Source organism: Actinosynnema sp. NPDC050436, assembly GCF_040655415.1.
Taxonomy (GTDB): domain Bacteria; phylum Actinomycetota; class Actinomycetes; order Mycobacteriales; family Pseudonocardiaceae; genus Actinosynnema.
In genome coordinates this window covers 278,158-390,005 of record NZ_JBFAJV010000003.1, presented here as the reverse complement: position 1 = coordinate 390,005, position 111,848 = coordinate 278,158, and the positions used below count along the sequence as shown (strand labels likewise).

113 protein-coding genes and 1 tRNA gene (2 of these 114 only partly in view) are annotated in these 111,848 nt (G+C 72.5%); 59 read left to right on the top strand and 55 right to left on the bottom strand.

The genetic code is table 11. The annotated features are described in order from the left end of the window. Nucleotides 1-1,291, top strand: partial view of a PhoX family phosphatase gene (locus AB0I60_RS10280; protein ID WP_360727456.1) — the 3' portion only. Its footprint begins 695 nt before the window's first position; the window shows 1,291 of its 1,986 coding nt (coding positions 696-1,986); its start codon lies off the left edge, out of view; it ends in the stop codon at nt 1,289-1,291. Between the two features lie 144 nt (nt 1,292-1,435). Next, nucleotides 1,436-3,544, top strand: coding sequence for a PhoX family phosphatase (locus AB0I60_RS10275; RefSeq protein WP_360727454.1), 2,109 nt, complete (start codon nt 1,436-1,438; stop codon nt 3,542-3,544). Nucleotides 3,545-3,771: 227 nt separating this feature from the next. On the opposite strand, the gene AB0I60_RS10270 is transcribed toward AB0I60_RS10275, so the two are convergent. Beyond that, the gene (locus AB0I60_RS10270; RefSeq protein WP_360727452.1) at nt 3,772-3,915 is read right to left on the bottom strand and encodes a hypothetical protein; all 144 of its coding nucleotides are present in this window, start codon (nt 3,913-3,915) and stop codon (nt 3,772-3,774) included. Between the two features lie 221 nt (nt 3,916-4,136). Here AB0I60_RS10270 and AB0I60_RS10265 point away from each other — a divergent pair, with 221 nt between their 5' ends. Continuing rightward, on the top strand, nt 4,137-4,802 hold the full coding sequence (locus AB0I60_RS10265; protein WP_360727450.1) for an SDR family oxidoreductase: 666 nt from the start codon (nt 4,137-4,139) through the stop codon (nt 4,800-4,802). Between the two features lie 51 nt (nt 4,803-4,853). Here AB0I60_RS10265 and AB0I60_RS10260 read toward each other — a convergent pair whose 3' ends face one another. The 5 genes from AB0I60_RS10260 to AB0I60_RS10240 form a co-directional block, all read right to left on the bottom strand. Beyond that, complete coding sequence (locus AB0I60_RS10260) at nt 4,854-6,155, bottom strand: amidohydrolase (RefSeq protein WP_360727448.1); 1,302 nt, start codon at nt 6,153-6,155, stop codon at nt 4,854-4,856. A 170-nt stretch (nt 6,156-6,325) separates the two neighbouring features. Further along, nucleotides 6,326-7,495, bottom strand: a complete 1,170-nt coding sequence (locus AB0I60_RS10255; protein ID WP_360727447.1) for a histidine kinase — start codon at nt 7,493-7,495, stop codon at nt 6,326-6,328. Nucleotides 7,496-7,767: 272 nt separating this feature from the next. Further along, the gene (locus AB0I60_RS10250) at nt 7,768-8,889 is read right to left on the bottom strand and encodes a nitric oxide synthase oxygenase (RefSeq protein WP_360727445.1); all 1,122 of its coding nucleotides are present in this window, start codon (nt 8,887-8,889) and stop codon (nt 7,768-7,770) included. A gap of 145 nt (nt 8,890-9,034) precedes the next feature. Beyond that, nucleotides 9,035-9,745 carry a tRNA (guanosine(46)-N7)-methyltransferase TrmB gene (gene trmB / locus AB0I60_RS10245; protein WP_360727444.1) on the bottom strand — a complete coding sequence of 237 codons (711 nt, stop codon included), beginning with the start codon at nt 9,743-9,745 and terminating at the stop codon, nt 9,035-9,037. A 38-nt stretch (nt 9,746-9,783) separates the two neighbouring features. Next, entirely contained in the window at nt 9,784-10,362 is a 579-nt protein-coding gene (locus tag AB0I60_RS10240; RefSeq protein ID WP_360727443.1) for a hypothetical protein, read from the bottom strand. 234 nt (nt 10,363-10,596) lie between these two features. On the opposite strand from AB0I60_RS10240, the gene AB0I60_RS10235 reads away from it, so the two are divergent. Continuing rightward, complete coding sequence (locus AB0I60_RS10235) at nt 10,597-11,835, top strand: S8 family serine peptidase (RefSeq protein WP_360727442.1); 1,239 nt, start codon at nt 10,597-10,599, stop codon at nt 11,833-11,835. A gap of 75 nt (nt 11,836-11,910) precedes the next feature. On the opposite strand, the gene AB0I60_RS10230 is transcribed toward AB0I60_RS10235, so the two are convergent. The 3 genes from AB0I60_RS10230 to AB0I60_RS10220 all read right to left on the bottom strand — a co-directional run bounded on the left by AB0I60_RS10230 (nt 11,911) and on the right by AB0I60_RS10220 (nt 14,731). Beyond that, complete coding sequence (locus tag AB0I60_RS10230) at nt 11,911-12,816, bottom strand: ABC transporter ATP-binding protein (protein WP_360727441.1); 906 nt, start codon at nt 12,814-12,816, stop codon at nt 11,911-11,913. 237 nt (nt 12,817-13,053) lie between these two features. Continuing rightward, on the bottom strand, nt 13,054-13,815 hold the full coding sequence (locus AB0I60_RS10225) for a hypothetical protein (protein WP_360727439.1): 762 nt from the start codon (nt 13,813-13,815) through the stop codon (nt 13,054-13,056). Between the two features lies 1 nt (nt 13,816). Further along, the gene (locus tag AB0I60_RS10220; protein WP_360727437.1) at nt 13,817-14,731 is read right to left on the bottom strand and encodes an ABC transporter ATP-binding protein; all 915 of its coding nucleotides are present in this window, start codon (nt 14,729-14,731) and stop codon (nt 13,817-13,819) included. A 211-nt stretch (nt 14,732-14,942) separates the two neighbouring features. Between AB0I60_RS10220 and AB0I60_RS10215 the strand changes: the two genes are divergently transcribed. Next, nucleotides 14,943-15,377, top strand: a complete 435-nt coding sequence (locus AB0I60_RS10215) for a PPOX class F420-dependent oxidoreductase (RefSeq protein ID WP_360727435.1) — start codon at nt 14,943-14,945, stop codon at nt 15,375-15,377. A 37-nt stretch (nt 15,378-15,414) separates the two neighbouring features. On the opposite strand, the gene AB0I60_RS10210 is transcribed toward AB0I60_RS10215, so the two are convergent. Further along, entirely contained in the window at nt 15,415-16,206 is a 792-nt protein-coding gene (locus tag AB0I60_RS10210; protein ID WP_360727433.1) for an HAD family hydrolase, read from the bottom strand. Nucleotides 16,207-16,255: 49 nt separating this feature from the next. Between AB0I60_RS10210 and AB0I60_RS10205 the strand changes: the two genes are divergently transcribed. Continuing rightward, nucleotides 16,256-16,831, top strand: a complete 576-nt coding sequence (locus tag AB0I60_RS10205) for a TetR/AcrR family transcriptional regulator (protein WP_360727432.1) — start codon at nt 16,256-16,258, stop codon at nt 16,829-16,831. Next, a complete protein-coding gene (locus AB0I60_RS10200; protein WP_360727431.1) occupies nt 16,832-17,740 on the top strand; it encodes an SDR family oxidoreductase in 909 nt (302 codons plus the stop codon). An 84-nt stretch (nt 17,741-17,824) separates the two neighbouring features. Here the strand turns inward: AB0I60_RS10200 and AB0I60_RS10195 are convergent, their stop codons facing one another. The 3 genes from AB0I60_RS10195 to AB0I60_RS10185 form a co-directional block, all read right to left on the bottom strand. After that, a complete protein-coding gene (locus AB0I60_RS10195) occupies nt 17,825-18,481 on the bottom strand; it encodes a response regulator transcription factor (protein WP_360727429.1) in 657 nt (218 codons plus the stop codon). A gap of 10 nt (nt 18,482-18,491) precedes the next feature. After that, nucleotides 18,492-19,652 (bottom strand): sensor histidine kinase, encoded by a 1,161-nt coding sequence (locus AB0I60_RS10190; protein WP_360728524.1) that lies wholly within the window; start codon nt 19,650-19,652, stop codon nt 18,492-18,494. Nucleotides 19,653-19,754: 102 nt separating this feature from the next. Next, entirely contained in the window at nt 19,755-20,213 is a 459-nt protein-coding gene (locus AB0I60_RS10185; protein ID WP_360727428.1) for a hypothetical protein, read from the bottom strand. 85 nt (nt 20,214-20,298) lie between these two features. Here AB0I60_RS10185 and AB0I60_RS10180 point away from each other — a divergent pair, with 85 nt between their 5' ends. The 4 genes from AB0I60_RS10180 to AB0I60_RS10165 all read left to right on the top strand — a co-directional run bounded on the left by AB0I60_RS10180 (nt 20,299) and on the right by AB0I60_RS10165 (nt 24,832). Further along, the gene (locus tag AB0I60_RS10180; protein WP_360727426.1) at nt 20,299-21,816 is read left to right on the top strand and encodes a dynamin family protein; all 1,518 of its coding nucleotides are present in this window, start codon (nt 20,299-20,301) and stop codon (nt 21,814-21,816) included. Next, on the top strand, nt 21,789-22,181 hold the full coding sequence (gene grpE / locus AB0I60_RS10175) for a nucleotide exchange factor GrpE (protein ID WP_360728521.1): 393 nt from the start codon (nt 21,789-21,791) through the stop codon (nt 22,179-22,181). Before AB0I60_RS10180 ends, grpE (AB0I60_RS10175) begins: the two co-directional genes overlap by 28 nt. Further along, nucleotides 22,178-23,995, top strand: coding sequence for a dynamin family protein (locus AB0I60_RS10170; RefSeq protein WP_360727425.1), 1,818 nt, complete (start codon nt 22,178-22,180; stop codon nt 23,993-23,995). The genes grpE (AB0I60_RS10175) and AB0I60_RS10170 overlap by 4 nt, the downstream gene beginning before the upstream one ends. A gap of 126 nt (nt 23,996-24,121) precedes the next feature. Continuing rightward, entirely contained in the window at nt 24,122-24,832 is a 711-nt protein-coding gene (locus tag AB0I60_RS10165) for a hypothetical protein (RefSeq protein ID WP_360727424.1), read from the top strand. Nucleotides 24,833-24,847: 15 nt separating this feature from the next. On the opposite strand, the gene AB0I60_RS10160 is transcribed toward AB0I60_RS10165, so the two are convergent. From AB0I60_RS10160 to AB0I60_RS10145, 4 genes are all read right to left on the bottom strand, one after another. Continuing rightward, on the bottom strand, nt 24,848-25,387 hold the full coding sequence (locus AB0I60_RS10160; protein ID WP_360727422.1) for a hypothetical protein: 540 nt from the start codon (nt 25,385-25,387) through the stop codon (nt 24,848-24,850). A gap of 1 nt (nt 25,388) precedes the next feature. After that, nucleotides 25,389-25,910, bottom strand: coding sequence for a SigE family RNA polymerase sigma factor (locus tag AB0I60_RS10155; protein ID WP_360727420.1), 522 nt, complete (start codon nt 25,908-25,910; stop codon nt 25,389-25,391). Nucleotides 25,911-26,153: 243 nt separating this feature from the next. After that, the gene (locus AB0I60_RS10150; RefSeq protein WP_360727419.1) at nt 26,154-26,333 is read right to left on the bottom strand and encodes a DUF397 domain-containing protein; all 180 of its coding nucleotides are present in this window, start codon (nt 26,331-26,333) and stop codon (nt 26,154-26,156) included. Beyond that, the gene (locus tag AB0I60_RS10145; RefSeq protein WP_360727417.1) at nt 26,330-27,196 is read right to left on the bottom strand and encodes a helix-turn-helix transcriptional regulator; all 867 of its coding nucleotides are present in this window, start codon (nt 27,194-27,196) and stop codon (nt 26,330-26,332) included. Before AB0I60_RS10145 ends, AB0I60_RS10150 begins: the two co-directional genes overlap by 4 nt. A 61-nt stretch (nt 27,197-27,257) precedes the next feature. On the opposite strand from AB0I60_RS10145, the gene AB0I60_RS10140 reads away from it, so the two are divergent. From AB0I60_RS10140 to AB0I60_RS10115, 6 genes are all read left to right on the top strand, one after another. Further along, a complete protein-coding gene (locus AB0I60_RS10140; protein ID WP_360727415.1) occupies nt 27,258-27,524 on the top strand; it encodes a hypothetical protein in 267 nt (88 codons plus the stop codon). Nucleotides 27,525-27,575: 51 nt separating this feature from the next. Beyond that, the gene (locus AB0I60_RS10135) at nt 27,576-28,460 is read left to right on the top strand and encodes a hypothetical protein (protein WP_360727413.1); all 885 of its coding nucleotides are present in this window, start codon (nt 27,576-27,578) and stop codon (nt 28,458-28,460) included. Beyond that, nucleotides 28,460-29,272, top strand: coding sequence for a hypothetical protein (locus AB0I60_RS10130; RefSeq protein WP_360727411.1), 813 nt, complete (start codon nt 28,460-28,462; stop codon nt 29,270-29,272). The genes AB0I60_RS10135 and AB0I60_RS10130 overlap by 1 nt, the downstream gene beginning before the upstream one ends. Continuing rightward, a complete protein-coding gene (locus tag AB0I60_RS10125) occupies nt 29,269-29,805 on the top strand; it encodes a GntR family transcriptional regulator (protein WP_360727409.1) in 537 nt (178 codons plus the stop codon). The genes AB0I60_RS10130 and AB0I60_RS10125 overlap by 4 nt, the downstream gene beginning before the upstream one ends. A 390-nt stretch (nt 29,806-30,195) precedes the next feature. Then, nucleotides 30,196-32,007 (top strand): phosphoenolpyruvate carboxykinase (GTP), encoded by a 1,812-nt coding sequence (locus AB0I60_RS10120; RefSeq protein WP_360727407.1) that lies wholly within the window; start codon nt 30,196-30,198, stop codon nt 32,005-32,007. A 157-nt stretch (nt 32,008-32,164) separates the two neighbouring features. Then, complete coding sequence (locus AB0I60_RS10115) at nt 32,165-32,632, top strand: hypothetical protein (RefSeq protein ID WP_360727405.1); 468 nt, start codon at nt 32,165-32,167, stop codon at nt 32,630-32,632. 72 nt (nt 32,633-32,704) lie between these two features. On the opposite strand, the gene AB0I60_RS10110 is transcribed toward AB0I60_RS10115, so the two are convergent. The 3 genes from AB0I60_RS10110 to AB0I60_RS10100 all read right to left on the bottom strand — a co-directional run bounded on the left by AB0I60_RS10110 (nt 32,705) and on the right by AB0I60_RS10100 (nt 35,710). Next, on the bottom strand, nt 32,705-33,541 hold the full coding sequence (locus AB0I60_RS10110; RefSeq protein ID WP_360727404.1) for a septum formation family protein: 837 nt from the start codon (nt 33,539-33,541) through the stop codon (nt 32,705-32,707). A gap of 5 nt (nt 33,542-33,546) precedes the next feature. Then, a complete protein-coding gene (locus AB0I60_RS10105) occupies nt 33,547-34,854 on the bottom strand; it encodes a hypothetical protein (RefSeq protein ID WP_360727402.1) in 1,308 nt (435 codons plus the stop codon). An 85-nt stretch (nt 34,855-34,939) separates the two neighbouring features. Then, a complete protein-coding gene (locus AB0I60_RS10100) occupies nt 34,940-35,710 on the bottom strand; it encodes a 5-oxoprolinase subunit PxpA (protein ID WP_360728520.1) in 771 nt (256 codons plus the stop codon). A gap of 258 nt (nt 35,711-35,968) precedes the next feature. Between AB0I60_RS10100 and AB0I60_RS10095 the strand changes: the two genes are divergently transcribed. The 3 genes from AB0I60_RS10095 to mctP all read left to right on the top strand — a co-directional run bounded on the left by AB0I60_RS10095 (nt 35,969) and on the right by mctP (nt 38,682). Further along, nucleotides 35,969-36,667: a GntR family transcriptional regulator gene (locus tag AB0I60_RS10095; RefSeq protein ID WP_360727400.1), complete on the top strand. Its 699-nt coding sequence runs from the start codon at nt 35,969-35,971 to the stop codon at nt 36,665-36,667. A 119-nt stretch (nt 36,668-36,786) separates the two neighbouring features. Next, nucleotides 36,787-37,047, top strand: coding sequence for a DUF3311 domain-containing protein (locus tag AB0I60_RS10090; RefSeq protein ID WP_360727398.1), 261 nt, complete (start codon nt 36,787-36,789; stop codon nt 37,045-37,047). Continuing rightward, nucleotides 37,048-38,682 carry a monocarboxylate uptake permease MctP gene (mctP, locus tag AB0I60_RS10085; protein ID WP_360727396.1) on the top strand — a complete coding sequence of 545 codons (1,635 nt, stop codon included), beginning with the start codon at nt 37,048-37,050 and terminating at the stop codon, nt 38,680-38,682. It begins immediately after the preceding gene. Between the two features lie 48 nt (nt 38,683-38,730). Here mctP and AB0I60_RS10080 read toward each other — a convergent pair whose 3' ends face one another. From AB0I60_RS10080 to AB0I60_RS10055, 6 genes are all read right to left on the bottom strand, one after another. Beyond that, entirely contained in the window at nt 38,731-39,657 is a 927-nt protein-coding gene (locus tag AB0I60_RS10080; RefSeq protein WP_360727394.1) for an ROK family protein, read from the bottom strand. 34 nt (nt 39,658-39,691) lie between these two features. Further along, nucleotides 39,692-41,836 (bottom strand): hypothetical protein, encoded by a 2,145-nt coding sequence (locus AB0I60_RS10075; RefSeq protein WP_360727392.1) that lies wholly within the window; start codon nt 41,834-41,836, stop codon nt 39,692-39,694. A 154-nt stretch (nt 41,837-41,990) separates the two neighbouring features. After that, the gene (locus AB0I60_RS10070; protein WP_360727391.1) at nt 41,991-42,785 is read right to left on the bottom strand and encodes an amino acid ABC transporter ATP-binding protein; all 795 of its coding nucleotides are present in this window, start codon (nt 42,783-42,785) and stop codon (nt 41,991-41,993) included. 4 nt (nt 42,786-42,789) lie between these two features. Next, nucleotides 42,790-43,602, bottom strand: coding sequence for an amino acid ABC transporter permease (locus AB0I60_RS10065; protein WP_360727389.1), 813 nt, complete (start codon nt 43,600-43,602; stop codon nt 42,790-42,792). Between the two features lie 173 nt (nt 43,603-43,775). Next, nucleotides 43,776-44,591: an ABC transporter substrate-binding protein gene (locus AB0I60_RS10060; protein ID WP_360727387.1), complete on the bottom strand. Its 816-nt coding sequence runs from the start codon at nt 44,589-44,591 to the stop codon at nt 43,776-43,778. A 156-nt stretch (nt 44,592-44,747) separates the two neighbouring features. Next, nucleotides 44,748-47,414, bottom strand: coding sequence for a glucosidase (locus AB0I60_RS10055; protein ID WP_360727386.1), 2,667 nt, complete (start codon nt 47,412-47,414; stop codon nt 44,748-44,750). A gap of 89 nt (nt 47,415-47,503) precedes the next feature. Between AB0I60_RS10055 and AB0I60_RS10050 the strand changes: the two genes are divergently transcribed. Then, entirely contained in the window at nt 47,504-47,794 is a 291-nt protein-coding gene (locus AB0I60_RS10050; RefSeq protein WP_360727384.1) for a hypothetical protein, read from the top strand. A gap of 31 nt (nt 47,795-47,825) precedes the next feature. On the opposite strand, the gene AB0I60_RS10045 is transcribed toward AB0I60_RS10050, so the two are convergent. Continuing rightward, nucleotides 47,826-49,238, bottom strand: coding sequence for a M20/M25/M40 family metallo-hydrolase (locus AB0I60_RS10045; protein ID WP_360727382.1), 1,413 nt, complete (start codon nt 49,236-49,238; stop codon nt 47,826-47,828). A 452-nt stretch (nt 49,239-49,690) separates the two neighbouring features. Here AB0I60_RS10045 and pdhA point away from each other — a divergent pair, with 452 nt between their 5' ends. From pdhA to AB0I60_RS10030, 3 genes are read left to right on the top strand one after another with little or no spacing between them, the layout of a single operon-like run. Then, on the top strand, nt 49,691-50,887 hold the full coding sequence (pdhA, locus tag AB0I60_RS10040) for a pyruvate dehydrogenase (acetyl-transferring) E1 component subunit alpha (RefSeq protein WP_360727381.1): 1,197 nt from the start codon (nt 49,691-49,693) through the stop codon (nt 50,885-50,887). 1 nt (nt 50,888) lies between these two features. Then, a complete protein-coding gene (locus AB0I60_RS10035) occupies nt 50,889-51,911 on the top strand; it encodes an alpha-ketoacid dehydrogenase subunit beta (RefSeq protein ID WP_360727379.1) in 1,023 nt (340 codons plus the stop codon). Nucleotides 51,912-51,924: 13 nt separating this feature from the next. Further along, entirely contained in the window at nt 51,925-53,292 is a 1,368-nt protein-coding gene (locus AB0I60_RS10030; protein ID WP_360727378.1) for a dihydrolipoamide acetyltransferase family protein, read from the top strand. Here the strand turns inward: AB0I60_RS10030 and AB0I60_RS10025 are convergent. Next, nucleotides 53,286-54,668, bottom strand: a complete 1,383-nt coding sequence (locus tag AB0I60_RS10025; protein WP_360727376.1) for a pentapeptide repeat-containing protein — start codon at nt 54,666-54,668, stop codon at nt 53,286-53,288. The genes AB0I60_RS10030 and AB0I60_RS10025 overlap by 7 nt on opposite strands. A 74-nt stretch (nt 54,669-54,742) precedes the next feature. Between AB0I60_RS10025 and AB0I60_RS10020 the strand changes: the two genes are divergently transcribed. Beyond that, a complete protein-coding gene (locus tag AB0I60_RS10020; protein ID WP_360727375.1) occupies nt 54,743-55,645 on the top strand; it encodes a MerR family transcriptional regulator in 903 nt (300 codons plus the stop codon). Nucleotides 55,646-55,677: 32 nt separating this feature from the next. Here the strand turns inward: AB0I60_RS10020 and AB0I60_RS10015 are convergent, their stop codons facing one another. The 3 genes from AB0I60_RS10015 to AB0I60_RS10005 are packed head-to-tail and all read right to left on the bottom strand — an operon-like array spanning nt 55,678 to nt 57,943. Continuing rightward, nucleotides 55,678-56,046, bottom strand: coding sequence for a VOC family protein (locus AB0I60_RS10015; protein ID WP_360727373.1), 369 nt, complete (start codon nt 56,044-56,046; stop codon nt 55,678-55,680). Nucleotides 56,047-56,070: 24 nt separating this feature from the next. Further along, entirely contained in the window at nt 56,071-57,285 is a 1,215-nt protein-coding gene (locus tag AB0I60_RS10010) for an acyl-CoA dehydrogenase family protein (RefSeq protein WP_360727371.1), read from the bottom strand. Between the two features lie 7 nt (nt 57,286-57,292). Continuing rightward, nucleotides 57,293-57,943 (bottom strand): SCP2 sterol-binding domain-containing protein, encoded by a 651-nt coding sequence (locus AB0I60_RS10005; protein ID WP_360727368.1) that lies wholly within the window; start codon nt 57,941-57,943, stop codon nt 57,293-57,295. A 98-nt stretch (nt 57,944-58,041) separates the two neighbouring features. On the opposite strand from AB0I60_RS10005, the gene AB0I60_RS10000 reads away from it, so the two are divergent. Beyond that, nucleotides 58,042-58,812: a TetR/AcrR family transcriptional regulator gene (locus AB0I60_RS10000; RefSeq protein ID WP_360727366.1), complete on the top strand. Its 771-nt coding sequence runs from the start codon at nt 58,042-58,044 to the stop codon at nt 58,810-58,812. A 14-nt stretch (nt 58,813-58,826) separates the two neighbouring features. On the opposite strand, the gene AB0I60_RS09995 is transcribed toward AB0I60_RS10000, so the two are convergent. Both AB0I60_RS09995 and AB0I60_RS09990 read right to left on the bottom strand, forming a co-directional pair. Continuing rightward, nucleotides 58,827-59,639 carry a MaoC/PaaZ C-terminal domain-containing protein gene (locus tag AB0I60_RS09995; protein WP_360727364.1) on the bottom strand — a complete coding sequence of 271 codons (813 nt, stop codon included), beginning with the start codon at nt 59,637-59,639 and terminating at the stop codon, nt 58,827-58,829. Beyond that, nucleotides 59,639-60,988 (bottom strand): 3-oxoacyl-ACP reductase, encoded by a 1,350-nt coding sequence (locus AB0I60_RS09990; protein WP_360727363.1) that lies wholly within the window; start codon nt 60,986-60,988, stop codon nt 59,639-59,641. Before AB0I60_RS09990 ends, AB0I60_RS09995 begins: the two co-directional genes overlap by 1 nt. Nucleotides 60,989-61,073: 85 nt before the next feature. Here AB0I60_RS09990 and AB0I60_RS09985 point away from each other — a divergent pair, with 85 nt between their 5' ends. Then, the gene (locus AB0I60_RS09985; protein ID WP_360727361.1) at nt 61,074-62,351 is read left to right on the top strand and encodes an acetyl-CoA C-acetyltransferase; all 1,278 of its coding nucleotides are present in this window, start codon (nt 61,074-61,076) and stop codon (nt 62,349-62,351) included. Nucleotides 62,352-62,402: 51 nt separating this feature from the next. On the opposite strand, the gene AB0I60_RS09980 is transcribed toward AB0I60_RS09985, so the two are convergent. Then, nucleotides 62,403-63,029 (bottom strand): SIMPL domain-containing protein, encoded by a 627-nt coding sequence (locus tag AB0I60_RS09980; protein ID WP_360727359.1) that lies wholly within the window; start codon nt 63,027-63,029, stop codon nt 62,403-62,405. Between the two features lie 174 nt (nt 63,030-63,203). Here AB0I60_RS09980 and AB0I60_RS09975 point away from each other — a divergent pair, with 174 nt between their 5' ends. The 4 genes from AB0I60_RS09975 (at nt 63,204) to AB0I60_RS09960 (ending at nt 66,055) form a co-directional block, all read left to right on the top strand. After that, nucleotides 63,204-64,397, top strand: coding sequence for an ATP-binding protein (locus AB0I60_RS09975; RefSeq protein ID WP_360727357.1), 1,194 nt, complete (start codon nt 63,204-63,206; stop codon nt 64,395-64,397). A gap of 216 nt (nt 64,398-64,613) precedes the next feature. Beyond that, nucleotides 64,614-64,760, top strand: a complete 147-nt coding sequence (locus tag AB0I60_RS09970; protein ID WP_015105690.1) for a hypothetical protein — start codon at nt 64,614-64,616, stop codon at nt 64,758-64,760. A gap of 450 nt (nt 64,761-65,210) precedes the next feature. Continuing rightward, nucleotides 65,211-65,585 carry an NYN domain-containing protein gene (locus AB0I60_RS09965; RefSeq protein ID WP_360727355.1) on the top strand — a complete coding sequence of 125 codons (375 nt, stop codon included), beginning with the start codon at nt 65,211-65,213 and terminating at the stop codon, nt 65,583-65,585. Between the two features lie 44 nt (nt 65,586-65,629). Beyond that, a complete protein-coding gene (locus tag AB0I60_RS09960; RefSeq protein WP_360727353.1) occupies nt 65,630-66,055 on the top strand; it encodes an Imm1 family immunity protein in 426 nt (141 codons plus the stop codon). 221 nt (nt 66,056-66,276) lie between these two features. On the opposite strand, the gene AB0I60_RS09955 is transcribed toward AB0I60_RS09960, so the two are convergent. Then, complete coding sequence (locus AB0I60_RS09955; protein WP_360727351.1) at nt 66,277-66,543, bottom strand: type II toxin-antitoxin system RelE/ParE family toxin; 267 nt, start codon at nt 66,541-66,543, stop codon at nt 66,277-66,279. 3 nt (nt 66,544-66,546) lie between these two features. Continuing rightward, a complete protein-coding gene (locus tag AB0I60_RS09950) occupies nt 66,547-66,798 on the bottom strand; it encodes a type II toxin-antitoxin system Phd/YefM family antitoxin (protein WP_360727350.1) in 252 nt (83 codons plus the stop codon). Between the two features lie 113 nt (nt 66,799-66,911). On the opposite strand from AB0I60_RS09950, the gene AB0I60_RS09945 reads away from it, so the two are divergent. From AB0I60_RS09945 to AB0I60_RS09930, 4 genes are all read left to right on the top strand, one after another. After that, nucleotides 66,912-68,753: an NHL domain-containing thioredoxin family protein gene (locus tag AB0I60_RS09945; protein WP_360727349.1), complete on the top strand. Its 1,842-nt coding sequence runs from the start codon at nt 66,912-66,914 to the stop codon at nt 68,751-68,753. A 36-nt stretch (nt 68,754-68,789) separates the two neighbouring features. Continuing rightward, nucleotides 68,790-69,083 (top strand): co-chaperone GroES, encoded by a 294-nt coding sequence (locus AB0I60_RS09940; protein WP_360728518.1) that lies wholly within the window; start codon nt 68,790-68,792, stop codon nt 69,081-69,083. Nucleotides 69,084-69,878: 795 nt separating this feature from the next. After that, complete coding sequence (locus AB0I60_RS09935) at nt 69,879-71,615, top strand: VanW family protein (RefSeq protein ID WP_360728517.1); 1,737 nt, start codon at nt 69,879-69,881, stop codon at nt 71,613-71,615. Between the two features lie 60 nt (nt 71,616-71,675). Further along, nucleotides 71,676-72,464, top strand: a complete 789-nt coding sequence (locus AB0I60_RS09930) for a DUF1206 domain-containing protein (protein WP_360727347.1) — start codon at nt 71,676-71,678, stop codon at nt 72,462-72,464. 51 nt (nt 72,465-72,515) lie between these two features. Here AB0I60_RS09930 and AB0I60_RS09925 read toward each other — a convergent pair whose 3' ends face one another. Together AB0I60_RS09925 and AB0I60_RS09920 are read right to left on the bottom strand one after the other, a co-directional pair. Then, the gene (locus AB0I60_RS09925; protein ID WP_360727345.1) at nt 72,516-74,354 is read right to left on the bottom strand and encodes an acyl-CoA dehydrogenase; all 1,839 of its coding nucleotides are present in this window, start codon (nt 74,352-74,354) and stop codon (nt 72,516-72,518) included. 113 nt (nt 74,355-74,467) lie between these two features. Further along, the gene (locus AB0I60_RS09920) at nt 74,468-75,091 is read right to left on the bottom strand and encodes a response regulator transcription factor (RefSeq protein WP_360727344.1); all 624 of its coding nucleotides are present in this window, start codon (nt 75,089-75,091) and stop codon (nt 74,468-74,470) included. A gap of 212 nt (nt 75,092-75,303) precedes the next feature. Between AB0I60_RS09920 and AB0I60_RS09915 the strand changes: the two genes are divergently transcribed. After that, the gene (locus AB0I60_RS09915; protein ID WP_360727343.1) at nt 75,304-75,750 is read left to right on the top strand and encodes a MarR family transcriptional regulator; all 447 of its coding nucleotides are present in this window, start codon (nt 75,304-75,306) and stop codon (nt 75,748-75,750) included. Continuing rightward, on the top strand, nt 75,747-76,148 hold the full coding sequence (locus tag AB0I60_RS09910; protein ID WP_360727341.1) for a DUF5313 family protein: 402 nt from the start codon (nt 75,747-75,749) through the stop codon (nt 76,146-76,148). Before AB0I60_RS09915 ends, AB0I60_RS09910 begins: the two co-directional genes overlap by 4 nt. A gap of 559 nt (nt 76,149-76,707) precedes the next feature. On the opposite strand, the gene AB0I60_RS09905 is transcribed toward AB0I60_RS09910, so the two are convergent. From AB0I60_RS09905 to AB0I60_RS09895, 3 genes are all read right to left on the bottom strand, one after another. Further along, on the bottom strand, nt 76,708-77,295 hold the full coding sequence (locus tag AB0I60_RS09905) for a Uma2 family endonuclease (RefSeq protein WP_360727339.1): 588 nt from the start codon (nt 77,293-77,295) through the stop codon (nt 76,708-76,710). Nucleotides 77,296-77,616: 321 nt separating this feature from the next. Beyond that, complete coding sequence (locus tag AB0I60_RS09900; protein WP_360727337.1) at nt 77,617-78,192, bottom strand: Uma2 family endonuclease; 576 nt, start codon at nt 78,190-78,192, stop codon at nt 77,617-77,619. Between the two features lie 315 nt (nt 78,193-78,507). Then, nucleotides 78,508-78,578: transfer RNA gene (locus AB0I60_RS09895), tRNA-Gly, on the bottom strand. Between the two features lie 38 nt (nt 78,579-78,616). Here AB0I60_RS09895 and dcd point away from each other — a divergent pair. Then, nucleotides 78,617-79,198, top strand: coding sequence for a dCTP deaminase (gene dcd, locus AB0I60_RS09890; protein WP_360727336.1), 582 nt, complete (start codon nt 78,617-78,619; stop codon nt 79,196-79,198). A 35-nt stretch (nt 79,199-79,233) separates the two neighbouring features. Here dcd and AB0I60_RS09885 read toward each other — a convergent pair whose 3' ends face one another. After that, a complete protein-coding gene (locus AB0I60_RS09885) occupies nt 79,234-80,256 on the bottom strand; it encodes a cation diffusion facilitator family transporter (protein ID WP_360727334.1) in 1,023 nt (340 codons plus the stop codon). Nucleotides 80,257-80,377: 121 nt separating this feature from the next. Here AB0I60_RS09885 and AB0I60_RS09880 point away from each other — a divergent pair, with 121 nt between their 5' ends. Then, on the top strand, nt 80,378-80,758 hold the full coding sequence (locus AB0I60_RS09880) for a phage holin family protein (protein ID WP_360727332.1): 381 nt from the start codon (nt 80,378-80,380) through the stop codon (nt 80,756-80,758). A 118-nt stretch (nt 80,759-80,876) separates the two neighbouring features. Here AB0I60_RS09880 and AB0I60_RS09875 read toward each other — a convergent pair whose 3' ends face one another. After that, nucleotides 80,877-83,108 (bottom strand): (Fe-S)-binding protein, encoded by a 2,232-nt coding sequence (locus tag AB0I60_RS09875; RefSeq protein WP_360727330.1) that lies wholly within the window; start codon nt 83,106-83,108, stop codon nt 80,877-80,879. Between the two features lie 130 nt (nt 83,109-83,238). On the opposite strand from AB0I60_RS09875, the gene AB0I60_RS09870 reads away from it, so the two are divergent. The 8 genes from AB0I60_RS09870 (at nt 83,239) to AB0I60_RS09835 (ending at nt 90,110) form a co-directional block, all read left to right on the top strand. Further along, the gene (locus AB0I60_RS09870) at nt 83,239-83,571 is read left to right on the top strand and encodes an SMR family transporter (protein ID WP_360727329.1); all 333 of its coding nucleotides are present in this window, start codon (nt 83,239-83,241) and stop codon (nt 83,569-83,571) included. Beyond that, the gene (locus AB0I60_RS09865) at nt 83,552-84,091 is read left to right on the top strand and encodes a TetR family transcriptional regulator (RefSeq protein WP_360727327.1); all 540 of its coding nucleotides are present in this window, start codon (nt 83,552-83,554) and stop codon (nt 84,089-84,091) included. Before AB0I60_RS09870 ends, AB0I60_RS09865 begins: the two co-directional genes overlap by 20 nt. Before the next feature lie 23 nt (nt 84,092-84,114). Beyond that, nucleotides 84,115-84,687, top strand: coding sequence for a hypothetical protein (locus tag AB0I60_RS09860; protein ID WP_360727326.1), 573 nt, complete (start codon nt 84,115-84,117; stop codon nt 84,685-84,687). A gap of 233 nt (nt 84,688-84,920) precedes the next feature. Continuing rightward, on the top strand, nt 84,921-85,727 hold the full coding sequence (locus AB0I60_RS09855; RefSeq protein WP_360727324.1) for a DUF4097 family beta strand repeat-containing protein: 807 nt from the start codon (nt 84,921-84,923) through the stop codon (nt 85,725-85,727). Between the two features lie 252 nt (nt 85,728-85,979). Beyond that, entirely contained in the window at nt 85,980-87,836 is a 1,857-nt protein-coding gene (gene dnaK, locus AB0I60_RS09850; RefSeq protein ID WP_360727322.1) for a molecular chaperone DnaK, read from the top strand. After that, on the top strand, nt 87,833-88,498 hold the full coding sequence (gene grpE / locus AB0I60_RS09845) for a nucleotide exchange factor GrpE (protein ID WP_360727320.1): 666 nt from the start codon (nt 87,833-87,835) through the stop codon (nt 88,496-88,498). The genes dnaK and grpE (AB0I60_RS09845) overlap by 4 nt, the downstream gene beginning before the upstream one ends. 17 nt (nt 88,499-88,515) lie before the next feature. After that, nucleotides 88,516-89,685 carry a molecular chaperone DnaJ gene (gene dnaJ / locus AB0I60_RS09840; protein ID WP_360727318.1) on the top strand — a complete coding sequence of 390 codons (1,170 nt, stop codon included), beginning with the start codon at nt 88,516-88,518 and terminating at the stop codon, nt 89,683-89,685. Continuing rightward, nucleotides 89,682-90,110: a helix-turn-helix transcriptional regulator gene (locus AB0I60_RS09835; RefSeq protein ID WP_360727317.1), complete on the top strand. Its 429-nt coding sequence runs from the start codon at nt 89,682-89,684 to the stop codon at nt 90,108-90,110. The genes dnaJ and AB0I60_RS09835 overlap by 4 nt, the downstream gene beginning before the upstream one ends. Nucleotides 90,111-90,210: 100 nt before the next feature. Here the strand turns inward: AB0I60_RS09835 and AB0I60_RS09830 are convergent, their stop codons facing one another. From AB0I60_RS09830 to AB0I60_RS09820, 3 genes are all read right to left on the bottom strand, one after another. Then, the gene (locus AB0I60_RS09830) at nt 90,211-91,314 is read right to left on the bottom strand and encodes an FAD-binding oxidoreductase (protein WP_360727315.1); all 1,104 of its coding nucleotides are present in this window, start codon (nt 91,312-91,314) and stop codon (nt 90,211-90,213) included. Nucleotides 91,315-91,809: 495 nt separating this feature from the next. After that, the gene (locus AB0I60_RS09825; protein ID WP_360727312.1) at nt 91,810-92,190 is read right to left on the bottom strand and encodes a VOC family protein; all 381 of its coding nucleotides are present in this window, start codon (nt 92,188-92,190) and stop codon (nt 91,810-91,812) included. Between the two features lie 93 nt (nt 92,191-92,283). Further along, complete coding sequence (locus AB0I60_RS09820; RefSeq protein ID WP_360727311.1) at nt 92,284-92,661, bottom strand: VOC family protein; 378 nt, start codon at nt 92,659-92,661, stop codon at nt 92,284-92,286. 164 nt (nt 92,662-92,825) lie between these two features. On the opposite strand from AB0I60_RS09820, the gene clpB reads away from it, so the two are divergent. From clpB to AB0I60_RS09780, 8 genes are all read left to right on the top strand, one after another. Next, a complete protein-coding gene (gene clpB, locus AB0I60_RS09815) occupies nt 92,826-95,408 on the top strand; it encodes an ATP-dependent chaperone ClpB (RefSeq protein WP_360727309.1) in 2,583 nt (860 codons plus the stop codon). A 202-nt stretch (nt 95,409-95,610) separates the two neighbouring features. Next, the gene (locus AB0I60_RS09810) at nt 95,611-96,306 is read left to right on the top strand and encodes a hypothetical protein (RefSeq protein ID WP_360727307.1); all 696 of its coding nucleotides are present in this window, start codon (nt 95,611-95,613) and stop codon (nt 96,304-96,306) included. Then, nucleotides 96,303-97,082, top strand: a complete 780-nt coding sequence (locus AB0I60_RS09805) for an SDR family oxidoreductase (RefSeq protein ID WP_360727306.1) — start codon at nt 96,303-96,305, stop codon at nt 97,080-97,082. Before AB0I60_RS09810 ends, AB0I60_RS09805 begins: the two co-directional genes overlap by 4 nt. A 478-nt stretch (nt 97,083-97,560) precedes the next feature. Next, entirely contained in the window at nt 97,561-98,115 is a 555-nt protein-coding gene (gene pyrE, locus AB0I60_RS09800; RefSeq protein ID WP_360728514.1) for an orotate phosphoribosyltransferase, read from the top strand. Between the two features lies 1 nt (nt 98,116). Beyond that, nucleotides 98,117-98,806 carry a hypothetical protein gene (locus AB0I60_RS09795; protein ID WP_360727304.1) on the top strand — a complete coding sequence of 230 codons (690 nt, stop codon included), beginning with the start codon at nt 98,117-98,119 and terminating at the stop codon, nt 98,804-98,806. Between the two features lie 64 nt (nt 98,807-98,870). Beyond that, the gene (locus tag AB0I60_RS09790; protein WP_360727302.1) at nt 98,871-99,260 is read left to right on the top strand and encodes a DUF2784 domain-containing protein; all 390 of its coding nucleotides are present in this window, start codon (nt 98,871-98,873) and stop codon (nt 99,258-99,260) included. 66 nt (nt 99,261-99,326) lie between these two features. Beyond that, nucleotides 99,327-100,031 carry an RNA methyltransferase gene (locus AB0I60_RS09785; RefSeq protein ID WP_360727300.1) on the top strand — a complete coding sequence of 235 codons (705 nt, stop codon included), beginning with the start codon at nt 99,327-99,329 and terminating at the stop codon, nt 100,029-100,031. Between the two features lie 25 nt (nt 100,032-100,056). Beyond that, nucleotides 100,057-101,145, top strand: a complete 1,089-nt coding sequence (locus AB0I60_RS09780; RefSeq protein WP_360727298.1) for a glycoside hydrolase family 76 protein — start codon at nt 100,057-100,059, stop codon at nt 101,143-101,145. A 60-nt stretch (nt 101,146-101,205) separates the two neighbouring features. Here AB0I60_RS09780 and AB0I60_RS09775 read toward each other — a convergent pair whose 3' ends face one another. Further along, nucleotides 101,206-101,976 (bottom strand): TIM barrel protein, encoded by a 771-nt coding sequence (locus tag AB0I60_RS09775; protein WP_360727297.1) that lies wholly within the window; start codon nt 101,974-101,976, stop codon nt 101,206-101,208. 12 nt (nt 101,977-101,988) lie between these two features. Further along, nucleotides 101,989-102,945 (bottom strand): LacI family DNA-binding transcriptional regulator, encoded by a 957-nt coding sequence (locus AB0I60_RS09770; RefSeq protein ID WP_360727295.1) that lies wholly within the window; start codon nt 102,943-102,945, stop codon nt 101,989-101,991. A 68-nt stretch (nt 102,946-103,013) separates the two neighbouring features. Here AB0I60_RS09770 and AB0I60_RS09765 point away from each other — a divergent pair, with 68 nt between their 5' ends. Both AB0I60_RS09765 and AB0I60_RS09760 read left to right on the top strand, forming a co-directional pair. Next, complete coding sequence (locus AB0I60_RS09765; protein WP_360727294.1) at nt 103,014-103,844, top strand: PfkB family carbohydrate kinase; 831 nt, start codon at nt 103,014-103,016, stop codon at nt 103,842-103,844. After that, the gene (locus AB0I60_RS09760) at nt 103,832-104,461 is read left to right on the top strand and encodes a nucleoside/nucleotide kinase family protein (RefSeq protein WP_360727293.1); all 630 of its coding nucleotides are present in this window, start codon (nt 103,832-103,834) and stop codon (nt 104,459-104,461) included. Before AB0I60_RS09765 ends, AB0I60_RS09760 begins: the two co-directional genes overlap by 13 nt. Nucleotides 104,462-104,473: 12 nt before the next feature. On the opposite strand, the gene AB0I60_RS09755 is transcribed toward AB0I60_RS09760, so the two are convergent. Further along, the gene (locus AB0I60_RS09755; RefSeq protein ID WP_360727291.1) at nt 104,474-105,142 is read right to left on the bottom strand and encodes a DedA family protein; all 669 of its coding nucleotides are present in this window, start codon (nt 105,140-105,142) and stop codon (nt 104,474-104,476) included. Nucleotides 105,143-105,324: 182 nt separating this feature from the next. Between AB0I60_RS09755 and AB0I60_RS09750 the strand changes: the two genes are divergently transcribed. Next, nucleotides 105,325-106,695, top strand: coding sequence for an FAD-linked oxidase C-terminal domain-containing protein (locus tag AB0I60_RS09750; protein WP_360727290.1), 1,371 nt, complete (start codon nt 105,325-105,327; stop codon nt 106,693-106,695). Between the two features lie 66 nt (nt 106,696-106,761). Here AB0I60_RS09750 and AB0I60_RS09745 read toward each other — a convergent pair whose 3' ends face one another. The 5 genes from AB0I60_RS09745 to AB0I60_RS09725 form a co-directional block, all read right to left on the bottom strand. Beyond that, the gene (locus tag AB0I60_RS09745) at nt 106,762-107,475 is read right to left on the bottom strand and encodes a VTT domain-containing protein (RefSeq protein ID WP_360727289.1); all 714 of its coding nucleotides are present in this window, start codon (nt 107,473-107,475) and stop codon (nt 106,762-106,764) included. 9 nt (nt 107,476-107,484) lie between these two features. Next, on the bottom strand, nt 107,485-107,688 hold the full coding sequence (locus AB0I60_RS09740) for a hypothetical protein (RefSeq protein ID WP_360727287.1): 204 nt from the start codon (nt 107,686-107,688) through the stop codon (nt 107,485-107,487). Nucleotides 107,689-107,692: 4 nt separating this feature from the next. After that, nucleotides 107,693-108,844, bottom strand: a complete 1,152-nt coding sequence (nagA, locus tag AB0I60_RS09735) for an N-acetylglucosamine-6-phosphate deacetylase (RefSeq protein ID WP_360727286.1) — start codon at nt 108,842-108,844, stop codon at nt 107,693-107,695. Continuing rightward, nucleotides 108,841-109,737 carry an ROK family protein gene (locus AB0I60_RS09730; protein WP_360728511.1) on the bottom strand — a complete coding sequence of 299 codons (897 nt, stop codon included), beginning with the start codon at nt 109,735-109,737 and terminating at the stop codon, nt 108,841-108,843. The genes nagA and AB0I60_RS09730 overlap by 4 nt, the downstream gene beginning before the upstream one ends. A gap of 308 nt (nt 109,738-110,045) precedes the next feature. Next, nucleotides 110,046-110,624: a SigE family RNA polymerase sigma factor gene (locus AB0I60_RS09725; protein WP_360727285.1), complete on the bottom strand. Its 579-nt coding sequence runs from the start codon at nt 110,622-110,624 to the stop codon at nt 110,046-110,048. A gap of 67 nt (nt 110,625-110,691) precedes the next feature. On the opposite strand from AB0I60_RS09725, the gene AB0I60_RS09720 reads away from it, so the two are divergent. Then, nucleotides 110,692-110,976, top strand: coding sequence for a YciI family protein (locus tag AB0I60_RS09720; protein ID WP_360727283.1), 285 nt, complete (start codon nt 110,692-110,694; stop codon nt 110,974-110,976). On the opposite strand, the gene AB0I60_RS09715 is transcribed toward AB0I60_RS09720, so the two are convergent. Beyond that, nucleotides 110,973-111,848 carry the 3' portion of an SDR family oxidoreductase gene (locus AB0I60_RS09715; RefSeq protein ID WP_360727282.1) on the bottom strand. 42 nt of this gene lie beyond the right edge of the window, so only the last 876 of its 918 coding nucleotides appear in the window; the start codon falls outside the window, past its right edge; the stop codon is at nt 110,973-110,975. The genes AB0I60_RS09720 and AB0I60_RS09715 overlap by 4 nt on opposite strands.

Genomic DNA, 111,848 nt, shown 5'->3' with positions numbered 1-111,848 from the left:
CGCCGACCCGTCCGGTCGCAAGGTCCTGGGCACGCTGAACAACTGCGCCGGCGGCGTGACGCCGTGGGGCACGGTCCTGTCCGGCGAGGAGAACTTCAACCAGTACTTCGCCAACGCCGGCACCGACCCGCGCCACGCCCGCTACGGCATCCCGGCCGGCCCCACCACCCGCAAGTGGGAGCGGTTCGACCGGCGCTTCGACCTGGCGCGCGAACCCCACGAGGCCAACAGGTTCGGGTGGGTGGTCGAGGTCGACCCGCACGACCCGGGCTCCACACCCGTCAAGCACACCGCGCTGGGCCGCTTCAAGCACGAGTGCGCCAACGTCCGCGTCGCGCGAGACGGCCGCGTGGTCGCCTACTCCGGCGACGACGAGCGCTTCGAGTACATCTACAAGTTCGTCTCGAACGGCCGGATCCGGCGCGGCGGCAGCAGGTCCGCCCGCCGGCACAACATGACCCTGCTCGACGACGGCACGCTCTACGTCGCCCGGTTCACCGGCGACAGCCCGCCCGAGGAGATCGACGGCACCGGGAAGCTCCCGCGCGACAAGGCGTTCGACGGGCGCGGCGAGTGGGTGCCGCTGGCCGGTGGCGATCGCAGCTTCGTGCCCGGCATGACCGCCGAGGAGGTCTACGTGTTCACCCGGCTCGCCGGCGACCGGGTCGGCGCGACGAAGATGGACCGGCCCGAGGACATCCAGACCCACCCCCACACCGGCACGGTCTACTGCGCGCTGAGCAACAACGTCGACCGGGGCAAGCCCGGCAAGGAGGGCGCGACCGAGCCCAACCCGCGCGTGCTCAACAAGCACGGCCAGGTCCTGGAGCTGACCGAGCGCGGCGGCGACGCGCTCGCCCTGGAGTTCCGCTGGGACCTGCTGCTGGTGTGCGGCGACCCGGAGGACCCGAACACCTACTTCGCGGGCTACGACAAGTCGCGGGTGTCACCGATCTCCAGCCCCGACAACGTCGCGTTCGACCGGCACGGCAACCTGTGGATCTCCACCGACTCGGCCGGTGCGCTGGGCGGGGTCAACGACGGCCTCTACGCCGTGCCCGTGCACGGCCCGGAACGCGGGCACCTCAAGCTGTTCCTCACCGTGCCGCGCGGCGCGGAGACGTGCGGGCCGGTGATCGGCGAGCGGGTGGTCACGGTGTGCGTGCAGCACCCCGGCGAACTCGACGGGGCGAGCGCGGACCGGCCCGCGTCGCACTGGCCCGACGGCGGGGACGGCCAACCGCGACCGTCCGTCGTGGCGGTGTGGCGCGACGGGTTCATCGGCGGCTGAACGATCTCGGTACGTGCGGTGAGCAGGCGGTTCCGGCCGGCGAGGGGTCGAGGTGTTCGCCCGGCGTTCACCTCGACGTCCGCTGGACGAGGGGTTGCCGACCTACGGTCGCCGAGTTCCCACTGAGCGATCTCGGAGGCCCGCGTGTCCTCGTCCACCACCGGATCCACCCCCGGCTCCCCCTCCGGCGGGCGCACCCTGCTGCCCCTGCTGCCCAACCACCCCCTCGGCCGGTCGGCGATCACCTGCAAGTACCGCTGCGGCGACGCCTGCGCGCACGAGGCACCCAATACCTCCGGCAACAGCTACTTCGGCGACGTGGTCGGTGACGTCGTCCGCCGGCGCGGCCTGCTCAAGGCCGGCGCGGTGCTGGCCGTCGCGGGCGCGGGCGTCGGGCTGGTCGGCACGGGGACGGCCGCCGCCGCGCCCGCCGAGGTGGAGGCGGACCGCGACCTCGGTGGCGGTCGCCGCCGGGACGGGCTGAACTTCACGGCCGTCGCGCCGAACACCGAGGACCGGGTCGTCACGCCCGAGGGCTACGAGTCCTCGGTCGTCATCCGCTGGGGCGACCCGGTGCTGCCGGGTGCGCCGGCGTTCGACTTCGACCGGCAGACGCCCGCCGCGCAGGCCCGGCAGTTCGGCTTCAACAACGACTTCTGCGGCCTGGTCCCGCTCAACCACTGGAACCGGTGGCTCATGGTCAGCAACCACGAGTACACCACCGAGGAGTTCCTGTTCAGGGACTGGGACGCGGACAACCCGACCCGCGAGCAGACCGAGATCGCGTGGGCCGCGCACGGCCTGTCCGTGGTGCTGGTCGAGCGCGACCACCGCAGCGGCCGGCTGGTGCCGAAGGTGGACCGCCGCTACAACCGCCGCATCACCGTCACCACCGAGTTCGCGGTGACCGGCCCGGCGGCCGGCTCGAAGCACCTCAGGACGTCCGCCGACCCGACCGGCCGGAAGGTGCTCGGCACGCTCAACAACTGCGCCGGCGGCGTGACGCCGTGGGGCACGGTCCTGTCCGGCGAGGAGAACTTCAACCAGTACTTCGCCAACGCGGGCAGCGTCACCGACCCGGTCGTGAAGGCGCGGCTGTCCCGCTACGGCCTGTCCGGCGCGGCGACCACCCGCAAGTGGGAGCGGTTCGACAAGCGCTTCGACGTCGCGCAGGAACCCAACGAGGTCAACCGGTTCGGCTGGGTGGTCGAGGTCGACCCCCTCGACCCGGACTCGACGCCGGTCAAGCACACCGCGCTCGGCCGGTTCAAGCACGAGGGCGCGAACGTGATCATCGCGCGCGACGGCCGGGTCGTCGCGTACATGGGCGACGACGAGCGCTTCGACTACATGTACAAGTTCGTCTCCGACGAGCGCTACAAGCCGGGCAACAGCCGCTACGCCCGTGAGCACAACAAGAAGCTGCTCGACAAGGGCACGCTCTACGTCGCCAGGTTCACCGGCGACAGCCCGGCCGGCGAGGTCGACGGCTCCGGCAAGCTCCCGTCCGACGGCGAGTTCGACGGCACCGGCCAGTGGATCCCGCTGGCGGCGGGCAACCGCTCGTTCGTCGAGGGCTTCACCGCCGAGGAGGTCTACGTCTTCACCCGCCAGGCGGCGGACAAGGCCGGCGCGACCAAGATGGACCGCCCCGAGGACGTCGAGCCGAACCCGCGCAACCGCCGCGTCTACGCGGCCCTGACCAACAACACCGACCGGGGCAAGGCCGGCAAGGAAGGCGCGACGGAGATCAACCCGCGCGTCAACAACAAGCACGGCCACGTCCTGGAGCTGGAGGAGCGGCGCGGCGACAACACCGCGCTCACGTTCTCCTGGAAGCTGCTGCTCGTCTGCGGCGACCCGGCATCGGCCGACACGTACTTCGGCGGCTACGACAAGACCCAGGTCTCGCCGATCTCGTGCCCGGACAACGTGGCCTTCGACAGCCACGGCAACCTGTGGATCTCCACCGACGGCAACGCCCTCAAGTCCAACGACGGCCTGTTCGCCGTCCCGGTCGAGGGCCGCTACCGGGGCCGCGTCAAGCAGTTCCTCACCGTGCCGAAGGGCGCCGAGACCTGCGGCCCGGTCGTCCAGGACGACTTCGTCCTGGTCAGCGTCCAGCACCCGGGCGAGATCGACGGCGCGTCGGCGGACAACCCGCTCTCCCACTGGCCGGACGGCGGCACCAGCCAGCCGCGCCCGGCCGTCGTCGTGGCGTGGAAGAAGGACAAGGGCCGCATCTGCGGCTGACCACCGGACCCGCCGCGCGGCGGGCGTCGAACCGGGAGCCGGACGGGCCACACCCCGCCCGGCTCCCGCCGCGGACCTACCGGTCGCGCCACCCGAAAGGTGACACACCGACGGCCGCCCGGGACGGCTGGGGCAACCCCGCCCGTCTGGTCGGCGGTGATGCGCCGGGGATCGGGCTCGTCGACGTAGCCGGCGATGGTGTGGGGGAAGTCGCCGGTCCGGGTCTCCTAAGTGTCGGCGATCTTGAGCGCGTGCAGCAGCCCTGCGACCCGGTCGCGGCCCGACCGGGTCGGCACAACGTCGGACGCGAGGCGGTCCAACGCGTCGAGCAGTGCCCGGTGCGGGCCGACCGCGACGCAGGCCGAGAGCACCAGGTCCGCCTCCGCCGCGTCGCGCTGATCGGGTGGGTCTTCGGTTCAATGCCGGGGATCGGTTCCGACAGGCTCCAGTCGAGGGCGGACCGGGTGCCGACTCGTGTCGTCTTGAGCCGCCCCGCTCACTTCGACAACCCGCCGACCGCGCGCGGCACCGCTCGACCGGCGTCGACCGCGCCGTGCCGGGCGGAACGGGCGCGACGCTTTAGGGTCGGGGCATGACCGATCGTCCCGTCGCCCTGATCACCGGCGCTTCCCGAGGTATCGGGCTCGCCGTCGCGCACCGGCTCGCGCCCACCCACGACCTGCTGCTCGGTGGGCGGAAGGTGGAGACGGACCTCCCGAACGCCCGCCCGTGGGCCGTCGACCTGACCGACGCCGACGCCCTGGCCGCCGCCACCGCCGACCTCACGCGGCTCGACGTCCTCGTGCACAGCGCGGGGATCGCCGAACTGGGGCCGCTCGCCGAGGTCACCGCCGACACCTGGCGGCGGACGTTCGAGCTGAACGTGATCGCCGTGGCGGAGCTGACGCGGTTGACGCTGCCCCTGCTGCGCGCCGCCAAGGGTCACGTCGTGCTGATCAACTCGGGCGCGGGCAAGCGCGCGGACGCCAACTGGGGTGTCTACGCGGCGAGCAAGTTCGCGCTGCGCGCCTACGCCGACGTGCTGCGGGCCGAGGAGCCGGACCTCCGGGTCACCTCCGTGCACCCCGGCCGGGTCGACACCGACATGCAGCGCGAGGTCCGCGCGCAGGAGGCCGGCGACTACGAGCCGGGCAAGTACCTCACCGCCGACTCGGTCGCGCAGGCCGTCCTCACCGCCGTGCAGGCCGGCGAGGACGCGCACTTCCAGGAGATCGTCGTCCGCCCCCGCGTCCGCTGACCCGGCCGGTGAGGACGCGCACTCCGAGAGATCGCTGACCCGACCGGGCCGCTAGCGCAGGCGGCGGGACACGGCGGTGACGCCCGCCTGGGCCTCCCGGCGGTCCACGAGGGTGGTCTCGCCGTCCGCCACCACGTGCTCGCCCGCCACCCAGACGTCCTTGACCCGCCGCGTGCCCGACGCCCACACCAGGTTCGCCAGCACCTGGTCGTCCGGGGCGTCGAGGCCGGTGGCGAACGCCGGGTCGTCCACGTCCACGTGCACGACGTCACCCCACCGCCCGACCTCCAGCGCGCCCAGGTCGTCGCGGCCGAGCGCCTCGGCACCGCCCCGGGTCGCCAGCAGCAGCGCGTCGGCGGCGCGCATCGCGGTGGCGTCCATCGCGGTCACCCGGGCGAGCAGCGCCGCCAGCCGGGCCTCCTCGAACAGGTCCAGGTCGTCGTTGGACGCCGGGCCGTCCGTGCCCAGGCCGACCGGCACGCCCGCGTCGAGGTAGGAGCGCAGCGGCGCGATCCCGGACGCCAGCTTGGTGTTGGAACCGGGGCAGTGCGCGACGCCGACCCGGTGCCGGGCGTAGATCCCGACGTCCTCCGGCGACAGGTGCACGGAGTGCGCGGACAGCACCCGCCCGCCGAGCACGCCGTACCGCTCCAGGAGCTGCGGGACGGACCCGTGCGCGGCGCGCTGGTCGACGTCCTCCTCCGGCGACTCGGCGACGTGCAGTTGCAGCAGCGCGCCCCGGTCGCGGGCGAGGCCCGCGATCTCGCCCAGCGCCTCGGGCTGGATCAGGTACGCCGAGTGCGGCCCGTAGGACAGCTCGACCCGCTCGTGCGGCCCGAACCGCAGCCCGTCGGCGTCGATCCAGCGGGTGATCTCGTCGGTCATCGGCCGCCACGGCATCCCCGGCAGGTCCATGATCGCCGCGCCGAACACCACCCGCGAGCCCGCGCGGAGCACCGCGTCGGTCAGTTCGGGGCCGTGGAAGTACATCTCCGAGCTGGTGGTCACGCCGTTGCGCAGCATCTCCACCGCGCCGAGCAGCATCCCCGCGCCGATGTCGGACGCGGTCATCCTCGCCTCGGCGGGCCACATCGCCTCGCGCAGCCAGCGCAGCAGCGGCAGGTCGCCGCCCAGGCCGCGCAGCACCACCATCGGGCTGTGCGCGTGGGTGTTGACCAGGCCGGGGATCAGGATGCCGGTCAGCCGCCGCACCTCGCCGTCGAACGCGGGCGCGTCGGCGGCCGGTCCGACGTGGGCGACCCGGCCGTCCACCACGTCCACGACCGCGTCGCGCAGCACGGCGCAGGACGGGTCGCACGGCAGGACCACGGGGGCGTGCAGGCGCAGCGACATGCCGGAGATCCTGCCGCACGACCGGGTGGCCGGGCGACGGGTGGTCAGGTGCGGAGGGCCCGGCGACCTCAGGGGCTCGGTGACCTCAGGGGCCTGGCGACCTTAGGGGCCAGGCGGACCGCAGGGCTGCGGTGGGGTCGGGGATCTGCGGCTGTCTCGGCGGGCTGCGGTCAGCGGGCCTCGGCGAGGGGGAGTTCGGCGCGGACCTGCCAGCCGCCGCCCTCGCGCCGGCCGGCGGTGAACGTGCCGCCCAGCAGCTCCACCCGCTCCCTCATGCCGACCAGGCCGAACCCGCCGGAGCCGCCGACCGGCGCGGCCTTGGGCGCGCGGCCGTCGTCGGCGACCTCGACCAGCACGGCGTCCTGCACCACCGCGACCGAGACGTCCACGGCGGTCACGCCCTCCGCGTGCTTGCGGGCATTGGTCAGCGACTCCTGCACCAGGCGCAGCACCGAGCGGGCCAGCGACGGCGGCACGTCGGTCGGCAGGTCCAGGCTCAGCCGCACCGGCTGGCCGGACTGCGCCACGACCTGGCGCACGTCGTCGGCCAGGTCGCTGGTCGCGGCCGGCGCGTCGCCGTCGGTGCCGCGCAGCGTCCCGACCAGCCTGCGCATCGCGGTCAACGCCTCGTTGCCGCTGCGCGCGATGACCGGCAGCACCTCCTGCGCCGCCGCCGGGACCGCCTGCGCCGCCTGGGCGTGCACCACGATCGCGGTCACGTAGTGCGCGACGACGTCGTGCAGCTCCCGCGCCAGCGCGATCCGCTCGGCGTGCTGCGCGGCGGTGACCTCCGACCGCAGCAGCGTGGCCCGCTCCCGGTCGCGCGCGCGGAAGTACAGGCCGGTGCCCAGCGACAGCACCAGCAGCACCGAGGCCATGACGAGCTGCTGCCACAGCGGCGGCCCGTGGTAGTCCAGCTCCGCGTAGTGCTTCTCCCAGAACGACGGGCGCACCCACTGCGCGACCACGCCGGAGGCGATCAGCACGACCGTGCCGACCAGCGCCCGCACCGGCGGGGACTGCCGCACGACGATGGCGGTGATGGCCATCAGCGCCGAGGTCTCCGAGAGCGACAGCCCGTCCACGAACGCGCCCGACGGCGGTTCGTCCACCAGTCTGACCAGCACCGACGTGGCCACCACGGCGGTCGCGGCGGCGAGCGCCGCGTCGAACGGCCGGCGCGGGGACAGCACCGCCAGGGCTCCGACCACGACCGTGCCGGGCAGTTGCCACCAGGGGCCGGCACCGATGGCGTCGAGGGTGGTGAAGAAGAGCAGCGCCGCCGCCAGCGGCCATTGGCGGCGGGCCAGGGCACGCCAGCCGAGTCGTGAGCTCTCCACAGCACGTCACGGTATGTCCTCCGGGCTGACGGCGCGTCCGTCCGGAGGTGTGTGGCTGGTCATCCGCAGGACTGACCCGAACGCGACCGGAAATACCCCGGTGGCCGATGCCGGATGAGCTTTTCGCGGGTGACTCTGGAGGAGCAGTCGGGGAACGGAGGAACGTGATGTTCGGAGTGGTGGCTACCTGGGCGGGTGCGGTCCTGGGCCTGTTGGTGCTGGTCCTGATGGCGCTCGCGGGGGTGCTGGTCGATTCCCAGCGGTGAGTCGGATCATCCCCGGGGGTGCTTGCGGAGCAGTTCTGCGAGACGTCCCCGGGAATGCGGTCGGGTGGTTTCCACCGGGTCGGGGGAAAAGCGCGCGGGCCCGCCGGAGCGCGCCCGGCGGGCGGCGGCGGGGTCGAGCCGGAACGCCGGGCGGTCGCCCGAGGGCCGCTGCCGCGAGCGCAGCCAGGACAGCCGGTGCAGCGATTCGGCGTGGTGGTCGGTGATGGTGACCTGGGCCAGGTCGAACGAGTGCAGCACGGCGCGGTTGAGCTCCACGACGGCGCGGTCGCGCCACAGCGAGCGCTCGGTCGAGGTGTCCAGGCCCAGCGCCTCGGCGACCCGGCGGGCCGCTCCGCAGGCGTTCTCGTCGGCCAGGCCGCGCGCGCCGATCTCGGAGCCGACGAACCAGGTGTTGAACGGCGCGGCGGGGTAGTCCACACCGCCGACGGACAGCCGCAGGTTGGTGATCAGCGGCACGGCGTGCCAGCGCAGCCCCAGCGAGCCGAACCACGGCAGGTCGGGGTGCTCCAGGCGCACCTCGCGCACGACGTCGGGCGGGACGGCGAACAGCTCCGGCCCCTCGTGCGCGGTCTCCACGACCAGCGGCAGCACGTCGAACGGGCCCGGCGGTCCGGGCGGCTGCCAGCCCATCGCCCGGACCACGTCGGTGAAGTCGCGGTAGCGCAGGTCGCCGCTGCCGTCCGGGTGGCCGGCGTACCGGACGAGCTGCTCGTTCCAGATCACCGGTCCGGGCGCGGCGGGGGTGTCCGGGGCGAACACGGTGATCAGGGGCTGGATGCCGCCGCCGTTGGTGGCCAGCCGCAGGTGCTCGACGCACTCGGCGGCGACGGCCGGGGCGTTGCGGAAGCCGCGCAGGTCGCGGACCTTGAGCCGGCGCCACGGGACGCCGCTGGTGCACCAGCCGCTGTCGCGCAGCGCGATCCGCGCGCCGTAGGAGAGCTCCTGCGGGGTGTGCCGGTAGGTGCCCGTGGCCGCGATCTCCTCGCGGACCGAGGCCAGCCGGGGCCCGACCGGTCCGGCCTCGGGGTGGGCGATGTGGAACATGCGGAGGAAGCTGTCCGCCGCGTCCGGGGCGAGCGCTGCCGGTGCGGTGTCGATGGCGGTCACGGGCGGCAACCGTAGTTGCGCGGAGCTGTGACGCGTCACTGCCAGTCGGGGCACACGAAGTGATCGAATCGGCTCGCTCGATGGAGTGACGAAACGACGGTGAGTTGCCGCCTCGACCACTCGATGACGTGGCTTTATGACACGGTCAGGTGAGTTCGATCCGGTCGAACATCAGGTCGTGGCTGACCCGGTCCTCCTCCACCGCCCGCTGCTCGAACTTCGTCACCGGCCGCCAGTCGGGCCGGGGCGCCCAGTCGGCGTGCCGGTTGCGCAGCAGCGGTTCGGCGGAGCAGACCGCGAGCATCTGCTCGGCGTAGTTCTCCCAGTCGGTCGCCAGGTGCAGGGTGCCGCCGGGCCGCAGCCGCGTGGCCAGCAGCCGCACGAACGCCGGCTGCACGAGCCGGCGCTTGTGGTGCTTCTTCTTCGGCCACGGGTCCGGGAAGAAGATCCGGACGCCGGCCAGGGAACCCGGCGCGACGTGCTCGGTGAGCAGGTCGACGGCGTCGCCGCGCAGCACGCGCAGGTTCGTCACGTCGAGCGCCTCGGCGCGCATCAGCAGCTGCGCGAGGCCGGGTTTGTAGACCTCCACGGCCACGTAGTTCAGCTCCGGCGCGGCGGCGACGAGCTGCGAGGTGGTCTCGCCCATGCCGGAGCCGATCTCCAGCAGCACCGGGGCGTCCCGGTCGAACCACGCGGCGAAGTCGAGGGGACCGGCCGGGAGCGCCTTGACCTCGCGGCCCAAGCGCTCCCAGTGGCGGTCCCAGGCCCGCTCCTGCCCGACGGTCATCCGCTCGCCGCGTTGCACGTAGCTGACGATGGAGCGGTGGTGGGGCGGGCGCTGGCTGGACGTGGTCACGGGCGTACAGCCTAAGCGGTGGCGCGGGCGGTGCGGTGTCAGGCGAGGTTCTCCAGGTCGGCGATCCGCTCGCGCAGCTCGGCGGGGGTGACCTCGACCGGGCGGCGCGGGCCGGGGCCCCGGTGGGCGGGCAGCAGGTCGACCCAGCCGGCGTGCCGGTCGGTGAACTGCGCGGTGGTGGGCTCGGCGGGGCCGTGCGCGCCGCTCTCGGACGGCACGAACTCCCAGTAGCCGACCTCGCCCTCGGCCGCCCACGGCACGAAGACCCAGCCGGGCCGGGCGGACAGCAGCGCGGTGACCTCGTCCTCCACCGCGAAGCCGGCCGCGCGGGAGGGCAGCACGCCCCGGTCCAGCGCCCGCAGCCACCACGGCGCGGGTGCCGTGCCGCCGACGGCCCGGTAGAGCGCGAGCACCTGCTGCTCGTCGGCCCGGTGGATCCAGGCGCGGCGGCCCTGCGCGGGCCCGGCGGCGACGCCGGCACCGCCGGCGGGTTCGATCGCGTGCGACCATTCGAGGGCCAACATCGGTTCGACGCGAAGGGCGTGGTCGCGTTGCCGTGGCAACCTGGTCGAACCGGCCGAGGACTCGGCGTCCACATCGGGGTCGAGCACCGTCACGGGTTCACCTCCGGGGGTTTCCTGGACGGGGGACAGCCGAATTCGCGTGCGGCACACCGCCGCCTCGCGATTCGCTTCTTTCCATCTGACCTTGTTCAGATGGGCTTGTCACCGCGCTGTGCGGGAGTTCACCGGCCGTTGACGCACCTCTTACTCCGGTTGCCTGATCGGTGATCGGCAAAACGTGAATTCACTGGAATATTTGTGACCTCGACCACAGGGGGAATTCGGGGCATGTCAGGTCGGGTGATCGCCGCCGCGAGCGCGGTCCTGCTATTCCTGCCGGGTGCGGCTTCGGCGGCACCGGGCCCTTCCGGGTGGCGGGCGCAATCCATCGCGGACCAGCAGTGGCACGTGGCCGCGATGGGCCTGCCGCAGGCCCACGGGGTGACGCGCGGCGACGGCGTGGTGGTCGCGGTGGTCGACTCCGGGGTCGACGGCACCGCCCCTGACCTGGTCGGGGCGTTGCTGCCGGGCACCGGCTTCGGCAGCGCGGCGGGCAGCGCCGGCACCGACGACAAGGACGGCCACGGCACCGCGATGGCCACCCTGATCGCCGGTCGGGCGGTCGACGGCGGCGCGCTGGGAGTCGCGCCGGCGGCACGCGTCCTCCCGGTTTCGGTGGGTTCGGACGGCGGCCGTTTCACCACCGCCTCGGTCGCCTCCGGTATCAACTGGGCGGTGGACAACGGGGCCGACGTGATCAACCTGTCGCTCACCTCGGAAGCCACCCTCACGCCGGATTTGTTGCGTGCGGTCAACTACGCGTTCGACCACGACGTCGTGGTGGTCGCGGGCACCGGGAATACCGGCGAACGGCACGTCGGTGCGCCCGCGAACATCCGTGGGGTGATCGCGGTGTCCGGGACCGAGGAGGGCAACGCGCCCTGGGCGTCGTCCAACACCGGGCCGGAGACCGTCCTGGCGGCACCGGCCCGGGGCATCGTCACGGCGGTGCCGCTCGCGGTGTCCTCGACCGGCTACGCGGCGGTCGACGGGACGTCGGCGGCCACCGCCCTGGTGTCCGGCGCGGCGGCCCTGGTCCGGGCGAAGTTCCCCGACCTGGACGCCGGCAACGTGGTCAACCGGCTGATCACCACCGCCACCGACCTCGGCGCACCCGGCCGCGACGACCCGACCGGCTTCGGCCTGGTCGACGTGGTCGCGGCGCTGTCCGCCGACGTGCCGCCGGTGCCGCGCAACCCGCTGGCCCCGCCGCCCCGCACCACGCCGCCGCCCGGTTCGGCGACGGCCGCGCCCGCCGACCCCTCGGCGACCCCGCCGCAGGCCGACCGCGCCGGCCCGGAGGTAGCGCCGGGCATCCGGGCGCTGGTCGTGTTCGGCGGGCTGGCGCTGGTCGTGATCGCCGTCGTGGTGGTCTCGGTGCTGCTGTCCCGGCGCCCCCGGCCCACGGCACCTCGGACGCCGGACCTGCCACCCCCGTCCGACGACTTCTGGCGGCACGCGCCCTGAACCGTCACCCCAGAGCCGGTCACCCCAGAGCCGTCGCGCTTGAGCCATCAGTCGTGAGCCGTCGCGCCTGGGTCGTCAGTCGTGGCCGTGGTACTCGACCGACTCCCGGGTGAGCTGCATGAACGCCTCCTCCAGCGACCCGAGCCGGGGGCTCAGCTCGTGCAGGGTGATGCCGTTGGCGGCGGCCACCTCGCCGATCGCCGCCGCCTCCACGCCGTGCACGACCAGCGCGCCGTCCGCCGCGCCCTCCGTGACGCGGCCGTGCGCGGCCAGCAGCGGGCGCAGCTGCTCCAGCTGCGGGGAGCGGACCTGCACGGTGTCCTCGGTGGCGTCCTTGATGAACTGCGCGGTGCTGGTCTGCGCGATCAGCCGGCCCCGGCCGATCACGATCAGGTCCTGGGCGGTCTGCGCCATCTCGGAGAGCAGGTGGCTGGAGACGAAGACCGTCCGGCCCTCGTCGGCCAGGCGGTGCATGAACTGGCGGATCCAGAGGATGCCCTCCGGGTCCAGGCCGTTGACCGGCTCGTCGAACAGCAGCACCCTCGGGTCGCCGAGCAGGGTGCCCGCGATGCCCAGGCGCTGCGACATGCCCAGCGAGAAGCCGCCGGCCCGGCGCTTGGCGACCTGGGTCAGGCCGACCATCTCCAGCACCTCGTCGACCCGCTTGTCGGAGATGCCGTTGGACTTGGCCAGCCACTGGAGGTGGGCGCGCGCCGAGCGGTTGGGGTGCACCCACTTGGCGTCCAGCAGCGCGCCGACGGTCCGCAGCGGGCGGTGCAGCTCCAGGTAGCTCTTGCCGTCGATCAGGACCTTGCCGCCGGTCGGGCGGTCCAGGCCCAGGATCATCCGCATGGTGGTGGACTTGCCCGCGCCGTTCGGGCCGAGGAAGCCGGTGACCCGACCTGCCCCGACCGTGAACGAGAGGTCGTCCACGGCCACGGTGTCCCCGTAGCGCTTGGTCAGTCCGGTCGCCTCGATCATGGCTGCTCCTGTCCGATCCGCCACTTCCCGAACGTGCCACTGCCGTCCCGCCACAACGTGCCCTGCCGGACCGCTGCCCGCCAGACGTACCCGCCGGCCGCGCCCCCGTCCCCGCCGGCCGGCCCTTCCCCGGAAGACGAGAGCTCGGGCCACCCCCCGAAGGTGACCCGAGCTCCCCCTTCCCCTCGTCCCCGCCGCGCCGGCCCCGATTCCGGCTGCGGCGGGAGGTGGTCGGCTCTAGGCGTCCCGCCGCTTCACCACGACCAGCGAGATGACGTAGACCGCCAGCGAGATGGCCGCGAAGTACCCGAACGAGCCCCACGGCGACAGCTCGCCGACGACCGGCGGCCCCGCGCCGTTGGGCAGCGCGCTCGGGTCCGGGTCGCCGAAGATGAACTTGCTGACCACGGTGAACGGCATCCACTTCTGGATGTCGTCGCCGATGTTCGGGATGAACCCGACCACGCTCTCCAGCACCAGCGCGAACACCAGGATGATCGACACCGCGCCGGCGGTCTGCCGGACCAGCGCGCCCACGCCCAGCGCCAGGACCGCGCCCGCCGCGTACACCAGGCCGATGCCCGCCACGTGCCGCCAGTCGTTGGCGGTGGTCAGCGCGAGGTCCGAGGTGTCCTTCGCCAGCAGCCAGCTCGCGCCCCACGAGCCGAACGCCACGGCCTCGCCGACCAGGCCGGCCAGCAGCGAGACCACGACCGCCTTCGCCACCAGCGGCGAGACGCGGTCCGGCACGGCCTGGAACGTCGCCTTGATCGTCCCGAACCGGTACTCGGTGGTCACCGCCAGCGCGGCCATCACCATGACCACGTAGAGGCCGAAGGTGTGGGTGAACACCGCGGCGATGACCGGCATCGGCGAGTTGTCCCAGTTCGCCGCGATGATCGCGGTGAGACCGACGGTCAGGCCGAGCGCGAGCACCATGCACCACCACGGCGACCGCGTGGTGAAGAGCTTGATCCGTTCAACAGCGAGCAGAGTCATGTCACTTTCCCGTCTCGACCGCGTGGTACTCGACCGAATCACCCGTGAGCTGCATGAAAGCTTCCTCCAGCGAACCGCGCTGGGGGCTCAGCTCGTGCAGCACCACGCCGGCGGACGCCGCGATGTCACCGATCTGGTCACTGGAGGCACCCGACACGGTCAACGACGTGTCGGCGTCCTCGCGGACCGTGAAGCCCTTGTCCACCAGCAGCGCGCCGAGCTTGTCGGCGTGCGGGCTGCGCACCTTGACGGTGTTCTCCGTGGACCGCTCCACGAACTCCTCGGTGGTGGACTGCGAGATCAGCTTGCCGCGCCCGATGACCACCAGGTCCGAGGCGGTCAGCGCCATCTCCGAGAGCAGGTGGCTGGAGACCAGGACGGTGCGCCCCTCGGCCGCCAGGCCCTGCATGAACTGGCGGATCCAGAGGATGCCCTCCGGGTCCAGGCCGTTGACCGGCTCGTCGAACAGCAGGACCTTCGGGTCGCCGAGCAACGCCCCCGCGATGCCCAGGCGCTGCGACATGCCCAGCGAGAAGCCGCCCGCGCGGCGCTTGGCGACCTTGCCCAGGCCGACCAGGTCGAGCACCTCGTCCACCCGGCGGGCCGGCAGCCCGTTGGACTTGGCCAGCCACTGGAGGTGGGCGCGCGCCGAGCGGTTGGGGTGCACCCACTTGGCGTCCAGCAGCGCGCCGACGGTCCGCAGCGGGCGGTCCAGCTTCGCGTACGGCGTCCCGTCGATCAGCACCTGGCCGGACGTCGGGCGGTCGAGCCCGAGGATCATCCGCATGGTGGTGGACTTGCCCGCGCCGTTCGGGCCGAGGAAGCCGGTGACCCGTCCCGGCGCGACGGTGAACGACAGGTTGTCCACCGCCACCGTGTTCCCGTAGCGCTTGGTGAGGCCGACAGCCTCGATCATGGTTTCTCCCCTGGACGGCACATCCCCGATCTCGGCGAGAACTCTGCCCCGTCGAGGGGGTCGACCACATCGGTCTGTAGTTGACTCGTCGGTGCGACTTCAGTCTTATCGCGCGCACTACCTCGGTTGTAGCAACCGGTGCTCACCCTGAGTGCCACCCTGGGGTGTTGCCCGGTGGTTCTCAGGGATCGGATGGTCCTACGGTGGTGCCATGGGTTACACCGACGCCCCGAGCAACTGGTGGCGCGAGTTCGTCTCGGCCACCCCGGCACGGACCGGCAAGCTCGCCGTCGTCCGCGAGGACGGCTCGCCGCACGTCTCCCCCGTCTGGGTCGACCTGGACGGCAGCACCGTCGTCTTCACCACCCACCTCGACTCGGTGAAGGGCCGGGCCATCGCCCGCGACGGCCGGGTCTCCCTGTGCCTGGACGACGAGCGGCCCCCGTTCGCGTTCGTCACGATCACCGGGCGCGCGGAGGTCGAGGACGACCCCGAACAGGTCCGCTACTGGGCGGGCCGGATCGGCGGGCGCTACATGGGCGCGGACCGCGCGAACGAGTACGCCGAGCGCAACGGCGTGCCGGGCGAGGTCGTCGTGCGGGTGCGCGACGCGCGGATCGTGGCGAAGGTCGACGTGGCGGAGTAACCCGAACGGGTGGAGTCCTGCCCGGCCCGCCTGCGGGTCAGGCGAACCAGCGGTCCAGCTCGGCGGCGGCACCGTCCTCCACGACGGTGCCCGTCACGTCGTCCGCCACCGCCTGGACGGTCGCGGGTGCCTGGCCCATCGCCACGCCCCGGGCCGCCCACTTCAGCATCTCCTCGTCGTTGTGGCCGTCGCCGAGGGCCAGGGTGTCCACTTCGGACACCCCGAGCCGGACCCGCAGGTCCTCCAGCGCCGCGCCCTTGGTCACGCCGGCCGGCGACGCGGTGACCCACGGCTCGGTGTTGTCCACCCACCACGTGACGCCGGGCAGCTCGACGTCGAGCATCCGCAGCGCCACCTCCTCCGGGGTCCGGTCGACCCACCGCATGACCAGCCGGGACGTGGGGTCGGCGGTCAGCTCGGCGGCGGTGACCTCGCGGACCTCGCCCCACAGGTCGCCGTCCGGGAAGCGGCCCAGCGACAGGTTGCCGACGCCGGTCACCTCGGTGGCGAACACCGCGCCGGGGAACAGCCCGCGCAGCCGGGCGACGGTGGGGCCGGCGTCGAAGTCGACCTTGCGGACGACCTCGCGGGTGGCGGTGTCCCACCACACCGCGCCGTTGGAGCAGATGGCGGTGGTGTCGCGCAGCCCCAGGTCGTCGGCGATCGGGCGGGTGCCGATCAGGCTGCGGCCGGTGGCGAGGACCACGTGCGCGCCCCGGTCGACCGCGCGGTGGATGGCGGCCCGGACCGCCGGGGCGACGCGCTCCTCCCCGACCGGGGTGATGGTGCCGTCGATGTCGAGGGCGACGAGGCGCGGTCTCCAGCTCACTGGCCTCACCCTAATGGACGACATTAGTGAATCGTGGTTCACTAACGGGGTGGCACGACCGAAGACCATCACCGACGAGCGCCTGCTCGGCGCGACCGCCGTCGTGATCGGCCGCCGGGGCCCGGGGTTCACCATCGCCGACGTGGCCGCCGAGGCCGGGGTCTCGGTGGGCACGGTGGCGCAGCGGTTCGGGTCGAAGAGCGGGTTGTTGCAAGCGCTGACCAGGCAGACCACGGCGGACGTGGAACGCCGGATGCTCGCCGCCGCCGCGACGGGCGCGGACCCGGCGGCGGGGTTGCGCGCGGCGCTGCTCACCTGGTTCGAGGACGTGACGGACCCGGTCGAGGCGGGCAACCACCTGGCGCAGCTGGGCTGCGACCTGGTCGACCCCGACCTGCGGGCGCTGCTCGCGCGGCTGCACGAGGTGACCGAGCGGACCGTGCTCGCGCTCGTCCGGGAGGCGGACCTGCCGGGCGGGCCGCCGCCCGAGCGCGCCGCGCGGGTGCTCACCGGTCTGCTCTTCGGCGTGGCCGTGGACTGGTCGGTCCGACCGCGCGGTGCGCTGGCGGACCGGCTTGCCGAGGATGTCGACGCGGTGCTGGCCGCGTGGCGGAAGGGGAGCTGAATGTCGTTGCGGGGCAAGGTGGCCGCGGTCACGGGGGCGACGCGGGGCGCGGGTCGGGCCATCGCGGTGGAGCTGGGGGCGGCGGGCGCGACGGTCTTCGTCGGCGGCCGGTCGACGCGGGCCGCGAAGTCGCCGATCGGGCGCGACGAGACGATCGAGGAGACCGCCGAGCTGGTCGACGCGGCGGGCGGCCGGGGCATCCCGGTCCGGTGCGACTTCACCGTCGCCGAGGAGGTGGACGCGTTCCGGGCGCGCATCGAGTCCGAAGGGGACGGTCACCTGGACGTCCTGGTGGACGACGTGTGGGGCGGTGAGGCGGACGTCGAGTTCATCCCGTTCTGGGAGCAGGGACTGGACCGGCAGCTCGGCTTCTGGCGCAACAGCGTCCAGGCGCACCTGGTCGCGCTGCACCGGTTGATCCCGCTGCTGATCGCCCGGCCGGGCGGGCTGCTGGTCGAGGTGACCGACGGCGACAGCGACGAGTACTACTCCGGCATGTTGGCCTACGACTCGGTGAAGGTCGCCATCCGGCGGTTCGGCGTGGTGCTGGCGAAGGACCTCGGGAAGTACGGGACGACGTCGGTCGCGGTCACGCCGGGCTTCCTGCGGTCGGAGCAGATGCTGGAGCACTTCGGCGTCACCGAGGAGAACTGGCGGGACGCGATCCCGCAGTCGCCGCACTACGCGATGTCCGAGACGCCCCGGTACGTCGGGCGCGGGATCGCGGCGCTGGCGGCGGACCCGGACCGGCACCGCTTCACCGGCCGGGCGCTGGCGTCGTGGACGCTCATGCGGGAGTACGGCTTCACCGACGTGGACGGCTCGCGGCCGGACTGGGGCCGGTGGAACGACGAGGTCGTCAAGCCGGACCTCGACCCGACCTCGGTCGACGCCGAGAACTACCGCTGACCCACCCGCCGACCGCCGCGCCGACGTCGTCGCGGCGGTCGCGCCGGCGGTGCGCGGTCGCCCGGTCGGACGGCACGCCCCCGGTCAGACGTCGCCGGGGCGGACGAGGCCGGTCTCGTAGGCCAGCACCACGGCCTGCACCCGGTCGCGCAGCTCCAGCTTCGCCAGGATGCGCCCGACGTGCGTCTTCACCGTCGCCTCGGACAGGAACAGCTTGCGCGCGATCTCGGTGTTCGACAGGCCCTTGGCGATCAGCACCAGCACCTCGCGCTCCCGCTCGGTCAGCGCCTCCAGCACCGACGCGTCGCGCAGCTCGCCGCCGCTCTCGCCGAGGAACCGGCTCAGCAGCCGCTTGGTCACCGAGGGCGAGACCACCGCGTCCCCCGACGCCACCGCGCGCAGCGCCGACACCAGGTCGCCCGGCGGGGTGTCCTTCAGCAGGAACCCCGACGCCCCGTTGCGCAGCGCCGACAGCGCGTACTCGTCCATGTCGAACGTCGTCATGACGAGGACCTTCGCCGTGCCGGCGTCGGCGATCCGCTTGGTCGCCTCCACGCCGTCGAGCACCGGCATCCGGACGTCCATCAGCACCACGTCCGGCCGCAGCGACGCGGCCATGTGCACGGCGTCGAGACCGTCGCCGGCCTCGCCCACCACGTCGATGTCCTCCTGGGCGCCGAGCACCATCCGGAAGCCCATCCGCATGAGCTCCTGATCGTCCACCAGCAGTACTCGGATCACGTTCCCCACCCTATGACGGCACCAGCGGGAGCACCGCGCGCACCCGCCACCCGCCGCCGGGGTTGGGCCCCGCCTCCAGCGTGCCGCCGAGCACACCGGCCCGCTCGCGCATCCCGATCAACCCGTTCCCGCCCGACACCGCGACGATGTCGTGCGGCGTCCCGAAACCGTCGTCCGCCACCTCCAGCTCCACCTGGTCGCCCGCGTGCGCCACCCGCACCACGGCCGACGCGCCGGAGCCCGCGTGCTTGAGCGTGTTGGTCAGCGCCTCCTGCACGATCCGGTAGATGCCCAGCCCCAGCCCGGTGGGCAGGGCCGCGAGGTCGCCCGTGGTCTCCAGCCGCACCGGCAGCCCGGAGGCGCGCAGGCCCTCGGTCAGCTCCGCCAGGTCGCCCGCCCCCGGCTGCGGCACCCACTGCGTGCCCGACTGGTCCTCGGACCGCAGCACGCCCAGCAGCCGCCGCAGCTCGGTCAGCGCCTGCCGGCCGGTGTCCGCGATGGTCCGCATGGCGGCCTCGGCCATGTCCGGGTTCGACTTGATCGCGTACCCGGCTCCGTCCGCCTGCACCACCATCACCGACACCGCGTGCGCGACCACGTCGTGCAGCTCGCGCGCGATCCGCGACCGCTCCTCGCCGACCGCGATCCGGGCCTGCTGGTCGCGTTCGGTCTCCAGCATCTGGAGCCGCTTCTCCAGCTCCCAGTGGTAGGCGCGGCGCGCGCCGACGAACTCGCCCAGCGCCCAGCTGAACCCGAAGACGACGGCGATGATGAAGACCAGGAACGCGCCTTCGAGCCCGCCCCCGATGCGCCACACCGCCCACGCGAACGTGCCGGCGGCCAGCCAGATCGCGTAGACCAGCGCCGGTTTGCGCCCGACGAAGGCGACCATCGTGTAGAGCGCGAAGGCCAGCGCGAAGTCGGCCGGCCGCACCGCCAGCCCGGAGACGTGGTCGCCGTGGGTGAGCAGTTGGAGCACGCCGCCGGCGAGGATCACGTAGCTGCTGCCGCGCGGGTACTTGCGCCGGAAGGCCACCGGTACGAGCAGGAGCAGGCCGACGAGCACCAGCATCGGCACGGAGACGTCGCCGGCGGCGGCCATCGCGCCGAGGTCGAACAACGCGAGGAACCCGGCGATCAGGGAATCCCCGAACACCGGGTGAGCTCGCATCCAGAGGCTCAGCCGACGCACGTGACCAGGGTATTCAGCGGTCAGCCCGCAGCGCGTCGCGCCACGGGCTGACCGCGCCTAATCCTCCAGGCGGATGGGGTTTCAGCGGGTCGTCTTGATCTGGAGCGGATCGGTCTGGGCGGGCTTGACGGGCTGCACCCTCGGCGCCTGCGACGGCACCTTGTGGTCGCGCTCGTACTCCTGGTGCTCGCGGGCCATCTCGTCGGCCATCTGCTGCTGGATCTGCCGGTCGCGGATGCGGCCGAGGATCAGCATGGTGACCCCGTGCACCAGCGCCAGCAGCAGGAGCACGATGCCGAGCTTGACCACGACGTTCTTCGCCGAGTCGCCCGTGTCGACGTTGATGATGGAGACCAGCGCCAGCAGACCGAGCACCACGAGGTGGAACAGCACGGTAGCGAGCGCGGTCATCGACTTGGCGGCCTCCGGGTCGCCGTAGGCCCGGCGCATGTACGCCCGCCCGCTGCGGTAGATGAGCTGGCCGTCGATCAGCACCAGCACCACGCCGAGCAGCAGGAACACCGCGTAATCCTGTCCCATGACGTGACCTCCCTCTCGGCCCGGCGAATACCCCGACCCACCCGTTCACAAACCGGACCTCACCCGGTCGTGGCACGATCTGCGCGTGACCGCCCAGGCGCAGCAGCTCGCCGGCCCACTGTCGGCCGCCGTGGCGAACCTGTGCGCCGGGCTCCAGCCGCAGGTGTCGCCGGCCACCGCCGCCGGGTTCCGCGAGGTCCTGCGCCGGCTGTCCGCGCCGCTGCAGGTGGCCGTCGCCGGCCGCATCAAGTCGGGCAAGTCCACGCTGGTCAACGCCCTGATCGGGCGTCGGGTCGCGCCCACCGACGTGGGCGAGTGCACCCGGCTGGTGACCCGCTTCCAGTACGGCACGGTCGACCGCGTGGAGGTGGTGTTCACCGACGGCCGCAAGCAGGTCCTCCCGTTCGACGCCAACGGCAGCATCCCGGCCGACCTCGGCGTGGACGTCGGGGACGTCTCGCACGTCGAGGCGTACCTGACCAACGCGGTGCTGCGCGACCTGACCGTGATCGACACGCCCGGCCTCGGCTCGCTCGACGCCGCGTCGGTCGCGCGCACCGAGGCGCTGCTCGGCGGCGAGCTGGACCCGGTCTCGCGCAACGCCGTCGCCGGCGCGGAGGCCGTGCTCTACGTGGTCACCCAGGGCGTGCGGCACGACGACCAGCAGGCGCTGGCCGCGTTCACCGCCGCCACGGCCGGCCGCGAGGCGGGCCCGGTCAACGCTATCGCCGTGCTGAACAAGGCGGACACCATCGCCGCCGAGACGGTCGAGGGCGCGGGCGGCGACACGTGGAAGGCGGCCGTGCTGCTCGCCGAGCGCCAGGCGCACACGCTCAAGCCGAGGGTCGCGGACGTGATCCCGGTGATCGGCCTGGTCGCCGAGTCGGCCGAGACCGGCGGGTTCACCTCGGCGGACGCCGACGCGCTGCGCAAGCTCGCCGAGCTGGACGACGCGACCCGCGAGACGATGCTGATCTCGGCCGACCTGTTCGTGACGTGGGAGTGCGACGTGCCGGTCGGCGTGCGCACCCGGCTGCTGGAGAAGCTCGACCTCTACGGCGTCCGCTGCGCGCTGGCCGCGCTGGACGCGGAGCCGGCGATCACCGCCGGCGCGCTGCGCCGCACCCTGCTCGACTCCTCCGGCCTGGACGGGGTGCGCGGCAAGCTCAACGCGGTGTTCCGGTCGCGTGCCGACGGGATCAAGGCCGCCGCCGCGCTCGCGTCGGTGACCGCGCTGGCCGCCGCGTCCGGCGACCCGAACGAGCGGCAGCGCGTGCACGACGCCATCGAGGTGCTGCTCGCCAGGCCCGAGGCCCACCAGCTCCGGATGCTGGAGGCCCTGACGCTGGTGGCGTCCGGTGCCGTGGCGATGCCGGTGGACCTGGCCGAGGAGGTGCTGCGGTTCGGCACGTCGCCGGACCCGGCCGAGCAGCTCGGGATGCGCGGCCGGCCGCACGGGGAGCTGGTCGCCCACGCCCTGGAGCGCGCGGGCTGGTGGCGCTCCTTCGCCTCGTTCGGGGCCACGCCCGCGCAGAGCCGGGTGGCGCACGTGGTGCACCGGGCGTACTTCCTGATCTGGCAACAACTCCGGGGGCGGCGATGACAAGCGGAACGGAATACTCGTCGGACGCGTCGGAGCCCGACGTGGAGACGACCATCGCCGGCGAGCTGCTGGACCAGGCGCTGGCCGAGCGCCGCGCCCTGGTGCAGCTCTGCCTGTACGCCCTGGACCGCGCCCGCAGCTCGGGCGTGGTGGAGCGGCTGGAGGAGGGCCTGGCCGGGATCGGCGTGACCGCGCTGCGCCCGGACGGCGAGCGCTTCGACCCGTCCGTGCACGAGGCGGGCGGCACCGTGCCGACCGACGACACGACGTTGGACGGCGTCGTCGCGGAGACCGAGGTGGTCGGGTTCGTCGACCGGGGGCGGGCGCTGCGCGCGCCGATCGTCACCGTCTACACGGCGCGATGACCACGCTCCCCCAAGCGGTCCGGCAGACCCGCGAGCGGCTCACCGCCCTGGTCCGGGGCATCGACCCGCGCGCGGCGGCGTTCGTGGAGACCCGGCGCGGCGGCGCGGCCTCGGTGGTCGTGGTCGGCGAGACGAACCGGGGCAAGAGCTCGCTGGTCAACGCGCTGCTGGCGACACCGGGCCTGTCACCGGTCGACGCCGAGGTGGCCACGGCGACCTACCTGGTGTTCCGGCACGGCGCGGAGTGGTCGGCGCGGGCGTGCTACCCCGGCTCGATGTCGCCGGTGCCGTTCGACCGCGCCGAGCTGGTCAACTGGGTGTCGGCGGCGCACGAGCTGCCGGAGGGCATGGTGCCGCCCCGGTACGTCGAGGTGGACGCGCCGATCCCGCTGCTGGAGCGGCTGTCCGTCGTGGACACCCCCGGTGTCGGCGGCCTGGAGTCGGTGCACGGCGAGCTGGCGGCCGAGGCGGCGGCGTCCGCCACCGCGCTGCTGTTCGTGGTGGACGCGTCCGCCCCGTTCACCAAGGGGGAGCTGGAGTTCCTCCGCACGGTCGGCGAGCGCGTCGAGACCGTCGTGTTCGCGTTGACCAAGGTCGACCAGTACCGGGGCTGGCGGACCGTGCTGGAGGCCGACCAGGCGCTGCTGGCCGAGCACGCGCCGAGGTTCGCCGGCGCGACGTTCCACCCGGTGTCCTCGCGGATGTTCGAGATGGCCGCCAAGGCGCCGAACCCGGACGCGGCGGCGATGCTGCGCGAGCGGTCCGGCGTCGGCGACCTGCAGGGCGCGGTGCAGGAGCTGGTGGTCGGCCGCGCGGCGATGCTCGGCGAGGCCAACGGCCTGCGCGCTCTGGCGACCGTGCTGGACGAGCTGGTCGCGCGCGGCGAGGCGGACAAGCGGGCGCTGTCCTCCGGCGAGGAGGAGGCCGAGGCGCTGCGCGAGCGGCGCGACGAGCTGAACACGCAGCGCCGGTCGTCCACCCGGAGCTGGCAGGTGCGGTTGCGCGGCGAGGTGCAGCGGGCGCGGGTCGAGGGCAGTCACGAGGTCAGCCGCCAGATGCGGGACGTGCAGACGTGGTTCCGGTCGGCGATCGACACCGCGTCGCGCGAGCAGCTCGCCGGGCTGCCGCACCAGGTGGACGCCGCGCTCCAGGTGGTGTCCGGCCGGATCAGCGGCGGGCTGGGCGCGCGGCTGTCGCGGGTCGCGGACGCGGCGCTGGCCGACCTGTTCTCGTCCGAGGAGCTGGCGGTGATCCGGGGCCAGTTCGCCCGGGGCGTCACGCCGCCCGTGGTGCTGCGCCCGCCGGAGAAGCGCGCGCCGACCGCCGAGGACAAGCTGCTGGTGTTCATGGGCGTGTCCGGCGGGCTGGGCGCGGGCCGGCTGGCCGCGATGCCGTTGGCGGGCCTGGGCGTCGCCGCGCTGAACCCCGTCGTCCTGCCGGTGACCATCGTGCTGGGCCTGGGCGCGGGCTGGTGGATGGCCCGCACCCGGAAGCACTCGGCGGACAAGCAGCACCTCAAGCAGTGGCTGTCGGACGCCATCGCCGACGCCAGGTCCACCGTGGACCAGCTCGTGGCCGAGCAGCTCATCGAGGCCGAGCAGCAGTTGTCGCTGGCACTGGACGACGCGCTGGGCAGGCGGGTCGACGCGATCGAAGCGGAGCTGCGCGAGGTCGACAAGGCGCTGCGCATGGAGGCGGGCGAACGCGCGAAGGCGCTCGGGGCCGCCACCCGGCAGCTCACCGAGCTGCGCGCCGGGCGGGCGAAGGTGGACGAGCTGCTGGGCCGCATCCGCGCGCTGCGGGACCGCGCCTGAGCCCTGTACCGGTCAAGGCGCCGCGTGACCGGTCCCTGACAACGGGTGACCTGGGTTCCCCTGCGGAACCGGATCGGCATAACGTGAGTCCTACCGGTACTTGAGCGCAGGAGGGTGGGGTTCCGGGTGTACGTCGACGAGACAGGCGCGACCGACGGCGAGCTGAAGGTCACCGTCGAGGACGAGGAGTACACCGCCGAGGCGACCTACGACCTCGACGACGACGGCGTGGACGAGAGCGCCGTGGTCGAGACCGACGACGGTGGGCACTTGGCGTTCAGCGACACCGACGGCGACGGCGACGCGGACCTGATGAGCACGTTCGACAAGGACGGCGACCTGGTCGGCCAGGCCCGGTTCGACGAGCGGTCCGGCGAGTGGGTCGCCGTCGACCCCGGCGACGACCACACCGCCCAGCAGACCAACTCCAACACCGGCAGGACCATCACGGTGGACGTCGAGGGCGGTCCGGACCAGAACGTCGGCCCGGCCACCGAGGACACCGACAACGACGGCCGCGCGGACACCGCCGTGGTCAAGGACGCCGAGGGCGACACCTGGCTGTTCACCGACTCGGACGGCGACGGCAAGGCAGACATCGCCACCGAGATCACCGCCGCCGGCGAGGTCACCATGTCCAAGCACACCGGCGACGACGAGTGGACCCAGGTCGAGCACGGCCGGATCGACTCGACCGGCAAGTACGTGCCGGACTCGAAGAACGGCCTGGACAGCGACGAGGTCTGGTCCGGCGGCGCGGGCGGCGGGGAGAAGGTGACCGTGTCGGGGGTCGTGCGCATCGACTCCGTGACCGGCCAGTGGATCAGCCCGAACTAGCCGGGTCCGGCGGGGTCACCTCCGCGCGGGGTCGAGCACGCACGACGGGGCCGGGTCTTCGATCGGGACGGTGATGCCCAGGCCGGTGCCCCGGTCCGGCAGGTCGGTCACCGACAAGAGGACGGTGTGGCCCTCCGGGATCCGCGCGGGCAGGGTCACCGTGTTGCCGGAGAAGCTCGGGAAGTCCCAGTCGGCGCCCTGGTAGGTCCTGGTGCCGTCGATGTCGGCGCAGTCGGCCGTCATCGGGACGGCCCTGGCCCGCACGCCCAGCTCGCGCAGCTTCTCGTTCGCCGGGTCGACGGCCTTGATGTCGTTGATGGTCACGGTCACCGAGCCGTCCGGGTGCCGGGTGACCGCGTACGCCGGGGGGCTCATCAGCGCGGTCAGCCCGATCCCCGCCGCCCCGGCCACGGCGATCGCGGCGGCGGCGACGCCGAGCGGCTTGCGGTTGCGGCGCGGGAGCGGGTCGCGGAGGGCGGCCAGGATCTCCTCCCTGCCCCGCGCGAGTTCCGCGTGCTGGGCGAGGGCGTCGCGGAAAGCGGTCTCGTCGGACATGTCAGGTCGTCTCCTTCACCACGGAGAGGGATCGGGTGGGCGAGCCGGTGGCCCGCAGGCGCAGGGTCGCCAGACCCCGCGAGAGCAGGCTGCGCACGGTGCCCGGCCGGCAGCCGAGGACGGCCCCGATCTCGGCGTCGTCGCAGCCCTCGTAGTAGCGCAGCACCAGCGCGACGCGCTGCTTGCGCGGCAGCTTCGCGAGCCGGCCCAGCATCGCCTCGCGCTCGGCGATCCCGTGGGTCGGGTCGTCGGTCGGCGAGCCGATCGCGTCGAGCGTGTGCAGCGTCGCGCTCACCTCGCGCGCGGCCCTGCGCCGACGCCAGGACAGGAACTCGTTGGTGACCATGCGCTTGACGTACGCCGAGGGGTTGTCCACCTCGACCTGGATGCGGGGCCACTGCTGCTGCGCGCGCAGGAGGGCTTCCTGCACGACGTCCTTGGCCAGGTGCGGGTCGTAGCAGAGCACGGTGGCGTAGCGCAGCAGCGGGTCCAGCCGATCGGCCACGAAGTCGTCAAAGGTCATGCACGCCTCGCAGCGGGCTGCTCGGTAGTGGTTGCACACCCCTACGAGTCATTCCGGCTGCCGATGTGTTGCACCCGGTTCCAGCTCCGTCCACAGGGCTGTCCACACCTGTGGAGAACTCGAACACGTGTTCGATCAGATCCCCGGTTGTGCTCGGGGTTACCCGCGCGCGCGACCGGAAAACGCCACCTGTCCACAGCGCTGTCCACACCTGTGGACGGGTCGAACACGTGTTCGATCCACTCAGGCGCGGGCGGTGGTGAGGAACGCCTCCCAGGCGCGGGCGCTGAACGAGAACCGAGGGCCGTCCGAGTTCTTGGAATCCCGGACGTGGACGACGTCGGGAACCCGCCGCACCTCGACGCATCCGTTGCTGCCGCCGGAACTGCGGGTGCTCTTGAACCACCCGGTGTCGTGGGTCATCGGCTCTCCTTGATCCTCTCGACCAGAAGCGCGCGGGTGTCCTCCTGGCTCAGCGCCAGGTCTTCGACCCGCTTGAACAACCGCTGCATCGGTTCGATGTCTGCCGGTTGATCGTAGAAGGCGTACGGGCCGTGCAGAACCGCCGCGAAGCTCACCGGCATCGAGTGCGGAAAGTCCAGCAGGACAAGACCTCCGCCCAGCGCAGGGTTGTCCACGGCGGTGTTCGGGACGACCCGGATGCTCAACGCCGGGTGGCGCTCGGCCAGTTGCAGCAGGTGCAGCACCTGTCCGCGCATCACGGCCGGCCCGCCGACGACGTGGTCGAGGGTGTCCTCGGTGAACACCACCCGGATGCGCTTCGGGTCGCCCGCCTCGAGCACGCGTCGCTGGTGCTCCTGCCGGAACGCGATCCGCTCGCTGGTCTCCTCCTCCGAGTCGTCCCAGTGGATCGAGTTCGACAACGTCATGATCGCCCGCACGTACTCCGGCGACTGCACCAGTCCCGGCATGACGCCGCACTCGTACCAGGCGATCTCGCACGCGGCGGACTGGAGTTCGCCCAGCCGTTGGAAGGGCTCGGGCAGGTTGTCCACGTACGCCCGCCGGGGAGCGCGCCGACGGGCCGCCGCGCCGAGGGCCAGCACGGTCTCCCGTTCGGGTCCGCGCACGTCGTAGAAGTCCAGGAGCTTCACCAACTCCTCCGGTCCGAGTCCGCCCTTGCCGTTCTCGACCTGGCTCAGCCGACCGCCGCTGCGCCCGATCGCTGCCGCCGCCTCGCCCTGCGAGCGGTGGGCGCCGGTGCGGAGCCGGGTCAGGGCCAAGCCGAGTTGCAGGCGCTCGACGGTCGACCTGGCCGTGCCCATTGATCACTCCACCCCATCGGGTAATTCCTCGAAGTCTCATAGAACTCTAAACTTTGAGACGTTGCTGTCCGTGTTCGACCACATACAACCAGGCAGGGAGGCCGTGATGGCCGACGAGGTGTCCGAACGCCGTGAGTGGCAGGTGCGCTGCACTACGGACCGGGGTGGGCCGGCCCGGTGCTCGATCGAGGTGTCGCGGGGAGTCGTCGAGGTCTTCGGGCCGGATGACCGCTTCGCGTTCGGTCTCGATCACGACCTGCTGGTCGACTTCCGCACCTCCTTGGACGAGGCGATCACCCGCGCCCGAGCGGACCTTCACATGCAGTGACCCGTGTGCGATGCTTTGTAACAAGGGGTTGCTACAAAGGGGGCAGGCACGGTGGAGATCGCGCTCTTATACGGCCTGGTCGGGTTGGCACTCCTGCTCGCCCTCTGGCCCACCAGGTCCGTCGCCGAGCGGTTCCTCCGCAGGTGGGGCGTCGCCGAACCGACCGACCGGCAGGTGTCGGACGCCGTCCACTACCTCCGCGGCCGGCGGCTGCTCTACCCGCCCCTGATCTTCCTCGTCCCCGCTGCCGCGACGGCGCTGGCCGGCCCGCTCGGTATGCCGACGCCCACTCCAGGCGCGTTGCACTACTGCGCGGCCCTGATCATCGCGCTGCTGCTGGCGGAGGCGACGGCGGCGTTGCGGCCGGTGCGCGGCTTGCGGGTCGCGGTGCTGTCACCGCGCCGCTGGCACGACCTGGTGCCCCGCCCGGCCGTGGTGGTCCTGTTGGGGCTGTTGGGCCTCTCCGCACTCCTCGCGGGCGCAGACCTGTCGACCCGGTCCTGGTCGCACCGCGTCGCGGCCACGGCCGAGGGCCTCTCCCCGGAGTACCGGGATCTGTTCCTCCGGCCGACCGGCGTCCTGGTGCTGGTCGGCGTGGTGCTCGGTGCGGCGGCGGTGCTCGGCGTGGTCGGGTTGGCTGTCCGGCGCGCGCCGACCGGCGACCCCCGCGTGGACGCAGTCCTGCGCACCCGCACCGCGCGGGTCGCGGTGGGCATCGGAATCGGGTGGGCGGGGTCGCTGGTGGGCGTCGCCCACGGCCGGCTCTGGAGCCTGAGCGACCTGGCTGCCAGGTCTCCCGAGGACGCACCTGCCTGGCTCGCGGTCGTTCCGGCGACGGGGTGGCTCGGCCTGGTCGTGCTCGTCGGGTCGCTGGGCACCTGGATGGGGGTGGCCACCCCGCCGAAGGCCGCCGTCTCGCGCGAGGGTGTCCGCTGATGCCGCTGGTCGTATTCGGGCTCATCGCACTGGTCGTCCTGCTGGTCGCCGGGGCGACGCCGCAGGTCGGCCGCAGGTTCCTCGCCCGGTGGGGCGTCCCCGACGCCGACGAGGCGCAGTCCCGGCAAGCGGCCCGCTACCTGCGCGACCGCCGCCTCCTCTGCCTGCCCCTGGTCCTGTTCACGCCCGGCGTCTTCGCACTTCCCCCGCATCACGCGGAACTGCTGGTGTTGAGCCAACTCCGGCACTTCCTCCCGGTGCTCGTGGCGCTGCTGCTCGCCGAGGCGTTCAGCGCGGTCCGCCGCGTCCAGGGGCCTCGTGCCGCCGCGCTCTCCCGGCGCGGGTGGCGGGACCTCGTGCCCCCGTGGGCGGTGATCGTGCTCCTGGCGCTCGCCGCCGCCGCGCTGCTGATCTCGCTCCTGGGGCTGTTCTTCCCGCCGGCCACGCGCAAGCCGCCCGCCTTCCCGCACGGCGGCACCGTGACCCTGGCCGTCGTGCTGGGCCTCGCTGCGGTGTTCGGGGTGGTGCTGCTCGCGGTCCGGCGCGGTGTCGTCGCCGATCCCCTGGTCGACGCCGCCCTGCGGGCGCGCAGTGCGCGGGTCGCCGTGGGCGTCGGCATGGCGTTCACGGGGTACCTGGTGTTCGCCGCCCACCGGTGGGTGCTCATGCTGGACGACGTGTGGGTACCGGTGCACTCGATCGCGTTGCTGCTCGGCCTGGCCGCCATCCCGGTGTCGTTCGGGACCTGGTTCCGGGTCGCCCGCCCGACCCGCACCGACCCGTTCGTCCGAGCCGCGCGACCGACGTCGTGACGGACTCGCTGTGGGTCGTGGTCGACCCGGACAACGGGGTGCCTCCGTGGCGGCAGATCCGCGACCAGCTCGTCCACCTGATCCGCTCCCGCGCGCTGCCGCCCGGCTCGCCGTTCCCGCCGATCCGCCAGTTGGCCCGCGACCTCGGCCTGGCGGCGGGCACGGTGGCGCGCGTCTACCGCGACCTGGAGACCTCCGGCCTGCTGGTCACCGCAGGACGCCGGGGCACGGTCGTCGCCGACCACCCGCCGGCGGCACCACCGGCCGAGCCGCCCACCCCGCAGGCCACCGCTCCGGTCACCGGCGCAGCCCTCGCCGCGCGAGCCGCTGATCCGGCAACGGGCGCAGCGCCCACCGCCGCGCCGGCCGTCGTCGCACCCTCGGCCACTGGACCACTGCCCGACGTGCCGCCGCCCGGCACGCCGTCCGCCGCGCTCGCCGAAGCCGCCGCCCGATTTGTCGCAGAAGTCCGCGCCCTGAACGCCGACCGGACCGCCGCCGAAGCCGCCGTGCGCGCCGCGTGGGCGGACTGAGAACAACCTGGACAATTTCCGCGCAATTCTTGCACCGCAACATGAGAGCGCTCTCACGAGATCCGCTCGCGATCCGCCGGCGACGTGCTCACGGCACGGGATCGCAACCTCACCGTGTGGTGCCCGCCGCACGTCCAGGCCCTTGCATTTCGGCAACTAAAGCGCAGGTCACAGCGGGGTTTGTGATGATCGGGTGCTGAATCGATTCCAGAATCGGTTTTGTGAGGGAGCCGACAGGACAGATGTGCGTTACCGAGGATTAACCCGGCTAACCTCCGTCTATCCCTTCAACGGCACGCCCTCCACCGGGGCGGGCGTCGCCATTCCCGAGGACGTCCCACCGGACAACGGCGTCCACCGTGGGCCGGCGCACCTAGGAGACGAGACGAGATGACGGCAGTGACCATTCCCGGTCTCGACCAGGCACCGACCAACCACGCGCGGCTGCTCTCCTGGGTGCGCGAGGTCGCCGAGCTGACCTGCCCCGACGAGGTCGTCTGGGCCGACGGGTCCCAGGGCGAATGGGACCGCCTCACGGCCAAACTGGTGGACGCCGGCACGTTCGTCCCGCTGAAGAAGAAGCCCAACTCGTTCTGGGCGGCCTCGGACCCCACCGACGTGGCGCGGGTGGAGGAGCGCACGTTCATCTGTTCCGTGGACGAGGCCGACGCCGGCCCCACGAACAACTGGATGGACCCCTCCGAGATGAAGGGGATCATGACCGAGCTCTACCGGGGCTCGATGCGCGGTCGCACCATGTACGTGATCCCGTTCTGCATGGGTCCGCTGGACGCCGAGAAGCCCATGCTGGGCGTGGAGATCACCGACTCCGAGTACGTCGTGGTGTCGATGCACATCATGACCCGGATGGGCACGAAGGCCCTGGCGCGTTTCGGTGAGGACGGCGACTTCGTCAAGGCGCTGCACTCGATCGGCGCTCCGCTGGAGCCGGGCCAGGACGACGTCCCGTGGCCCTGCAACGACACCAAGTACATCACCCAGTTCCCCGAGGAGCGGACCATCTGGTCGTTCGGCTCGGGCTACGGCGGCAACGCCCTGCTGGGCAAGAAGTGCTACTCGCTGCGCATCGCCTCGGTGATGGCGCGTGACGAGGGCTGGCTCGCCGAGCACATGCTCATCCTCAAGCTCACCTCGCCCGAGGCGAAGGTCTACTACATCGCGGCGGCGTTCCCCAGCGCGTGCGGCAAGACCAACCTCGCCATGCTGGAGCCGACCATCCCGGGCTGGAAGGTCGAGACCCTCGGCGACGACATCGCCTGGATGCGCTTCGGCGCGGACGGCCGCCTCTACGCCGTCAACCCGGAGAACGGCTTCTTCGGCGTCGCGCCCGGCACCGACTACCACACCAACCCGAACGCCATGCGCACCATCGAGAAGGGCAACTCGCTCTTCACGAACGTCGCGCTGACCGACGACGGCGACGTGTGGTGGGAGGGCATGGGCGAGCCGCCCGCGCACCTCACCTCGTGGAAGAAGCAGGACTGGACGCCGGGCGGCGAGGAGCTTTCCTCGCACCCGAACTCGCGCTACTGCACGCCGATCGCCCAGTGCGACATCAAGGCCCCCGAGTGGGAGGACCCGAACGGCGTCCCGATCTCGGCGATCTTCTTCGGTGGCCGCCGGGCGACCACGATCCCGCTGATCACCCAGTCCCGCGACTGGCAGCACGGCGTGTTCATGGGCGCCACCCTGTCCAGCGAGACGACCGCCGCCGCCGTGGGCCAGGTCGGTGTCGTGCGCCGCGACCCGATGGCGATGCTGCCGTTCATCGGCTACCACGCCGGTGACTACTTCCAGCACTGGATCGACACCGGCAAGTCGGCCGACGCCGACAAGCTGCCCAAGATCTTCTACGTCAACTGGTTCCGCCGGGGCGAGGACAAGCGCTTCCTGTGGCCCGGGTTCGGCGAGAACTCGCGCGTGCTGAAGTGGGCCATCGAGCGCATCGAGGGCAAGGCCGCCGCGCGGGAGACCCCGATCGGCCACGTGCCGACCGCCGACGAGCTGGACCTGTCGGAGCTGGACGCCTCCTACGAGGACATCCAGGCGGCGCTGGAGTTCGACGCCGACGAGTGGCGTGCCGAGCTCCCGATGATCGAGGAGTGGTTCGCCAAGATCGGCGACAAGGTGCCGACCTCGCTGCGCGACGAGCTGGAGGCGCTGAGGCTCCGCCTCGGCTGATCGCGGCCCGGTGACGTGGGCACGTCCGGCCCGATGACGTGCCGGCCCGCCCGCGCAGCGGCTTGATCCCGGGAGACCCGGTGGACGACGTCGTCCACCGGGTCTCTTTTTGATCACCCGGTGTGACTTCGGCCAGGTGCCGAGGTACCAAGGAGGGGTGAGCCGGCAGGACGACTTCCTCGGCGGTCTGCACTTCGACGGGCACCGGGACGTGCAGGTCGGGCCGCAGACCGGGATCGTGCGGTACTACCCGGTCGAGCCGCCGACCGACCCGTCGCCCGTGCGCCGCCGGTCGCCGTGGTGGCACGTCCTGGGCGTGCTCGTCGGGGCGGTGGGGGTCGTCGTCGCGGCCTTCGCGTGGGGCTACGGGCTGGACCAGTTCGACGAGGTCCGGGTGCGCGGCCTGGTGGCGCTGGGACTCGCGGGACTCGTGGTGGGCCTGATGACGTGGGGACGGCTGTCCCCAGCCGCCCCGCTGACCGCCGGCGCGCTCGCGGTGGGTGCTTCGGTGGCCCGCGAACTGGCCGTGCTGCCCCTCTTGCCCGTGCTCAGGCCGGTGTTCGACAGCGGTGTGCCGCTCGGGTTCGGCGTCCTGCTGCTCGTGGTCGCCGTCCGCCGCCGCTAGTTGTCCACAGGGTGTGGATGAAGCTGTGCACAGGCTGTGGACCCAACCGGTTCGCGGTGGTCCGCACCCGCCTCACGCGGGCAGCGGGTTCGTGCCCAGGCCCCACAGCCGGCCGGTGAACGGGCGGGACGCCTCGGCGTAGCAGACCGCCGTGGTGAAGCCCTCCGACCACGCCTGCGAGCCGAACGCCCGCCACGACGCGACCACGTCCTGCCGCCGCGCGCCGACGTACCCCGCGACGGCGGTGGCGCAGTGCTCCTGCGCCCGCTCGTCCACCTGCTCGCGGGACGGCGTCGGGTCGCCCGGCTCGCCCAGGTCCAGCACGCCCGGCACGGCCTCCGCCAGGTGCGGGCCGTCGCACGCGGTGACGCGGGCGTCGGCGGCGGTGGCCGGCGAACCCAGCGCGCAGAGCTGGACCTGGCCGAACCCGGCACCCTTGAGCAGGTCGCGCAGCACCCCGCTGCGCTTGCGGCGCTGCCCGTCCGGGGCGAGCTCGACCACCGTGCACAGCCGCCAGCGGTCGCCCGCCGCCCACCCGTCGCGGCTGGGCCACAGCACCTGCGCCCGGAGCCGGGTCGCGTCGTGGTCCGGGCTGCCCAGGTAGTCCGCGACCGCCGCGCGGCAGGCCGGGATGCCCTGCCGGCGCAGGTCCCGTTCACCCGGGTAGTCCGCGCCCAGGCCGGTGAACTCGCCCGTGGCGACCGCCTCGGCCTCGTGCGGCCGGGCGCAGTCGACCACGGCGAGCGCGCCGTCCGTGCACTGACCGGACTTCGGCAGGTCCGCCACCGCCGGCGTCAGGGACGGCCGGACGACCTCGCCGTCGGGGGAGCCGGTGACGTGCGCGGTGCACGCGGTGGTCCAGGCGAGCGACAACGAGAGCACACCGATCACCGCCCGCCTGAGCCGCACGCGCGTCAGACTACTGCGACCAGCGCGACCACCTGGTCGACGATCCGGCGGCGCTCCGCCTCGAACCCCGGGTCGGTCAGCGCGACCGGGTCGACCGGCTGGCCGAGCACGGGTGTGTGCAGGTGGCCGCCGGGGACGGTCGTCGCGCCCAGGCCGAGCCGCAGCCGGTTCGCCCGGTACATCGACTCGTTGGACAGGTAGTCGCCGCCGCTGCCGACCGCCGCCGCCGCGCCGGGGGTCGGTTCGTCCGTGCGGCAGTTGGGCGTGCCGACGCCGGGCGTGCCCACGGGCCACTCGCAGAACGACCGGTTGTAGTTCACCGGGTAGGGCCCGGTGCCGGCGTCGACCATCCTGCCCACCGGCAGGGACGTCTCGATGAACTCCAGCGCGGGCTGCGGCCAGCCGGCGGCGTCGGGCACCGGCCCGTCCGCGCCGACGTCGTCGTTGTCCGGGGCCCCGCCCCGCCACCGGGCCGCCCACCGCTCGACGTCGAACCGCCCGGGCCGCCCCTGGCTGATCGTCACCAGGGCACCCACCCGGCCGCGCTCGCCGTCCGCGCCCTCGCGGGTGCCCCCGCCCAGCACCGCGCCGTAGAACCGCTCGACGATGCCCTCGTCGAACGCACCCCAGAGCACCGGCAGCACGGCCGCCTCGACCACGACCCGCCCGGCCGGGGTGTCGATCACCCGCCCGTCGAGCCGCAGCGCGGCGGCACCGGCCGGGTTCGAGCGGCGCACCGACGTGCCGTGGAGCTGGAACGGGTCGAACCCCGTCACCACCACCCGCCGCCCCGCGCCGCGCCACCGCACGTCCTCGATCCCGCGCGCGGCGCCGTCCAACCGCCGCACCAGCCGGGCCCGCTCACCGGCGGGCAGCGGGACCGCCCACTGCCGGACCGCCCTGGTGAGCTGGAGCCGCGCCCAGTACAGCGGCCGGTCGTCGTAGGCGTCCCAGGCCGGAGCGCCGCGCGCCCGCTCGACCGCCGCCCGCCACAACTCGCGCCCACCCGAGGCGACGACCTGCTCCGCGCGCCCCGGGGCCGTCGAGCACAGCCGCCCGACGAAGCGGGCCACCTCGTCGTCCAGCCCGCCGAGCCGGACCAGCTCCGGACCCGCGGCGGGCTGCCCGGGGGCCAGGACGTCATCGAGCCGCTGCTCCTCCACGGTCACCGGCAGCCGGCCGTCGGAGCAGCTCGCCGCCGCGCCCGAAGCCACCCCCGGCACCCCGGCCAGCGCCATGCCGGCCAGGGCCACGCCGGCCAGGGCCGACCCCACCACGACCACCACGACCACGCTGCGCAGCCCACTGCCCACCCACCGATCCTGGCGAACCGCACCCACGCCCGACCACCCGCCACCCGGCCCAGCGCTTTCACACCCGCTCGTCCGCGCCGGCCGCTCAGGCGATGCGCGGGGGCTCGCCGGCGACCGCTTCGACCGCAACCCCGGCCCCGGCCAACGCGTCGCGCACGGCTCGGGCGATGCCCACCGCCCCGGCCGTGTCGCCGTGCACGCACAGGGAGTCCACCCGCATCCGCACGACCCGCCCGTCCACGGCCCGGACCTGCCCGTCGACCGCCAGCGACAGGCACCGCTGCACGATCTCCGCCCCGGAGTGCAGCACCGCTCCCGGCGACCGCCGGTCCACCAGCGTCCCCCGCCCGGTGTACGCGCGGTCCGCGAAAGCCTCGTAGCGCACCGGCAGCCCGGCCACCTCCGCGCGCTTCAGCCACACCGCGCCGGGCAACCCCAGCACCGGCAACGACGGGTCGAACGCCCGGACGGCGTCGACCACGGCGTCGGCTTGGGCCTCGTGCGTCCCGAGCGCGTTGTACAGCGCGCCGTGCGGCTTCACGTACGACACCCGCGTCCCGGCCGCCCGCGCGCACGCGTCCAGCCCGCCGAGCTGGTAGAGGACGTCGGCGGTCAGCTCGGCGGGCGCGACGTCCACGAACCGCCGCCCGAACCCCGCGAGGTCCCGGTACCCGACGTGCGCCCCGACCGCGACACCCGCCGCAGCGGCGGCCTCGCACGTCCGGTACATGATCGACGGATCGCCCGCGTGGAAGCCGCACGCGATGTTCGCGCTGCTCACCACGCCGAGCAGGCCCACGTCGTCCCCCAACGCCCACCGCCCGAATCCCTCGCCGAGGTCCGCGTTGAGGTCGATGACCCCGGCCGCGCGAGACGCGCGCCGGTCCCCGCCGGACAGCGCAGACCCGAGGGCCACGCCTGCCGGGTCCACCCTCCCCGCGCCACCCTGCACCGCTCGCGCCCTCGCGTCCTGCGCCTCCGCGTCCTGCCCCTGCCTCACGTCCGCCTGCCGGGTCACGGGCATCTTCACCACCTCCCCACCCGTTCACGGTAGGTATTGTTCAACAATCCTTCAATACTCCGTTTGACTTGTAGGGCACTAGACTCGGGTGGCATGACGAGCGTTGACGCCGAGGACTGGTTGCGGGCACTGGCCGAGGAGCGGGGCGACATCGACCGCTCCAGCACCGCCGAACGGGTCGCCGACAAGTTGCGCGCCGGCGTCCTGGACGGCGACATCAAGCCGGGTCAGCAGCTCAACGAGAAGGCGCTCGGCGACGTCCTGAGGGTCTCCCGCAACACCTTGCGCGAGGCGTTCCGCCTGCTGACCCACGAGCGCCTGCTCGTGCACGAGTACAGCAAGGGCGTCTTCGTCCGGAAGCCCGACTGGCGCGACATCGTGGACCTCTACGCCGCCCGCCGGGTCATCGAGATCGGCGCGCTGCACCGCTGGCCGAACGCCGCCGACGAGGTCAAGCGGGCCGTGCAGGAGGCCGTCGACCTCGGGCTCGCCAGTGCCGGGGAGAAGGACTGGACCGGCGTCGGCACCGCGAACATCCGGTTCCACCAGGCCGTCACCGCCCTGGCCGGCAGCGCCCGCCTGGACGAGGAGATGAAGCGCCTGCTGGCCGAGCTCCGCCTCGCCTTCCACGTGATGGGCGACCCGCGCGGCTTCCACGAGGACTACCTCGCGCTCAACCAGCAGATCAGCGCCCACCTGCGGCGCGACGAGCTGCGCGCGGCAGAGGAGGCGATGTCCGACTACTTCGACCGCGCCGAGAAGCACTTGGTGACCGGCCTGCGCGGGGAGTGAAAAGAGGTCACGATTGCACCACCCGACCGGTCGACAACCCACCGGAAACGGTGACGGCCGCACCCTCCCGGTTCTAGCATCCTGCGACACCCCGTCATCAGGGCCGCACGGAGGGCCACATGCCTCGACCATCCAGCCTGCGCTGGAGCACCTGGAACCTGCTGCTGCTGGTTCCGCTGCTCATGCTCGTCACGCCGTGGTTCAACTTCGACGGCCCCCGCCTGTTCGGGATGCCGTTCTTCTACTGGTACCAGTTCGCCTGGGTGCCGGTGGGCGTCGTCTGCGTCGGTCTCGTCCACGTCATGACCAGGAACGGGCCGGTCGTGCGGGACAAACCCGACCGGCTCGGCGTGGACGACCTGGACGAGGGGGCGAAGTAGGTGCAGTGGACCGAGTTGGTGGTGTTCAGCGCGCTGTTCCTGCTGGTCACCGTGCTGGGTTTCGCCGCGGCGAAATGGCGGGCGGGCGCCACCCTGGACCACCTCGACGAGTGGGGGCTGGGCGGGCGCAAGTTCGGCTCGTGGATCACCTGGTTCCTGGTCGGCGGTGACCTCTACACGGCCTACACCTTCGTGGCGGTGCCCGCGCTGGTGTTCGGCGCGGGTGCGACGGGCTTCTTCGCGCTGCCGTACACGGTGATCCTCTACCCGATCGTCTTCCTGCCGCTGGTGCGCATGTGGTCGGTGTCCCGCGTGCACGGCTACGTCACGCCGGCCGACTTCGTGCGCGGCCGGTACGGGTCGCACTGGCTGGCGCTGATCATCGCGGTCACCGGCATCGTCGCCACCATGCCGTACATCGCGCTCCAGCTCGTCGGCCTGGAGGCGGTGTTGCGGACCATGGGGCTCAACGGCTCCGGCATCGCCGGCCACGCGCCGCTGCTCGTCGCGTTCCTGATCCTCGCCCTGTACACCTACCAGTCCGGGCTGCGCGCGCCCGCGCTGATCGCGTTCGTCAAGGACACGCTGATCTACGTCGTGATCCTGGTGGCGGTGATCTACCTGCCCGGCCAGTTCGGCGGCTGGGGCGCGATCTTCGACACCGCGCAGGCCAAGTACGACGCGACGCCCGCCAAGTCCGACGGCATCCTGCTCACCGGCGGCAACCAGCTCCAGTACGCGACGCTCGCGCTCGGTTCCGCCCTCGCGCTGTTCCTCTACCCGCACTCGCTGACCGGCATCCTCGCGTCGCGCGGTCGCAACGTCATCAAGCGCAACATGGTGGCGCTGCCCGCGTACTCGCTGCTGCTGGGCCTGCTCGCCATGCTCGGGTTCGTGGCGATCAGCGCGGGCGTCACGCCGATCACCAACCAGGCCACCGGCCGGCCCGACACCAACACCATCGTCCCGGTGCTGTTCGGCGAGCAGTTCCCGTCCTGGTTCGCCGGCATCGCGTTCGCCGCGATCGGCATCGGCGCGCTGGTGCCGGCCGCGATCATGTCCATCGCGGCGGCGAACCTGTGGACCCGCAACATCTACAAGGAGTACCTGCGGAAGAACGCCACGTCGGCGCAGGAGGCGAAGCAGGCCAAGCTCGCGTCCCTGGTGGTGAAGTTCGGCGCGGTCGCGTTCATCGTGTTCATCGACCCGCAGTTCTCCATCGACCTCCAGCTCATCGGCGGCGTGATGATCCTGCAAACGCTGCCCGCCGTGGCGATCGCCCTGTACACCAGGTGGTTCCACGTCTACGGGCTGGTCACCGGGTGGGTCGTCGGCATGGGGTGGGGCATGTACCTGCTCTACGGCATCCCCAGCGCGGACGGCAAGCGCCCGCACTTCGGCGGGTCCGCGCTGGCGCTGGACGAGCTGTCGCTGTTCGGCTGGCACCCGTTCGCGGGATCGCCGGTGCAGATCTACGTCGGCGTGGTCGCCGTCGTGGCCAACCTGGTCGTCGCGGTGGTCGTCACGCTGGTCGCCAAGCAGCTCAGGGTGTTCAACGGCACCGACGAGACCTCGGGCGAGGACTACCACGTGGACGAGGACAGCCCCCGGGTCAAGCCGGTCGCCGCGCACTGACGCCGGACCGGGACCGCCGGACCGGAACCGGCAGCGGAGTCCGCCCGGTCACGGTCCCGGCTGCGGGTCGCGGTCGCCCAGCACCAGGGCCGCCGCGCCGACGAGCCCCGCCTGGCCGCCGAGCCGGGCGGGCTCCACCCGCAGACCGTCCAGGAAGGACAGTCCACAGTGGTCGGCCACGGTCCGCCGGACCGGGTCGAGCAGCAGGTCCCCGGCCTGCGCCACGCCGCCGCCCACCACCGCCAGGTCCAGGTCGCACAACGCCGCCGCCGCCGCGATCGCCATCCCGACCGCGCGCCCGGCCCGGTCGAACGCCTCCCGGGGCAGCTCCTGGCCGGCCAGCGCCGCCGCCGCGAGGTGCGCCGCGTCCGCCTCGTCCGGCCCCTGCCACCCCCGCCGCCGCGCCCACGCGACCATCCGGGGCCCGCCGGCCACGGTCTCCGCGCACCCGCGCCCGCCGCACGAGCACGGCTCGCCGTCCGGCTCGACCACGACGTGCCCGAGGTGCCCGGCGTTGCCGGTCCGCCCGCCGAACGGCCGCCCGCCCAGCACCAGCCCGCCGCCGACCCCGGTCGACACCACCAGCCCGACCATGAACCGGCTGCCCCGGCCGGCGCCCTGCCAGTGCTCGCCCAGCGCCATGCACGGCCCGTCGCCGGCCAGCTCCACCGGCACGCCCGGCACCAGCGCGGCCACCCGGTCGCGCAGCGGGAACCCCTGCCACGCGGTCAGGTTGATCGGGCTCGCGGTGCCCAGCACGGCGTCCACCGGCCCGGCGCAGGCGATGCCGACACCGGCGACCACCTCGCCGTCGAGCACCTGCCCCACCACGTCCGCGACCGCCCGCCAGGTCTCCTCGGCGTCGTCGGCCGGCGTCGGCACGCGCACCGCCCGCCGCACCGCGCCACCCCGGTCCACCAGGCCGCCGGCGACCTTGGTGCCGCCGACGTCCAGTGCCAGCACCAGATCCGTCACACCGCCCACCCTAGGCGAGCCGCCCGGCGCGGGGTCAGCGCTTGAGCATCCGGGTCAGGCCCGCCGCGACCGTCGTGGCCAGCACCCACCCGGTGACGATCAGCCCGGCCGCGATCCACTGCGACGCGCCGCCCACCTGCCACCGGTTCTTGTTGCCCAGGTCGACGATCGGCACCACCAGGTCGATCGTGTACAGCCAGGCGTTGAAGTGCATCCGGTCGTCGGAGTTGATCACCTCCAGCGGCGTCCCGACGGAGAACCAGGCGCTGCCCAGCACCCACGACACCACCAGCCACGCCAGCGCCCGCGCCGGCCGGTACCCGTAGCCGACCATGGAGCGCTGGAGCCAGCTCCACACCAGCACCAGCGGGCCCAGCCACCGCCGCCCCTCGGCCACCGCGCGGTAGCGCAGCCGCTGCTTCTCCACCTGGACGGTCGCCGCGTGCTCGTCGTTGCCGCCGGCCCGCAGCATCTCGGTGAACTGGTCGTAGGGCCCGGGGCGGTACGAGCGCCGCATCGCCTGCCGCAGCCAGCGCAGCCGGCGCTCGACCTCCCGGTCGTCGCGCAGGTCGATCGGGTGCCGCAGCGAGTCGTAGCGGAACTCCTCCAGGTCGATCCAGCCGGTGGCCGACCAGAACACCTCGTTGTCCTCCAACGACGTGCAGCGCACCTGCCGCAGCGTGACGTCGCCGCGCGGCGGGCTGATCGGGGTCAGCACCAGCTCCTGCACCTGCATCCCGAGCAGGTTGAGCGCGTGGCTGTCGAGCTTGTCGCCGAGCACCGCGCCCGCGAAGGTCGCCATCCGCCCGACCTGGGCCCGCCGCGCCCGCACCCCGCCGTGCGCCACGAACTCCTTCGCGCCGCGCGCGCAGATCAGGTCGCGGCCGATGACCGCGCCGCCGACGTCCAGCGACGGCTTGCCCGCCGGCATGTGCCGGTAGCGGCCCGGCTGGGTGACGCGGCTGCCGCGCAGGTCGAGGTTCGCGCCGACGTGCACGCCGCGCAGCTCCAACCCGCCCGCGACCTCGACCTCGCGCAGGGTGAGGTTGCTGCCGACGTGCGACCGGTTGCCCAGCAGCGCGTCCGCGCGCGGGTTGTCCACGGTCGACCCGTCGAGGGTGAGGCTGCCCTTGACCTGGACGTCGACCATCCGGATCTGCCCGCGCACGTGCGCCTGGCGGCCGATCACGTCGCCGCCGATCCGCGCGCCGTCGAGGTGCAGCGCCCGGCCGTGGCCGGTGGGGTCGCTGCCGCCGGGCGGGCTCAGCGCGTCGAACCGGCCCCCGGACAGCGACAGCGTGCCGCCGAGCGCGGCGTTGACCACGCGGACCGTGCCCGCGCCGGTGAACCCCCGGTCGAGGTGCACGTCCCCGTCCACGGTCATCCGGTCCAGCACCACGGTCGCCGCCGGGTCGGCGTGCGGGTCCAGCGCGGCGTCGTCCTCGGCCCGCCCCTCGGCCACGGTCGTGCCGCGCAGGGTCAGCTCCGAGTCGACGCGGGCACCGGCCAGCAGCACGGTGCCGAGCACCGAGGCGTTGGTCAGCAGGAGACTGCCGCCGACGTGGGCGTTGGTGGCGCGCACCGCGTACCCGCCCGGGTTGTCCAGCACCGCGCCGGCGAAGTTGGCGTAGCCGCCGATCTGCGCGCCGGCCATGCGCAGCTCACCCTGCACGGACACCTGCTGCGCCAGCAGCGCGCCCGCCAGCTTCACCCGGTCCGCCAGCACCGCGACGTCGCCGGGCACCCGCAGCGCGCTGCCGCGCAGCGAGAGGGACGCGGCGATGTCGGCGTCGGTCAGGTCCACCACGCCCTGCACCGTGCTGCCCGCCAGCGACACCTCGTTCGCGCTGCTCAGGTTGCGCGCCCGCAGGCCGGGCAGCAGGCAGCCGGCGAAGTCGACCCCGGCCAGCCGGCCCTGCCGCAGGTCGGGCGGCTCCTCGAACCGGCACCGGACGAACTCCAGCAGGTAGCTCAGCTCCACCCCGCGCAGGTCGAGCGGCCCGGTGAGGAACCGGTCGACCACCCGGACGACCGGCGGCGCGCTGGGCTTGCGCCGGGGCAGCAACCGCCCGCCCTCGGCGTCGCCCAACCCGCGCAGCACGTCCGCCGCCGGCAGCCACCGGGAGCGCGGCGGGCTGGGGTCGAACACGTCCAGCCCGCCGGCCCCCGTCTCGGTCATGAGATCGACAATGCGGGTTCGGCGGCGAGGCCCGCAAGCAGATCAGCGCAAATGCTCCGTTCGCGGCAGAGCCGACCCCCTGCGGGGCCGGGTGCTCACCGGACCGGCCCCCGCACCGGCACCCGTCCGGGCCGGCGGGAGGACCCGCGCGGGGTCAGTCGTCGGTCCCCTGGTGGGTGGGGTTGAGCACGCGCGCCAGGAACGAGCGGGTGCGCTCGTGCTGCGGGTCGCCGATGACCTGGGCCGCCGGGCCCTCCTCGACCACGTACCCGCCGTCCATGAACAGCACCCGGTCGGCCACCTCGCGGGCGAACTGCATCTCGTGCGTCACGACCAGCATCGTCATGCCCTCGTCGGCGAGCTGCCGCATCACGCCCAGCACGTCGCCCACCAGCTCCGGGTCCAGTGCCGAGGTCGGCTCGTCGAACAGCATCACCGACGGGTCCATGGACAGCGCGCGGGCGATCGCCGCCCGCTGCTGCTGGCCGCCGGAGAGCTGCGCCGGCATGGCGTTGACCTTCTCCGACAGCCCGACCCGCTCCAGGTTGCGCAGCGCGGTCCGCTGCGCGTCCTCGGGCGAGCGGCGCAGCACCTGGCGCTGCGCCACGGTCAGGTTGTTGAGGACGTTGAGGTGCGAGAACAGGTTGAAGCCCTGGAACACCATGCCGATGCGGGTGCGCGCGGCGTCGATGTCGACGTCCGGGTCGGTCAGCTCGGTGCCGTTGACCACGATCCGGCCGGCGGTCGGCTCCTCCAGCAGGTTGACGCAGCGCAGCAGCGTCGACTTGCCCGAGCCGGACGGCCCGATGATGCACACGACGTCGCCGCGCCGGACCGACAGGTCGATGCCCTTGAGCACCTCCAACTGCCCGAACGCCTTCTTCAGCCCGGTGATCTCGACGGCCAGGTCCGGCTCCGCGTCGGTCACGGGTGGGAACTCCTCGGACATCGCCCTACACCCCCGTCGATTCCGGCGTGCTCAGCTTCTTGCCGCCGGTCTGCCGCTCCAGGTACCGCGAGAGGTGGCCCAGCGGCAGCGTGATGATCAAGTAGCACAGGCCCGCGATGAGCAGCGGGGTCAGCGACGGCGACCGGCTCAGGGTTTCCCGGCCGAGCTTGGTCAGCTCGTACTCGGCCGCCGTCAGGCCCACCACCGAGATCAGCGACGAGTCCTTGATGAGCATGATCAGCTCGTTGGTCAGCGGCGGCAGGATGATCCGGAACGCCTGCGGGATGACCACGGTCACCAGCGTGCGCCCGTGCGACATGCCCAGCGACCGCGCGGCCTCGATCTGGCCCTGGGGCACGGCCTGGATGCCCGCCCGGATCGTCTCGCCGATGTAGGCGCTGCCGACGATGCCGAGCGCGAGGCCGGCCGTCGAGTTGATCTCGAACTTCAGGCCGAACGCCAGCGGCACGGCCACGCTCAGCGCGACGAACACCAGCAGGGCCGGCACGCCGCGGAAGAACTCGATGTAGACGGTGGCGATCCACCGCCACGGCGCGACCGGCGAGAGCTTCATCAGCGCCAGCAGCAGGCCGAGCCCGAGCCCGATGGCGAACCCGAACGCGCTGTAGACGACCGTGTTGAGCAGCGCGGTCGTGACGACCGTCGGGAACATCTTCTTCGCGGTTTCCACGTCGAAGAAGGCCTGCTTGATCTCGCCCCAGTCCGCGAGGAACGCGATCAGCAGGACGAGCACGATCAGCAGGGCGTACTGCGCACGGCGGAAGGCGATCGCCCGTCGCCGTTTGGACATGGCCATGGTCAGGGCCTCTCACGGGAGGGTTCGGGCCGGAGGTGTGCCCACCGGCGGCCGGACCGGGGTGCCGGTCGGCGGGCCGAGGCGGTCGGGCAGGGGCGGCAGCGGTCGGACGGGCGGCGGTCGGACAGGCAGCGGGGCCGGTGTCCGTCGACACCGGCCCCGAGGTCAACCGGTCACTTCTTCTCCGGCTTCTTGCCGAACCACTTCTCGTAGATCCGGTCGTACTCGCCGGTGTCCTTGGCCTTCTTCAGCACGTCGTCGACCTTGGTCTTGAGGGCGGTGTTGCCCTTCTTCAGGCCGATGCCGTACGACTCGCCGGTGTCGAACTCCTTGGTCACCGCCGTGTCCGGGTACTCCTTGGCGTAGTCGAACAGCACGCCGTTGTCGTTGATCGCCGCGTCCACCGCGCCGGTGCGCACGGCGGTCTCCATCAGCGGCAGGTCCTCGAACTGGACCACGGTGTAGCCGTGGGTCGCGGAGTTCTTGTTGGCGTACTCCTCGCCCGTGGTGCCCTGCTGGACGCCCAGGCGCTTGCCCTTGAGGTCGGGCAGGTCCTTGACGGCGGAGTCCTTCTTGACCAGCAGCGCCTGCGAGGCGTCGAAGTACGGCTCGGAGAAGTCGATCGCCTTCTTCCGGTCCTCGTTGATGGTCATGCCGGCGGCGGCGAGGTCGCACTCGTTGGTCGTGAAGACCGTGCCCGAGGTGATGTTCTCGAACGGAGTGTCGAAGATCTCCTGGTCGACGTTCAGCTCCTTGGCCACCAGGTCGACCAGGTCGACGTCGAAGCCGACCGTCTTGTCGCCGTCGGTGTACTGGAACGGCTTGTAGGACAGGTGCGTGCAGGTCACCAGCTTGCCGCTCTTCACAAGGGAGATTCCCGACCCGCCGTCCTGAGGGGCGCCTTGGTCGACCTTGGTCGCGCACGCCGTCGCGGCGAGCGCTAGGACGGGCAGCATGGCGAGCACAGCGTGCCTGGTACGACGGGCCACGGCGTCACTCCTCGTAACTGTGTCGGTCGAGTGCCCGGCATACTGCCACTTGGGTGACGTGGTGCACAGCACGTCCGTGTTACAGCCCGAAGTGACGCACGATTCTTGCGTCACATCGGCTTCCCGGCCGCAATATGTTCAGGCATTTGGCTTAGATCACACAATAGATGCACCATTGGTGCCCGTTTGGCGACGATCTGTCAGGAGGCTGGCCACCAGTGCGGTCCACCCGGTCTGGTGCGTGGCGCCGAGCCCCTCGCCCGTGTCGCCGTCGAAGTACTCGCTGAAGGTGACGTGCTCGCGCCACAGCGCCGAGTCCGTCGACTCCACCCGCTTGCCGTCCGCCGGGCGGCGGCCGTCGTGGTCGGGCAGGAACAGCGACACCAGCCGGCGGACCAGCTCGTCCGCCGCCTCGCCGGCCGTCACGTACCGCTGCGAGCGGGTGGGAAGTTCCACGTGGAACCGACCGCCGTGGAACGACTCGACCGTCCGCAGGGCCTCGACCAGCAGGGCGTTGGTCGGGAACCAGACCGGGCCGCGCCAGTTGGAGTTGCCGCCGAACATCGGCGTGCGCGATTCGCCCGGCTCGTAGCCCATCCGGTGCTCCTGGTCCGCGACCTGCACCTCCAGGCCCTCCCGGTGCGCGGCGGACAGGCTGCGGATGCCGTGCGGCGACAGGAACTCGCCCTCGTCCAGCATCCGGCCGAGCACCCGGCGCAGCTTGGCCTCGTCCAGCACGGCCAGCAGCACCCGCCCGTCGCGCCTGGTCAGGAAGCTGCCCAGCTCGGGCCGGCGGGCCAGCAGGTGGTCCAGCCGGCGGGCGAACCCCGGCAGCTCCTCGAACACCCACGGCTCCAGCACCGCGCACGCCAGCACCGGGATGAGCCCCACCATCGACCGCACGCGCAGCGGCTGCGACTGGGTCGACCCGTCGGGCAGCCGGCGGGAGGCCACGTCGTAGCAGAAGCCGTCCGTCTCGTCCCAGATCCCGCGCCCGCCGGAACCGAACCGGGTGGACGCCTCGGCGATGCTCAGGAAGTGCTCCACGAACTTCGTGGCCACGTCCTCGTAGGAGTCGTCGTGCCGGGCCAGCTCCAGCGCGATCCGCATCAGGTGCAGGCTGTAGGCGGCCATCCACGAGGTCGCGTCGGACTGCTCCAGCCGCCACTGGCCGAGCATCGGCTCCGAGCGGTTGACCGGCCCGATGTTGTCCATGCCGAGGAAGCCGCCCTCGAACAGGTTGCTGCCGTCCGCGTCCTTGCGGTTGACCCACCAGGAGAAGTTCAGCAGCAGCTTGTGGAAGACCTTGGCGAGGAACTTGCGGTCCGGGTCGATGGCGAACACCTGCAACGCCGCCCACGCGTGCACCGGCGGGTTCACGTCGCCGAACTCCCACTCGTAGGCGGGTAGCTGGCCGTTGGGGTGCATCAGCCACTCGCGGCACAGCAGCAGCAACTGCTCCTTGGCGAACGCCGGGTCGACCCGGGCGAAGGGCACGGTGTGGAAGGCCAGGTCCCACGCCGCGAACCACGGGTACTCCCACTCGTCCGGCATGGAGATCACGTCCGCCACGTCGAAGTGCCGCCAGTGCGCGTTGCGGGCGTGCGGCGACTGCCGCGACTTCGGCGCGGCGGGCTGCGCAGGGTCGCCGTCCAGCCACTCCCGGGTGCGGAACCGGTAGTGCTGCTTGGTCCACATCAGGCCCGCCAGCGCGCGGCGGACCACCCGGCCCCGCACCGGGTCCAGGTCCGTGCGGTGGAACTCGTCGGCGTCCGCCAACCGGTCGTCCACGGTGGACTGGAACGACGGGCCGAACGCGTCGAGGTGGCCCTCGCCGGCGATCAGCCGAAGCCGGACGGTCACCGACTCGCCGGGCTCGACCGGGTCGAACGAGTACCAGGCGGCGGCCTTCGTGCCGATCGTGCCGTCGTCGTCCGGGCCCGTGACGTCGCACGCCCCGCTGTCGCCGCGCACCACGTACCGGTCGATGCCGTCCTTGGTGCGCGGTGCCGGGTTGGCGACCGCGTGGAACAGCTCGACCTCGTTGGTCTCGTTCTCGGTGACCAGCAGCGTCGGCGTGCCCTCGACGTGCAGCGTGTACCGGCCCAGCGCCCCGTGCTCGGCGGCGATCCGCCGCCACCCGTCCCGGGTGGACGCCCTGAGCAGCGGTTTGCGGTCGTCCCGGCCCCACGCCCAGGTGTTGCGGAACCACAGCTGCGGGATCAGGTGCAGCGGTGCCGGGTCCGGCCCGTGGTTGGTCGCGGTGATCTCGACGCAGATGTCGGTCGGCGAGGACTTGGCGTAGCTCACCCGCACGTCGAAGAACCGGTTCTCCTCCAGCACCCCCGTGTCGGCGAGTTCCGGCTCGCGCGCCTGGCGGCCCGCGCTCGACGCCAGCTCGCGCAGCTCGCGGTAGGGGAACTCGGCCTGCGGGTAGCGGTAGACCACCTGCATCCAGGAGTGCGTGGGCGTGCCGTCGGTCACCCACCAGTGCTCCTTCACGTCCTCGCCGTGGTTGCCCTCCTCGTTGGCGAGGCCGAAGTAGCGCTCCTTGAGGATCGGGTCCCGGCCGTTCCACAGGGCCAGGCCCAGGTTGAGGAAGCCGTGCACGTCGCAGATGGCCGCGATGCCGTCCTCGCCCCAGCGGTAGGCGCGGGACCGGGCGTGCTCGAACGGGAACGACGTCCACGCGTCACCGCCCGCCGAGTAGTCCTCCCGCACCGTGCCCCACTGCCGGCCGGCCACGTAGGGCCCCCACAGCCGCCATGGCGAGGTGGGCGCGTCGGCCTGGGCCAGCCTCGCCTGCTCGCGTTGTTCGTCCACCGGGCCAGTGTGCGGCATCGATCCAGTCAACCGGGTTGCCGACCGGTTCCCATCACACCTGAGGGTGTGGTTCAGCAGCATTCGGGGGCATGTCGGAGCGTGACGACGACCACGAGCAGGGCTGGTGGGCCTCGTCGAGCACGTCACCGGGGGCGCGGCGCGGCCCGGACCTGGACGTGGCCGGCCTCACCGCCGGGGACCCGCTGGACGCGGTGCGCGTCCGGGTGTTCGCGGCCGGGGTGCCGCGCCTGCCGGCAGCGGCTACGTCCCGTTTCTCCGCGAGCCCTGGACGCCTGTCGGGGCTCTTCCGCGCAGGTCGACGCAACCCGACCGCCTGCCTGGCCCTGCTGGACGACCGGGGCGCGGACCCGGCGCGGTGACCGGGCCCGCGCCGGGGGTCGGCGCACGGGGTCAGCGCCGGGCGTGCGCGTCCAGCACCACGGCCACGGCCTCGGTGATCCGGGCCGCGTGGCCCAGGTGCAGCCACTCGTCGGGCACGTGGCAGTTGCTGTCCGGGCCGACCGCGCCGGTCACCAGGAACTGCGCGTCCGGGTACGCGTCGTGCAGCAGGCCCATGAACGGGATCGAGCCGCCCAGCGACACCGTCCGCCACGGCGCGTCGAACACCTCCTCGCCCACCACGTCCAGCGTCTCGCGCAGCCACGGCGCCAGCTCCGGCGCGTTCCAGCCGTCCGCGTGCTCGACCCGCGTCAGCTCCACGACGGCCCCGTAGGGCACGTCCGCGGTCAGCAGCCGCTCGACCGCCTCGACGGACGCCCGGGAGTCGGCCGTCGGCGGCAGGCGGAAGCTGAGCACCAGCGTGGTGAACGGCCGCAGCACGTTGCCGGCGTCCTCCGGGGCGGGCAGGCCGTCCGCGCCGGTGATGGACAGCGTCGGCCGCCAGCCGGCGTTCAGGCCGAGCTCGACCTCGTCGGTGGTCACCGGCCGGACGCCCGGCGCCCACGGCACCGAGGACACCTGCACGCCCGGCGCGCTGGCGATCGCCTCGCGCACCTCGGCAACCCGGTTCGCCGGCACCTCGACGTGCATCTCGGGGATCAGCACCTCGCCGGTCGCCGAGTCCTCCAGGCGGTCCAGCAGTTGCCGCGCGACCCGGAACGAGCTGGGCACGATCCCGCTGGCCATGCCCGAGTGCAGGCCGCTCTCCAGCACCCGCACGGTCATCGTGGCCTGCGCGAGCCCGCGCAGCGACGTGGTCAGCCACATCCGGTCGTAGTCGCTGCCGCCCGAGTCCAGGCACACCACCAGCGACACGTCGCCCAGCGCCGGCCGCAGGTGCTCCAGGTAGGCGGGCAGGTCCGGGCTGCCGGACTCCTCGCCGGTCTCCAGCAGCACCACGCACCGCGCGTGCGCCCCGCCGGCCGCGCGCACCGCCTCGATCGCGGCCACCGCCGCGTACCCCGAGTAGCCGTCGTCCGCCGCGCCCCGGCCGTAGAGCCGGCCGTCCCGCACGACCGGCGTCCACGGGCCCAGGCCCTCGGACCAGTTGGCGACCGGCGGCTGCTTGTCCAGGTGCCCGTAGAGCAGGACGGTGCCGGTGGCGTCCCCGGTCGCGGGCACGTCGACCACCAGCAGCGGCGTGCGCTCGGGCAGCTCGACCACCTCGACGGTGGTGCCCGGCAGGTCGCGCCCGGCGAGCCAGCCGCGCACGTGCTCGATCGCGGCGGCGAGGTGCCCGTGCTCGGCCCACGCGGGGTCGAACGCGGGGGAGATCGCGGGCACCGCGACCAAGGCGGACAGGCTAGGGAGGATGTCGTCGTCCCAGAGGCCACGGACGGTACGGGTCAGCGCTGAACGGTCCACGCCCCGATACTCGCACGCGCCCCGGCGGTACCGGGTGCTGGACAAGCTGCGGGTGCTCGACGGTCGGACGTCCACGGGTGCCGGCGCCGCCCGTTCGGCCAACCGCCGAGGTCGCGGGGGCCGGGCTGCGCCGACCGGGTGTGCCCGGAGGCGTACGGACTGTCGTTAACGATCGGTAACCGGGACAGGTCCGTCCGTTGGGCGAACGGCCTAGTCGGACTGCCGAAGATTGGCCTTCCTACCGTTGTGCCTGCTCAGGCGCGTGCGGGCACGATCACAAACTGGGACGGGGCTCACCAAGACGGGTGAGTGCGTGTCAGGATGTGGATGAGAAACACCGTCAGCGCCGACGGTTGCCCGACCACCCTCACCCGGGGGCGGCGACTGGCGGTGCCGCCGCGCATGGTCGTCACGAGCGACTGGGCGGCCTCGTAGACGAGGAGTAAGGCGCAATGTCGTCCCCAGAGAAATGGACGCAACCGGGGCCGGACAGCCCGCCGGCCACGGCCGCCGCACCGACCGCGGAACAGGTGATCGCAGGCTTGCGAGCGACCGACGAGGGTGGCGCCGACCTGGTGCAGCTCCTGACGCCCGAGGGCGAGCGGGTGGCGCACCCGGACTTCGACATCGACATCACGGCCGAGGAGCTGCGCGGGCTCTACCGCGACATGGTGCTGGTGCGCCGGGCGGACCGCGAGGCGAACGCCCTGCAGCGCAAGGGCGAACTCGGCCTGTGGGTGCCGCTGCTCGGCCAGGAGGCCGCGCAGATCGGGGCCGGCCGCGCGCTCAAGCCGGCCGACATGGCCTTCCCCAGCTACCGCGAGCACGGCGTGGCCTGGTGCCGGGGCATCCAGCCGCACGAGGTCCTGGGCATGTTCCGGGGCACCGACAACGGCTCGTGGGACCCGGTGGAGCACCGCTTCCACCCGTACACGATCGTCATCGGCAACCAGGTCCTCAACGCCGCCGGCTACGCCATGGGCCAGAAGTTCGACGGCAAGGTCGGCGACGACGCCGACAGCGAGGCCACCATGTGCTTCTTCGGCGACGGCGCGACCAGCCAGGGCGACGTGCACGAGGGCTTCGTCTGGGCCGCCGTGTACGACGCGCCCCTCGTCTTCTTCTGCCAGAACAACCAGTGGGCCATCTCCGAGCCCACCGAGCGCCAGTCCCGGCTGCCCCTCTACCAGCGGGCGCGCGGCTACGGCTTCCCCGGCATCCGGGTCGACGGCAACGACGTGCTGGCCACGCTCGCCGTCTCCCGCTGGGCGCTGGAGGAGTGCCGGCAGGGCAACGGCCCGATCCTCATCGAGGCGTTCACCTACCGGATGGACGCGCACACCACGTCCGACGACCCGTCGCGCTACCGGCTCTCCGACGAGCTGGAGCTGTGGAAGCTCAAGGACCCGATCGAGCGGGTGAAGGTCCACCTGGTCAAGCAGCAGTGGGCGGACCAGGACTTCTTCGACTCGGTCGAGGCCGACGCCGAGGAGCTCGCCATCACCATGCGCGAGCACTGCGTGAACCTCGCGACCCCGCCCGCCGAGCGGATGTTCAGCGAGGTCTACGCCGAGGGCAACCCCGTGCTGGAGGCCCAGCGCGACGAGTTCCTGGCCTACCACGCCGGCTTCGCGGGAGGTGAGCGCTGAAATGGCTGCTCCGACGATGAACCGACCCACCTCCGACGCGCCGGCCGCCGTGCAGACGCTGACCATCGCCAAGGCCATCAACAACGGCCTGCGCGCGGCCATGGAGGCCAACCCGAAGGTCCTCGTCATGGGCGAGGACGTCGGCAAGCTCGGTGGCGTCTTCCGCATCACCGACGGCCTCCAGAAGGACTTCGGCGAGCAGCGGGTGCTGGACACCCCGCTGTCCGAGTCCGGCATCATCGGCACCGCCGTCGGCCTGGCGATCCGGGGCTACCGGCCGGTGTGCGAGATCCAGTTCGAGGGCTTCATCTTCCCCGGCTTCGACCAGATCGTCAGCCAGGTCGCCAAGCTGCACTTCCGCACCCAGGGCAGGCTCAAGCTGCCGATGGTGATCCGGGTGCCGTTCGGCGGCGGCATCGGCGCGGTCGAGCACCACTCCGAGTCGCCCGAGTCCTACTTCGCGCACACCGCCGGCCTCAAGGTCGTGTCGTGCTCGAACCCGGCCGACGCGTACTGGATGATCCAGCAGGCGATCGACTCCGACGACCCGGTGCTGTTCTTCGAGCCCAAGCGGCGCTACTACGAGAAGGGCGAGGTCGACACGACCGCCGTCCCCGCGCCGTTGCACGCCTCCCGCGTGCTGCGCACCGGCACGGACGCCACGCTCGTCGCGTACGGCCCGATGGTCCGCGTCTCGCTCGACGCCGCCGCTGCCGCCGCCGAGGAGGGGCGCTCGCTGGAGGTCGTCGACCTGCGCACGCTGTCCCCGCTCGACCTCGCGCCGGTCTACGACTCGGTGCGGCGCACCGGCCGGCTCGTCGTGGTGTCCGAGGCGCCGGGCGAGTCGTCCATCGCCAGTGAGATCGCGGCCAAGGTGCAGCAGGAGTGCTTCTACTCGCTGGAAGCGCCCGTGCTGCGGGTGACCGGGTTCGACACGCCGTACCCGCCGTCGAAGCTGGAGGAGGAGTTCCTCCCCGACCTCGACCGGGTGCTGCACGCCGTAGACCGCTCGCTGGCCTGGTAAGGGGACCGCAGGAATGCCGCAGTTCAAGCAATTCCCCCTGCCCGACACGGCGGAGGGGCTGACCGAGGCCGAGATCCTGACCTGGCACGTGCGGCCGGGCGACGCGGTCAAGGTCAACGACATCATCGTGGAGATCGAGACCGCCAAGGCGGCCGTCGAGCTGCCGTGCCCGTGGGACGGCGTGGTCACCGAACTCCTGGTCGAGGTGGGCCAGACGGTCGAGGTCGGCGTGCCGATCATCACCATCGACGTGGACCCGACCGGCACCGCAGCGCCGGCCGCGCCGGAGACCAACGGCGTGGCCGCGAAGCCCGCCGAGGCCGAGGGCCGGGTGGCGAACCTGGTCGGGTACGGCCCGAAGTCCGGCCCGGCCAAGCGCCGGGCCCGGCGCGACGCGCCCGCAGCGGCGTCGGTCGCCGTGGCCCCGCCTCCGGCCCCCGTGGCGGCTCCGGTCGCGGCGGCTCCCGCCGTGGTGGCCCCTCCCGCCCCGGTCACCGCACCGGGCGGGTACGTGCCGCTGGCCAAGCCACCGGTCCGCAAGCTGGCCAAGGACCTCGGCGTGGACCTGGCGGGCCTGACCGGCAGCGGCCCCGGCGGCGTGATCACCCGCGAGGACGTGGAGCAGGCGCTCACCGGGCCCGCCCCGGCCGCGCCCGCCGCCGTCGTCGGCCCCGACGCCGGCTCGCGCGAGCGCCGGGTGCCGATCAAGGGTGTCCGCAAGGCGACCGCGCAGGCCATGGTGGACAGCGCGTTCACCGCGCCGCACGTCACCGAGTTCCTGACCGTCGACGTGACGCCGATGATGGAGCTGCGCGCCCGCCTCAAGGGCACCGCGCAGTTCCGCGACGTCAAGCTCACCCCGCTCGCGTTCGCGGCCAAGGCCGTGGTGCTGGCGGCCCGCCGCACGCCCGACGTGAACGCCACGTGGGACGCGGCGGCCGGTGAGATCGTCTACAAGGACTACGTGCACCTGGGCATCGCGGCGGCCACGCCGCGCGGCCTGGTCGTGCCCAAGGTCCGGGACGCGGACCGGATGTCGCTGCGGGAGCTGGCGCTCGCGCTGGACGACCTGGCGACCGTCGCCCGCAACGGCAAGACGGCCCCGTCCGACATGCTCAACGGGACCATCACCATCACCAACGTCGGCGTGTTCGGCGTCGACACCGGAACCCCGATCATCAACCCCGGCGAGTCCGCGATCCTCGCGTTCGGCGCGATCCGCGACATGCCGTGGGTGGTCGACGGGCAGGTCGTGCCGCGCAAGGTGTGCCAGCTCGCGCTCAGCTTCGACCACCGCGTGGTGGACGGGCAGCAGGGCTCGCAGTTCCTGGCCGACGTGGGCGCGCTGCTCGCCGACCCCGGGGTGGCCCTGACCTACTGAGCGGTCTCACCGGGAACGCCGGGCGCCTTCGGGCGTCCGGCGTTCTTCATGCGCCGCACCGCTTCGGCGAACCCCGCGGGCTCGACGCCGACCGCGCTCAGTTCGACGCCCGCCGCGTCCACGCCGTCCGCCTCCAGCGCGCAGTCGGCGAACCGCGCGCCGTCCAGGTGCACCGTGGAGTGGCTGAGCCGGCTGTCGGTGAAGCGGATCGTGCTGTTCGCGGCGTCGAGGGTGCGCAGGACGAAGGACGACCCCGCCCGGACGGTCACGTTGATCGGCAGGGTGTTCACCGACGACAGGTCGAGCGTCGTGCGGCGCAGCACGGCCCGTTCCAGCGACAGGGTCGTGCGGTCCACGACCATCCACCGGAAGTCGAGTGCCGCCTCGTGGACCGAGGCGTCGGACAGGTCGAGCTCGGACTGGGTGAGGATCGCGCCGCCGAAGTCGACCAGCTCGCCGCTGAACTCCGCGCCGCGCAGGTCCAGCTTCGCCTTCGTGGCGGTGATCTCGGAGAACGACGTGAGGCGGGAGGTGAACCGCGCGTCCCGGAACGTCACCTCGCCCCTGAACCGCGCGTAGCGGAAGTCGGTCAGGTCGCCGTGGAAGGTGGCGTTGTCGAAGGTGAACCGGCCGGTGAACACGCGGTGGGCGAGGTTCAGGTTCTCGAACTCGGCGCCCTGGAAGTCCAGCTTCAGCTCGCGCGAGCGCCAGTCCTGGTCGAGCAGGGTGGTGATGATCGCCTGGCGCACCTCGCGCTCCGTGCGGTCGTCGCGCGGGTAGGGCGTGCGCAGGTAGCCGCACAGCACGTCGACGCAGGTCTGGCGCTGCTCGGGCCAGTCGTTCGCCAGGCCGACCATCGCGTGCACCCCGGCCAGCCGGACCGCGAAGCTGTCGTGCCCGAGCTGTTCGGCGGCCTTCCCGTAGCGCTCGTTCAGGTACTTGGTGGCCTCCCGCTCGTCCTGGCGGGTCGCCATCACGTGCGCGGCCTCCGACACCTGCTGCTTGCGGTAGGCGACCGCGAGCGCCACGACCGCGCCCAGCCCGCCCACCACCGCGAGCCCGATCTTCAACAGGTCGAGCAGCTCGGCGGTGGTGAAGCTGGCCGCCGACGGCAGCGAGGGCCGTCCGAGCAGCCAGAACAACCCGAACCCGGTCGCCCCGGCCAGCAGGACGGCCAGCAGCAGCCACTTGACGACCGCCCACGCCATCGAACCGCGCGCGCCGTCGATCTCGTCGGGTTCCTCGGCCTCCTCGATGACTTCCTGCCCCGACCACACGCGAATCGTGGCGCGCGCCACCCGCCAAGCCGCGAACAGCGTCAAGAAGCCCAACAGGGCGGGCCAGTACGCGTCGAACAGTCGCAGCGCTTCGTGCACGGGGGGAGATGCTGCCGGATGATCGGCGAAAAGCGCTTGAAGTTCCAGTAACTGGAGAGTCCAAGGTGGTCCCCGTGACGCACTACTCCATCGGCCAACTGGCGCGGCTGACCGGCCTGTCCACCCGGACGATCCGGTTCTACTCCGACTCCGGCCTGATCCCCGTGGCGGGGCGGACCGGGGGCGGGTTCCGCACCTACGACGTCGACGGCTTGGCGCGTCTCAAGCTCGTGCGGACGTTGCGCGACCTGGGCGTCGACCTGCCCACCGCGCACCGGGTGCTCGCACGGGAGGTGTCCGTGGCCGAGGTGGCCCGGACGCACGCGGAGGCCATCGACGCGCAGATGCGCACGCTCCGGCTGCGCCGGGCCGTGCTGCGCGTCGTGGCCCGGAACGGGGAGGTGGAAGCGGTGCACGAGTTGGCGAGGCTGACCGAGGAGGAGCGCCAGGCGATCCTGGACGACTTCTTCGACGAGGTCTTCGGCGGTCTGGACATGGACCCGTCGTTCAACGACCGGATGCGGTCGGTGAGGGTGGAGCTGCCGGACGACCCGACGGCCGAGCAGTTGGAGGCGTGGGTCGAGCTGGCGAACCTGGTCCGCGACCCGGACTTCCGCGCGTCGATCCGGCGCATGTCCGAGCGGCACCAGGAGCTGCGCGGTCAGGGCGTGGACATGTCCGGCCCCGGGCCGGAGCAGATGGCGGCCTTCCAGTACGCGGTGGACCAGGCCACGCAGGCGCTGGCGGCCGGCACCGACCCGACGTCACCGCAGGCGGCCGAGGTCGTGGCCCGCATCGAGCAGGAGTGGCGAGACATCCCGAACCTGCCCACGACCCCGGAACTGGTCGGCTGGCTGAAGGAGCACGGCGACCCGAGGGCGGAGCGCTACTGGGCCCTGATCGCCACCATCAACGGCTGGCCCCCGGTGCCCGACACGTCGGCCGAGCGCACCTGGCTGGCCGCGGCCCTCGGCTGACCGTCCGCCGTCGACCGGTCGGCGGCAGGCGTTCAGTGCAGGACGAGGCAGAACGGGTGCCCGGCGGGGTCGGCGAACACCGACCACCCCTCCGGCGAGTCGTCCAGCAGAGCCCCACCGAGCCGCAGGACCTCGGCCGTGGCCGAGCCGAGGTCCGCGACGGTGATGTCGAGGTGGAACTGCTGCGGCCGAGCCGGATCGGGCCAAGACGGCGGCACGTACCCCGGAACCCGCTGGAAGCACAGCACACCGTTCGAGGTGTGCAACGTAGACCAGTCGTCGTCCAGCGACCACTCCCCGGAAGGCCGGTCGACCTCACCCCCGAGCAACCCCCGGTAGAACGAGGCCAACGCCCGAGGCTCCGGACAGTCCAGCACAACGCACTGCAACACCCCGATCATGCCCCGCACCCTAGCCCGCTGCGCTCACCTGATGTGCATCCCGGAAATGGCCCTGGCCACCACCAACCGCTGGATCTCGCTCGTCCCCTCGAAGATGGTGAAGATCTTCGCGTCCCGGTGCATCCGCTCCACCGGGTGCTCACGCGTGTAGCCCGCGCCGCCGAGGATGTGGATGGCGCGTTCGGTCGCCCACACCGACACCTCGCCCGCCTTGAGCTTCGACATCGAGCCCTCGCCGGCGGTGAACGGGACGTTGTTGCGGCCCATCCACGCCGCCCGCCACACCAGCAGGCGGGCCGCGTCGATCTCCATCCTCATGTTCGCCAGGTCGAACGCGATGGACTGGTTCTCGATGATCTTGCGCCCGAACGCCTCGCGGTCCTTCGCGTACTCCAGCGAGTACTCGTACGCGGCCCTCGCCACGCCGACCGCCATCGCGCCGACGGCCGGTCGGGTGGTCTCGAAGGTGGCCATCGCCGCCTGGCCGCCGGACTTGCGGCCCTCGCGCGCCCGCGCCAGCCGCGCGTCCAGCTTCTCCTTGCCGCCCAGCAGGCACCGGCCCGGTACGCGCACGTCGTCGAAGAACACGTCGGCGGTGTGCGACGCCCGCATCCCGTGCTTCTTGATCTTGCCCGGCGACGACAGCCCCGCCGTGCCCGGCGGCACGACGAACGCGGCCTGGCCGCGCGACCCCAGCGCGGGGTCGACCACGGCCGTCACCACGTGGACGTTCGCGATGCCGCCGTTGGTGGCCCACGCCTTCTGGCCGTTGATCACCCACTCGTCGGTGGCCTCGTCGTACACCGCGCGCGTCCGGTAGCCCGCCACGTCGGAGCCCGCCTGCGGCTCGGACGCGCAGAACGCGGCGAGCTTCGGGTCGTCCGCCGTGCCGTAGCACTCCGGCACCCACTCGGCGAGCTGGTCCGGCTCGCCGGACGCGAAGATGCCCGCCGCCGCGAGACCGGTGCCCATCAGCGCCAGCGCGATGCCGGCGTCACCCCAGAACAGCTCCTCGGTGGCGATCGGCAGCGACAGGCCGATCGGGTCGGCGAACCAGGTGGCCAGCGCCTCGAACCCGTACAGGCCGATCTTCGCCGCCTCCTGGATCACCGGCCACGGCGTCTCCTCCCGCTCGTCCCACTCGGCCGCCGCCGGCCGGACGACCCCCCTGGCGAACCCGTGCACCCACTCCCGCAGGTCCTCGTGGTCCCCGTTCAGCTCCAGCGAAAAACCGCCCATGTGTCCCTCACGCCTTCGGAATGTCGAACAGGCTCATGAACCCGGCCGCGAAACCGAGGTCCCCCTTCACCTTCAGCTTGCCCGTCATGAACAGCACGGGGGCGGAGGCGTTGCCGGTGGCCAGCTTCAGGAACTCGACGGGTCCCATGGTGACGGTCGCGCGCGACTCGCGGGTGGCGTTCTTGTTGATCGTGCAGAACGCATCCTCGATGACCGCTTCGTACACGTCGTGCCCGCCGTCGCCGAAGCCGCCGGACAGCCGGAAGTGCACGACGGCGCGGGTGGCTCCCGCGCGGTCGCTGCGGAAGTGCGCCTCCATGCGCCGGAACACCTCGTCGAGCACCCGTTCGCGGAGGCCGGCACGGCCGGTGACGGCCTCGATCTGGTCCTTCGACGCGCGCGAGATGATCCGGGCGAAGTTCCGCGCGTCCATCCGGGCCAGGTCGAGGTCCGCGCCGCCGTCGGCCAGGTCGCCGAGCACGCCGAGCAGGTCGGCGAACTGCTCGCGGTCGAGCTTCGCGGGGTCGATGCCGCGCGCTATGACGTCGATGTCGACGTCCTTGAGCGCCGGGTCCCGGGGGTCGACCTCCTGGAGCGTCGAGATCAGCTCCTGCGGGCCGAGCTTGGCGATCGCCTCGGTGGTGAGGTCGACGGTCATGGTGGCACCTCCGCTACCTACTCGCAGGTAATCCTACTGGCGAGTAGGTAGCGCGGCAAGGGGGTCCGATAATCTGTGCGAGCCTTCGAGGGGGTGCGATGCACGCAGAGCAACCGGTCCGCACCGGTCGGGCCAAGCGGCTGCCACGCGCGGTGCGCGAGCGGCAGATCATGGACGCGGCCGTGGACGTCTTCTCGCGCCTGGGGTTCCACGCCGCGTCGATGGACGAGATCTCCGAGGTCGCGGGCATCTCGAAACCCATGCTGTACGCCTACCTGGGCTCCAAGGAGGAGCTGTTCGCCACCTGCATCCGGCGCGAGTCCACCCGCATGATCGAGGCCATCGCCAACGGCGTGGAGACCGACCAGCCGGCGGACGTCCAGCTCTGGAGCGGCCTGCGGGCGTTCTTCGGGTTCGTCGGCGGCAACCGGCCGAGCTGGCAGGTCCTGCACCGCCAGGCGTCCTCGCAGGGCGGGCCGTTCGCCCAGGAGCTGGCCGACATGCGCGGCCGGGCGATCAGCCTGGTGGCGGCGCTGCTGGTGCACTCTGGCGACCTGCCCGACGTGCCCCGGGCGGGTGACAAGGAGGCCGAGTCGCTGGCCGCCGCTCTGGTCGGCGCGGGCGAGTCGCTGGCCGACTGGTGGCTGGACAACCCCGAGGAGCCCGCCGGCGTGGTCGCGGCGCGGCTGATGAACCTGGTCTGGATGGGCTTCGGCGACCTGGTCGCGGGCAACGTCTGGCACCCGCCGTCACGGCGGGCACCCGAGTCCTCCGACCAGTCCCCTGACCACACCGAACCCCCCGACCAGGTCGAACCCCTCGACGAGGCCGAGTTCCAGCACCAGCCCGAGTCCGAGCACCGGTCGTAGTCCCCACCCCGGCGTCAGCCCTGGAGCACGCCCTCCAGGTGCGGGCGGCTCGACCACAGCGCGAATTGCCACCCGTCGCCCGTCGGGGAGGCGGAGAAGTCGACCTGCCCCGGCAGCGCGATCGGGGCCTTGAAGCGCACGTCGACCGCGCACGCGCCCGGCACCCTGCCCTCGAACGCCGCCACGCACCGCGCCTTCGACCACATCCCGTGCGCGATCGCCCGGGAGAACCCGAACGCGCGGGCGGTGAGCGGGTGCAGGTGGATCGGGTTCCGGTCGCCGGACACCGCCGCGTACCGCCGCCCGGTGTCGGTCGGCAGCCGCCACCGGCCGGTCGGCGCGGGCGGTTCCGGGCGGTCGCCGGGCACCTCGCCGGACAGGCCGGACGTCCCGCCGTCCCGGCGGAGATATGTCGACACGTCGACCCAGACCTCCTCGCCGTCGACCGTCACCGTCGCGCGCACGTCGAACTGCTGCCCGCGCTCGTGCGGGCGCAGGTCCGCCAGCGCCACCCGCACGTCCAGCGGTTCGCCGGCGAGCAGCGGCCGGGTGCGGGTGATCCGGTTCGCCACGTGCACCAGGCCCGGCAGCGGGAACGGGAAGTCGCGCCCGGCCATCAGCTCGATGCCCGCCGGGAACGCCAGCACGTGCGGGTAGGTCAGCGGCAGCTCGTCGCCCACCCCGAACCCGCAGACCCGGTTGTACGCCGCGAGGTGCGCGCGGTCGACGGTGACGCGGAACGACTTCGCGGTGGTCGGCAGCCCGGAGTCGCGCCGGGCGAACGCGGTCAGCGCGGCCTTGGTGTAGAGCCAGGTCAGGTTCGCCATCACGCGCCCAGCAGGCTCTGCCCGCAGACCCGCACGACGGTGCCGTTCACGCCCGCCGACGCGGGGTGCGCCAACCAGGCGACGGCCTCGGCGACGTCCACCGGCAGCCCGCCCTGCGACAGGCTGTTCATCCGCCGGCCCGCCTCGCGGATCACCAGCGGCACGGCGGCGGTCATCCTGGTCTCGATGAAGCCGGGCGCGACGGCGTTGGCGGTCGCGCCGGTGCCGTCGAACTGCGCGGCCAGCTCCTCGACCATGCCGATCACGCCCGCCTTCGTGGTGGCGTAGTTGGTCTGGCCGACGTTGCCGGCGATGCCCGCGATGGACGACACGCCGACCACCCGGCCGCGCGGGCGGAGCGCGCCGGAGTCCACGAGCGCCTGGTTGAGCCGTTCCTGGCAGGCCAGGTTGACCTGCACGACGGCGTCCCAGCGGTCCGCGTCCATGCGCCCGAGGGTCCGGTCCCGGGTGATGCCGGCGTTGTGCACGACGACGTCCACACCGCCGTGCCGCTGGACCAGGTGGTCGACGATCCGCGCCGGCGTGTCGGGCGCGGTGATGTCGAGTTGGATCGTCGAACCGCTCACCCCGTTGGCGACGGCGGACAGCGCGTCGCCCTGGCCGGGCACGTCCAGGCACACGACGTGCGCGCCGTCGCGGGACAGGACCTCGGCGATGGCCGCCCCGATGCCCCGCGACGCGCCGGTCACCAGCGCGACCTCGCCCGCCAGCGGCGCGGACCAGTCGGCGGGCACCTCGACCGGGCCCGCGCCGATCCGGACGACCTGGCCGGACACGTAGGCGGACCGGCCGGACAGCAGGAAGCGGAGGGTCGACTCGACGTTGCCCTCGGCACCTTCTGCCACGTGGACGAGCTGGGCGGTGCCGCCGCGCTTGAGTTCCTTGCCGACGCTGCGCGTGAAGCCCTCCAGCGCGCGCTGGGCCGACCGGGACACGGCCGACGCGGGCGGCGTCCCGAGCACCACGACCCGTCCGCACGGCCCGAGCGAACGGATCACCGGGTGGAAGAACGCGTGCAGCTCACGCAGGTCCTCGACCCGCTCGATGCCGGTCGCGTCGAAGAGAAGGGCAGCGGGCCGCTCGGAGACCTCGGCGGCGGTGCCGGGAGCAGCCTCGGCCCCGGGTGCCGCGACGACGTCGAGGCCGATCGACTCCAGCGTCGTGCGGACCGGGTCCACCAGTCGTCCCCGGCCGCCGAGCAGCACCGGGCCGTCCAGTGCCGGTCCGGTGGGCGAGTGCCGGCGCAGCGGGTACGGGTCGGGCAGGCCGAGCTTGCCGACGACGAACCGCCCGAAGCCGGACCGGGCGAAGGACTGGTAGCGATCCATGCGGACATCACACTCCTTACCGCGTAGTAAGTCTACTGGCGAGTAGGTAATATTGCCGGCACCACGCCCGCACCTGGAGGACGCCATGGCCGACATCCGGAGGGTCGCCGTCCTCGGCGGCAACCGCATCCCCTTCGCCCGCTCCAACGGCCCGTACGCGACGGCGTCCAACCAGGACATGTTCACCGCCGTGCTCGACGGGCTGGTCAGCCGCTTCGCGTTGCAGGGCGAGCGGCTCGGCGAGGTGGTCGCCGGCGCGGTGCTCAAGCACAGCCGCGACTTCAACCTGGTGCGGGAGTGCGTGCTGGGCAGCAGGCTGTCCGCCGAGACGCCCGCACATGACCTCCAGCAGGCGTGCGGCACCGGGTTGCAGGCCGTCGTCGCGGTGGCGAACAAGATCGCCCTCGGGCAGGTCGACTCCGGCATCGCGGGCGGCGTCGACACCGCGAGCGACGCGCCGATCGGCGTGAACGAGGGCCTGCGCGGGGTGCTGCTGGAGTTCAGCCGCGCCCGCACCGCCGGTGCCAGGCTCAGGGCGGTGGCCAAGCTGCGCCCCGGCCACGTCGTGCCGGACGTGCCGCGCAACGGCGAACCGCGCACGGGCTTGTCGATGGGCGAGCACGCCGCCCGCACCGCGCGCGAGTGGGACATCGCCCGCGAGGACCAGGACGCCTTGGCCGCCGCCAGCCACCGCAACCTGGCCGCCGCGTACGACCGGGGTTTCTTCGACGACCTGGTGACGCCGTTCCAGGGCCTGGTGCGCGACCAGAACCTGCGCCCGGACTCGTCGGTCGAGGAGCTGGCGAAGCTCAAGCCGGTGTTCGGCCGGGGCGAGGGCGCGACCATGACGGCGGGCAACTCGACGCCGTTGAGCGACGGCGCGTCCGCCGTCCTGCTGGCGAGCGAGGAGTGGGCGGCGGCGCGCAACCTGCCGGTGTCGGCCTACCTGACGTTCACCGAGACGGCAGCGGTCGACTACGTGCACGGCGGCGAGGGCCTGCTCATGGCACCCGCCTACGCCGTGCCCCGGATGCTCGCGCGGGCCGGGCTGTCCCTGGGCGACTTCGACTTCTACGAGATCCACGAGGCGTTCGCGTCCCAGGTGCTGGCGACGTTGAAGGCGTGGGAGGACGCGGACTTCTGCAAGGAGCGTCTCGGCCTGGACGGCCCACTCGGCACGGTCGACCGCGCCAAGCTGAACGTCAACGGGTCGTCGCTCGCGGCGGGCCACCCGTTCGCGGCGACCGGCGCGCGGATCGTGGCCACCCTGGCGAAGCTCCTCGCCCAACGCGGCTCGGGCCGGGGCCTGATCTCGATCTGCGCCGCCGGCGGCCAGGGCGTGACGGCGATCCTCGAACGCTGACCGCCGGAGCGCGGACCGGCGGCTCCGCCCGGCCGCCGGTCCGGCGGGGCGCTAGCTGAGCAGGACCCAGGTCGCGGTGCAGCGGACCGTCACGACGATCTGCTGCGCCTCCAGGTTCAGCTCGTCCATGCGCGGCGCTTCGCCCACCGAGCCGCCGTAGGCCGCCATCGCACGTCCGGGGGACGCCTCCGACGTCCACGCCTCGCCGTCGCCGTCGGAGAGGCGCAGCAGCGAGCCCAGGCGACCGCCGATCGCCTCCGCGTAGCCCTCGGCCCGTCGCCGGTTGTCCGCCACGGCCTCCCGCTGCGCCTCGCGGATCGCGTCGGCGTCGTCGGCGAGTTGCCAGTGGGGGCCGTTGAGCCACGTGGGTTCGGCGGCGACCAGCGCGGCCAGCAGGTCGTCCAACTGGGTCAGGTCGTTCACCCGCAACACGTACTGCTGGGCCGCTCTGCTGCCGGCCCGCTGCTGACCGTCCCAGTTGTCGTGCACGTCCAGCCGGCGCGACCGCACCTCGACGCCGGGGCGCTCCATCGCCGGTTCGACCGAGGCGACGCGCGTGGTCAGCAGGTCCACCGCCTCGTCGCGGGTGGAGCCGACGGTCTCGAAGTTCACCTGCACCTCGGCCCGGTCGGCGGTGCGCTCGACCTTGCCGGTGCCCTTGGTCACGACTTCAGCCACGTCGCCAGCCAACCCGTCGACCGCTCCATCCGCAACGATAAGCAAATCTAGCCTGTTCACTAGACGGCCCGATACACCGCGACAGACGAGCCGCCGCACGCGATGGACGACCCGGTGGGCGGCGACACGCGCCGAGTATTGGATCGGTCGTAGACACCTCGATACCGTCCGAGGATGGACCCGGTCCGCAACCCGTTCGCCCCCGGCGCGGGGCAGCGCCCGCCCGAGCTGGCCGGGCGGGGCAAGGAGCTCGGCGCGTTCGACGTCGTCCTGGAACGGGTGGCGCGCGGGCGGCCTGAGCGCAGCCTGGTGCTCACCGGCCTGCGCGGGGTGGGCAAGACCGTGCTGCTCGGCGAGCTGCGGTCGATGGCGGGCAAGCGCGGGTGGGGCGCGGGCAAGGTCGAGGCACGACCCGAGGCGGGGCTGCGCCGTCCGCTGTCCGCCGCGCTGCACCGGGCGATCCGGGACCTGGCCGTGCGGCACCGCGCCCCCGACCGGGTGGAGTCCGTGCTCGGGGTGCTCAAGGCGTTCGCGCTGCGCGCCAACCCCGACGGAGCGAAGCTGCGCGACCGCTGGCAGCCGGGCATCGACGTGCCCGCCGCGCAGGGCCGGGCCGACTCCGGTGACATCGAGATCGACCTCGTGGAGCTGTTCACCGAGGTCGCGGAGCTGGCGCAGGACGTGGGCACGGGCGTCGCGCTGCTCATCGACGAGATGCAGGACGTCCCGCCGGACGACATCTCGGCGCTGTGCGCGGCCTGCCACGAGCTGTCCCAGTCCGGGGCGCCGCTGGTCGTGGTCGGCGCCGGGCTGCCGCACCTGCCGGCCGTGCTGTCGGCGTCGAAGTCGTACTCGGAGCGGCTGTTCCGGTACGTGCGGATCGACCGGCTGTCGCGGGAGGACGCCGACCGGGCGGTGCTCGCGCCCGTGGAGCGGGAGGGGGCGGGCATCGCGGACGAGGCGCTGGACGCCCTGTTCGACGCCTCCGGCGGCTACCCCTACTTCATCCAGGCGTACGGCAAGGCGGCGTGGGACGCCGCGCCCGCCGACCCGATCACGCCGCTGGACGTGGCGGTGGCCGCGCCGGAGGCGGACGCGGAGCTGGCGGTGGGGTTCTTCGGGTCGCGGTACGAGCGGGCGACGCCCGCCGAGCGGGAGTACCTGCGGTCGATGGCGGAGCTGACCGACGGCAAGGACGCGGGCGTGAACACCGCGCAGGTGGCCGAGCACCTGGGGCGCAAGCCGTCCTCGCTGTCGCCGGCGCGGGACAGCCTCATCAAGAAGGGCCTGGTCTACAGCGCGGAGCGGGGCCGGATCGCCTTCACCGTGCCGCACTTCGGGCGCTTCCTGCTGGGGCGCGAGGACTGATCGCCGACCCTCCGGCCCCCGGCGCGCGGGCCGGCCGTCGTGCTGTCCGGCCAAAGTGGGTGTCTGTCAGGCGAATCGCAGGGGCTCTCCAGGTGACGACCGGAGATTCATCGGCATGTGCCCCACCTCACCGGATAATCGGGTGATTTCCAGGCGGCGAGGGTGCATACTTGAGGCACACCACCGAGGAACACCGCTGAGAGGGATGAACACCCCATGAACTTCACTGCGAAGCTCCGCGCTCGTCGTGTCGAGGCTCGCAACCGCAAGGCTGTCGCCCGTGCGATCGAGATGGCGCCGACCCCGGCGATGCGTCACGAGCTGATGGCGATCGCCCAGTCCCAGGTGACCACCCTCCGCTGAACCTCCGCGTCGCGGCGGCAACCCGATCGACACCGGGTACACGCCCCGCTGCCTCGACGCGCGTGGCGAAGGGGGAACGTCGGAGGCCCTGTCGCACCTCCCGCGCGACAGGGCCTCCGACTGTTGTCGAGATGTTGAAACGTGATCTGCGTCTCACCTGGTAGGTGATGTAACAGTCCACGATCGTGTCTCGATGTTCTTGGTGACCCCGCGATGCTGTCGGACCCCCGACCTGGCAGCACCGCGGGGTTTCCCATTTTTTCCCCCGACTGCTCTTCTAGGACATGTCCGGACTACTTGGACGTGGCAGAGCCGGTCCAGGTGTCGTCCTGTCTACGGGCACGCCTCATCATCACTATCCCCCTGAATGTGTCTTGTCCCCCATGGACACCATCCATGGTGCCATCGGGGTACGACAGTTTTTTGAAGGTTTGCTGAGAGCATGGGCCGATGAGCCTGCCGCTCTTGGTGGTTGACGCCGCAAATGTCATCGGATCCGTGCCCGACGGGTGGTGGCGCGACCGGGCCGGCGCGGCGGAAAAACTGCGGAACTCGCTGGTGGAAGTGGGTGCGCAGGGGGTGCCCGGGTTCACCGGCGGCCCGGTCGAGGTGGTGCTCGTGGTGGAGGGCAGGGCCCGCCACGTGCAGTCCGTCCCGGGCGTCCGTGTGGTCTCCGCCACGTCCTCCGGAGACGACGCGATCGTCGCCGTCGTCCGCGCCGAGTCCACCGGCCGCCCGACCGCCGTCGTCACCGCCGACCGCGAACTCCGCCGCCGCGTGACCGAACTCGGGGCGTCGGTCCTGGGCCCGCGCTCGATCCGCTGAGGTCCCGCCGTGCAAAAATCCCACCCCGAACAGCGGGGGGCGGCATGAGCATCAAAGCGACCTGGGACGTGTACGACCCCGAGGGAAGTCCCGCGCTCGACTCGATGGAAGTCCACGCGCCCGATGACGTGGCGCTGCTCGTGACGCGCTTGAGCGGCCTGCACGTGGCGGGCGGAACGCTCGTGCACACGAAACGCCCGGAGATCGTCTCCCCGTACAGCGGCGAGGTCGTTCCCGACCACGTCCTGCAAGTGTTGGTGAACGGCGGTTTCGGCTACGTGCACTTCCACAGCCCCGAGCACGTCTCATGTTCGCCGGTGGGTGATCCGGATTCCGGGTTCCACCACTACGAGTACACCGACTTCGAAGCGGGCAGCGGCCTGCCCCTCCCGCTGTTCACCCGACTCCTGACCGAATTCCTCGCCACCGCCGAACGTCCCACCTGTGTCACGTGGCGAAACCCGGACTGACAACCCGAACGGTCCCGGCGGCGGAATAGCACCCTCCGGTATCAGCCCCATTTCTCCACAGCGTGGTCGAAGCGTGCGGCAGACCTCGCGGCCGGCCTGCGGACAGGGCTTGCGAAGTCGCTCAAGGGCGGCAGGGTTCGCTCAGGGAGCTGTGCGGCAAGATCGTCCTGCTCGACTTCTGGATCTTCTGCTGCCAGTAGGTCAGCTTCTCCAAACCGGGTTCAGAGCTTTCGGTAGACCTCGCGGCGATGTGCCACTCGCACGACCGTCACCAGAACCCTGGAGTCTTCGACCTGGTAGATCACCCGGTGGTCGCCGATCCGGATGCGCATCACGCCTGCCGGCTGACCCGTGAGCGGGCGGCATCCCGGTGGGCGGGGATCGGTTCCCAGGGCCGTCACCGCCAGCGCGATCCTGCGTCCGGTCTGCTTGTCGAGCTTGTGGAGCTCCCGCAGGGCGGAAGCCGTCCATTCGATCTCGTACGACACGGGTCAGGCGTCACCGAACTCGGCGAGCACGTCGTGGTGGGGAACTCTTGGTTCGGCAGAGGCCAGCGCCTCCCGTGCCGCAGCGAGATCGGCCTCGTCCTCGGCCGCTTCGAGTCGCCTGAGGTCGTCGATGGAGACGACCGCGGCAACCGGCCGGCCGTGCCTGGTCAGCACAGCGCGTTCGTGTGCGTGCTCGACCCTGGAGACGACCTCGCCGAGCTGGTCCCTCGCTACGCTGATCGGCATCTCACTCATGTCCCAAATTGTACAAAACGGGGAGAAAGTCGGGAAGCTCCAGACGCTTCCGGCCGTCGCCCACATCCTGGACGGCGAAATACCGATGCGTGGGCATCGTGTTGACTCCGGATGTGACGACCGCTCAACGCCGCCGTGCCCGTGTTCGCGCCCCCGAGCTGGTCGGGCGGGGCTGGCTGAACACCGGTGACCAGGAGATCGCGCTCAAGGAGCTGCGCGGCAAGATCGTCCTGCTCGACTTCTGGACCTTCTGCTGCATCAACTGCCTGCACGTCCTCGACGAACTGCGCCCGCTCGAAGCCGAGTTCGCCGACGTGCTGGTCACCATCGGCGTGCACTCGCCGAAGTTCGTGCACGAGGCGGACGCCGACGCGCTCGCCGCCGCCGTGGAGCGGTACGAGGTGCACCACCCCGTGCTGGACGATCCGGAGCTGACCACCTGGCAGAACTACGCCGTCAAAGCCTGGCCGACGCTCGTCCTGGTCGACCCGGAGGGGTACGTCGTGCACGTCGCCGCCGGTGAGGGGCACGTCGACGCGTTGCGCCGGATCGTCTCCGAGCTGGTCGCCGAGCACGACGCCAAGGGCACGCTGCACCGGGGCGACGGGCCGTACGTGCCGCCCGCGCCGGCCGGCACCGAGCTGCGCTTCCCGGCGAAAGCCCTGCTCACGCCCACCAACACGCTGCTGGTCAGCGATTCGGCCCACCACGGCCTGGTCGAGCTGGACCTCGACGGCGAGACCGTCCTGCGGCGCATCGGCACCGGCGAGCGCGGTCGCCGCGACGGGCTCGAACCGACGTTCTCCGAGCCCGCCGGGCTCGCGCTGCTGCCGCCGCACGTCGCCGACGCGGTCGGCTACCACGTCGTCGTCGCCGACACGGTCAACCACCTGCTGCGCGGGGTGAACCTGGACACCGGCCTGGTCACCACCGTGGCCGGCACGGGTGAGCAGTGGCGCGGCGGCGAGACCGGCGGGCCCGCGCTCGGCACCCTGCTCACCAGCCCGTGGGACGTGGCCTGGTGGGAGCCCGCCGGGGGCGTCGTGGTCGCGCTGGCCGGCAACCACACGCTCGGCCTGTTCAAGCCCCTGGAGGGCCGCTTCGAGCGGTTCGCGGGCACCACCGTCGAGGGGCTCGGCGACGGGCCGTTCGCCGACGCCTTCTTCGCGCAGACCTCGGGCCTGGCCGCCGACGGCGACCGCCTGTGGCTGGTGGACTCGGAGACCTCCGCCCTGCGCCGGCTGGAGGGCGGTCGGGTGCACACCGCCGTGGGCCGGGGCCTGTTCGACTTCGGCCACCGGGACGGCGCCGCCGACCAAGCGCTGCTGCAACACCCGCTCGGCGTGGCCGTGCTGCCGGACGGCTCGGTCGCCGTCGCGGACACCTACAACGGCGCCATCCGCCGCTACGACCCGTCCACCGGCGAGGTCGAGACCCTGGCCACGGACGTCGCGGAACCGTCCGACGTGCTGTTCGTGGACGGCGACCTGGTCGTCGTGGCCTCCGCCGCGCACCGCCTGGAGCGGCCCGTCGCCCCCGGCCGGCAGGTCGTCGGCGAGGCCCACCAGGTCCGCCGCCCGCCGACCCCGCTGGCACCCGGCGAGCTGGAGCTGACCGTCGTGTTCACGCCGCCGGCCGGGACCAGGCTGGACGACCGCTACGGCCCGTCGACCCGCCTGGAGATCACCAGCTCACCGCCGGAGCTGCTGGTGGAGGGCTCGGGCGTGGGCACCGACCTGACCCGGACCCTGCGCGTCGCGGAGGGCTTCGCCGAGGGTGTGCTGCACGTCGTGGCGCAGGCGGCGAGCTGCACCGACGACCCGGCCGTCGAGCACCCCGCGTGCAAGCTCACCAGGCAGGACTGGGGCGTCCCGGTCCGCATCACCGAGGACGGGCCCCGCCGGCTGCCCCTGGTGATGGGCGGGCTGGACGAGGGCGTCACGAGCGCCACGTAGACTCTGCCGGTGCCCGATGTCAAGCTTGAGATCCAGATGCTGCACGACCGCGTCATGGTGCGGATCTCCCCGGAGGACGGTGAGCGCCGCAGCAGCGGTGGCATCGTGATCCCGGCGACCGCGCAGATGGCGAAGCGTTTGGCCTGGGGCGACGTGCACGGCGTCGGCACGAGCGTGCGCCACGTGAAGGTCGGCGACCGGGTGCTGTTCAACCCGGAGGACCAGTACGAGGTCGAGGTCCAGGGAGCCACCTATTTGGTGCTCCGGGAGCGGGACCTGCACGCGATCGCCAGCGAGCGGTCGGACCACGGGACCGGGCTCTACCTCTGAGCCGCCCACACAGTTGATCGACACCCGGAAGTGATCGACGCGTGACGCCGGTCGGGTAAGCAGTCCCGGGGACTTGCGACAGAGGCAAGAGGGGGAGCGGTGCCGGAGAACCAGCGACCGGAGTACGACGCTGAGCGGACCAGGGCGTTCGAGCCCGTCCGCCCGTCGGGCACCGCTTCGGAGCGCACGACGCAGATCCCGGCGTCCTCGGTCCAGGAGGCGGCGTGGCCGACCGAGGAGGCGTGGCCGCAGGAGGAGCCGGACGAGCCCGCTGCGCAGTCCCCGGCGACCACCGCCCCGCACCCGCCCGGGACGCCGCAAGGACCGGCGACGCCCGCCCGGGGCAAGCCGTCGCAGGGCTCGCCCGCGACGCCGACCCCGGCGTCCGGCGCGGCGCAGGTCCCCGGCGCGGCGCAGGGGGCAGCCGCCGACGCGCAGTCGTCCGCGCCCACGGTGCGCAACGTGCCGCCGTCCGAGGCGACCCGCATCCTGCCCGACCCGTCGGCGCGCGACCTCGCGCCGAAGCCGGACGCGATCACGCACAAGCTGACCCCGCCCGCCGAGCCCGCGCGCCCGGCCGAGCCGTCCCGGTCCCCGGTGACACCGGCCGAGGAGACCCGCGCGATCCCGGTCGACGCCACCCGCGCGCTGCCCGCCGACGAGACCCGCGCGATGCCGGTCGACCCGCCGCGCGGGACGCCGGCGGACGACCCGCGCAACCCCAGGCCGTCCGAGGAGACCACGGTCTTCGCCAGCCCGGTGCCCGCGTCCGAGGCCACCGTGCACGGCCCGGTCATGGTGGACGAGGAGGCGGCGGCCGAGGAGACCGACCAGCGCCGCCGGAGCCGCCGCAAGCTGCTGGTCGTCGCGGCGTCCGTGCTGGGCCTGCTGGCCGTCCTGTACGGCGCGGACATCGCGCTGTCCAGCGGGAACGTGCCGCGCGGCGTGACCGTGGCGGGCGTGGACGTCGGCGGGTTGAGCCACAGCGCGGCCGAGCAGAAGCTGCGCGACCAGATCGGCCCGAGGCTGGCCCAGCCGGTGACCACCCAGGCCGGCGACGTGGCCACCGAGTTCGACCCGAAGGCCGCCGGCCTGGAGCTGGACTGGAACGCCACCCTGGACCGCGCGGGCGACCAGCCGCTGTCCCCGGTCACCCGGGTGACCTCGTTCTTCACCTCGCGCGAGGTCGGCATCGCCACCCGCAGCGACGCCGCCAAGCTCACCGCCGCGCTGGAGGCGCTGCGCGCCAAGACCGACCACGAGCCGGCCGAGGGCACCATCCGGTTCGAGGGCGCGAGCCCGGTGGCCGTGGACCCGAAGCAGGGCCAGAAGCTCGACGTGCCGGGCGCGTCGGAGAAGCTGCTGGCGTCCTGGGCGGACGGCGGCACGGTCGAGCTGCCGGTCGGCACCACCCCGGTGAAGACGACCAAGGAGGGCGTCCAGAAGGCGCTCGAAGAGGTCGCCAAGCCCGCCACCGCCGCCCCGGTGCTGGTCAAGGGCGAGGGCAAGGACGCGACCCTCACGCCCGAGCAGCTCGCCGCGACCCTGGTGTTCGAGCCCGCCGAGGACGGCGGCCTGACCGCCAAGGTGGACAACGCCAAGGTGGTCGAGGCGGCCGGCCCGCAGCTCAAGGACACCGAGAAGGAGGGCAAGGACGCCGAGATCGTGTTCGACGGCGGCCGGCCCGTGGTGAAGGAGTCCGTGGACGGCCTGGGCATCGACTGGGAGAAGTCCCTGGCGACCTTCCTGGACGTGCTCAAGAGCCCGCAGCCCCGCGAGATCAAGGCCGAGTACAAGCACACGCCCGCCAAGGTCACCACCGAGCAGGCGAACAAGATGGGCATCAAGGAGGTCATCGGCGAGTTCCAGACCGGTGGCTTCGCCGGCGACTCGGGCACCAACATCCGGGTGGTCGCGGAGAAGGTGAACGGCGCGATCGTGAAGCCGGGCGAGACGTTCTCGCTCAACGACTACACCGGCCCGCGCGGCACCGCCCAGGGCTACGTCGAGGCGGGCATCATCGAGAACGGCGCACCGGGCCGCGCGGTCGGCGGCGGCATCTCGCAGTTCGCCACCACGCTGTACAACGCGGGCTACCACGCGGGCATGAAGGACGCGGGCCACAAGGAGCACAGCTACTGGATCTCGCGGTACCCGGCCGGCCGCGAGGCGACGGTGTTCATGGACGGCGCGGGCAACAGCCTGATCGACATCAAGTTCACCAACCCGGACGACACGGGCGTCGCCATCCAGACCATCTGGACGCCGTCCACGATCAAGATCGTCCTGTGGGGCACCAAGAACTACGACGTGTCCGGCTCCACCAGCGAGCAGACGAACTTCACCGACCCGAACGAGATCAAGAAGACCACCCAGCCGTGCGTGGCCAGCGCCGGCGCGCGGGGCTTCACGGTCACCGACACGCGGACGGTCAAGGACCGCCGCACCGGCCAGTCCCGGTCCGAGTCCCGCACGGTCCGCTACGACCCGTCGCCGAAGATCGTCTGCGAGGCCCCGCCGCCCGCCGGCTGACGGGCGACCGGTTGGGGCTGGTCACGAGCGGGTAGTCACCCGATCGTGAACGTCCATGAGGTGAGACGCCACCCGGCCGTGCAGGTGTTCGGCCGGGCTGGGATGGTGTGCTACGGGCTGGTGCACGTGCTGCTGGCCGTGTTGACCGCCCAGGTCGTGTTCGGCGACAGCGGCGAGCGGACCGACCAGAAGGGCGCGGTCGCCACGCTCGCGGAGACCGGCTTCGGGCCGGTGCTGCTCTGGGTCGTGGCGGTCGGGCTGTTCGCGTTCGCCGCGTGGCAGCTCGTGATGGCGGTGTCGGGCTACCAGTGGGTGCCCGAGGGCCGCAAGAGGCTCACCCGCCGGCTCGGGTCGGTGGGGCGCGCGATCACCGGCGTTGCGATCGGTGTCGCGGCCGTCGGGTACGCCGTCGGCGACTCGCAGTCCGACTCGAACCAGCAGTCGCAGTCGTGGACGGCGAAGGTGCTCGCCCTGCCGCTGGGCCAGGTGCTGGTGGGGGTCGTGGCGCTGGCCGTGATCGCCCTGGGCGTGGTGGTGGCGCGCAAGGGCGTGAAGAAGAAGTTCGAGGACGACCTCGACATGACCGAGCTGCCCGCCGCCACCCGGCGCTGGGTCGAGCGGCTGGGTCGCATCGGGTGGATCGGCAAGGGGATCTCCTACGCCCTGATCGGCGTCCTGGTCGGGTTCGCGGCGATCGACGCCGACCCGTCGCAGTCCGGCGGCCTGGACAAGGCGCTGCACACGCTGGCCGCGCAGCCGTACGGGGTGTTCCTGCTGGCCGTGATCGCGTTCGGGTTCCTGGGTTTCGGCGCGTACTGCTTCGCCGCCGCCCGCGCGCACAAGGTGTGACGACGCGGAGGGGGCGGCACCCCACCGGGTGCCGCCCCCTCCGCGTCGCGGTCAGAACGAGGCTTCGTCCACGTCCATCAGCGAGTTGTCGGTCGTCTCCGCGATCTTGCGGCGGGCGGAGAGCTCCGGCAGCACGGACTTGGCGAAGAACGACGCCACGGCGACCTTGCCCTCGTAGAACGCCTTGTCCCGGGTCGAGACCGGGCCGTCGAGCTTGGCCAGCGCCACCTCGGCCTGGCGCAGGAGCAGCCAGCCCACCAGCACGTCGCCCGCCGTCATCAGCAGCCGGACGGTGTTCTGGCCGACCTTGTACAGGTTGCGCACGTCCTCCTGCGCGGTGGTCAGGAAGCCGATCAGCGCGCCCACCATGCCCTGGAGGTCTTCCAGGGCCTGCTTGAGCAGCGCCCGCTCCTCCTTGAGCCGCCCGTTGCCGCCCTCGTTGTCCAGGAAGCCCTGGATCTCGCCGTTGAGGAAGCCGAGCGCCTGGCCCTTGTCGCGGATGATCTTGCGGAAGAAGAAGTCCAGCGACTGGATGGCGGTGGTGCCCTCGTACAGGGAGTCGATCTTCGAGTCCCGGATGTACTGCTCGATCGGGTACTCCTGCAGGAAGCCCGACCCGCCGAGCGTCTGGAGCGACTGCGCGAGCTGCTCGTAGGCCCGCTCCGAACCGACGCCCTTGACGATCGGCAGCAGCAGGTCGTTGACCTTCTCGGCCAGCTCCCTGCCCTCGCCGCCCAGGGCGATCCGGTCCTGGAACGTCGCGGTGTACAGGTAGACCGCGCGCAGGCCCTCGGCGTAGGACTTCTGGAGCATGAGCGAGCGCCGCACGTCCGGGTGGTTGGTGATGGCCACGCGCGGGGCGGTCTTGTCCGTCATCCGGGTCAGGTCGGCGCTCTGCACCCGCTCCTTGGCGTAGGACAGCGCGTTCAGGTAGCCGGTGGACAGCGTGCCGATGGCCTTGGTGCCGACCATCATCCGGGCGTACTCGATCACCTGGAACATCTGCGCGATGCCGTCGTGCACCTCGCCGAGCAGCCAGCCCCGGGCGGGCACGCCGTGCTGGCCGAAGGTCAGCTCGCAGGTCGTGGAGACCTTCAGGCCCATCTTGTGCTCGACGTTGGTGACGAACGCGCCGTTGCGCTCGCCGGTCGACTCGCCGGTCTCCGGGTCGAAGTGCCACTTGGGCACCAGGAACAGCGACAGGCCCTTGGTGCCCGCCTTGGCCTCGATGCCGGGGCCCTCGGGCCGCGCCAGCACCAGGTGCATGATGTTCTCGGTCAGGTCCTGGTCACCCGAGGTGATGAACCTCTTCACGCCGTCGAGGTGCCACGTGCCGTCCTCCTGGAGCACGGCCCTGGTGCGGCCGGCACCCACGTCGGAGCCGGCGTCGGGCTCGGTGAGCACCATCGTGGCGCCCCAGCCGCGCTCGATCATCAGCTCGGCCCACTTCTTCTGCTCCTCGGTGCCGTTGCGGTGGACGACCGTGGCGAAGCTGGGGCCCGCGAGGTACATGTAGACGGCCGGGTTCGCGCCGAGGATCAGCTCCGACGCCGCCCACTGCACCGACGGCGGGATGCCGAAGCCGCCCAGCTCGTTGGGCAGCGACAGGCGGTACCACTCGCCGTCCCAGATGGCCTGGTAGGACCGCTTGAAGGACGCGGGCAGCGTGGCCGAGTGCGTCTTCGGGTCGAACACCGGCGGGTTGCGGTCGGAGTCGGCGAACGAGTCCGCCAGCGGACCCACGGCCAGGTTGTTCAGCTCGGCGAGCACGCCGCGCGCGGTGTCCTCGTCCGCCTGCTCGAACGGCCCCGTGCCGAGGTGGTCCTGCACGTTGAAGACCTCGAAGAGGTTGAACTCCAGGTCTCGGACGTTGCTCTTGTAGTGACCCATCTCGTCTCACTCCATGAAAATCGGGACGGTCCGCTACTGACCGGTAACAACAGGGTATTACCTGTCAGTAACCCCGGCAAGGCCGGCCACCCGGATGTGGCGCGCGAGACGCGTCACCGCATGTTGCTGCTGAGCAGTCCGGCCTGGTAGGCGAGCGAGACGGCGTGCGTGCGGTCCCGTGCCCGGAGCTTGCGCAGGATGTTCTTGACGTGCGTGCGGACGGTTTCCACCGAGACGTACAGCTCGTTGGCCACGGACTGGTTCTCCAGCCCGTCCGCGATGAGCTGGAGCACCTCGTACTCCCGCCGCGACAGCGCGCGCCGCGACCCGGCCTCGGCGGTCGGCGTGAAGCCGGCGGCCAGCGGCGCGAGCGTCGGGTCCAGGTACATCCGCTCCTGGTGGCCGCGCACGATCGCCTGGAGCACCTCGCCGATCTCACCGGCCCGGGGCACCATCCCGCGCACGCCCGCCGCCAGCGCCGCGCGCACGTACTTCGCGGTCCGGTGCGGCTCGCGGACCAGCGAGATGACCACGAGCTGCGGGTCGTTGCCGACGAGCAGGGTCGCCAGGTGGCCCTGCGGGTCGAGCACCGAGTCGACCAGCAGCACGTCCGGGCGGAGCCGCTCGTGCAGGCGGACGGCCGTGTGCAGGTGCCCGGTCGAGCCGAGCCAGTGCAGCCCCGGCGTCCGGCGCACGACGGCCGAGAGGCCCTCGCGGAACAGCGGGATGGGGTCCACCAGCGCGATGCCCGGCCCCTGGACATGCCGACCAGCGCCCACCCCGGGGGACGGACGCGCGTTGACACCGGTTCGCATGTGGGTAGGAGTCGTGGAACGCGCGGACATGACGGAGTTTCGCAGAAAAACTTCGGGTATGTGCGGTGGCCCACCCTCCCGCACGACCCGAACCGCCCGCCGAAGCCCACGCCCGCGGTGTAGTGTGGGTACTAATGATTAGTGCACAAACCATCGAGGGCGACCCGCTGGCCCTGGACCGGCAGGTCTGCTTCGCGCTCTCCATCGCGTCCAGGAACGTGGTGGCCCTCTACCGGCCGCTGCTCGAACCCATGGGCCTCACCCACCCCCAGTACCTGGTGATGCTGGCGCTGTGGGGCCAGGAGCCGCTCTCGGTCAAGGAGCTGGGCCGGCTGCTCGCACTGGAGCCCGCAACCCTGTCACCGCTGCTCAAGCGGCTGGAAGCCATCGGGTACCTGACGCGCGGGCGGGCGTCCTCCGACGAGCGCCAGCTCGCCGTGGCGCTGACCGAGGAGGGCGCGGCCCTGCGCGAACGCGCGCTGGCCATCCCCCCGGCCGTCGTGGAACGGCTCGGGATGACGCTGGCGGAACTCGAAGACCTGCACCGGGTGCTGACCCGGGTGATCGCGGCGACGTCATGACGACACCACCCGTGCCCCTGCGGGCCTGGTACCTGGTCGGCGGACGCCTCCCGCTGAAGTACCGCGACTGGGTCTTCCACCAGGCCACCAAGCCGACCTGGCTGGCGTGGTTCGTGGTTCGAGCGTTCCTCCAGGTCCTCCCGCTCACCGCGCTGATCACCCTGGCCCTGGTGTGGGGCCTGGGTTCCCCCCTGCCGCTGGCCTTGGCGTGCGGCTCCCTGGGGTTGGTGGTCGGCGTGTACTTCGCGGTGTCGTACGCGATCGAGTCGACGGACCACCGGATGACGAAGTACGGCTACCCACGGGCGTCGGCCAGCACGTTCCGGAAGGAGCGCAACACGGAAACCGACCAAGAACGCGAACGCCGCTACAACGAGGCGTGGCGCCAACAGGACTGACGCATGTATGCGGAAGTCCACCACCGCCACCTGTCACACCCGTCGCACTCGGCGCTCAACCGGCAGCTTCCCCCGAAACCCGACCCCGGCTGGTAGCCGAGCCGGAGGTGCCATCCCGATCTCCCGCCGGCCTGCCCGTCCGGCGAGGACGTGCTCTTGGTCCACGCCGGACGCGCGACGACCACGCTCTACCCGATCACGACAAAGCCCAAGTCACCCGACTTGCCGCCGCCTGGACCTGGCCACCCGATCGCCGGTCCGCTGCGTGCCGGATCAGCGGTGCTGCCGCCATCGGGCTTGCAGTACGCGTTGATCTGGTCGTTGATGCACTTGCTCGCCACCGAACCGCCTGCGTCGGACCGCCTGCCCCCGAGCCGCTCGCCACTCGCTGAGCGGGTGTCGGGAATCGAACCCGCCTCTACCGCTTGGGAACCTGGCAGGGACCTTGACCTGTGTTGGATTCGGAGCACGAACATCCCGAGTCGACCGCTGCTGATCGAGGCTTGTCGCACACGGGTCACACGGCGTTCGGCTTCGCCCGATCCGGTCGGGGCGGTCCCTAGGGAACCAGATCGGCCAGGTCGAGGGGCACGGGAACGGGGCCGGGCAGCACGGTTCCGGTGTCACCGCCACGCGGGGGCGTGGGTGTGCGGTCCCGATAGCTGCCGCCTACCAGTTCATAGGCGCGTACCGTGGCGGCTCGACGAATGGCGTGCATCTCCACGGTCCACAAGTAGGGCACACCAGCGATGGCGTACCCGGCCACCTTGGTCTCCCGTTCGTGCGCACTGTTGCCCGGCGACCACACTTCGACAGCCAGCACCAGAGCTGACGCGGGGAAGCTGGTCGTCGTAGGAGGCGTGTTGAGCAGAGCGACGTCCGGGATCAACGCAGTGCGGATCGCGGTGGAGATCTCGACACCCACTCCGGTGACCGCATGCAGCCTGTCGTTCCCCTCCGCCGCACGCCAGAGAGCGCGGTAGAGAGCGCCCAAGGCGTACTGGTGGGGACCGCCAGGTGGAGGAGACACGTGGTAGTAACCCCAGATCAACTCAAGCCGTGACCCGTCGTCCGGGTGCTCGGCGACGCGCCATGCCTCAACGGTGTGCGGGCCGAGGGGGTGTGCGAGATCGGTTGCAGCGGTCACGCGGTCACCTCGCTTCCGGCTCGTCGTCGTTCCCGAGTATCCCACGTCTGTGCTCGGCGGGGCCGAGCGATTACTCCCGTGCTGCTCATCCGGCCTCCGCCCGGTGACGGGCTTCAACAGGAGGGCTTCGGATCGAGGACTGGAGCAGGCGTGCCGAGGGCGATGACGACGGCACGGTTGGCCGCCAGGCCCGAACACGACGAAGGCCCAGGTCGATGTCTCCGACCTGTGCCTTTGCGCTACGAGCGGGTGACGGGAATCGAACCCGCCTCTACAGCGCGGCAATTCTGAAAGGTGTCGCGTTGCAGAGATCCACCGGGCTCAGGACCTGGGCCGGCGTGAGCCGATCAAGTCGGCGGGGTCGACCGTCACCGTCATCCCGCCGGGGACGTCAGCCGTCCCCGCGGTACCGGCCCGGAGGGTCGCTACCTCCACGTACACGTCCTGGTCCAGCCGGTAGCAATAGACGACCGGACCGTCCGTGCCTCCGATCTCGACCCGCCAGAAGGCAGGAACCCCTGCTGCGGCGAACGCAGCGGGCTTCTCCAGCCGATCACGACGCGCCGTGGACGGACTGACCACTTCGACCGCAAGTGCCACCAATTCGACGGCGACCACGGGGGTGTTCACCAACTCCGTGCACACAACCAGGTCCGGGATGTAGCCCAGTCCTGGTGCGATGCGCACGCCGACCGCTGTAACAGCCTCCATGCCGCTGTCCGCAACCGCGTCATCCAGTAGCCGGCACAGTCGATCCGCGACACGCTGGTGTGCGACGGCAGGAGCGGCGTTCACGACGAACCGCCCGTCGACCAACTCGACGCGGTGGCCCTCGGCAGGTTCAAGGCGCTCCCAATCATCCAACGTGTAGCCGGCCAGGCGGCGTGCACTGGTCATGGGTCTCGGCCTCCGGGATACAGCGTGGCGACGCGCGTTCGAGGAGGACCCGTCGACCTGCGTTGTGGATCATACCGAGCAGCCCCCGCTCCGGCGGGGGACGGGCGTGTCCCGGTCGAGTCCGACATCAGGGCGGATCACCCCCGCTCGCGCGGGGAAGACTGTGCACAACCGTATCCCATTCGGGGGTCGGGAGTCGGGCGAAGCGCTGTCCCCATAGCCGCGATCCTGCTCCTGACCTCGGCCTCCGCTCCGGCTTGCCCGAGCACGACGAAGGCCCAGGTCGATGTCTCCGACCTGGGCCTTCGCGCTACGAGCGGGTGACGGGAATCGAACCCGCCTCTACAGCTTGGGAAGCTGTCGTTCTACCAATGAACTACACCCGCGTGCGGTGCGGGTCCGATCATACACATAGGCTGGGGTCGTGTTGTTGAGTGACCGCGATCTTCGCAAAGAGGTCGACTCGGGCCGGCTGGTGCTGGAGCCGTTCGACGACGTCATGGTGCAGCCCTCCAGCATCGACGTCCGGCTCGACCGGTTCTTCCGGGTGTTCAACAACACCCGGTACACGCACATCGACCCGGCCGTGCAGCAGGACGACCTGACCTCGCTCGTCGAGGCCGAGGACGGGGAGCCGTTCGTCCTGCACCCCGGGGAGTTCGTGCTCGGGTCGACGTTCGAGCTGGTCACCCTGCCCGACGACCTCGCCGGGCGGCTGGAGGGGAAGTCGTCGCTGGGACGGCTCGGGTTGCTCACGCACTCGACCGCCGGGTTCATCGACCCCGGGTTCTCCGGGCACATCACGCTCGAGCTGTCGAACGTCGCCAACCTGCCGATCACGCTCTGGCCGGGGATGAAGATCGGGCAGCTCTGCCTGTTCCGGCTCAGCTCGGCGGCCGAGTTCCCGTACGGCTCCCAGCAGGCCGGGTCGCGGTACCAGGGGCAGCGCGGGCCCACGCCCTCGCGGGCGTACCTGAACTTCCACCGGACCGACACGCGGCGCTGAGAACACCCACGCCCGGTGTCGGGAGTCCCCCGCGATCAGAACACCTCGCCGTACCGGGCCAGCACGCGTTCCCTGAGCTGCGGGTCCGTCCTGGGCACCGGCTCCAGGAACACCTCGTCCAGGTCCGACCACCTCGCCCTCAGCTCGCCGTCGATGCGCACGCACGCCCGTTCCAGGTCCGCCGCGGACAGGGCGTCGTCGAAGTCGAGCCGCGCGCACAGCAGGACCCGGTCCGTGCCGACGGCCATCGTCAGCAGGTCGACCACCTGCTCCACCTCGGGCACCTCGCGCAGGTAGTCCCACACCGCCTTCACCAGCTTCGGGTCGGCCTGCCGCCCGATCAGCAGTCCCCGGTTGGTGCCCGCCAGCACGTACGCGCAGAACGCCAGCAGCACGCCGATCAGCAGCGACGCCACGCCGTCCCACACCGACGAACCCGTCAGGTGGTGCAGCCCCAGCCCGCCGAACGCGAGCAGCAGGCCGACCAGCGCGGCCGAGTCCTCGAAGAACACCGTCTTCACGGTCGGGTCGTCGGAGACCCGCAGGAACGCGACCACCGAGCGCCCCTCCTCCCGCGCGCCGCGCCGCACCTGGCGGAACGCCTGGGTGAACGACACCGACTCCAGGGCGAACGCGATCGCCAGCACCACGTACCCGACGCCGGGGCTGCTCTGCTCGCTCGGCTCGCCGAACACCGTGTGCACGCCCTCGTAGAACGCGAACACCGCGCCCGACACGAAGATCGACACGGCGGCCAGCAGCGACCAGAAGTACCGGTCCTTCCCGTAGCCGAACGGGTGGCGGCGGTCCGCCGGGCGCTCGGACCGGCGCAGCGCGGTGAGCAGCAGGCCCTCGGTGAACGTGTCGGCCACGGAGTGCGCGGCCTCGGCGAGCATCGCGGCCGACCCGGTGATCGCGCCGGCGATCGCCTTCATGATCGCGATGGCCAGGTTCACCGCCAGGGCCAGCAGCACGGTGAGCGTGCTCTCCCCGCCCTTGGGCGTCTCGCCCTGGGACGTCTCGGCCGGGGACGTTCCCGCAGCGCCCGTGGAAGTCATGGTCCGACCGTAAATCCACGACCGCGCGGGCGCGCGTTGCGGAACCAGCGGCGCAGCCGCGTCGCCGCGCGGGTGTCGCGCCTGCCCCGATCGGAGCACCGGCGGGACTAGCCTGCGCGGCATGGGCTTTCTGGTGCAGGTGCTGTTGACCGCGGTGGCGGTCTGGGTCTCCACGGTCATCCCCGGCATCGACCTGGGTGACGGCTCGACGCCGGCGAAGGTCGGCACGCTGCTCGGCGTGGCGCTGCTGTTCGGCCTGGTCAACGCGGTCGTGAAACCGGTGGTCAAGTTCTTCGGCTGCGTCTTCTACATCGTCACGCTGGGCCTGATCGGGCTGGTGGTCAACGGCCTGATGTTCTGGCTGACGGGCTGGACGGCGGAGCGGCTCGGCCTGCCGTTCCAGGTCACCGGCTTCTGGCCGGCCTTCTGGGGCGCGATCATCGTGGCCCTGACCAGTTGGGTGCTCAACCTGGTCTACGACCGGATCGCGGACGGCGACTGACCCACCCCCCACGCCGCGCCGCCCCCACAACGAGCCGCACGACACGACGAGGCCCCCTCCGCCAAGTGGCGGAGGGGGCCTCGTGGACCGCGTCCCGGCGGCCCGGGTCGTCAGCGGATCACGCCTCGGCGGTCTCCGGTTCGGCGGTGGCCGGGGTGCCCTGACCCCGGCGGACGGCGGTGAGCAGGAGCTGGGCCACGTCCACCACCTCGACGTGCGCGCCCGCCTGGCCCTCGTTCTGCCGGGCGGTCACGCCGTCGGTGAGCATCACGCGGCAGAACGGGCAGCCGGTGGCGATCTTCGACGGCGCGGTGCCCAGCGCCTCGTCCACGCGGTCGACGTTGATGCGCTTGCCGATCCGCTCCTCCATCCACATCCGCGCGCCGCCCGCGCCGCAGCACATCGACCGGTCGCCGTGCCGGGGCATCTCGCGGAGGTTCGCGCCGGACGCGCCGACCAGCTCGCGCGGGGCCTCGTAGACCTTGTTGTGCCGGCCCAGGTAGCACGGGTCGTGGTAGGTCACGTCCTCGGTGACCTCGGCGACCGGCACCAGCCGGCGCTCGCGCACCAGGCGGTTGAGCAGCTGGGTGTGGTGCACGACCTCGAACTGGCCGCCGACCTGCGGGTACTCGTTGGCCAGCGTGTTGAAGCAGTGCGCGCAGGTGACCACGATCTTGCGGCGGCCGGGTTCGCGGCCCTCGAACACCGCGTTGAGCACCTCGACGTTCTGCTGGGCGAGCATCTGGAACAGGAACTCGTTGCCCGCGCGCCGCGCCGGGTCGCCGGTGCAGGTCTCCTCCGGGCCGAGGACGGTGTAGGAGACGCCCGCCGTGTGCAGCAGCTCGGCGACCGCGCGGGTGGTCTTCTTCGCCCGGTCCTCGAACGCGCCCGCGCACCCGACCCAGAACAGGTACTCGGTGTCGCCGAGGTCGCCGTCGAACACCGGCACGTCGAAGTCCAGGCCCTCGGTCCACGCCAGGCGGTCCTTGGCGTTCTGGCCCCACGGGTTGCCCTTGTTCTCCAGGTTCTTGAACATGCCGCCCAGCTCGGACGGGAAGTTCGACTCGATCAGCACCTGGTAGCGGCGCATGTCGACGATGTGGTCGACGTGCTCGATGTCCACCGGGCACTGCTCGACGCACGCGCCGCAGGTCGTGCAGGACCACAGCACCTCGGGGTCGATCACGCCCAGCTCCTGCGCGCCGCCGATCAGCGGGCGCTCGGACTCGGCCATCGCCAGCACGTCGATGGACTCCAGGCGCTTCTTGTAGTCCTCGTACTTGTCCTCGGTGAGGCCGACCTCGTCGCCGGCCATGTCCCGGCTGCCGCCCGCGAGCAGGTACGGGGCCTTGGCGAACGCGTGGTCGCGGAGCTGGGTGATCACCAGCTTGGGGGACAGCGGCTTGCCGGTGTTCCACGCCGGGCACTGCGACTGGCAGCGACCGCACTCGGTGCACGTGCTGAAGTCCAGCCAGCCCTTCCAGGTGAAGTCCTCCACCTTGCCGACGCCGAACGTGTCCTCGTCCGGGTCGGCCTCCTCCAGGTCGAGGACCTTGCCGCCGCTCATCATCGGCCGCAGCGCGCCCAGGGCGACGCCGCCGTCGTCCTCGCGCTTGAAGTAGATGTTGAAGAACGCGCTGAAGCGGTGCCAGGCCACGCCCATGGTCAGGTTCTTGGCGACGACGACCAGCCAGAGCATGGCGGACAGCAGCTTGACCACCGCCATGACCGACACCCAGTCGGGGTTGTCCGGCAGCAGGTGGCTCAGCGGCAGCGTCACGAACGACGACCACAGCGGCATGTCCTCCAGGCCGGAGGAGAGCTTGAACGCCTTCACGCCGAGGATGCCCAGGCCCTCGACGATGACGACCGCCTCCACGAAGTACGCGGCGCGGAAGTCCGAGCCCGCGAACCGGGACAGCCGGTCGGCGCGGCGCGGGTGGTTGAGCTGGCGGATCACGGCCAGGGCGACGCCGCCGACCACGGTGCCGATGCCGAGCAGCTCGACCACCAGGCCCCACACCGGCCACGCGCCGATGACCGGCCAGTGGAAGGACGGGTCGAACACCTCGCCGTACGCCTCGAACAGCGCGGCGGAGCCGATCAGGAAGCCCCACATCACCATCCAGTGCCAGGGGGCGACCTTCCGGAGCTTGGCCATCCGGGTGTGCGCGACGAACTCCACGACGAGGGTGCGCAGCCGGGGCCAGAACGGGCCGTTGCGCGTCGCGTCGGGCTGACCCAGCCGGATGGTCCGGACCATCCGGGCCACGCCGGCCACGAACAGGCCCCAGGCGTACACGCTGACGGCGACGCCGACGGCGCCGAGTGCGAGCTGGAGGGCTCCCATGTGGTGGCGGCCTTTCTCGTCCGGTCTCCTGGGTGGGCACACTACGCCCGACTACTCACGGGTAACCACCTGAGCGTGGCCGATCACATAAACTAGTGGGACACCTGTCCCACTAGTCGGAGGCGCTCCGGTGGTCTACCTGCTGCTCGCGCTGGCGATCGTCGGCGAGGTCGCCGCGACCGTCTCGCTCAAGCTGTCCGAGGGCTTCACCCGGCCGTGGCCGATCGTGGTGGTGGTCGTCGGCTACCTCGTGGCGTTCACCTCGCTCGGGTTCGTGCTCAAGCTCGGGATGCCGATCGGCGTCGCCTACGCGATCTGGTGCGCGTTCGGGATCGCCGCCGTCGCGGCCGTCGGCGTGGTGCTGTTCGAGGAACCCCTCAGCCCGTTGATGATCGGCGGGCTGGTGCTGGTCGTGCTGGGGGTCGTGGCGATCGAGCTGGGCAGTGGTCAGACCACCGGCTGACGGGCGGCGGGCGCGCGGGGAGCGCCGACGGCGGGAACTGCTCGCGGCGACGCTGCGGGTGATCGAGCGCGAGGGCGTCTCGGGCGTCTCGCACCGGTCCGTCGCGCGGGAGGCCGGCCTGCCGTCGTCGTCGTCCACCTACTACTACGCGACCCTGGACGACCTGCTGATCGCCACGCTCACCTGGTCGGCGCGCGAGATGGCGCTCGGGTTCGGCGCGGTCAAGCCGACGCCCGGTTCGGTGGCCCGGTTCCTGGCCGAGGCGGTCGGGCCGCACCGGGGCCGCACGCTCGCCGAGTACGAGCTGTACCTGCTCGCGGCCCGCCGCCCGGAGCTGCGGCCGGCGGCGCGGCGGTGGATCACGCTGCTGTCGTCGGTGTTCGGCACCATGCAGCCGGCCGCGTTCCTCGGGTTCGTGGCCGCGCTGGACGGGCTGCTGATCCAGGGGCTCATCGCGGATTTCCCCCCAACGGCCGAACAGTTGGAGCCGGTCGTGTCCCTTCTGATGCCTCCCCGATGACCTTCGCGCGGGACACTGGTGGCATGAGGTTCGCCGGACGTGAGTCGTGGCAGGTGTCGCACGGGACGAATCACTCGGTCAACACCGCGCTGTTCCTCCGGGACACGCTGGCGCTCTCGGTCGACACGGTGCCCGAGCTGCCCGGCCTGGACCCGTCGGTACCCGTGTTCGTGCCGCCCGGCGTGGACCGGGCCGGCGCGGCCGAGGAGTGGCTCGGGTGGTGGGCCGACGTGCTCGACCACGCCCGGACCGAGCAGGCCGCGCCGACGCCGGTCGACCCGGACGGGCCGTCGCTGGGCGCGCGGCCGTGCCTGCGCGCGGCGGTGATCGCGCTGCGCGGCCCGGCGGCGGAGTACGAGCGGCTCCACGCCGGCCGGTCGCCGGGCGCGCTGCCGATCGGCGAGGTGGTGCGCGGGGTGGAGAACCGGCTCGGCCGGTACGTCAAGCCGTTCCGGCTGGCCATCACGGCGGTCTCGGTGCAGGGCCTGGTGTGGGAGCGGATGACCGGGTCGCACGTGATCGCCTCCGACCGCTTCCTCAACGACCCGGCCCGCTGCGCGCCCGCCCTGCGGACCGTGGTCGAAGACCTGGCCTGACCCGCCCCGCACCGCCCCGTCCCGCCCCGGCTCGACCCGCCTGCCCGCCGCCGCCGTCGTGCAGTACCGCGCCCTCTGTCGCCTGCCCGCCGCCGTCGCGCGGTGCGGCCGGTTCGTCGAGCGCTGACGCGCGTCGCTGACAAACGGGGTAGGGACAGCCCCCGTATCCGGTCGGGGGTCTCCCCCGTGGGCCGGGTGTACCCCGGGCCTCTAGTTTTGTGCCAATGACCTTGATGCCTGAGGGGGCAGTGGTGGTGAAGCGGATCGCAGTGGCGGCCGTCACGGCGGTGCTCGTCGCGGGAACGCTGTCGTCTTGCGTGCGGCTCGTGGAGAACAACTTCAGCGACACGTCCGACATCTCCGAGCCGATCGCCACCGTGCGCGTCCAGAACGGTTCGGGTGACGTCCGGGTGCGCGGTGCCGACGACGCGTCGGGTACCCGGGTGGTCCGGAAGGTGGAGTACCCGAAGGACGCCGACAAGCCGACCGGCACGACGCACCGGGTGGAGGGCGACGTGCTCGTCCTGGACGGCTGCGGCAGCCGGTGCACGGTGCACTACGAGGTGACCGTGCCCTCGAAGAACGTCAAGGTGGACGGTGAGAACACCTCGGGCAACGTCACCCTGGAGGGCGTCGCGAGCGTCGACGTCAAGCTCGGGTCGGGCGACGCGACCGTGCGCGGGGTCTCCGGCGCGGTGAAGGTGGAGAACAGCTCCGGTGACGTGGTCGCGTCCGACATCGCCGGCGAGTTCACCGGCAGGGTCGGGTCCGGCAACGCGCGGCTGTCGAAGCTGAGCGGCGCGGTGAAGGTCGAGAACAACTCCGGCGACATCGAGGTCGAGCTGGCCGTCCCGCAGTCGGTGCGCGCCACGGCCGGATCGGGCAACCTGACCGTCCGGGTGCCGCAGGGCTCCTACAAGCTCGACGCCGACGTCGGCAGCGGTGACAAGAACCTCAACGGCTTCAAGAGCGACCCGAACGCGACGGTCGAGCTGGTGCTGCGCGTGGACAGCGGCGACCTGACGCTCAACACCCTCTAAGCGCTCGACGCCCCGTAGGCGCACCAGCGCCCGGCACCCTCTGCGGCCCCGGCCGGCGACGCACCCCGCGTCGCCGGCCGGGGCCTTCGCGTGTCCCGGATCACGTCCTGGCGGGAACACCCGGCACCTGCCACTCGTTGGACGAGGCAGAAAGGTTGAGCCGACTGGACTCAAGTCCGCCGCACCTGGCAAACTTGAGCCGACACCGCTCAACGCGGGGCTCTCACAGACGTACTACCAGGAGGAATCCAAATGGCGCGAGCGGTCGGCATCGACCTGGGGACGACCAACTCCGTCGTCGCGGTTCTCGAAGGTGGCGAGCCGACGGTGATCGCCAACTCCGAGGGGTCGCGGACCACCCCGTCCATCGTCGCCTTCGCCAAGAACGGCGAGGTGCTCACCGGTCAGCCCGCCAAGAACCAGGCGGTGACCAACGTCGACCGGACGATCCGGTCGGTCAAGCGGCACATCGGCACGACGTGGACGACCGACGAGATCGACGGCAAGAAGTACACGCCGCAGGAGATCAGCGCGCGCGTGCTGATGAAGCTCAAGCGCGACGCCGAGGCGTACCTGGGCGAGGAGATCACCGACGCGGTGATCACCGTCCCGGCCTACTTCGAGGACGCGCAGCGGCAGGCCACCAAGGAGGCCGGCCAGATCGCGGGCCTCAACGTGCTGCGCATCGTCAACGAGCCCACCTCCGCCGCCCTGGCCTACGGCCTGGACAAGGGCGAGAAGGAGCAGACCATCCTGGTCTTCGACCTCGGTGGCGGCACGTTCGACGTCTCGCTGCTGGAGCTCGGCGACGGCGTGGTCGAGGTCCGCGCGACCTCCGGTGACAACCACCTCGGTGGCGACGACTGGGACCAGCGCATCGTCGACTGGCTGGTCGAGCGCTTCAAGCAGTCCAGCGGCATCGACCTGACCAAGGACAAGATGGCGCTCCAGCGGATCCGCGAGGCCGCCGAGAAGGCGAAGATCGAGCTGTCCAGCTCGAACAACGCCGCCATCAACCTGCCCTACATCACCGTGGACGCGGAGAAGAACCCGCTGTTCCTGGACGAGACGCTGTCCCGCGCCGAGTTCCAGCGGATCACCAACGACCTGCTGGAGCGCACCCGCGCGCCGTTCAACAACGTGATCAAGGACGCCGGCATCTCGGTCGGCGACATCGACCACGTGGTGCTGGTCGGCGGCTCGACCCGGATGCCCGCCGTGGCGGAGCTGGTCAAGGAGCTGACCGGTGGCCGCGAGCCGAACAAGGGCGTGAACCCGGACGAGGTCGTCGCGGTCGGCGCGGCCCTCCAGGCCGGTGTCCTCAAGGGCGAGGTCAAGGACGTCCTGCTGCTCGACGTCACCCCGCTGTCCCTGGGCATCGAGACCAAGGGCGGCGTGATGACCAAGCTCATCGAGCGCAACACGACGATCCCGACCAAGCGGTCCGAGATCTTCACCACGGCCGACGACAACCAGCCGTCCGTGCAGATCCAGGTGTTCCAGGGCGAGCGCGACTTCGCGGCGGACAACAAGAAGCTCGGCATGTTCGAGCTGACCGGCCTGCCGCCCGCCCCGCGCGGCGTCCCGCAGATCGAGGTCACCTTCGACATCGACGCGAACGGCATCGTGCACGTGTCCGCCAAGGACATGGGCACCGGCAAGGAACAGCGGATGACGATCACCGGCGGCTCGGCGCTGCCGAAGGACGACATCGACCGGATGATCAAGGACGCCGAGGCGCACGCCGAGGAGGACAAGCGCCGCCGCGACGAGGCCGAGGTCCGCAACCAGGCCGAGACGCTGGTCTACCAGACGGAGAAGGTCGTCAAGGAGAACGACGACAAGATCCCGGCCGACGTCAAGGAGAAGGTCAAGGCGGCGATCGAGGAGACCACCGAGGCGCTGAAGGGCACGGACATCGCCAAGGTCCGGTCGGCGGTGGAGAAGCTGGCCACCGAGTCGCAGGCCATCGGCCAGTCCCTCTACGCCAACACCGGTGCCCCGGCCGCCGACGCACCCTCGGGTGACGCGCCGGGCGCGGCCGGCCCGAAGGCCGACGACGTGGTGGACGCCGAGATCGTGGACGAGGACGAGGACAAGAAGAAGTGAGCCAGTCGGAAGAGCAGCCGAACGTGGTGGTCAACGACCGCCGCCGGATCGACCCGGAGACGGGCGAGGTGCGCCCTGCCGCCGAGCAGGACGCCCCGGCTCCCGCTTCCGACGAGACCACCCCGGCCGAGGAGGGCGGCAGGCACGCCGCCCCCGAGGTCGAGGTGGGCGGGCCCGGGGCGGTCGAGTCCGACCCGGCCGCGGAGCTGAAGGCCCAGCTCGACGAGCGGACCGCCGACCTCCAGCGCCTGACCGCCGAGTACGCCAACTACCGCAAGCGCGTCGAGCGCGACCGGGAGCTGGTGGTCAGCACGGCCAAGGCGAACGTGGCCGGCGAACTGCTCGGCGTGCTGGACGACATCGAGCGGGCGGGCGCGCACGGCGACCTGACGGGCGCGTTCAAGGCGGTGGCCGACAAGCTGGTCAACGCCCTGGGCGGCACCGGCCTGGAGCCGTTCGGGCACGAGGGCGAGGACTTCGACCCCTCGGTGCACGAGGCCGTGCAGCACGGCACGTCCCCGGACGTGTCCGGGCCGACGGTGACCGCCGTGCTCCGGCGCGGCTACCGGTTCGGCGAGCGCGTGCTGCGGCCCGCGCTGGTCGCGGTGACCGACTACGAGCCGGCCGCCGACGCGCCGGCCGAACCGCAGCAGCAGGACTGAAGGGGAGGGGGCGTCCGGTGAGTGCCCGGGATTGGATCGACAAGGACTTCTACCGGGAGCTGGGCGTCTCCTCCGACGCCTCGGCCGACGAGATCAAGAAGTCGTACCGGAAGTTGGCGCGGGAACTGCACCCCGACGCCAACCCGGGCGACGCGAAGGCCGAGGCGCGCTTCAAGGCGGTGTCCGAGGCGTACGGCGTGCTCTCGGACGCCGCGAAGCGCAAGCAGTACGACGAGGCCCGCCGCCTGTTCGCGGGCGGCGGCGGCTTCCCCGGCGGGTTCGGGCAGGGCGGCGGCTTCGACGTCGGCGACCTGTTCAACCGCCAGCAGCAGGGCGGCGGCATGGGCGGTGGCCTCGGCGACCTGCTCGGCGGCCTGTTCAACCGGCGCGGGGGCGGCCCGACGGCGTCGGCGACCCGGCCGCGCCGGGGCGAGGACGTCGAGACCGACGTCCGGATCGACTTCACCGAGGCGGTGAAGGGCGCGACCGTGCCGATGCGGCTGTCCAGCCCGGCGACCTGCGCCACCTGCGCGGGGTCCGGCGCGCGGCCGGGCACCTCGCCGCGCACCTGCCCGAACTGCGGCGGGGCCGGCCTGGTGACCAGGAACCAGGGCGCGTTCGCGTTCTCCGAGCCGTGCGCGGACTGCCGGGGCACCGGCCGGATCATCGACGACCCGTGCCCGGACTGCGCGGGCGAGGGGGTCAGCACCAAGACCCGGACGCTGACCATCCGCATCCCGGCGGGCGTGGACGACGGCCAGCGGATCAGGCTGGCCGGCCAGGGCGAGCCGGGGCGCAACAACGGGCCCAACGGCGACCTCTACGTGCGGGTGCACGTGAACCCGGACGCGGTGTTCGGGCGCTCGGGCAACAACCTGACGGTGACCGTGCCGGTGACCTTCCCCGAACTGGCGCTCGGCACCACGTTGACCGTGCCCACCCTGGAGGGCAAGGTGACCTTGAAGGTGGCTCCGGGCACGGCGTCGGGCCAGGTGCTGCGGGCCAAGGGCAAGGGCATCGCCAAGCGCGACGGGCAGGTCGGCGACCTGCTGATCACGTTGCAGGTGGCGGTGCCGAACAACATGGACGCCGCCGCGCGCGAGGCGCTGGAGGCGTACGCGTCGACAACCGCCCGGCACGACCCGAGGGCGGACCTCAACGCCTTGGTGGAGAAGAGGTCGACATGACGTTCCCGTTCCCGCCGGGCACGGACGAGGACACCCCGTTCTTCGTCATCTCGGTGGCGGCGCAGCTCTCCGGCCTGCACGCGCAGACCCTGCGGTCCTACGACCGGATGGGCCTGGTGTCGCCGGGCCGCACCTCCGGCGGCGGCCGGCGCTACTCGATGCGCGACATCGTGGTCCTGCGCGAGGTGCAGCGGCTCTCCCAGGAGGAGGGCGTGAACCTGGCGGGCATCAAGCGGATCATCGAGCTGGAGAACGAGGTGGGCGCGCTGCGCGCGCACGTGGCCGAGCTGACCGAGCAACTGGCGTCCGCGCTGGCCGCCGCCGAGCACGCCGCCGCGTCGGTGCACGCCTCGCTGCGCCGGGACCTGGTCCCGGTGCGCCACGAGACGGCCCTCGTGGTCTGGAAGCCGAACCGCACGCGCTGACCGCGCCGGAGCCGCCCGCTCCGGCCGACCACGGTTTTGGTGGGCCGCCCGCACGTCCCCGCTCCGCCACCGGCCCGCACGCCGGTCGGCGGGGTCGTGGTCAGTCGAGCGTGAACGGGTCGTACTTGATCCGGTCCAGCGGGGTGCCGGCGACGAGCATCCGCGACACGGTCGCCCGGATCATCGACGGCGAGCCGCAGACCAGCACGTCCCGGTCCTCCCACGCCCCGTAGCGGGTGACCACGTCGGCCAGGGTGCCCTGCTCGACGCCGCGCGCGCCCGGGTCGGACTCCAGCACCGGCACGACGGTCAGCCACGGGTTGCTGCCCGCGACCCGCTGGAGGTTGTCCAGGTCGTACAGGTCCTCGCGGGTGCGCCCGCCGACGAACAGGTGCACGCGCGGGTTCTCGCCCCACTGCGCCATCTCGTCGATGATCGCGTGCATCGGCGCGACGCCCGTGCCGCCGGCGACCATGAGCACGTCGTTGCCGGCCTTGCGGTCGACGTGCAGCCGGCCCATCGGCGGCCCGATCCGCCAAACATCACCCGGTTGGGTGTGTCCGACGACGGACCGGCTGACCCAGCCGCCCTCGACGGACCGGATGTGGAACTCGATGATGCCGTCCTCGCGCGGCGCGTTGGCGGGCGAGAAGTACCGCCACATCCGGGCGCGCTGCGGCGTCTCGACGCTCAGGTACTGGCCGGCGCGGTACCCGACCGGGTGATCCGGCTGGAGTCGCACGACCGCCAGGTCCCAGCTCACCCGCTGGTGCTCCAGCACGGTCGCGTGCCAGTAGGCGGGGCCGTCGTCGGCCGCCGCCGCCTCCTGCATGGCCCGCGCCATGATCGTGTACGCCTCGGCCCAGGCCAGCTCGACCTGCGGCGTCCAGGTGGTGCCCGCGAACTTCTTCACGGCCGCCAGCAGCGCCGTGCCGACCGACTCGTAGTGGACGTTGACCACGCCGAACTTGCGGTGGTCGCGGCCGAGTTGGCGCAGGAACGGGATCAGGTCGTCGGGGCGGTCCACCATCTGCACGACGTGGACCAGGGCCCGCAGCAGCCTGCTCCGCTGCACCTCCATGTTGGCGGGGAACATCTCACGGGTCGCCGGCGCGAGGCTGAACAGCATCCCGTAGAAGAACTTGGCGACCTCGTCCTGGCGCGGCTCCACGACCGCCCAGCTCTCCCGGATCATCCGCACCATCGCGGTGACACCCGGAGGAGGCTCTCGGTGGGGAGGGCTCGGGAGGGGGCTCAACACAGCGTTCGCAGTCATGGTCCGGGCGCAGTCTCCACGTTTCTGGCGGCGCCGGCAAGGCGCTACGTCTCCGTCAAGCTTCCATCCCCGACGAAGTGAGGCTAACCCGTCAACTGGCCGGTTGACTCCTTGATGCCACCTTCGAGTGCAGTCGAGTTACCCGAAGTCACCATACGTACCGACCTTCAGCTGAACATTCCCGTCGAGGTGTACCGGGTTCGCGGATTGCGACCCACCGGTGCGGTGAGCGTGGTCCTCCACGGCCGTGAGCTGTGGCGGTGCCCACGCCACCCGGCCGGGCGGGGCGGTCGCCTCACCCGGCCGGCGGCAGGGCGGTGCCCGTCGCGGCGGGCCGTGACCGCCTGTGGATTCACACCTGGGGATTGTGGACAACCGACCCCGAGGTGTGGACAACCGGTTGCGACATGTGGGTGACCTGCGTCAGGAGGTGGCGGCCCGCTCGGCTGCGCTGCGTTCCACGCAGAACTCGTTGCCCTCCGGGTCGGCCAGCACGACCCAGCCGGTGCCGTCCGGCCGCCGCTGGTCGTCCACCAGGGTGGCGCCGATCCCCAGCAGCCGGTCGACCTCGGCGTCCCGCGCGGAGTCGGGCTGGAGGTCGAGGTGCACCCGGTTCTTGACCGCCTTCTCCTCCGGGACCTCGATGAACAGCAGGCCCGGGCCGATCGGCAGCGCGACCAGCGCCTCCGGGTCGCCGGGCTGGTCGTCCGGGGAGACCGGGTGGCCGGTGACGGCGCTCCAGAAGGTGGCGAGGGCGTAGGCGTCGCGGCAGTCGACCGTGATGTGGTGCACGAGGGAGCTCATGCACCGGATGGTGGTGGGCCCGCTGCCCACGCGCACCGGAATTTCGACCGGTGGCCGCGCGGGCGGGGAGCCCGTCCGCGCGGCCCGCCGGCCTCAGCCGCCGTAGGGGACGGTGAGGATCTCCAGGCGGTGCCCGTTCGGGTCGTCGAAGTACACGCCCCGGCCGCCGTCGTTGGTGTTGATCTCGCCGGGCCGGTGGTGGTGGGGGTCCGCCCAGTAGGTCAGGCCGCGCTCGCGCACCCGGCCGAAGACCTGGTCGAACTCGGACTCGGAGACGAGGAACGCGTAGTGCTGCGGGGCGATGTCCTCCGCCACCTCTAACACGTCGAGGCTCACCTCGTTGGCGGTGCGGACGACGAGGAAGGGACCGAACGCGACCGCCGGTTCGAGCCCCAGGACGTCGACCAGGAAATCGGCGGTCGCGCGGGCGTCACGTGCGGAAACGATGGTGTGGTTCAGCTGCACGGTCATGGTTCGGACGGTAGAACTTCAACAAAGGTCGAGGTCAAGGCGTGTCCCACGACACACCACGTCCGGTAGGTTGAGCGGAACCGGCTCAACTTTTCTGACGTTGAGCAGGATGGCGGCCGGTTTGCCAGGCTGGCCCGGCAGGGAACCACCGACCGAGGTGAGGAATGGACGCTTTCAACCCGACCACGAAGACGCAGCAGGCCGTGTCCGCGGCGGTGCAGGCCGCGACCGTCGCGGGCAACCCCGACGTGACCTCGGTCCACCTCCTCGGCGCGCTCCTCGCCCAGGGCGACGGCCTGACCGCCCCGCTGCTGTCCGCCGTCGGCGCGGACCCCAAGCTCGTGCACAAGGAGCTCGACCAGCTCGCCCGCGCCCTCCCGGCGGCCAGCGGCTCGTCGGTGTCCGCGCCGCAGCTCTCCCGCGACGCGGTCCGGGTGCTGGGCAAGGCCCAGGAGCTGGCCACCGGGATGGGCGACGAGTACGTCTCCACCGAACACCTGCTGGTCGGCCTCGCCCAGCACGGCGGCCAGGTGGCCGACCTGCTCGGCCGGCACGGCGCCACCCCCGACGCGCTCAAGGAGGCGTTCGGCAAGGTCCGGGGCTCGGCCCGGGTGACCAGCCCCGACCCGGAGGGCACCTACAAGGCGCTGGAGAAGTTCGGCGTCGACCTGACCGAGCGCGCCCGCAAGGGCGAGCTGGACCCGGTGATCGGCCGCAACACCGAGATCCGCCGGGTCGTCCAGGTGCTGTCCCGCCGCACCAAGAACAACCCGGTGCTGATCGGCGAGCCCGGCGTCGGCAAGACCGCGATCGTGGAGGGCCTGGCCCAGCGGATCATCGCGGGCGACGTCCCGGAGTCGCTGCGCGGCAAGCGCGTGGTCGCCCTCGACCTGGGCGCGATGGTCGCCGGCGCGAAGTACCGGGGCGAGTTCGAGGAGCGGCTCAAGGCCGTGCTCAAGGAGATCACCGACTCGGCCGGCCAGGTCATCACCTTCATCGACGAGCTGCACACCATCGTCGGCGCGGGCGCGACCGGGGAGTCCGCGATGGACGCGGGCAACATGATCAAGCCCATGCTCGCCCGGGGCGAGCTGCGGATGGTCGGCGCGACCACCCTGGACGAGTACCGCGAGCACATCGAGAAGGACGCCGCCCTGGAGCGGCGCTTCCAGCAGGTGCTGGTCGGCGAACCGTCCGTGGAGGACACGGTCGGCATCCTGCGCGGCCTCAAGGACCGCTACGAGGTGCACCACGGCGTGCGGATCACCGACGCCGCCCTGGTCGCCGCCGCGACGCTGTCCGACCGCTACATCACCGCCCGCTTCCTGCCCGACAAGGCCATCGACCTGGTGGACGAGTCGGCGTCCCGGCTGCGCATGGAGATCGACTCCCGCCCGGTCGAGATCGACGAGGTCGAGCGCGCCGTGCGCCGGCTGGAGATCGAGGAGATGGCGCTGGCCAAGGAGTCGGACGCGGCCTCCGTCGAGCGGCTGGCCGCGCTGCGCGCGGAGCTGGCCGAGAAGCGCGAGGACCTGGCCGCGCTCACCGCCCGCTGGCAGAACGAGAAGGGCTCCATCGAGAAGGTCCGCGACCTCAAGGAGCAGCTCGAACAGCTGCGCGGCGAGTCCGAGCGGGCCGAGCGCGACGGTGACCTGGGCCGGGCCGCCGAGCTGCGCTACGGCCGCATCCCGGCGCTGGAGAAGGAGCTGGAGGAGGCGACCCGCAGCACCCAGGACGCCGCCGTGATGCTCAAGGAGGAGGTCGGCCCGGACGACGTCGCGGACGTCGTCAGCGCGTGGACCGGCATCCCGGCGGGCCGCCTGCTGGAGGGCGAGACGGCCAAGCTGCTGCGCATGGAGGACGAACTGGGCAAGCGGGTCGTCGGCCAGGTCGAGGCGGTGCGGGTGGTGTCCGACGCCGTGCGCCGCACCAGGGCGGGCGTCGCCGACCCGGACCGGCCGACCGGCAGCTTCCTGTTCCTCGGCCCGACCGGCGTCGGCAAGACCGAGCTGGCCAAGGCGCTGGCCGAGTTCCTGTTCGACGACGAGCGGGCGATGATCCGGATCGACATGTCCGAGTACTCCGAGAAGCACTCGGTCGCCCGGCTGGTCGGCGCACCGCCCGGGTACGTCGGGTACGACCAGGGCGGCCAGCTCACCGAGAGCGTCCGCCGCCGGCCGTACAGCGTCGTGCTGCTGGACGAGGTGGAGAAGGCCCACCCGGACGTGTTCGACGTGCTGCTCCAGGTCCTGGACGACGGCCGGCTCACCGACGGCCAGGGGCGGACGGTCGACTTCCGCAACACCATCCTGGTGCTCACCTCGAACCTGGGCTCCCAGGTCATCGCGGACGCCAACCTCGACGAGCGGCAGCGCACCGACGCGGTGATGGCGGTGGTCCGGACCCACTTCAAGCCGGAGTTCCTCAACCGGCTCGACGACGTGGTCGTGTTCCGGTCGCTGGCCACCGAGGAGCTGACCTCGATCGTGGACATCCAGGTCGCCCGGCTGGGCCAGCGCCTGGCGCAGCGCCGGCTGAGCCTGGAGGTCACGCCGAGCGCCCGCGACTGGCTCGCCATCAACGGCTTCGACCCGGTCTACGGCGCGCGCCCGCTGCGCCGGCTGATCCAGTCGTCCATCGGCGACCAGCTCGCCAAGGAGCTGCTGGCCGGTGAGGTGCGCGACGGCGACACGGTCCGGGTCGACGTGCTCGACGACCAGTCGGGTCTGGTCGTCGGCAGGCCCTGAGCGCGACCGCTCGACGTCCCGGGCCGCCCCGTGCGGCCCGGGACGAGCCGTGACCAGGCACGATCCCGGTGCGCGCGGCCCGGCGGGCGGGGGTCGGGCGCGGCGGGCGCGGTGGCGTCCCGGGTAACGGGTTGGGCCGATCATGCGAACGGGCCACCAAGTGATCTTCGTTTGCCGGCCGCCGCCCGCTACCCTCGCACCCGTGGGCATACCGGCGTGGGTCTGGTTCACCGTCGCCGCGGTCGCGGGCGTCGCGGGGTTCGCTCTGCTGGCGACCGACCGGGCGCAGCGAACCGCGCGTAACCGCGAACGGCGTCGGTGGGCGGCGTTGCGCGGGTGGCAGTTCGAGGAGACCGACCACGTGCTGCCCACCCGCTGGGAGAGCGGCGCGATCGCGTACTACGGCACGGGCGTGGCGAAGGACGTGGTGGCGGGCTCGACCTTCACCGCGGACGGCCGCCGCCAGGTCTACGTGCTCGACCACGAGACCGGCGGCAAGGTCAACTCGGTGCTGGTCGGCGTGCGCTGCCGGCGCGCGCTCGGCGTGGTCGTGGAGCTGTGGCTGCCCAGCGTCCCGTTCCAGCGCGACCAGATGCCCGACCTGCTCGGACCGGTCGGCTCGCGGTACGCGTTCGTCAGCGAGCTGCCCGCCGCCCGCAAGCTCATCACCCCGGACCTGGTCGACGCGGCCGAGGAGATCGGCGCGGACGTGACCGTGGTGTGGCTGGAGGAGGACTGGGTGCTGGCCGCCGCGCCGCCGAACTCCACCCCCGCCCGCCTGGAGCGGCTGCTGCGCGACCTGGGCGAGCTGGCCGACGTGGTCGACCCGTTCGACGCCGACCCGGACGCCGAGACCGGCGCCGAGGTCCACCGCCCGCAGTTCGGCCGCAAGCCGTGACCCCGCCGCTCGCCCTGGTCACCGGGGCCACCTCGGGCATCGGCGCGGCCTTCGCCCGCCGGCTCGCCGCCGAGGGCCACGACCTCGTGCTGGTCGCCCGCACCGCCGACCGCCTGGAGTCCGGGGCCGCGGCGCTGCACGCCCGGTACGGCGTGGACGTCGAGGCGCTGCCCGCCGACCTGTCCACCGCCGAGGGCCGGGCGAAGGTCGAGCAGGAGCTGTCCACCCGCCCGTTCGACCTGCTGGTCAACAACGCGGGCTTCGCCCTCTCGGGCGAGTTCTTCGCGGTCGACGCCGCCGCGCTGCAGAGCCAGCTCGACGTGAACGTGACCAGCGTGCTGCGGCTGACCCGGGCGGCGCTGCCCGGCATGGTCGCGCGCGGCCGGGGCGACGTCGTGAACGTGTCCAGCGTGGCGAGCTTCCTGCCGGGTCGCGGCTCGACCTACAGCGCCGACAAGGCGTGGGTGACCGCGTTCTCCGAGGGCATGGCCCAGGCGACCGCCGGCACGGGCGTCCGCGTGCTGGCGCTGTGCCCGGGGTTCGTCCGGACCGAGTTCCACGCCCGCGCGCGGATCGACATGTCGAAGAACCCCGAGTTCCTGTGGCTCGACGCGGACCGCGTGGTGCACGACGGCCTGACGGCCCTCCGCGCCGGCCGCCGGCTGTGCATCCCGGGAGCCCAGTACAAGACCATCATCACCGCCGCCCGCCTGATGCCCCGAGCCCTGCTCCGCCGCATCGCCGCCCGAGCCGGCGCCGGCCGCAACCGCACCTGAGCGGCGTCAGCCGACAGCGGGCAGCCGAACTCGCCGACCACTCGCGCAGCCCCTGCCGCGCTGCCCCGGGTGGCGTGCACTCGACCAGCGAATGCATGAGCAGTTCCGCTGCGTCGGCGACGTCGCCCCGCACCACGTGACCACGAGTTGCGGACAGCAGGCCGGCCGGCAATCCCGTACGGACGCCGGGTCGCGTCCGCCGGCGGGACCGGGAGGCGCTCGACGCCTTGCGGGACGCCCGCGCCTGCGCGCCCGAGCAGCTCCTGTTCACCCGCCGGGTGCACTCGGTGCTGCGGGCGGTGCTCCGCCGTGAGCGGCGGTCGGTGAAGGGGGGACCTGCGCGACCTGGCGGCCTTCGTCGGGGTGCGGTCAGGGCACCGCCCGGACTGCTCGACGGCCGGCGTGTCGGTGTCGAACGGGTTCACGGTGTGCCGGCGTGCCGGCCGGTATGACAGTCTTGGGACCCGTGCGGACTGAAGTGGTTCTGGACTCCGGCGCGAAGGCCGAACTGGCCCGGCTGGTGAGCGAGTTGGCCGTCGTGCACGGCAAGGTGACGTTGTCCTCGGGTGCCGAGGCCGACTACTACATCGACCTGCGCCGGGCGACGCTGCACCACGCCGCCGCCCCGCTGATCGGCAAGCTCCTGCGGCAGCTCACCGCCGACTGGGACTTCGTCGCGGCCGGCGGTCTCACGCTCGGCGCGGACCCCGTGGCGTGCGCGATGATGCACGCCGCCGCGTCGGCCGGTGACGTGCTCGACGCGTTCGTGGTGCGCAAGGCGACCAAGCAGCACGGGATGCAGCGGCGGATCGAGGGCATCGAGGTCGCCGGGCAGCGCGTGCTGGCCGTCGAGGACACCTCCACGACCGGCGGCAGCGTGCTGACCGCCGTCGAGGCGCTGCGCGAGGCGGGCGCGACCGTCGTCGGCGTGGCGACCGTGGTGGACCGGGGCACGTCGGCGCGCGAGGTGATCGAGGCCGAGGGCCTGCCCTACCGCTACCTCCTCGACCTCGCCGACCTCGGCCTGGCCTGACGTGACGGCCCTCGTCCTGCTGCTGGTGGTCGTGGCGATCCTCGGTGCCGGGGTCGCCGTGGGGTTGTCGCGCCGCAAGCGCAACCCGTTCACGGACCAGGGGTTCGTGAACCAGTGGGAGCAGCGGATGCGCGCGCTGGAGGCCGGTCTCGGCTGGCGGTTCGTCGCCGAGGACCAGGGCTTCCAGGAGCGCGTGCCCCAGATCGGCCGGATGCTGGAGGCCGACCGCAGCAGGGTGAAGTTCCAGCTCGTCGGCCAGTGGCGCGGCGTGCCCGTGCTGGCGGTCGAGGTCGTGCTGCGCACGGACAACATGGTGACGGCGGAGTACCGCGCGTACTCCGTCGTCGTCGTGCCCCGGCCGATGCCGGGGCCGTGGGTGCTGATCAGCCCGCGCGCCGACAGCGTGTGGGGGCTGTTCGAGCAGTTCGTGGCGACCGGCGACCCGGTGTTCGACGCCCGGTACGAGGTGCGCCGCAAGAACCCGGCGTTCGCCGCCGCGCTGCTGGGCTCCGGCCTGCCGCAGGCGCTGCTCCAGGACCCCCGGGCGCACGGCGTGGCGATCGCGTTCGACGAGCACAGCCTCGCCGCCGCCGTGCCGGGGCCGCTGCTGGAGGCCCCGCTCGGGCACCTGGCGGACCTGCTGCTCGACGTCGCGTCGCGGGTCCCGTGGCAGGCCTTGCCGCGCGGGTGACGGCCGGGAAACCGGCGCGCGCGCGGTCGGCGACCGCCCTACCCTGGTGGTCAGGGAGGTCGCTATGGTCGCGCTGGCACTCGCCGAACTGGTCATGGTTCTCCACTTCGGGGTGCTGCTGTTCCTGGTCGTGGGCGGCTTCCTCGCCTGGCGCAGCCCCCGGCTGATCTACCCGCACCTGGCGATGGCCGCGTGGGGCGCGCTGGTCGTGGCGTTCCCGCTGGACTGCCCGCTGACCTGGCTGGAGAACACCCTCCGCGCCGCGGCCGGCCGGCCGGTGCCGGCCGAGGGCTTCATCGACACCTACCTCGACGGGGTGCTCTACCCGGAGTCGGCGGCACCCACCGTGCAGCTGGTCGTGGCGCTCGCCGTGGTCACCTCGTGGGTCGGTTTCGCCGTGCGGCGGCGGACGCACCAAGCGTGCGCGCCGATGCGGTTCCCCGACCACCGGTGACGCGGTCGCCGGTGACGTAGTCTCCGCCCCGGACCGGGGCGGCCGTGCCCCGCGCGGAGCGTGGAGGTGGCGGGGTACGCCGTGGACGTCGTGCTGGAGGGGTTCCACGCGGTCAAACACGCGCTGAGGTTCGGTGCGGTGGTCGACCCGCTGGTCGTGCTCGACCGGGACGCGGCGGTGGCGTTCGCCCGGTCCCACGCGCCCGACCTGGTCGGGGCGTTCGAGCGGGCGGCGGTGGTCGACGCGGCCGGGTTCGCCCGGGTCGCCGGGCGCGCGCACCCGACCGGCGTGGCCGGGGTGGCGGCGCGGCCCCGGGTGGACTGGGCGGCGGTCCCGCCGTCGTCGCCGCTGGTGCTGCTGGACAACCCGCGCAACCTCGGCAACTTCGGCGCGGTGGTGCGGGTGGCGGCCGGCCTGGGCGCGCGGGGCGTGGTGTCGGTCGGCGACGTCGACCCGTGGCACCCCACCGTCGTGCGGGGCAGCGCCGGCCTGCACTTCGCGCTGCCGGTGGCGCGGTTGGCCGGGCCGGAGGACGTGCCGGGCGAGGTGGTCGCGTTCGACGCGGACGGCGAGGACCTGCGGACCGCGCGCATCCCGGACGACGCCGTGCTGGCGTTCGGCTCGGAGCGGCACGGCCTGTCCGACGCGGTCCGGGCGCGCGCCGATCGGGTGGTTTCGCTGCCGATGCGGCCGAGGGTGTCCAGCTACAACCTGACCACGAGCGTGGCCATGGCGCTCTACCACTGGGAACTGTTCCGACGAGCGTCTTGACCGGTCAAGTGCGCAAGCTGGAACCGTGACGACGCCCAAGATCCTCAACGCCCGCGCGGGCGTGGCCGAACGTGCTGTCGAGTCGCGCCACCTGCGGCGGGTCTGGGGGGTGCCGGGCACCGTCCTGGGCTCCGCCGCGTGGCCGGTGGACTGGCCCGGCCGCGTGCACGTCCGGTTCAACTACTGGTGGCAGGCGCACCTGCTGGACTGCGTCCTGGACGCCCAGCTTCGCGCCCCGTCCGAGGCCCGGCTGAAGCTGGTCCGCCGGCTCGTCCGGGGCATCCGCGTGCGCAACGTGGTGAGCTGGACCAACGACTTCTACGACGACGTCGCCTGGCTCGGCCTCGCCCTCCAGCGCGCCGAGCGGGCCGGGGCCGGCAAGCCGCACGCCGTGGACGCCATCGCCCGCCGGCTGCGGTCGGGCTGGACCGACCACGGCGGCGGCGGGATCTGGTGGAAGCGCGACGACGACTTCAAGAACGTGCCGGCGAACGGCCCGGCCGCCATCTTCTTCGCCCGCCTGTCCGGGAGGGGCGGCGAGCGCGAGGACCTCACCCGCGCCCGGTCCATCGTGGACTGGCTGGAGGACTGCCTGCGCGACCCGGACACCGGGCTGTTCTGGGACGGCCTGCACGTCCACCCGGACGGCTCGGTGCGCGAGGTGGAGAAGAACTTCTACACCTACTGCCAGGGCGTGGTGCTCGGCGCGTGCGTCGAGCTCGGCCCGCCCTACGACGACCTCGCGGCGGGCGTGATCACCGCCGTGGACAAGCACCTCGCCGCGAACGGGGTGCTGCGCGGGCACGGCGGCGGCGACGGCGGGCTGTTCAGCGGCATCCTGCTGCGCTACCTCGCGCAGGCCGCGCTCCGGCTGGACCGCCCCGAGGCGGCCAAGGCCGCCGACCTCGTGTTCCGATCTGCGGAAGCCGTGTGGGGCAACAGGTCCATGGTGGTCAGCGGCCCGCTGTTCGGTCCGGAGTGGACCGAGCCCACCGGGCGGCCCACCCCGGGCCGGGCGGAACGCGACCTGTCCGTGCAGCTCGGCGGCTGGATGGCGCTGGAGGCCGCCGCCCTGCTGGAACGCGACGGCGGCTTCGCGCCGCCACGGCGCTGATCCGGGTCGGCTGGTCAGCGCCGCCTCGACGTCGACCCGGGACGCCGGACGGCGTCGGCTTCACGCCGCCACGGCGCTGACCCACGCCAGCAGCACGGCGGCGTCCTCCCGGAACCGCTGCGGCGAGTCGTCGGCCACGGACTCCAGCAGCACGTGCCGGTCCACGCCGTCGCGCGCCAGCTCGGCCAGCACCGGCCGCCACAGGTCCTCCCGCGCGGCCAGCGGGAGCCGGTCCCGGCCACCGGCCGCGTCCCGCGAGAACACGTGCGCCGAGGTGAGCCGGGGCAGCAGCGTCCGGACCTCCTCCACCGCGCCCGCCACGTCCCGCGCGCCGCCCGGCCGCCAGCACGGCACCACCGAACCGTGGCCGACCTCCGCGTACAGCCGGTGCGCCGACTCCGGCGTGTCGGTCAGCGTGCCGCGCCGGTGCTCCACCGCGATCCGGACGCCGTAGTCGTCGGCGCACTCCGCCGCCGCCCGGATCGCCGCCACCACGCGGGAGCGCTGCCCGGCCGACGTCCCGGCGGAGCCGGTCGCCCCGGCCCGCACCCGGATGCGCGGCGCACCCAGCTCGATCGCCGAGGCCACCACCGCCGGCCACCCGGCCGGGTCGGTCGCCCCGGCGTGGTAGCCGGAGCCGTACGCCGACACGCTCAGGCCCGCGCCCGCGCACCGGTCCCGCGCGTCCCGCGCGCCCGCGAGGTCGTGCACCGGCACGTGCACGTCGCCGTCCCACTCGACGGTCCACAGCCCGCACGACCGCGCCAGGTCGACCACCCGGGGGACGGAGAGCGCGCGGAAGGTCACCGAGGCCAGGCCGGGTACCAGCACCGCCCCACCGTACTAGTGGCACCCGCAGGAGCGGCGGTGTTTCAAGGCGGGCGGGAGCCGGATCGTCTCGGGCGCGCGGCCGGGGTCGGCGATGCGGGCCAGCAGCAGCCGCACGGCGGTCCGGCCGATCTCCTCCACCGGCTGCGCCATGGTGGTCAGCGGCGGGTCGACCAGCTCGGCCCACTCCACCTCGTCGTAGGCGACCAGCGCCAGGTCCGCGCCGATCCGCACGCCCCGCGCGCGGGCCGTCCGCAGCACGTCCACCAGCACCTGGTGGTCGCCCACCACGACCGCCGTGGTCCGGCCCAGCAGCGGGTCCAGCGCGCCCGCGACCAGCTCCTCGTCCCACGCCAGCCCGGCCCGGCCCAGCCCGAGGCGGTAGCCGAGGACCCGCTCGTCCGTGGTGGCCAGCCCCGGCGTGCCGGTGACCAGCCCGATCCGCCGGTGGCCCAGCTCCGCGAGGTGCCGCACCAGGGTGGAGGTGGCCTGCACGTTCTCCGGGCCGACCTGGTCCAGGTCCCGCGCCACGGTCAGCCGGTCCACCAGCACCGTCGGCACGCCCAGCCGGCGCAGCTCGGGCAGCGCGGCCGACCCGGACGTGGGGGTGAGCAGCACGCCGTCCACCCGCCGCGACCGCAGCATCCGCACCGCCGCCTGCTCGGACTCCGCCTCGCCCCGGGTGTCGATCAGCACCAGCGAGTACCCGGCCCGGGTCGCCTCGCTCTCGATCGCCGCGATCAGCTCCGCGAAGTAGGGGTGCGACACCAGCGACACCGCCAGCCCCAGCGACTTCGTGCCCCCGGTGACCAGCGAGCGGGCGATCGCGTCACCGGTGTAGCCGGTCTCGTCGATCGCCTTGAGCACCCGGTCGCGGGTGTCGGGCGCGACCGACCTGGTCTCGTTGATCACGTGTGAGACCGTGGTGATGGAGACGCCGGCCAGCGCGGCGACCTCCTTCATGGTGACCATGTGCCCGTCCCCGTTCGGCCTTGCGCAAGCGATTGCGGGCGACGATACCGGCTCGGAGGTGCGCGGGCGTGACGACGGTGCTGTGCGTGGGGCTGACCACGCTGGACGTCACCCAGCAGGTGGCCGAGTTCCCCCTGCCGGGGCAGAAGGTGCAGTCCTCGTCCGTCCACACGGCACCCGGCGGGCCCGCCGCGAACGCCGCGCGCGCCGTGGCCGCGCTGGGGCACCGGGCGGTGCTGCTCACCGCGCTCGGCGACGAGCCGGGCGGGGTCGCGCGCGGCCTGCTGGCCGGCGTCGAGGTGCACGACCTCGGCCCCGGCGGTCCCGCGCTGAGCGTGGTCGTGGTGCGCGAGCGCGACGGCGAGCGGACCGTGGTGTCCCGCAACGCCCCCGCGTTCCGCCCGCTGACCACTGTGGACCCCGCGCTGGTCGCCGGGGCCGACGTGGTCCTGCTCGACGGCCACCTGGGGCCGGCCGCGCTGGAGGCCGCCCGCCTGGCGCGGCGCGCGGGCGTGCCGGTGGTGCTGGACGCGGGGAGCTGGAAACCTGTCCTGGACGACCTGCTGCCGCTGGTGGACGTCGCCGCGTGCTCGGCGTCCTTCGCGCTGCCCGCGCCCGAGGTGCACGCCCGGGGCGTGCCGCTGGTGATCCGCACGGACGGCGCCGCGCCCGTCACCTGGTCGCAGGGCGGCACGACCGGCGCCGAGCCCGTGCCCCCGGTGCCCGACGTGCGCGACACCAACGGCGCCGGCGACGTGTGGCACGGTGCGCTGGCGGTCGCGGTGGCGCGCGGCCTGCCGGTGGCCGAGGCGGTGCGGTGGGCGAACGCGGTCGCCGCCGTGCGGGTGCGGCACGCCGCGTGGGACTGGGTGGAGGAGCTGGTGCGGTGGCGGGGGTGAGGTTCGACGAGCTGGTCGACCGCGCGCGGCGGCTGGCCGCGCCCGGCGGGCGCAGGCTGCTGGGCATCGCCGGCGCACCGGGGTCGGGCAAGTCGACGCTGGCGCGGCGGCTGGTCGACGCGCTGGACGGGCGGGCCGCCCTGGTCGGCATGGACGGCTTCCACCTCGCGCAGCGCGAGCTGGAGCGGCTGGGCATCGCCGACCGCAAGGGCGCGCCGGACACCTTCGACGCGGCCGGCTACCTGGACCTGCTGGGCCGGCTCCGGGCGCGCGGGCCGGACGTGGTGTACGCGCCGGAGTTCCGCCGGGAGATCGAGGAGCCGGTGGCGTGCGCGGTGCCCGTGCCGCCGGACGTGCCGCTCGTCGTGACTGAGGGCAACTACCTGCTGGTCCGCCACGACCGGTGGGGCCGCGTCCGGGCCGCGCTGGACGAGGTGTGGTTCCTGCGGGTGGACGAGGACTTGCGGGTGGCCCGGCTGATCGACCGGCACGTGCGCCACGGGCGGTCGGAGGCGGAGGCGCGGGAGCGGGTGCTGCGCGGCACCGACCACGTCAACGCGCAGGTCGTCAACGCCACCGGATCCGCCGCCGACCTGGTGATCACCGACGTCCTGTGACGCCGGCGGGTGCTAGCTGCTCGGGGTGTTCAGCTCTTCCTCGACCGGCTTGCGCATCTCCTGCCGGTAGCGGATCAGGCCGTAGGCGGTGCCGACCACGAAGAACGCCACGCTGGCCACCACCGCCGCCGTCTGGAGCCACGGGATCGAGGTCAGCAGGCCCGCGCCGTAGTAGCCGGCCAGCACCAGCGTGGGCACCCAGGCGAGCGCGCCGATCGTGGTGGCCAGCATGAACCGGCGGGGGTCCATCCGCGCCGCGCCGGCGATCATCGGGGCCAGCGTGCGCACCCACGGGATCCAGCGGGCCAGCACGATCGCCCAGAAGCCCCGGCGGTCCAGGAAGTCCCGGGCCTTGGCGAGGTTCTCCTTGTTGAGCACCTTGCCGCCGCGCCGGGCGAGCAGCCTCGTCCCGGTCTGCCGGCCGATGTAGTAGCCGATCTGGTTGCCGACCACGGCCACGACCATCGCGGCGATCGACAGCAGCCACGCGCTGAGCTCGCCGTCGTGCTGGGCGAGCACCACGCCCGCCGCGAACAGCAGCGAGTCGCCGGGCAGGAACAGGCCGAAGATGAACGCGCACTCGAAGAAGACGAAGCTCAGCGTGATGAGCCACACGGCCAACGGGCCGGCGGAATCCAACTGGTCGAACGCCAGGGCTTCGGACGATGCGGACAACACCACGGTGCCACCCTACGTGCACGGGTGCGCCCAGCAGGGCCACTCCGGGCGAACGCCTGCCGAAAGCTTGGCGACCGCGACCCGGCCGGCCGCCTCCGACGACGGCCCGGGACGCCCGGCAGCGCACCTCTGTGGACCGAGCGCAACCCCTCGATCACGCGGCGTGCGAACGTTAGCGTGGGAGTATGTCCCTGATCACACAGCTCCAGGCGGCGCTCGGAACCGACGGTGTGTTGACCGACACCGACGTCACGGCCGCCTACCAGCGCGACATGATGCTGCTCGCGCCGTACGGGCAGCCGCTGGCCGTGGTGCTGCCCACGTCGGCGGAGCAGGTCCAGTCGGTCGTGCGGGCGTGCGCGGGGGCCGGGGTGCCGATCGTGCCGCGCGGAGCGGGCAGCGGCCTGTCCGGCGCGGCGAACGCGGTGGAGGGCTGCGTCGTGCTGGTCACCACGAAGATGGACACCATCGTCGAGGTCGACCCGGACAACCGGCTGGCCGTGGTCGAACCCGGTGTGGTCAACCTCGACCTGCGCGGCGCGGTCGAGAAGCACGGGCTGTTCTACCCGCCCGACCCGTCCAGCTACGACTGGTGCACGATCGGCGGCAACCTGGCCACCAACGCGGGCGGGCTGTGCTGCGTGAAGTACGGCGTCACCACGGACTCGGTGCTCGGCCTGGACGTCGTGCTCGCGTCCGGCGAGCTGCTCAGGACCGGCCGTCGGACCGTGAAGGGCGTCGCCGGGTACGACCTGGCCCGGCTGTTCGTCGGCAGCGAGGGCACGCTCGGCGTGATCACCCGGGCCACGCTCGCCCTGCGCCCGCTGCCGCAGGCACCGTGGACCCTGGTCGCCACGTTCGACCGGACGACCGACGCGGGCGCGGCCGTGGCGCGGGTGGTGCGCGAGGGCGTGGTGCCGTCGCTGATGGAGATCATGGACCGGACGTCCATCAAGGCCGTCGAGGAGTACCTGCGGACCGACCTGGAGGCCGACGGCGCGCTGCTGCTCTGCCAGTCCGACGCGGGCGGCGAGGTGGCCCGGCGCGAGCTGGCGACCATCGAGCAGGTGTGCGCGGACTCCGGCGCGACCCTCACCCACGTCACCGACGACCTGGCGGAGGGCCGCGACCTGCTGACCGCCCGCCGGTCCGTGCTGACCGCGCTGGAGCTCTACGGGTCGTGGCTCACCGACGACGTGTGCGTGCCGCGCACCAGGATCGCCGACCTGATCGGCGGCTGCGAGCGGATCGCCGACGAGGTGGGGCTGCGGATCGCCGTCACCGGCCACGCGGGCGACGGCAACATGCACCCGACGGTCGTCTACGACCCGGCCTCGGCGGACGAGTTCGCCCGCGCGCAGCGGGCGTTCGACGCGGTCCTGGAGCTGGGGCTGGCCCTGGGCGGCACGGTGACCGGTGAGCACGGCGTCGGCAAGGTCAAGCGGGAGTGGCTGGCCAGGGAGATCGGCCCGGTCGGCCTGAAAGTCCACCGCGAGATCAAGAGGGCGCTGGACCCGGGGAACCTGTTCAACCCGGGTTCGATGTTCAGCGCCTGAAGCGACCGGGTGCGCCGGCCGGCACCGGGACGGCGGAGGACGCCGGGGCGCCGCCCCGGCACGCCGTCAGTCGATGCGCTTGAACTGCTGGGTGATGTCGTCGGCCTCCTGCGCGAGGAGCGCCTTCTTCTCCCGGCGGGCCTTGATGACCTCGATGACGATCGGCACGACCGAGATCAGCACGATCAGGATCAGCATCATCTCGATGTTGCTGCGCACGAAGGGGATCTGGCCCAGGAAGTAGCCCAGCACGGTCAGCCCGGCCGCCCACGCGACGCCGCCCACCAGCGAGTAGGTGAAGTACTTGCGCGCGTCCATCCGGCCCACGCCCGCCATCGCGGTGATGAACGTCCGCACGATCGGCACGAAGCGGGCCATCACGATCGCCCGCGCGCCGTACTTCTCGAAGAAGCCGTGCGTCTTCTCCACGTACTCCTGCTTGAAGATCTTGGAGTCCGGCTTGCTGAACAGCGCCGGCCCCGCGCGGTGGCCGATCCAGTAGCCCACGACGTTGCCCAGCATCGCGCACGCGGTGAGCAGCAGGCACACCAGCCACAACGGGTAGTCGAGCAGGCCGTTGGCCACGAACAGGCCCGCCGTGAACAGCAGCGAGTCGCCCGGCAGGAAGAACCCGACCAGCAGTCCGCACTCGGCGAAGACGATGAAGCACAGGCCGACCAGCATGTACCCGCCGAGCCCCTGGAGCAGGACCTGGGGGTCGAGCCACTCCGGGCCGAGGGCGAGCGAGGTGGAGGCGTTCACGACCGTCACCCGAACCACGGTACAGCCTTAACGCAGCGTGATCACCGCAACGACCGTCCCGGCGGCCAGCCCGAGCAGCACGGCGATCAGCAGCACCCACCCCGCACCCAGCGCCGGGCGGGGCGGCGCGGGCGGCGGGTCGGCGGGCGGTGCCGGCACGGGCAGTCCGCCGGTGCTGGTGGCCTGGGCGCGCAGCGCGTCGGCCACCAGCCGCTCCTGGTCGTCGGGCACCCGGTCAGTCTTTCACCCAGGCGCCCCGGCTCATCACCTCGCGCGGCTTGTACTCCGCGTCGAGCACCACGAGGTCGGCGGCGAGGCCGGCCCGGATCTCGCCCGCGTCGATGCCCAGCAGCTGGGCGGGGCGGGTCGAGGCGGCGTGCACCGCCTCCCGGATGGTCAGGCCGCAGGAGGCGATGGCGTTGCGGAAGGCCGCGTCCATGGTCAGCGTGCTGCCGGCCAGCGACGCGCCGCCGGCGAGCGTCGGCACGCCGTCCACCACGCGGACCTCCAGGCCGCCCACGTCGTACACGCCGTCGCCCACGCCCGCCGCCGCGATGGCGTCGGTGATCAGCACGGTCCGGCCGACGCCGGCGTGCCGGGCGGCCAGCCGCACGGCGGTCGGGTGCAGGTGCACCAGGTCGCAGATCAGCTCCACGGTGACCCGCTCGTCGTCCAGCAGCGCGCCGATCGGACCCGGCTCCCGGTGGTGCAGCGGGCGCATCCCGTTGAACAGGTGCGTGGCCACCCTCGCTCCGGCCTCCACGGCGGGCCGGATCTGGGCTTCGGTCGCGTCCGTGTGGCCGATCGCGGCCAGGACATCGTTGTCGACCAACTGGCGCACCGCGTCCACGCCGTGCTCCAGCTCGGGCGCGACGGTCACCATCCGGACCATCCCGCGACCGGCCTTGAGGAGCTGGTCGACGGAGTCGCGGTCCGGTGCGCACAGGATGGCGGGGTCGTGTGCGCCGCAGCGGGCCGCCGACAGGAACGGTCCTTCGAGGTGGATGCCCTGCACGACGCCGTCCTCGACCAGCTCGGTCAGCGCCTTCACCTGGTCGGCCAGCTCGGGTATCGGGCGGGACACCAGGCTGGCCAGCAGCGTCGTCGTGCCGTGCCGGCGGTGCGCGGCGGCGGCCTTGCGCACCCGTTCCGGGTCGGCGTTGGTGAACGCCTCCCCGCCCCCGCCGTGGCAGTGGATGTCGACGAAGCCCGGCACCAGCCAGTCCCCGCCGAGGTCGGTGGTCGGGCCGTCCGGCGGCGCTCCCTCACCGACCGCGACGATCGAGCCGTCGCGCACCGCTACCCAGCCGTGGTCGAGCACCCCGTCGGGCGTGACGACCCGACCACCGGTCAGGGCCACGTCCACCGGTCCACCCCACGTGCTCATCTCTCCTCCAGCATGTCGATGGCCAGCAGCGCGGCCCCGAGGCACCCGGCCTCGTCGCCCAGCGCCGCCAGCCGCAGTTCCGGACGCCGCTGGAAGGTGATCAACCCGTCCAGCCGGTCCCGCAGCGGGTCCACCAGCAGCGGGCCGGCCAGCGCGAGTCCGCCGCCCAGCACCACCGCCTCGGGGCCCAGTAGTGCCGCCACCAGCAGGATGCCCCGGGCGAGGGCGTCCACCGCCTCCTGCCACACGGTCACCGCGTCCGGGTCGCCCGCCCGGACCAGCGCGGCCACGCCGGCCGCGCCGTTGACCGGGTTGCCGGTCCGCTCGGTGTACCGGCGGGCGATGGCCGCCGACGAGGCCCGCGCCTCGACGCACCCGGTCTGGCCGCAGCCGCACGGGTCGCCGTGCCCGACGTCGACGTGGCCGATCTCGCCGACGCTGCCGTCGCCCCGGTAGATCCGCCCGTCCAGGACCAGGGCCGCCGCGATGCCGGTGCCGATGGGCACGATCACCGCGTTGCGCAGCCCCCGGGCGTTGCCGATGCGCAGCTCGGCGAGCCCGCCGGCCCGCACGTCGTGCCCGAACGCGGTCCTGAGCCCGGTGCGGGCCTCGACCTCCTTGAGGAACGGGTAGTCCTGCCAGCCGAGGTTGGCGGAGTACACCCCGGTGCCGGTGGTCTCGTCGACGACACCGGGGACCACCAGGCCCACGGCCTCGATCTCGGCATCGCAGCCCGCGCGGAGGTCCTCGACCAGCGAGGCCACGTCGTCGACCACGGCGTCGGCGTCGCGGGTGGTCGCCCGCCGCCGTTGCCGGACCGCCCGGACGTCGAGGGCCGTGCCGGCCACCAGGGCAGCTTTGGTCTCCGTACCGCCGACATCGACGGCTATCACGTGTCTAGTGCGCGCCACGAGGTCCGATAGTGCGGCATCCAAGCACCATTGGTCTATACCAAGTGCCCGATTCCCCCACCCGGTACACGTCCGCCCACCCTTCGCACCCACTTGACAGGCACCCGCTCGCACCTTGCGCGCACGCCGTCACCACGTTCCGTCCGGTGAGCGGACACCGCCCCCGTCCGGCCCGCCGTCCACGTGGGACCGCCGGGCACGACCGCGTGAGGTCACCGGGGCTCCGCCGGGCACGACGAAAGGGCGCGCGGACACCGTTCGGGTCCGCGCGCCTCGTCGTCGGAAGGCGGTTAGCGGGCGGCCATGATCTTCTGCAGGGCGTCCAGCGCCCGGCTCGCCGTGCTCTTCACGGTGCCCTTGGAGATGCCGGTCGCCTCGGCGATCTCGGCCTCGGACAGGTCGCCGTAGTACCGCAGCACCAGCACCTCGCGCTGGCGCGGCGGGAGCTGGGAGAGCGCCGCGACGACCGCCTGGTGCTCGGCCGTGAGCATCGCCAGGCTCTCCGCCGACCGCGCGTTGGCGACGTGCGGCGGGGTGTAGTCGCGGGCGGTCTTGCGGCGGCGCAGCACGCTGCGCGAGCCGTTCACCACCGCCGTGCGCAGGTAGCCGACCGCCGCCTGGGCGTCGCGCAGGTTGCCCCAGTTGCGGTGCAGCCCGGTGAACGCCTCCTGCACCACGTCCTCGGCCGTCGCGGGCTCGTCCACCAGCAGCAGGGCGAGCCGGACCAGCCGCATCCGGTGTTGCCGGTAGAGGTCCTCCAGGGTCAGCGGACCGGACGGCGCGGGTGCCACGCCGTCCTGGATGCGCAGGTTCGTCAGCGTGTCCTGGACACGCGCGATGCCGCCGCTGTTCTGCTCCGAGCCGACCACGCACGTGACGGTACCCGGTCGACCGGTAGCTTCGGCCCCGGCGTAGGCGTCTCGCGGAGGTGGAATCGTGGCCAGGTTCTTGGTCGAGCTGGAGTTCGGCGACAACGTGGACGACCGGCTCGCGGTCCGGCCCGCGCACCGGGAGTACCTGGCGACGCTGGTCGAGCAGGGCAGGCTGCTGGTGTCCGGCCCGTACGCCGACCAGTCCGGCGCGGTGCTGGTGTACGAGGTGGCGGACGAGGCGGAGCTGCGCGAGGTGCTGGCCGCCGACCCGTACGCGCCCGCCGGCGTGGTGACCGCGACGCGCGTGCACGAGTGGCAGACCGTGATGGGCACCTGGCTGGCGGACTAGCGCCCGTCGGCGGGTTTCCGCGTCCCGGCGGCCTGCCCGCCCGGCCCGACCAGGCCGGACCGGCCGCCGTCGGCCATCTCGCGGTCGGCCGCCGGGATGCGGCCGGCCGCCTGCCGGTCGACCACCTTCGGCGTGAGCGCGCGGAGGAACTTGAGCCCGCCGACCCAGCCGGGCACGTGCAGCGCCTTGGACCGCTTCTCGATCCCGCGCACGACCGCGCGGCCGACGTCGGCCACCGGGTACTTCCGGCCGGCCGGGCCGGGCATCCCGCTGCGCATCGGCCCGAACACGGGGTGCTGGTCGGCGCTGTCCACCATGTCGGTGGAGATCCACGAGAAGTAGGCGACGCCGACGTCCACGCCCAGGTGGCGGACCTCGGCGCGCAGGCTGTCCGCGAACGCCTCGCAGCCCGCCTTGGCCGCCGAGTAGGCCGCGTTGCCGGGGATGTGCACGATGGCCGCCAGCGAGGACACCACCAGGCAGTAGCCCCGGCTCGCCACGAGGTGCGGCAGGCAGGTCCGGACGGTCCGCCACACCCCGAGCAGGTTGACCTCGACGACCCGCTCGAACGCCGCCGGGTCCATGGACCGGACGAAGCCGGTCGCGGCGACGCCCGCGTTGGCCACCACGACGTCGATGCCGCCGAAGTGCCGGACCACGCCGTCGACCGCCGCCTCCAGCGCCTGCCAGTCGGTGACGTCGGCCTCCCAGGCCCGGCCGCCGCACTGCTCGGCGACCTGCCGCAGCTGCTCGCCCTCCAGGCCGACCAGCGCGAGCTTCGCGCCCTTGGCGGCCAGCCGCCGGGCCACCTCCGCGCCGATGCCCCGGGCCGCGCCGGTGATCAGGACAACCTTGCCCGCAACGTCCACGGT

Bases quoted from the DNA above. Each gene is read 5' to 3' on its own strand.
- AB0I60_RS10265 (WP_360727450.1), top strand. From the start codon at position 4,137: ATGACCGATCGTCCCGTCGCCCTGATCACCGGCGCTTCCCGAGGTATC.
- AB0I60_RS10260 (WP_360727448.1), bottom strand. From the start codon at position 6,155: ATGTCGCTGCGCCTGCACGCCCCCGTGGTCCTGCCGTGCGACCCGTCC.
- AB0I60_RS10235 (WP_360727442.1), top strand. From the start codon at position 10,597: ATGTCAGGTCGGGTGATCGCCGCCGCGAGCGCGGTCCTGCTATTCCTG.
- AB0I60_RS10230 (WP_360727441.1), bottom strand. From the start codon at position 12,816: ATGATCGAGGCGACCGGACTGACCAAGCGCTACGGGGACACCGTGGCC.
- AB0I60_RS10225 (WP_360727439.1), bottom strand. From the start codon at position 13,815: ATGACTCTGCTCGCTGTTGAACGGATCAAGCTCTTCACCACGCGGTCG.
- AB0I60_RS10220 (WP_360727437.1), bottom strand. From the start codon at position 14,731: ATGATCGAGGCTGTCGGCCTCACCAAGCGCTACGGGAACACGGTGGCG.
- AB0I60_RS10215 (WP_360727435.1), top strand. From the start codon at position 14,943: ATGGGTTACACCGACGCCCCGAGCAACTGGTGGCGCGAGTTCGTCTCG.
- AB0I60_RS10200 (WP_360727431.1), top strand. From the start codon at position 16,832: ATGTCGTTGCGGGGCAAGGTGGCCGCGGTCACGGGGGCGACGCGGGGC.
- AB0I60_RS10190 (WP_360728524.1), bottom strand. From the start codon at position 19,652: ATGCGAGCTCACCCGGTGTTCGGGGATTCCCTGATCGCCGGGTTCCTC.
- AB0I60_RS10185 (WP_360727428.1), bottom strand. From the start codon at position 20,213: ATGGGACAGGATTACGCGGTGTTCCTGCTGCTCGGCGTGGTGCTGGTG.
- AB0I60_RS10170 (WP_360727425.1), top strand. From the start codon at position 22,178: ATGACCACGCTCCCCCAAGCGGTCCGGCAGACCCGCGAGCGGCTCACC.
- AB0I60_RS10160 (WP_360727422.1), bottom strand. From the start codon at position 25,387: ATGTCCGACGAGACCGCTTTCCGCGACGCCCTCGCCCAGCACGCGGAA.
- AB0I60_RS10155 (WP_360727420.1), bottom strand. From the start codon at position 25,910: ATGACCTTTGACGACTTCGTGGCCGATCGGCTGGACCCGCTGCTGCGC.
- AB0I60_RS10150 (WP_360727419.1), bottom strand. From the start codon at position 26,333: ATGACCCACGACACCGGGTGGTTCAAGAGCACCCGCAGTTCCGGCGGC.
- AB0I60_RS10145 (WP_360727417.1), bottom strand. From the start codon at position 27,196: ATGGGCACGGCCAGGTCGACCGTCGAGCGCCTGCAACTCGGCTTGGCC.
- AB0I60_RS10130 (WP_360727411.1), top strand. From the start codon at position 28,460: ATGCCGCTGGTCGTATTCGGGCTCATCGCACTGGTCGTCCTGCTGGTC.
- AB0I60_RS10120 (WP_360727407.1), top strand. From the start codon at position 30,196: ATGACGGCAGTGACCATTCCCGGTCTCGACCAGGCACCGACCAACCAC.
- AB0I60_RS10095 (WP_360727400.1), top strand. From the start codon at position 35,969: ATGACGAGCGTTGACGCCGAGGACTGGTTGCGGGCACTGGCCGAGGAG.
- AB0I60_RS10090 (WP_360727398.1), top strand. From the start codon at position 36,787: ATGCCTCGACCATCCAGCCTGCGCTGGAGCACCTGGAACCTGCTGCTG.
- AB0I60_RS10075 (WP_360727392.1), bottom strand. From the start codon at position 41,836: ATGACCGAGACGGGGGCCGGCGGGCTGGACGTGTTCGACCCCAGCCCG.
- AB0I60_RS10070 (WP_360727391.1), bottom strand. From the start codon at position 42,785: ATGTCCGAGGAGTTCCCACCCGTGACCGACGCGGAGCCGGACCTGGCC.
- AB0I60_RS10065 (WP_360727389.1), bottom strand. From the start codon at position 43,602: ATGGCCATGTCCAAACGGCGACGGGCGATCGCCTTCCGCCGTGCGCAG.
- AB0I60_RS10050 (WP_360727384.1), top strand. From the start codon at position 47,504: ATGTCGGAGCGTGACGACGACCACGAGCAGGGCTGGTGGGCCTCGTCG.
- pdhA (WP_360727381.1), top strand. From the start codon at position 49,691: ATGTCGTCCCCAGAGAAATGGACGCAACCGGGGCCGGACAGCCCGCCG.
- AB0I60_RS10035 (WP_360727379.1), top strand. From the start codon at position 50,889: ATGGCTGCTCCGACGATGAACCGACCCACCTCCGACGCGCCGGCCGCC.
- AB0I60_RS10030 (WP_360727378.1), top strand. From the start codon at position 51,925: ATGCCGCAGTTCAAGCAATTCCCCCTGCCCGACACGGCGGAGGGGCTG.
- AB0I60_RS10015 (WP_360727373.1), bottom strand. From the start codon at position 56,046: ATGATCGGGGTGTTGCAGTGCGTTGTGCTGGACTGTCCGGAGCCTCGG.
- AB0I60_RS10010 (WP_360727371.1), bottom strand. From the start codon at position 57,285: ATGGGCGGTTTTTCGCTGGAGCTGAACGGGGACCACGAGGACCTGCGG.
- AB0I60_RS10005 (WP_360727368.1), bottom strand. From the start codon at position 57,943: ATGACCGTCGACCTCACCACCGAGGCGATCGCCAAGCTCGGCCCGCAG.
- AB0I60_RS10000 (WP_360727366.1), top strand. From the start codon at position 58,042: ATGCACGCAGAGCAACCGGTCCGCACCGGTCGGGCCAAGCGGCTGCCA.
- AB0I60_RS09995 (WP_360727364.1), bottom strand. From the start codon at position 59,639: ATGGCGAACCTGACCTGGCTCTACACCAAGGCCGCGCTGACCGCGTTC.
- AB0I60_RS09990 (WP_360727363.1), bottom strand. From the start codon at position 60,988: ATGGATCGCTACCAGTCCTTCGCCCGGTCCGGCTTCGGGCGGTTCGTC.
- AB0I60_RS09985 (WP_360727361.1), top strand. From the start codon at position 61,074: ATGGCCGACATCCGGAGGGTCGCCGTCCTCGGCGGCAACCGCATCCCC.
- AB0I60_RS09975 (WP_360727357.1), top strand. From the start codon at position 63,204: ATGGACCCGGTCCGCAACCCGTTCGCCCCCGGCGCGGGGCAGCGCCCG.
- AB0I60_RS09970 (WP_015105690.1), top strand. From the start codon at position 64,614: ATGAACTTCACTGCGAAGCTCCGCGCTCGTCGTGTCGAGGCTCGCAAC.
- AB0I60_RS09965 (WP_360727355.1), top strand. From the start codon at position 65,211: ATGAGCCTGCCGCTCTTGGTGGTTGACGCCGCAAATGTCATCGGATCC.
- AB0I60_RS09960 (WP_360727353.1), top strand. From the start codon at position 65,630: ATGAGCATCAAAGCGACCTGGGACGTGTACGACCCCGAGGGAAGTCCC.
- AB0I60_RS09950 (WP_360727350.1), bottom strand. From the start codon at position 66,798: ATGAGTGAGATGCCGATCAGCGTAGCGAGGGACCAGCTCGGCGAGGTC.
- AB0I60_RS09940 (WP_360728518.1), top strand. From the start codon at position 68,790: ATGCTGCACGACCGCGTCATGGTGCGGATCTCCCCGGAGGACGGTGAG.
- AB0I60_RS09935 (WP_360728517.1), top strand. From the start codon at position 69,879: ATGGTGGACGAGGAGGCGGCGGCCGAGGAGACCGACCAGCGCCGCCGG.
- AB0I60_RS09925 (WP_360727345.1), bottom strand. From the start codon at position 74,354: ATGGGTCACTACAAGAGCAACGTCCGAGACCTGGAGTTCAACCTCTTC.
- AB0I60_RS09915 (WP_360727343.1), top strand. From the start codon at position 75,304: ATGATTAGTGCACAAACCATCGAGGGCGACCCGCTGGCCCTGGACCGG.
- AB0I60_RS09910 (WP_360727341.1), top strand. From the start codon at position 75,747: ATGACGACACCACCCGTGCCCCTGCGGGCCTGGTACCTGGTCGGCGGA.
- AB0I60_RS09900 (WP_360727337.1), bottom strand. From the start codon at position 78,192: ATGACCAGTGCACGCCGCCTGGCCGGCTACACGTTGGATGATTGGGAG.
- AB0I60_RS09885 (WP_360727334.1), bottom strand. From the start codon at position 80,256: ATGACTTCCACGGGCGCTGCGGGAACGTCCCCGGCCGAGACGTCCCAG.
- AB0I60_RS09880 (WP_360727332.1), top strand. From the start codon at position 80,378: ATGGGCTTTCTGGTGCAGGTGCTGTTGACCGCGGTGGCGGTCTGGGTC.
- AB0I60_RS09875 (WP_360727330.1), bottom strand. From the start codon at position 83,108: ATGGGAGCCCTCCAGCTCGCACTCGGCGCCGTCGGCGTCGCCGTCAGC.
- AB0I60_RS09860 (WP_360727326.1), top strand. From the start codon at position 84,115: ATGAGGTTCGCCGGACGTGAGTCGTGGCAGGTGTCGCACGGGACGAAT.
- AB0I60_RS09855 (WP_360727324.1), top strand. From the start codon at position 84,921: ATGCCTGAGGGGGCAGTGGTGGTGAAGCGGATCGCAGTGGCGGCCGTC.
- dnaK (WP_360727322.1), top strand. From the start codon at position 85,980: ATGGCGCGAGCGGTCGGCATCGACCTGGGGACGACCAACTCCGTCGTC.
- AB0I60_RS09835 (WP_360727317.1), top strand. From the start codon at position 89,682: ATGACGTTCCCGTTCCCGCCGGGCACGGACGAGGACACCCCGTTCTTC.
- AB0I60_RS09830 (WP_360727315.1), bottom strand. From the start codon at position 91,314: ATGGTGCGGATGATCCGGGAGAGCTGGGCGGTCGTGGAGCCGCGCCAG.
- AB0I60_RS09825 (WP_360727312.1), bottom strand. From the start codon at position 92,190: ATGAGCTCCCTCGTGCACCACATCACGGTCGACTGCCGCGACGCCTAC.
- AB0I60_RS09820 (WP_360727311.1), bottom strand. From the start codon at position 92,661: ATGACCGTGCAGCTGAACCACACCATCGTTTCCGCACGTGACGCCCGC.
- clpB (WP_360727309.1), top strand. From the start codon at position 92,826: ATGGACGCTTTCAACCCGACCACGAAGACGCAGCAGGCCGTGTCCGCG.
- AB0I60_RS09790 (WP_360727302.1), top strand. From the start codon at position 98,871: ATGGTCGCGCTGGCACTCGCCGAACTGGTCATGGTTCTCCACTTCGGG.
- AB0I60_RS09770 (WP_360727295.1), bottom strand. From the start codon at position 102,945: ATGGTCACCATGAAGGAGGTCGCCGCGCTGGCCGGCGTCTCCATCACC.
- AB0I60_RS09750 (WP_360727290.1), top strand. From the start codon at position 105,325: ATGTCCCTGATCACACAGCTCCAGGCGGCGCTCGGAACCGACGGTGTG.
- nagA (WP_360727286.1), bottom strand. From the start codon at position 108,844: ATGAGCACGTGGGGTGGACCGGTGGACGTGGCCCTGACCGGTGGTCGG.